At 47.8% G+C, this 115,343-nt stretch carries 109 protein-coding genes, 1 tRNA gene, 1 pseudogene and 1 riboswitch (1 of these 112 running past the window's edge); of the genes and pseudogenes, 89 read left to right on the forward strand and 22 right to left on the reverse strand.

The features are described 5' to 3' along the window. The first annotated feature begins 39 nt into the window (after nucleotides 1-39). From AC0J5I_RS06400 to AC0J5I_RS06455, 12 genes and pseudogenes are all read left to right on the forward strand, one after another. Nucleotides 40-735 carry a DsbA family oxidoreductase gene (locus AC0J5I_RS06400; RefSeq protein ID WP_475304782.1) on the forward strand — a complete coding sequence of 232 codons (696 nt, stop codon included), beginning with the start codon at nucleotides 40-42 and terminating at the stop codon, nucleotides 733-735. A 36-nt stretch (nucleotides 736-771) separates the two neighbouring features. Then, nucleotides 772-1,410 carry an MBL fold metallo-hydrolase gene (locus tag AC0J5I_RS06405; protein WP_475304785.1) on the forward strand — a complete coding sequence of 213 codons (639 nt, stop codon included), beginning with the start codon at nucleotides 772-774 and terminating at the stop codon, nucleotides 1,408-1,410. Nucleotides 1,411-1,488: 78 nt separating this feature from the next. Further along, nucleotides 1,489-2,673 (forward strand): annotated as a pseudogene (locus AC0J5I_RS06410) (NADH-dependent flavin oxidoreductase). A 349-nt stretch (nucleotides 2,674-3,022) separates the two neighbouring features. Then, nucleotides 3,023-3,424, forward strand: coding sequence for a hypothetical protein (locus AC0J5I_RS06415; RefSeq protein WP_107994658.1), 402 nt, complete (start codon nucleotides 3,023-3,025; stop codon nucleotides 3,422-3,424). Nucleotides 3,425-3,503: 79 nt separating this feature from the next. Continuing rightward, entirely contained in the window at nucleotides 3,504-3,656 is a 153-nt protein-coding gene (locus AC0J5I_RS06420; RefSeq protein ID WP_349681721.1) for a lmo0937 family membrane protein, read from the forward strand. Between the two features lie 726 nt (nucleotides 3,657-4,382). Then, a complete protein-coding gene (locus AC0J5I_RS06425; RefSeq protein ID WP_475304790.1) occupies nucleotides 4,383-6,149 on the forward strand; it encodes an ammonium transporter in 1,767 nt (588 codons plus the stop codon). Nucleotides 6,150-6,388: 239 nt separating this feature from the next. Then, on the forward strand, nucleotides 6,389-7,075 hold the full coding sequence (locus tag AC0J5I_RS06430; RefSeq protein WP_475304794.1) for a hypothetical protein: 687 nt from the start codon (nucleotides 6,389-6,391) through the stop codon (nucleotides 7,073-7,075). Between the two features lie 101 nt (nucleotides 7,076-7,176). Further along, nucleotides 7,177-8,424, forward strand: coding sequence for an RtcB family protein (locus AC0J5I_RS06435; RefSeq protein ID WP_475304798.1), 1,248 nt, complete (start codon nucleotides 7,177-7,179; stop codon nucleotides 8,422-8,424). A gap of 356 nt (nucleotides 8,425-8,780) precedes the next feature. Then, nucleotides 8,781-9,641 carry a MetQ/NlpA family ABC transporter substrate-binding protein gene (locus AC0J5I_RS06440; RefSeq protein ID WP_475304802.1) on the forward strand — a complete coding sequence of 287 codons (861 nt, stop codon included), beginning with the start codon at nucleotides 8,781-8,783 and terminating at the stop codon, nucleotides 9,639-9,641. Between the two features lie 81 nt (nucleotides 9,642-9,722). Then, on the forward strand, nucleotides 9,723-10,190 hold the full coding sequence (locus AC0J5I_RS06445) for an S-ribosylhomocysteine lyase (protein ID WP_475304807.1): 468 nt from the start codon (nucleotides 9,723-9,725) through the stop codon (nucleotides 10,188-10,190). 60 nt (nucleotides 10,191-10,250) lie between these two features. Next, on the forward strand, nucleotides 10,251-11,021 hold the full coding sequence (locus AC0J5I_RS06450; protein ID WP_475304810.1) for an SDR family NAD(P)-dependent oxidoreductase: 771 nt from the start codon (nucleotides 10,251-10,253) through the stop codon (nucleotides 11,019-11,021). A 20-nt stretch (nucleotides 11,022-11,041) separates the two neighbouring features. Then, on the forward strand, nucleotides 11,042-11,917 hold the full coding sequence (locus AC0J5I_RS06455) for a MetQ/NlpA family ABC transporter substrate-binding protein (RefSeq protein ID WP_475304813.1): 876 nt from the start codon (nucleotides 11,042-11,044) through the stop codon (nucleotides 11,915-11,917). Nucleotides 11,918-12,146: 229 nt separating this feature from the next. Here the strand turns inward: AC0J5I_RS06455 and AC0J5I_RS06460 are convergent, their stop codons facing one another. Both AC0J5I_RS06460 and AC0J5I_RS06465 read right to left on the reverse strand, forming a co-directional pair. Beyond that, nucleotides 12,147-12,893: a DUF2087 domain-containing protein gene (locus tag AC0J5I_RS06460; protein ID WP_475304817.1), complete on the reverse strand. Its 747-nt coding sequence runs from the start codon at nucleotides 12,891-12,893 to the stop codon at nucleotides 12,147-12,149. Between the two features lie 84 nt (nucleotides 12,894-12,977). Further along, complete coding sequence (locus AC0J5I_RS06465) at nucleotides 12,978-13,355, reverse strand: hypothetical protein (protein ID WP_475304820.1); 378 nt, start codon at nucleotides 13,353-13,355, stop codon at nucleotides 12,978-12,980. Between the two features lie 199 nt (nucleotides 13,356-13,554). On the opposite strand from AC0J5I_RS06465, the gene ftsH reads away from it, so the two are divergent. The 5 genes from ftsH to AC0J5I_RS06490 all read left to right on the forward strand — a co-directional run bounded on the left by ftsH (nucleotide 13,555) and on the right by AC0J5I_RS06490 (nucleotide 18,888). Further along, nucleotides 13,555-15,390 (forward strand): ATP-dependent zinc metalloprotease FtsH, encoded by a 1,836-nt coding sequence (gene ftsH, locus AC0J5I_RS06470; protein ID WP_475304824.1) that lies wholly within the window; start codon nucleotides 13,555-13,557, stop codon nucleotides 15,388-15,390. 416 nt (nucleotides 15,391-15,806) lie between these two features. Continuing rightward, the gene (locus tag AC0J5I_RS06475) at nucleotides 15,807-16,157 is read left to right on the forward strand and encodes a DUF2200 domain-containing protein (RefSeq protein ID WP_475304828.1); all 351 of its coding nucleotides are present in this window, start codon (nucleotides 15,807-15,809) and stop codon (nucleotides 16,155-16,157) included. 51 nt (nucleotides 16,158-16,208) lie between these two features. Then, on the forward strand, nucleotides 16,209-16,523 hold the full coding sequence (ppnP, locus tag AC0J5I_RS06480) for a pyrimidine/purine nucleoside phosphorylase (protein ID WP_475304831.1): 315 nt from the start codon (nucleotides 16,209-16,211) through the stop codon (nucleotides 16,521-16,523). A 497-nt stretch (nucleotides 16,524-17,020) separates the two neighbouring features. After that, entirely contained in the window at nucleotides 17,021-17,515 is a 495-nt protein-coding gene (locus AC0J5I_RS06485; protein ID WP_475304835.1) for a DUF6803 family protein, read from the forward strand. A 503-nt stretch (nucleotides 17,516-18,018) separates the two neighbouring features. Next, on the forward strand, nucleotides 18,019-18,888 hold the full coding sequence (locus AC0J5I_RS06490; protein ID WP_159072106.1) for a GDSL-type esterase/lipase family protein: 870 nt from the start codon (nucleotides 18,019-18,021) through the stop codon (nucleotides 18,886-18,888). 113 nt (nucleotides 18,889-19,001) lie between these two features. Here AC0J5I_RS06490 and AC0J5I_RS06495 read toward each other — a convergent pair whose 3' ends face one another. Together AC0J5I_RS06495 and AC0J5I_RS06500 are read right to left on the reverse strand one after the other, a co-directional pair. Next, a complete protein-coding gene (locus tag AC0J5I_RS06495; protein WP_475305584.1) occupies nucleotides 19,002-19,229 on the reverse strand; it encodes a cytochrome b5 domain-containing protein in 228 nt (75 codons plus the stop codon). A 225-nt stretch (nucleotides 19,230-19,454) separates the two neighbouring features. After that, a complete protein-coding gene (locus tag AC0J5I_RS06500) occupies nucleotides 19,455-20,786 on the reverse strand; it encodes a ferredoxin reductase family protein (protein ID WP_475304842.1) in 1,332 nt (443 codons plus the stop codon). 149 nt (nucleotides 20,787-20,935) lie between these two features. On the opposite strand from AC0J5I_RS06500, the gene AC0J5I_RS06505 reads away from it, so the two are divergent. The 6 genes from AC0J5I_RS06505 (at nucleotide 20,936) to AC0J5I_RS06530 (ending at nucleotide 25,582) form a co-directional block, all read left to right on the forward strand. Next, a complete protein-coding gene (locus AC0J5I_RS06505) occupies nucleotides 20,936-21,619 on the forward strand; it encodes a response regulator transcription factor (RefSeq protein WP_475304847.1) in 684 nt (227 codons plus the stop codon). Beyond that, nucleotides 21,616-22,962 (forward strand): sensor histidine kinase, encoded by a 1,347-nt coding sequence (locus tag AC0J5I_RS06510; RefSeq protein ID WP_475304850.1) that lies wholly within the window; start codon nucleotides 21,616-21,618, stop codon nucleotides 22,960-22,962. The genes AC0J5I_RS06505 and AC0J5I_RS06510 overlap by 4 nt, the downstream gene beginning before the upstream one ends. A gap of 149 nt (nucleotides 22,963-23,111) precedes the next feature. Next, nucleotides 23,112-24,035 carry a cation diffusion facilitator family transporter gene (locus tag AC0J5I_RS06515; protein WP_475304854.1) on the forward strand — a complete coding sequence of 308 codons (924 nt, stop codon included), beginning with the start codon at nucleotides 23,112-23,114 and terminating at the stop codon, nucleotides 24,033-24,035. Between the two features lie 28 nt (nucleotides 24,036-24,063). Continuing rightward, the gene (locus tag AC0J5I_RS06520) at nucleotides 24,064-24,333 is read left to right on the forward strand and encodes a nucleotide modification associated domain-containing protein (protein ID WP_107994672.1); all 270 of its coding nucleotides are present in this window, start codon (nucleotides 24,064-24,066) and stop codon (nucleotides 24,331-24,333) included. 6 nt (nucleotides 24,334-24,339) lie between these two features. Continuing rightward, nucleotides 24,340-24,618 (forward strand): hypothetical protein, encoded by a 279-nt coding sequence (locus tag AC0J5I_RS06525; protein ID WP_475304858.1) that lies wholly within the window; start codon nucleotides 24,340-24,342, stop codon nucleotides 24,616-24,618. Between the two features lie 286 nt (nucleotides 24,619-24,904). Then, the gene (locus AC0J5I_RS06530; RefSeq protein WP_475304861.1) at nucleotides 24,905-25,582 is read left to right on the forward strand and encodes a ferritin family protein; all 678 of its coding nucleotides are present in this window, start codon (nucleotides 24,905-24,907) and stop codon (nucleotides 25,580-25,582) included. A 200-nt stretch (nucleotides 25,583-25,782) separates the two neighbouring features. Here the strand turns inward: AC0J5I_RS06530 and AC0J5I_RS06535 are convergent, their stop codons facing one another. From AC0J5I_RS06535 to AC0J5I_RS06545, 3 genes are all read right to left on the reverse strand, one after another. Then, on the reverse strand, nucleotides 25,783-26,520 hold the full coding sequence (locus tag AC0J5I_RS06535) for an amino acid ABC transporter ATP-binding protein (protein WP_107994674.1): 738 nt from the start codon (nucleotides 26,518-26,520) through the stop codon (nucleotides 25,783-25,785). Nucleotides 26,521-26,524: 4 nt separating this feature from the next. Then, entirely contained in the window at nucleotides 26,525-27,193 is a 669-nt protein-coding gene (locus tag AC0J5I_RS06540; protein WP_107994675.1) for an amino acid ABC transporter permease, read from the reverse strand. A 231-nt stretch (nucleotides 27,194-27,424) separates the two neighbouring features. Continuing rightward, nucleotides 27,425-28,267, reverse strand: coding sequence for a transporter substrate-binding domain-containing protein (locus tag AC0J5I_RS06545; protein ID WP_475304869.1), 843 nt, complete (start codon nucleotides 28,265-28,267; stop codon nucleotides 27,425-27,427). A gap of 345 nt (nucleotides 28,268-28,612) precedes the next feature. Here AC0J5I_RS06545 and ade point away from each other — a divergent pair, with 345 nt between their 5' ends. From ade to AC0J5I_RS06560, 3 genes are read left to right on the forward strand one after another with little or no spacing between them, the layout of a single operon-like run. Next, nucleotides 28,613-30,337 carry an adenine deaminase gene (gene ade / locus AC0J5I_RS06550; protein WP_475304872.1) on the forward strand — a complete coding sequence of 575 codons (1,725 nt, stop codon included), beginning with the start codon at nucleotides 28,613-28,615 and terminating at the stop codon, nucleotides 30,335-30,337. 42 nt (nucleotides 30,338-30,379) lie between these two features. Further along, nucleotides 30,380-31,429: an inorganic phosphate transporter gene (locus tag AC0J5I_RS06555; protein ID WP_475304875.1), complete on the forward strand. Its 1,050-nt coding sequence runs from the start codon at nucleotides 30,380-30,382 to the stop codon at nucleotides 31,427-31,429. A gap of 12 nt (nucleotides 31,430-31,441) precedes the next feature. Next, nucleotides 31,442-32,074, forward strand: a complete 633-nt coding sequence (locus AC0J5I_RS06560; RefSeq protein ID WP_475304878.1) for a DUF47 domain-containing protein — start codon at nucleotides 31,442-31,444, stop codon at nucleotides 32,072-32,074. Nucleotides 32,075-32,223: 149 nt separating this feature from the next. Here AC0J5I_RS06560 and AC0J5I_RS06565 read toward each other — a convergent pair whose 3' ends face one another. Further along, on the reverse strand, nucleotides 32,224-32,460 hold the full coding sequence (locus AC0J5I_RS06565) for a hypothetical protein (RefSeq protein ID WP_475304882.1): 237 nt from the start codon (nucleotides 32,458-32,460) through the stop codon (nucleotides 32,224-32,226). Between the two features lie 229 nt (nucleotides 32,461-32,689). Further along, a riboswitch (SAM riboswitch) is annotated at nucleotides 32,690-32,800 on the forward strand. Between the two features lie 81 nt (nucleotides 32,801-32,881). Between AC0J5I_RS06565 and AC0J5I_RS06570 the strand changes: the two genes are divergently transcribed. The 11 genes from AC0J5I_RS06570 to AC0J5I_RS06620 all read left to right on the forward strand — a co-directional run bounded on the left by AC0J5I_RS06570 (nucleotide 32,882) and on the right by AC0J5I_RS06620 (nucleotide 43,706). After that, on the forward strand, nucleotides 32,882-33,172 hold the full coding sequence (locus tag AC0J5I_RS06570; RefSeq protein ID WP_475304886.1) for a hypothetical protein: 291 nt from the start codon (nucleotides 32,882-32,884) through the stop codon (nucleotides 33,170-33,172). Between the two features lie 24 nt (nucleotides 33,173-33,196). Beyond that, nucleotides 33,197-33,559: a DUF488 domain-containing protein gene (locus AC0J5I_RS06575; RefSeq protein WP_475304890.1), complete on the forward strand. Its 363-nt coding sequence runs from the start codon at nucleotides 33,197-33,199 to the stop codon at nucleotides 33,557-33,559. 380 nt (nucleotides 33,560-33,939) lie between these two features. Next, nucleotides 33,940-34,980, forward strand: coding sequence for an NAD(P)-dependent alcohol dehydrogenase (locus AC0J5I_RS06580; protein ID WP_475304894.1), 1,041 nt, complete (start codon nucleotides 33,940-33,942; stop codon nucleotides 34,978-34,980). A 106-nt stretch (nucleotides 34,981-35,086) separates the two neighbouring features. Beyond that, entirely contained in the window at nucleotides 35,087-35,212 is a 126-nt protein-coding gene (locus AC0J5I_RS06585) for a hypothetical protein (protein ID WP_475304898.1), read from the forward strand. A 19-nt stretch (nucleotides 35,213-35,231) separates the two neighbouring features. Continuing rightward, the gene (locus tag AC0J5I_RS06590) at nucleotides 35,232-36,434 is read left to right on the forward strand and encodes an amidohydrolase (protein ID WP_107994684.1); all 1,203 of its coding nucleotides are present in this window, start codon (nucleotides 35,232-35,234) and stop codon (nucleotides 36,432-36,434) included. A gap of 146 nt (nucleotides 36,435-36,580) precedes the next feature. Beyond that, nucleotides 36,581-37,198, forward strand: a complete 618-nt coding sequence (locus tag AC0J5I_RS06595; protein WP_107994685.1) for a trimeric intracellular cation channel family protein — start codon at nucleotides 36,581-36,583, stop codon at nucleotides 37,196-37,198. A 24-nt stretch (nucleotides 37,199-37,222) separates the two neighbouring features. After that, nucleotides 37,223-38,320, forward strand: coding sequence for a DgaE family pyridoxal phosphate-dependent ammonia lyase (locus AC0J5I_RS06600; protein ID WP_475304904.1), 1,098 nt, complete (start codon nucleotides 37,223-37,225; stop codon nucleotides 38,318-38,320). A 151-nt stretch (nucleotides 38,321-38,471) separates the two neighbouring features. After that, on the forward strand, nucleotides 38,472-39,374 hold the full coding sequence (locus AC0J5I_RS06605) for a MurR/RpiR family transcriptional regulator (RefSeq protein ID WP_475304909.1): 903 nt from the start codon (nucleotides 38,472-38,474) through the stop codon (nucleotides 39,372-39,374). A 206-nt stretch (nucleotides 39,375-39,580) separates the two neighbouring features. Continuing rightward, the gene (locus AC0J5I_RS06610) at nucleotides 39,581-41,443 is read left to right on the forward strand and encodes a beta-glucoside-specific PTS transporter subunit IIABC (protein ID WP_475304914.1); all 1,863 of its coding nucleotides are present in this window, start codon (nucleotides 39,581-39,583) and stop codon (nucleotides 41,441-41,443) included. Nucleotides 41,444-41,460: 17 nt separating this feature from the next. Beyond that, nucleotides 41,461-42,870, forward strand: coding sequence for a glycoside hydrolase family 1 protein (locus AC0J5I_RS06615; RefSeq protein ID WP_475304918.1), 1,410 nt, complete (start codon nucleotides 41,461-41,463; stop codon nucleotides 42,868-42,870). Nucleotides 42,871-42,923: 53 nt separating this feature from the next. After that, on the forward strand, nucleotides 42,924-43,706 hold the full coding sequence (locus AC0J5I_RS06620; RefSeq protein ID WP_475304922.1) for a sulfite exporter TauE/SafE family protein: 783 nt from the start codon (nucleotides 42,924-42,926) through the stop codon (nucleotides 43,704-43,706). Between the two features lie 90 nt (nucleotides 43,707-43,796). Here AC0J5I_RS06620 and AC0J5I_RS06625 read toward each other — a convergent pair whose 3' ends face one another. Beyond that, complete coding sequence (locus tag AC0J5I_RS06625; RefSeq protein ID WP_475304925.1) at nucleotides 43,797-44,555, reverse strand: MBL fold metallo-hydrolase; 759 nt, start codon at nucleotides 44,553-44,555, stop codon at nucleotides 43,797-43,799. A gap of 118 nt (nucleotides 44,556-44,673) precedes the next feature. Here AC0J5I_RS06625 and AC0J5I_RS06630 point away from each other — a divergent pair, with 118 nt between their 5' ends. The 4 genes from AC0J5I_RS06630 to galE all read left to right on the forward strand — a co-directional run bounded on the left by AC0J5I_RS06630 (nucleotide 44,674) and on the right by galE (nucleotide 49,007). Further along, the gene (locus tag AC0J5I_RS06630) at nucleotides 44,674-45,081 is read left to right on the forward strand and encodes an Lrp/AsnC family transcriptional regulator (RefSeq protein WP_475304929.1); all 408 of its coding nucleotides are present in this window, start codon (nucleotides 44,674-44,676) and stop codon (nucleotides 45,079-45,081) included. A 205-nt stretch (nucleotides 45,082-45,286) separates the two neighbouring features. Next, nucleotides 45,287-46,450, forward strand: coding sequence for a galactokinase (locus AC0J5I_RS06635; protein WP_475304932.1), 1,164 nt, complete (start codon nucleotides 45,287-45,289; stop codon nucleotides 46,448-46,450). A 12-nt stretch (nucleotides 46,451-46,462) separates the two neighbouring features. Beyond that, a complete protein-coding gene (galT, locus tag AC0J5I_RS06640; protein WP_475304934.1) occupies nucleotides 46,463-47,968 on the forward strand; it encodes a UDP-glucose--hexose-1-phosphate uridylyltransferase in 1,506 nt (501 codons plus the stop codon). A 28-nt stretch (nucleotides 47,969-47,996) separates the two neighbouring features. Continuing rightward, nucleotides 47,997-49,007 (forward strand): UDP-glucose 4-epimerase GalE, encoded by a 1,011-nt coding sequence (gene galE, locus AC0J5I_RS06645; protein ID WP_475304936.1) that lies wholly within the window; start codon nucleotides 47,997-47,999, stop codon nucleotides 49,005-49,007. Between the two features lie 261 nt (nucleotides 49,008-49,268). Here galE and AC0J5I_RS06650 read toward each other — a convergent pair whose 3' ends face one another. Continuing rightward, a complete protein-coding gene (locus AC0J5I_RS06650) occupies nucleotides 49,269-50,240 on the reverse strand; it encodes a helix-turn-helix domain-containing protein (RefSeq protein WP_475304937.1) in 972 nt (323 codons plus the stop codon). Nucleotides 50,241-50,357: 117 nt separating this feature from the next. On the opposite strand from AC0J5I_RS06650, the gene rhaB reads away from it, so the two are divergent. From rhaB to metF, 6 genes are all read left to right on the forward strand, one after another. Further along, complete coding sequence (rhaB, locus tag AC0J5I_RS06655; RefSeq protein WP_475304940.1) at nucleotides 50,358-51,806, forward strand: rhamnulokinase; 1,449 nt, start codon at nucleotides 50,358-50,360, stop codon at nucleotides 51,804-51,806. Between the two features lie 4 nt (nucleotides 51,807-51,810). Continuing rightward, nucleotides 51,811-53,067 (forward strand): L-rhamnose isomerase, encoded by a 1,257-nt coding sequence (locus AC0J5I_RS06660; protein WP_475304944.1) that lies wholly within the window; start codon nucleotides 51,811-51,813, stop codon nucleotides 53,065-53,067. A 10-nt stretch (nucleotides 53,068-53,077) separates the two neighbouring features. Next, nucleotides 53,078-53,902 (forward strand): rhamnulose-1-phosphate aldolase, encoded by an 825-nt coding sequence (rhaD, locus tag AC0J5I_RS06665; RefSeq protein ID WP_211306196.1) that lies wholly within the window; start codon nucleotides 53,078-53,080, stop codon nucleotides 53,900-53,902. Nucleotides 53,903-53,927: 25 nt separating this feature from the next. After that, nucleotides 53,928-55,085 (forward strand): iron-containing alcohol dehydrogenase, encoded by a 1,158-nt coding sequence (locus tag AC0J5I_RS06670; protein WP_475304948.1) that lies wholly within the window; start codon nucleotides 53,928-53,930, stop codon nucleotides 55,083-55,085. 489 nt (nucleotides 55,086-55,574) lie between these two features. After that, nucleotides 55,575-57,851, forward strand: coding sequence for a 5-methyltetrahydropteroyltriglutamate--homocysteine S-methyltransferase (metE, locus tag AC0J5I_RS06675; protein WP_475304952.1), 2,277 nt, complete (start codon nucleotides 55,575-55,577; stop codon nucleotides 57,849-57,851). Between the two features lie 18 nt (nucleotides 57,852-57,869). Continuing rightward, the gene (gene metF, locus AC0J5I_RS06680) at nucleotides 57,870-58,730 is read left to right on the forward strand and encodes a methylenetetrahydrofolate reductase [NAD(P)H] (RefSeq protein ID WP_107994696.1); all 861 of its coding nucleotides are present in this window, start codon (nucleotides 57,870-57,872) and stop codon (nucleotides 58,728-58,730) included. Nucleotides 58,731-59,328: 598 nt separating this feature from the next. Here metF and AC0J5I_RS06685 read toward each other — a convergent pair. Next, nucleotides 59,329-60,612 carry a DEAD/DEAH box helicase gene (locus AC0J5I_RS06685; protein WP_107994697.1) on the reverse strand — a complete coding sequence of 428 codons (1,284 nt, stop codon included), beginning with the start codon at nucleotides 60,610-60,612 and terminating at the stop codon, nucleotides 59,329-59,331. A 357-nt stretch (nucleotides 60,613-60,969) separates the two neighbouring features. Beyond that, nucleotides 60,970-61,446 (reverse strand): RpiB/LacA/LacB family sugar-phosphate isomerase, encoded by a 477-nt coding sequence (locus tag AC0J5I_RS06690; RefSeq protein ID WP_107994698.1) that lies wholly within the window; start codon nucleotides 61,444-61,446, stop codon nucleotides 60,970-60,972. A 208-nt stretch (nucleotides 61,447-61,654) separates the two neighbouring features. Here AC0J5I_RS06690 and AC0J5I_RS06695 point away from each other — a divergent pair, with 208 nt between their 5' ends. The 12 genes from AC0J5I_RS06695 to AC0J5I_RS06750 all read left to right on the forward strand — a co-directional run bounded on the left by AC0J5I_RS06695 (nucleotide 61,655) and on the right by AC0J5I_RS06750 (nucleotide 75,652). Continuing rightward, on the forward strand, nucleotides 61,655-64,402 hold the full coding sequence (locus AC0J5I_RS06695) for an alpha-L-rhamnosidase (RefSeq protein WP_475304965.1): 2,748 nt from the start codon (nucleotides 61,655-61,657) through the stop codon (nucleotides 64,400-64,402). An 82-nt stretch (nucleotides 64,403-64,484) separates the two neighbouring features. After that, nucleotides 64,485-65,483, forward strand: a complete 999-nt coding sequence (locus tag AC0J5I_RS06700) for an AraC family transcriptional regulator (RefSeq protein ID WP_475304969.1) — start codon at nucleotides 64,485-64,487, stop codon at nucleotides 65,481-65,483. A 139-nt stretch (nucleotides 65,484-65,622) separates the two neighbouring features. After that, a complete protein-coding gene (locus AC0J5I_RS06705) occupies nucleotides 65,623-66,363 on the forward strand; it encodes a hypothetical protein (RefSeq protein WP_475304974.1) in 741 nt (246 codons plus the stop codon). Between the two features lie 83 nt (nucleotides 66,364-66,446). Beyond that, nucleotides 66,447-67,253: a DeoR/GlpR family DNA-binding transcription regulator gene (locus tag AC0J5I_RS06710; protein ID WP_107994708.1), complete on the forward strand. Its 807-nt coding sequence runs from the start codon at nucleotides 66,447-66,449 to the stop codon at nucleotides 67,251-67,253. A 324-nt stretch (nucleotides 67,254-67,577) separates the two neighbouring features. Continuing rightward, on the forward strand, nucleotides 67,578-68,642 hold the full coding sequence (gene ulaG, locus AC0J5I_RS06715; RefSeq protein ID WP_086628866.1) for an L-ascorbate 6-phosphate lactonase: 1,065 nt from the start codon (nucleotides 67,578-67,580) through the stop codon (nucleotides 68,640-68,642). Nucleotides 68,643-68,669: 27 nt separating this feature from the next. Then, nucleotides 68,670-69,137, forward strand: a complete 468-nt coding sequence (locus AC0J5I_RS06720) for a PTS sugar transporter subunit IIA (RefSeq protein WP_086987101.1) — start codon at nucleotides 68,670-68,672, stop codon at nucleotides 69,135-69,137. Next, nucleotides 69,118-70,605, forward strand: coding sequence for a PTS ascorbate transporter subunit IIC (locus AC0J5I_RS06725; RefSeq protein WP_268811282.1), 1,488 nt, complete (start codon nucleotides 69,118-69,120; stop codon nucleotides 70,603-70,605). The genes AC0J5I_RS06720 and AC0J5I_RS06725 overlap by 20 nt, the downstream gene beginning before the upstream one ends. A 43-nt stretch (nucleotides 70,606-70,648) precedes the next feature. Beyond that, nucleotides 70,649-70,936 carry a PTS sugar transporter subunit IIB gene (locus AC0J5I_RS06730; protein WP_140185495.1) on the forward strand — a complete coding sequence of 96 codons (288 nt, stop codon included), beginning with the start codon at nucleotides 70,649-70,651 and terminating at the stop codon, nucleotides 70,934-70,936. Nucleotides 70,937-70,947: 11 nt separating this feature from the next. Continuing rightward, nucleotides 70,948-71,676, forward strand: coding sequence for an L-ribulose-5-phosphate 4-epimerase (locus tag AC0J5I_RS06735; RefSeq protein ID WP_475304986.1), 729 nt, complete (start codon nucleotides 70,948-70,950; stop codon nucleotides 71,674-71,676). Further along, entirely contained in the window at nucleotides 71,651-72,493 is an 843-nt protein-coding gene (locus AC0J5I_RS06740) for an L-ribulose-5-phosphate 3-epimerase (protein ID WP_475304990.1), read from the forward strand. The genes AC0J5I_RS06735 and AC0J5I_RS06740 overlap by 26 nt, the downstream gene beginning before the upstream one ends. Before the next feature lie 64 nt (nucleotides 72,494-72,557). Beyond that, complete coding sequence (gene tkt, locus AC0J5I_RS06745) at nucleotides 72,558-74,570, forward strand: transketolase (RefSeq protein WP_475304995.1); 2,013 nt, start codon at nucleotides 72,558-72,560, stop codon at nucleotides 74,568-74,570. A 50-nt stretch (nucleotides 74,571-74,620) separates the two neighbouring features. Beyond that, entirely contained in the window at nucleotides 74,621-75,652 is a 1,032-nt protein-coding gene (locus AC0J5I_RS06750; RefSeq protein WP_475304999.1) for a hypothetical protein, read from the forward strand. Between the two features lie 299 nt (nucleotides 75,653-75,951). Here AC0J5I_RS06750 and AC0J5I_RS06755 read toward each other — a convergent pair whose 3' ends face one another. Both AC0J5I_RS06755 and AC0J5I_RS06760 read right to left on the reverse strand, forming a co-directional pair. Then, nucleotides 75,952-76,365 carry a cupin domain-containing protein gene (locus tag AC0J5I_RS06755; RefSeq protein ID WP_475305003.1) on the reverse strand — a complete coding sequence of 138 codons (414 nt, stop codon included), beginning with the start codon at nucleotides 76,363-76,365 and terminating at the stop codon, nucleotides 75,952-75,954. Between the two features lie 19 nt (nucleotides 76,366-76,384). Next, nucleotides 76,385-76,702, reverse strand: coding sequence for a carboxymuconolactone decarboxylase family protein (locus AC0J5I_RS06760; protein WP_475305007.1), 318 nt, complete (start codon nucleotides 76,700-76,702; stop codon nucleotides 76,385-76,387). A gap of 327 nt (nucleotides 76,703-77,029) precedes the next feature. Here AC0J5I_RS06760 and AC0J5I_RS06765 point away from each other — a divergent pair, with 327 nt between their 5' ends. The 14 genes from AC0J5I_RS06765 to AC0J5I_RS06830 all read left to right on the forward strand — a co-directional run bounded on the left by AC0J5I_RS06765 (nucleotide 77,030) and on the right by AC0J5I_RS06830 (nucleotide 88,959). After that, entirely contained in the window at nucleotides 77,030-77,836 is an 807-nt protein-coding gene (locus AC0J5I_RS06765) for a hypothetical protein (RefSeq protein WP_475305011.1), read from the forward strand. A gap of 159 nt (nucleotides 77,837-77,995) precedes the next feature. Beyond that, entirely contained in the window at nucleotides 77,996-78,871 is an 876-nt protein-coding gene (locus AC0J5I_RS06770) for a DUF1295 domain-containing protein (protein ID WP_107994716.1), read from the forward strand. Nucleotides 78,872-78,907: 36 nt separating this feature from the next. Continuing rightward, nucleotides 78,908-79,321, forward strand: a complete 414-nt coding sequence (locus AC0J5I_RS06775) for a MerR family transcriptional regulator (protein WP_475305012.1) — start codon at nucleotides 78,908-78,910, stop codon at nucleotides 79,319-79,321. 103 nt (nucleotides 79,322-79,424) lie between these two features. Continuing rightward, a complete protein-coding gene (locus AC0J5I_RS06780) occupies nucleotides 79,425-80,288 on the forward strand; it encodes a DUF3737 family protein (RefSeq protein ID WP_475305013.1) in 864 nt (287 codons plus the stop codon). Further along, a complete protein-coding gene (locus tag AC0J5I_RS06785) occupies nucleotides 80,272-81,447 on the forward strand; it encodes a MalY/PatB family protein (RefSeq protein WP_475305015.1) in 1,176 nt (391 codons plus the stop codon). The genes AC0J5I_RS06780 and AC0J5I_RS06785 overlap by 17 nt, the downstream gene beginning before the upstream one ends. Before the next feature lie 149 nt (nucleotides 81,448-81,596). After that, on the forward strand, nucleotides 81,597-82,478 hold the full coding sequence (locus AC0J5I_RS06790; RefSeq protein WP_475305018.1) for a LysR family transcriptional regulator: 882 nt from the start codon (nucleotides 81,597-81,599) through the stop codon (nucleotides 82,476-82,478). A gap of 109 nt (nucleotides 82,479-82,587) precedes the next feature. After that, a complete protein-coding gene (locus AC0J5I_RS06795) occupies nucleotides 82,588-83,391 on the forward strand; it encodes an MBL fold metallo-hydrolase (protein WP_475305022.1) in 804 nt (267 codons plus the stop codon). Nucleotides 83,392-83,410: 19 nt separating this feature from the next. Then, on the forward strand, nucleotides 83,411-84,391 hold the full coding sequence (locus tag AC0J5I_RS06800) for an aldo/keto reductase (RefSeq protein WP_475305026.1): 981 nt from the start codon (nucleotides 83,411-83,413) through the stop codon (nucleotides 84,389-84,391). A 150-nt stretch (nucleotides 84,392-84,541) separates the two neighbouring features. Further along, nucleotides 84,542-84,823, forward strand: coding sequence for a YkvA family protein (locus AC0J5I_RS06805; RefSeq protein ID WP_475305028.1), 282 nt, complete (start codon nucleotides 84,542-84,544; stop codon nucleotides 84,821-84,823). A 208-nt stretch (nucleotides 84,824-85,031) separates the two neighbouring features. Beyond that, complete coding sequence (gene nfsA / locus AC0J5I_RS06810; protein ID WP_475305033.1) at nucleotides 85,032-85,781, forward strand: oxygen-insensitive NADPH nitroreductase; 750 nt, start codon at nucleotides 85,032-85,034, stop codon at nucleotides 85,779-85,781. A 403-nt stretch (nucleotides 85,782-86,184) separates the two neighbouring features. Then, complete coding sequence (locus AC0J5I_RS06815) at nucleotides 86,185-86,316, forward strand: hypothetical protein (protein ID WP_255356057.1); 132 nt, start codon at nucleotides 86,185-86,187, stop codon at nucleotides 86,314-86,316. A gap of 261 nt (nucleotides 86,317-86,577) precedes the next feature. Then, nucleotides 86,578-87,795, forward strand: coding sequence for a chloride channel protein (locus AC0J5I_RS06820; protein WP_475305045.1), 1,218 nt, complete (start codon nucleotides 86,578-86,580; stop codon nucleotides 87,793-87,795). A 306-nt stretch (nucleotides 87,796-88,101) separates the two neighbouring features. Continuing rightward, the gene (locus tag AC0J5I_RS06825; protein WP_475305048.1) at nucleotides 88,102-88,473 is read left to right on the forward strand and encodes a VOC family protein; all 372 of its coding nucleotides are present in this window, start codon (nucleotides 88,102-88,104) and stop codon (nucleotides 88,471-88,473) included. Between the two features lie 90 nt (nucleotides 88,474-88,563). Continuing rightward, nucleotides 88,564-88,959, forward strand: a complete 396-nt coding sequence (locus AC0J5I_RS06830) for a VOC family protein (RefSeq protein WP_475305050.1) — start codon at nucleotides 88,564-88,566, stop codon at nucleotides 88,957-88,959. Nucleotides 88,960-89,035: 76 nt separating this feature from the next. On the opposite strand, the gene AC0J5I_RS06835 is transcribed toward AC0J5I_RS06830, so the two are convergent. Both AC0J5I_RS06835 and AC0J5I_RS06840 read right to left on the reverse strand, forming a co-directional pair. Beyond that, nucleotides 89,036-89,572 carry an ECF transporter S component gene (locus AC0J5I_RS06835; protein WP_475305054.1) on the reverse strand — a complete coding sequence of 179 codons (537 nt, stop codon included), beginning with the start codon at nucleotides 89,570-89,572 and terminating at the stop codon, nucleotides 89,036-89,038. An 11-nt stretch (nucleotides 89,573-89,583) separates the two neighbouring features. Beyond that, entirely contained in the window at nucleotides 89,584-90,735 is a 1,152-nt protein-coding gene (locus AC0J5I_RS06840) for a pyridoxal-phosphate-dependent aminotransferase family protein (protein ID WP_475305059.1), read from the reverse strand. A 304-nt stretch (nucleotides 90,736-91,039) separates the two neighbouring features. Between AC0J5I_RS06840 and AC0J5I_RS06845 the strand changes: the two genes are divergently transcribed. The 3 genes from AC0J5I_RS06845 to AC0J5I_RS06855 are packed head-to-tail and all read left to right on the forward strand — an operon-like array spanning nucleotide 91,040 to nucleotide 93,208. Then, on the forward strand, nucleotides 91,040-91,753 hold the full coding sequence (locus tag AC0J5I_RS06845; RefSeq protein ID WP_475305063.1) for a TraX family protein: 714 nt from the start codon (nucleotides 91,040-91,042) through the stop codon (nucleotides 91,751-91,753). A gap of 17 nt (nucleotides 91,754-91,770) precedes the next feature. Then, the gene (locus AC0J5I_RS06850) at nucleotides 91,771-92,982 is read left to right on the forward strand and encodes an SH3 domain-containing protein (protein WP_475305067.1); all 1,212 of its coding nucleotides are present in this window, start codon (nucleotides 91,771-91,773) and stop codon (nucleotides 92,980-92,982) included. A 10-nt stretch (nucleotides 92,983-92,992) separates the two neighbouring features. Next, a complete protein-coding gene (locus AC0J5I_RS06855; RefSeq protein WP_475305071.1) occupies nucleotides 92,993-93,208 on the forward strand; it encodes a hypothetical protein in 216 nt (71 codons plus the stop codon). On the opposite strand, the gene AC0J5I_RS06860 is transcribed toward AC0J5I_RS06855, so the two are convergent. Continuing rightward, a tRNA-Val gene (locus AC0J5I_RS06860) sits at nucleotides 93,190-93,261 on the reverse strand. The two genes, AC0J5I_RS06855 and AC0J5I_RS06860, sit on opposite strands and share 19 nt — an antisense overlap. 163 nt (nucleotides 93,262-93,424) lie before the next feature. Here AC0J5I_RS06860 and AC0J5I_RS06865 point away from each other — a divergent pair. Further along, nucleotides 93,425-93,949, forward strand: coding sequence for a YehS family protein (locus AC0J5I_RS06865; protein ID WP_475305076.1), 525 nt, complete (start codon nucleotides 93,425-93,427; stop codon nucleotides 93,947-93,949). Nucleotides 93,950-94,055: 106 nt separating this feature from the next. On the opposite strand, the gene AC0J5I_RS06870 is transcribed toward AC0J5I_RS06865, so the two are convergent. Then, entirely contained in the window at nucleotides 94,056-95,015 is a 960-nt protein-coding gene (locus AC0J5I_RS06870; protein WP_107994733.1) for an RluA family pseudouridine synthase, read from the reverse strand. A 157-nt stretch (nucleotides 95,016-95,172) separates the two neighbouring features. Here AC0J5I_RS06870 and AC0J5I_RS06875 point away from each other — a divergent pair, with 157 nt between their 5' ends. Together AC0J5I_RS06875 and AC0J5I_RS06880 are read left to right on the forward strand one after the other, a co-directional pair. Further along, entirely contained in the window at nucleotides 95,173-97,626 is a 2,454-nt protein-coding gene (locus AC0J5I_RS06875; protein WP_475305083.1) for an ATP-binding cassette domain-containing protein, read from the forward strand. A 340-nt stretch (nucleotides 97,627-97,966) separates the two neighbouring features. Then, entirely contained in the window at nucleotides 97,967-98,899 is a 933-nt protein-coding gene (locus tag AC0J5I_RS06880) for a LysR family transcriptional regulator (RefSeq protein ID WP_107994735.1), read from the forward strand. A 132-nt stretch (nucleotides 98,900-99,031) separates the two neighbouring features. On the opposite strand, the gene AC0J5I_RS06885 is transcribed toward AC0J5I_RS06880, so the two are convergent. The 3 genes from AC0J5I_RS06885 to AC0J5I_RS06895 form a co-directional block, all read right to left on the reverse strand. Continuing rightward, on the reverse strand, nucleotides 99,032-100,144 hold the full coding sequence (locus AC0J5I_RS06885; protein WP_475305090.1) for a YncE family protein: 1,113 nt from the start codon (nucleotides 100,142-100,144) through the stop codon (nucleotides 99,032-99,034). 98 nt (nucleotides 100,145-100,242) lie between these two features. Then, nucleotides 100,243-102,591 carry an ABC transporter permease gene (locus tag AC0J5I_RS06890; protein WP_475305095.1) on the reverse strand — a complete coding sequence of 783 codons (2,349 nt, stop codon included), beginning with the start codon at nucleotides 102,589-102,591 and terminating at the stop codon, nucleotides 100,243-100,245. Between the two features lie 15 nt (nucleotides 102,592-102,606). Then, a complete protein-coding gene (locus AC0J5I_RS06895) occupies nucleotides 102,607-103,305 on the reverse strand; it encodes an ABC transporter ATP-binding protein (protein ID WP_475305099.1) in 699 nt (232 codons plus the stop codon). Nucleotides 103,306-103,552: 247 nt separating this feature from the next. Between AC0J5I_RS06895 and AC0J5I_RS06900 the strand changes: the two genes are divergently transcribed. The 7 genes from AC0J5I_RS06900 (at nucleotide 103,553) to AC0J5I_RS06930 (ending at nucleotide 111,127) form a co-directional block, all read left to right on the forward strand. Beyond that, nucleotides 103,553-105,634 carry a permuted SH3 domain-containing protein gene (locus AC0J5I_RS06900; protein WP_475305103.1) on the forward strand — a complete coding sequence of 694 codons (2,082 nt, stop codon included), beginning with the start codon at nucleotides 103,553-103,555 and terminating at the stop codon, nucleotides 105,632-105,634. A gap of 198 nt (nucleotides 105,635-105,832) precedes the next feature. After that, nucleotides 105,833-106,333, forward strand: a complete 501-nt coding sequence (locus tag AC0J5I_RS06905; protein ID WP_475305107.1) for a hypothetical protein — start codon at nucleotides 105,833-105,835, stop codon at nucleotides 106,331-106,333. 97 nt (nucleotides 106,334-106,430) lie between these two features. After that, entirely contained in the window at nucleotides 106,431-106,931 is a 501-nt protein-coding gene (locus AC0J5I_RS06910) for an N-acetyltransferase family protein (RefSeq protein ID WP_475305112.1), read from the forward strand. A gap of 105 nt (nucleotides 106,932-107,036) precedes the next feature. After that, complete coding sequence (locus AC0J5I_RS06915) at nucleotides 107,037-107,570, forward strand: GNAT family N-acetyltransferase (RefSeq protein WP_107994741.1); 534 nt, start codon at nucleotides 107,037-107,039, stop codon at nucleotides 107,568-107,570. A 40-nt stretch (nucleotides 107,571-107,610) separates the two neighbouring features. Continuing rightward, entirely contained in the window at nucleotides 107,611-108,732 is a 1,122-nt protein-coding gene (locus tag AC0J5I_RS06920; protein WP_475305118.1) for a YibE/F family protein, read from the forward strand. Continuing rightward, nucleotides 108,729-109,490: a YibE/F family protein gene (locus tag AC0J5I_RS06925; RefSeq protein ID WP_475305123.1), complete on the forward strand. Its 762-nt coding sequence runs from the start codon at nucleotides 108,729-108,731 to the stop codon at nucleotides 109,488-109,490. The genes AC0J5I_RS06920 and AC0J5I_RS06925 overlap by 4 nt, the downstream gene beginning before the upstream one ends. Before the next feature lie 128 nt (nucleotides 109,491-109,618). After that, nucleotides 109,619-111,127: a DUF1846 domain-containing protein gene (locus AC0J5I_RS06930; RefSeq protein WP_107994743.1), complete on the forward strand. Its 1,509-nt coding sequence runs from the start codon at nucleotides 109,619-109,621 to the stop codon at nucleotides 111,125-111,127. Between the two features lie 104 nt (nucleotides 111,128-111,231). On the opposite strand, the gene AC0J5I_RS06935 is transcribed toward AC0J5I_RS06930, so the two are convergent. After that, the gene (locus AC0J5I_RS06935) at nucleotides 111,232-111,672 is read right to left on the reverse strand and encodes an Lrp/AsnC family transcriptional regulator (protein WP_475305130.1); all 441 of its coding nucleotides are present in this window, start codon (nucleotides 111,670-111,672) and stop codon (nucleotides 111,232-111,234) included. Nucleotides 111,673-111,924: 252 nt separating this feature from the next. Between AC0J5I_RS06935 and AC0J5I_RS06940 the strand changes: the two genes are divergently transcribed. The 3 genes from AC0J5I_RS06940 to AC0J5I_RS06950 form a co-directional block, all read left to right on the forward strand. Beyond that, entirely contained in the window at nucleotides 111,925-113,343 is a 1,419-nt protein-coding gene (locus AC0J5I_RS06940; RefSeq protein WP_475305134.1) for an aspartate ammonia-lyase, read from the forward strand. 305 nt (nucleotides 113,344-113,648) lie between these two features. Further along, a complete protein-coding gene (uraA, locus tag AC0J5I_RS06945) occupies nucleotides 113,649-114,917 on the forward strand; it encodes a uracil permease (protein WP_106450052.1) in 1,269 nt (422 codons plus the stop codon). Nucleotides 114,918-115,097: 180 nt separating this feature from the next. Continuing rightward, a protein-coding gene (locus AC0J5I_RS06950) for a hypothetical protein (RefSeq protein WP_475305137.1) crosses the window boundary here: on the forward strand, nucleotides 115,098-115,343 show its 5' portion. The gene runs 90 nt beyond the window's last position; the window shows 246 of its 336 coding nt (coding positions 1-246); the start codon lies at nucleotides 115,098-115,100; the stop codon falls past the right edge of the window.

The raw sequence follows: 115,343 nt of genomic DNA on the forward strand, positions 1-115,343 counted from the left end.
CACAAAAAAGAAAGTAATTATTTTAGAAGGAGGTAAATTGTGAAGATAGAAATTTGGTCAGATTATGCATGTCCTTTTTGCTATATAGGTAAAAGAAATCTGGAGTTGGCTATGAAGGGAATCCCAGACAGCAAGTCCATTGAAATTATAATGAAGAGTTTCGAATTGGATGTGACAGCCAGTGCCCAGGTTACAGGTCCCACTCCTGATCGTATCGCCCGAAAGTATGGATACAATAGTCAACAAACCATGCAGATGATAGAAAATGTTAATGAAGCAGCCAAAAATGTTGGGTTGGTTTTCCATTACGAGACTACCCAGTACACAAATATGCTGGATGCACACAGGTTGACAAAATATGCTGAAGGACGCGGTAAAGGCCATGAAATTACTGAAAAGCTGTTTCATGCATATTTTAATGGAAATAAAGAATTAAGTGACCCAAAAGTACTGATAAAAATTGGCTCTGAAGTGGGAATCTCCGAATTTGAAGTAAGAAGAGTGATTGAATCAGACCTTTATGCATCAGAAGTGCGCCAAGATGAGCAGGAAGCTGCCTCTTTGGGGATACGTTCCGTGCCTTACTTTTTGATCAATCGAAAATACGCAATATCAGGAGCACAGCCTGCTGTTTTTATCAAAGAGACTTTATTGAACATTCTGGATGAAGAAAAGCAACAACTGGAATTATTAAATGATGGAATGGCTTGCGGAATAGATGGCTGCAGCATATAAACAATCTTTTTACATTGGGTAGAATAGAGGGATTTAATGATATATACACTGCCGGTTACAGGTGTTTTTAAAACAAATGCCTACTTTTTGATTGATAAAGAAACGAAACACGGATTTTTGATCGATCCAGGCGCAAATGCAGATTTGATTCTAGAGGTAATTCAAAGATACGGCTTTCAAATAGAAAAAATACTGATCACACATGGGCATTTTGATCATATCGGTGCGGCTGAAGAAGTCAGTCAAAAACTGCAGGCTCCGATTTATATCCATGAACAAGGGGAGCGCTACATAACGAACCCTATATGGAATTTGTCGGAAGAAAATGGATTAAAAGTAATTTTGAAAGATGTGCAGTACATAAAGCATGGAGAAGTGATTACTTTAGAATCAAATCCTGACATGCTGGTTCAGGTAATGCATGTTCCCGGTCACACAACAGATGGTGTAGCATTTTACAGCAAAGAAGAGCAGGCTGCCTTTGTGGGAGACAGTATTTTTAAAGGAAGCTTAGGAATCAGTGATTTTTATGGAGGAGATGAAGTTCAGTTGTTTACAGAGGTAATCACAAAAATCTTAACCTTGCCAGAAGACACTGTCCTTTATTCCGGCCACAGCGGACCCACAACAGTAGGAAGTGAAAGGGCTCGAATCTGCAGGGACATGGTTGAGTAACGGGACGGATAATTGGCTACAGTCCGGGAATTGCAAACAGATTAAAAGGTATCCGCTTGAGATAGGAGATTATATAAAGTGACAAAATACAATTGTTTGGAAGCCTATCGTTTTTCGAATGGCTTGGAACTAAAAAATAGAATCGTGATGGCACCTATGACAACCATGTCAAGCTTTCATGATGGCCATGTGACAACCGATGAGGTGAATTATTATCACCGTCGCGGCGGCGGTCCAGGCATGATCATCACTGCGGTTGCCAATGTATCAGAGGACGGCAAAGGATTTGAAGGAGCATTCAGCGCAACAGATGATCGTTTTATTCGTGATTTAACTAAGATTGCAACGGCAATTAAACAGGACGGGACAAAAGCGGTATTGCAATTATTCCATGCTGGTCGAATGAGCAATTCAAAAGTTTTGCGAGGGAAACAAACGGTTAGTGCCAGTGCAATAGCTGCTGAAAGACAGGGAGCAGAAACGCCTAGAGCCTTAACGGAACCTGAGATTGAACAAATTATTGAGGATTTTGGTGAAGCAACGTTAAGAGCGGTCAAAGCTGGTTTTGATGGTATTGAACTTCACGGAGCCAATACGTATTTACTGCAACAATTTGTTTCTCCCCATTCAAACAGAAGAACAGATCAATGGGGCGGTAGCTTTGAAAATCGCATTCGCTTTCCTTTAGCAGTCGTCAAGAAAGTTCAAGAAGTTATAAAAGAGCATGGGTCAAAAACGTTTCTTCTTGGCTATCGTGTGTCGCCGGAAGAATTCGAAACTCCGGGAATCCGTTTGGAAGACACTTTCGCTTTAATCGAAAAACTAAAACAAGCTAAGATTGACTATCTTCATGTATCTATCGGTCATATTTCACGGACGTCAATGAACGACAAAAGCAATTCGGTTCCCATTGTGGAACAAATGCTGGCTGTCTTAAATAATGAATTGCCGTTGATTGGTGTGGGCTCCATGGAAACTCCAGCCGAGGTTCAAAAAGCTATGGATGATGGATTGGAACTAGTTGCTCTTGGCCGTGAGCTTATCCGGGAACCACAATAGGTTCAAAAAGTCATGACGAATGATGAGGCAAGTATTCGTTATACTATTGCTCCTACAGACTTCGAAGAACTAGCGATTCCGAGAGCAATGGAAACCTATCTGACCAGCGTCTACAAAGAGCAGATCCACCTCTCAACGGATGCTAAGCCATCATCGGATGCGTTCTTGGCAAGCGCTGCTCCAATGGAAGGCTATAAGAAATAAAATATAAATAGCAGGAGCAACACCATCCTCACCAGAAATGACTGGAAACAAGAACAGAATCTATTCAGCAGAAAGCCTACATCGATAGGCTTTCCGCTTTTTTTCCATCAGAATATCCTATTTGATAGTCGCGGACCTGCCGAAACGTCAACTGATACGTGTATTAAATACTAAATAATCGGCATATATCGAGGTATTGCAGCAAGGTGTTATTCATACGCATAAGGGTAGCTTTTGTGGTAAAATGGGGCTGGGAATGGTAGCGCTTCCTTTTGGGAGCAGGTTGCAGTCAAATCGTTTCATTGTCACTTTTATTTCTTTGGATGACACAGAAAAGGGAGCGTTTAAAATGAGAAGAAACAAGGTCTTCATTTACATGCTTGTGCTATTCGGCTTCATTTTGTTGGGAGGCTGTACCGTAACCGTTGAGAAAGAACCAGAAACAGTTGAGGAAGCCTTGGTAGGACACTGGGTAAATACGATGGGATCCCCGGATTATTACTTCACTGCAACGGAACTGATTGAAATGGATGATGAGGGTACGAAAACCGAAATGAGCTATGTGGTCGTGGAGTCCAATGAAGAAGATAACACGATAACCATCCGGACGACGGATTCTAAGGGCGGAGAAGAGGATAAAAAAATAGAATTTTCTGATGATAGAGAAACAATGAAAGAGACTAGCTATATCGTGGGTGTCGAATCCGGCACAGAGGATTTTACCTATGTCGACAGCAAAACAAAACCGTAGATTGTTTTATAGTAGGCTTTGACAAGGTTGAGGCGTAACATATCTTACAAGGAGTAATCTTAAAAACAAAAGGAATAGGGTGATTCATTTGTTATGGACAATTGCAGCGATCATCTTTGTTTTATGGGCACTTGGATTTTTTACTGCTACCGGAGGAGCTTTGATACACGTTCTTTTGGTCATTGCGCTCATTCTGGTCATAGTTCAGTTGATCAGCGGGAAGAGAGTGTAAGTTCTATCAAATTTCTTTGAGGGAAATATTGGTATGACAGCATAAGAACTACAAAGACAGAAATAACTAAGAAAAAAAAGAGAACAGAATCGATAAAGCGGAAAGCCCGTAACGGGCCTTCCGTTTTTGTGTGTTCAGATATTCTTTGCGATTTCAAAGTGAACGACGCCGAAAGCTGACGTCAATAGGCAATAATACTGCCATGCGAAAGTCATTTTTTTGGGGGAAAGCAGAAAAAATAGACAAATCGATAAAACAGGAATTCCTCTATAATGTCATCCAATCACCAAATCCTCACTTTTTCTGAAATTCACCATTTTATTGATAGAAGCCACTGGAAAAGCTTATATTATAGGCTTTTTCATCTGTTTGTTTTTGCTGGGCAGTGACAGCTTATGTGAGCTTATTCACACAGTGATCGTAGCTTGGCGGAGGGGATGCAACGAAAAGAAAGCACACATTATGTGCATGATTTGTAGTCAGAATCCCTATTTTCGGGGCATATAAGCAACGAACCAGCCTATATTTCAGGATGTATTCCTATAGGTGGAAGTCGTATGTTTTTGTTTTGGTTGCGTTATCATGCGTTTGCGTATAATACCAACCCTGTGTTACAAATAGTCCCATCAGCTGTGAGAATCGAAATGACTATCTGCTTTTTTGGCTATATAATTTGCTCCAGAGTTAAGAACAAATTAGAAATTTCAATCAAAGGAGAGCAATTAAATGAATATCAATATGGCGGACACGACTTTCATGTTCCTCGCAACGGTAATGGTCCTGCTGATGACCCCAGCGTTATCTTTATTTTACGGAGGGATGGTCAGAGCAAAAAATGTTCTGAGCACCACCATGCATAGTTATGCAGCTATTGTAGTTGTGGTTATACAATGGATAATTTTAGGTTATTCCTTGTCATTTGGAGGAGACCACTCAATCATCGGCGACTTTTCATTTGCTTTTCTTAAAAATGTTGGTTTTGCCCCTGTCGATTATGCTCCGACAATCCCGCATCAGTTATTCATGATGTTCCAATTGGCATTTGCGATCATCACCCCTGCAATCATTTCCGGAAGCGTTGCAGAAAGAATGAAATTCCCGGCGTACTTGGCATTCGTATTGCTGTGGACAACCTTGGTCTACGATCCGATCGCGCATTGGGTATGGGGCAATGGCGGGTGGATCCGTGAAATGGGTGCCCTCGATTTCGCAGGCGGAACGGTCATTCATGTCAGCGCCGGCATTTCAGCGCTTGTGGCTGCGATCTTCGTCGGAAAGAGAACCAATAAAGACTCTGTCCGACCGCATAACATCCCGATGACGATGATTGGCGCCGGTCTATTGCTGTTCGGCTGGTTCGGCTTCAATGCCGGCAGCGCGCTCAGCATCAACGGCATTGCAATGAATGCCTTCATCACAACGACCGTATCAGGAGCAGCTGCTGGATTCAGCTGGCTCATGTGCGAATGGGTTCTGCACAAGAGACCAACTGCTTTAGGCTTGGTCAGCGGAATCATCGCCGGGCTTGGCTCGATTACGCAAAGTGCCGGTTACGTCAGCCCATTCTCGGCTCTGCTCATCGGTTTCGTCGGCGGGATACTTTGTTTCTTCGCTGTCACTGAATTGAAAAAGAGAATCGGTTATGATGATGCACTCGATGCGTTTGGCTGTCATGGCGTCGGCGGGATTTGGGGCGGAATCTCAGCCGGGATTTTCGCGACATCCACAATCAATCCTGATATAACAGGTGGATTGGTGGACGGAAACACGACACTGCTGCTCGTTGAAATCATCAGCATCGTTGCAGTCACTGCGTACTCAGCCATCATTTCTTTTGCCATCCTGAAACTGATCAGCCTCGTCATGCCGGTAAGGGCATCCGAAGAGGAAGAAGAAGATGGTTTGGATTATTCCTTGCATGGTGAAACGGCTTATGGTTCGGTCAGTGCTGGAGGCCTTGCTGTAGGTGCGCATGAACCTAGTGCCATTCCAGCTACTCCAGCCATTTCCCCGAAAAAGCAGTTCGGGTCAGAAGTAGTCGCTATGGATGAAGCCGTTGTTGTGGAAAACCACGCGACAGCACTGCCGAGCAACAAGGCATATAAAACGGGTAAAATGACCAAAGTTGAAATCTTGATCAATGAGAGCAAATTTGATCATTTGAAAAAAGCTTTGAACGGCATCGGCATCACGGGCATGACGGTCGTAAATGTATTTGGTTACGGCGTGCAAAAAGGACATACGACTTATTATCGTGGGGTGGAAACCGATGCGGATTTGCTGCCTAAAGTCCGGGTGGAAGTCGTGATCAGCAATGTGCCGCTTCAACAAGTGATCGAAACTGCCAGAAAAGCGTTGTATACGGGGAATATCGGCGACGGAAAAATATTTGTCTATGATGTTGAGAATGTCATCCGCGTAAGCACTGGTGAAGAAGGCGCGCAAGCATTGGCGTACAATGGCGATGCAGAGTTACTGCGTGCGACTTCCTGATTTAAGCAAAGATCTAAGGGCTGAGAGATTGAAAGATTTGTCTCAGGTCCATCCAAATAAAAGATGAAGCACTTGTTTAGAGATTGATTCTAACAAGTGCTTTTTTTTTTATTTCGGCAAATGGGTGGGCAAATGCAGGATAGCGAATAAATATCGCTTGCGTGTCCATTAGCGGTATAATATGGTTATATTTTAAGAAGAGATCCCGACTTTCTGTCCAGGAATAAGAGGCGGGAATAGTGCTGGAACGAGCAGATGAAAAGGGGAAAAGAATTTGGGAGGTGGATTTCTTGGCTAAGAAGACAGGTAATAATGCAAGCGGAATACTATTATTGAAAAAATGGTGGTTTTGGTTAATTTTTGTTGTGGCGGTAGGTGTGATGGCTGTATTCGGTGGAGGAACGGACACGGCGGAAACAAACGCATCGAATACAGCAGCGAAAATAGCAATAGCTAACTTTGAAGAGATGGCGGCTGCAGAAAGTACTGAACAAGCTGAAGCGGCTGAACGTGCTGAGGCTGCCGTCCAGGCGGCGGAAGCCAAGGCTGATGCTGAAGCTCAAGCCAAAGCGCAGGCTGAAGCAGAGGCAAAACTCAAAGATCCCGCGAATTACCGGACGGATATTACGTATGATCAATTGGCACAGGCACCCGATACCTATTATTCTGAACTGATTGCCATGTCCGGGCGGGTCATTCAAGTGATGCAAGGCGAAGGATCTTCGCAAATGTTAGTGGCGGTTGATGATAAGGAGGGGGCTGTCATTTTTTTAGGATATGAATCGAATATCAACGAATTCGGGATTTCGGAAAATGCCCTTATCAAATTTTATGGAACAGCAGCTGGAACGATTAGCTATGATTCCACCATTGGAGAAACCATAACGGTACCCGCTGCCTTCGTGAATATGATGGAGCTGCAATAATTTGTGTTCGAAAAAATCATTTTTTCTAAGATTTGGAAGAAACAGCTGATTCAGCGAGTAAGTTGTTGGATAAATAAATTTCGACTTATGGGGGATGAAGTATGTTTACCTTATATGAATCAACTGAACAGAAAGTGCCGATAAAGATTTGGCTTGAGAATACAGACCAACTGGATAGAATTTGTCTGGAACAAGCAAAAAATCTGGCTAATCTGCCATTTGCTTACCAACACATTGCCCTCATGCCGGATGCCCACGCCGGGTACGGCATGCCCATCGGGGGCATTCTAGCTGCTGAAGGGATGATTGTCCCGAATGCAGTCGGGGCCGATATTGGTTGTGGCATGACTTTTGTACAAACCAATATTCCCGCGGAAATTCTTATTACGGAAGAGACGCCCGATGGGAAGTTAGCGCAAACCATCGTCAACACTATTCTGCGGAGCATTCCGAACGGTTATGAGAAGCATAAACGCAAACAAGCAAGCGAAGCTGTCCGGAAGTTTTCTTGGTATCTGGAAGAACAGGAAAAGGTGGGTGCTACCAAGGAGCTTGCCTATGTGTTGGATGAGGCCTATTTTCAAGCAGGGACGCTCGGCGGTGGGAATCACTTTATCGAGCTGCAAACAGATGAACAGGGATTGGTGGGAGTGATGGTCCATACCGGTTCGCGGAATGTCGGGGATGCAGTCTGTCATTATTTTGATGATAAAGCGAAGCAACTGAACATACAGCAGAAATCATCCGTTCCTCCAGAGTGGAATTTGGCTAATCTGCCGACGGAAAGTGACATCGGAAAGGAGTATTTCCGATGGATGGAATTTGCCATGGCATTCGCCAAAGAGAACCGGGCGAAAATTATGGGGATTGTCATCGAAATCATTCGTCATCTGGTTGTCGAGTATGCGGGTTTTACCGAGATTGAACTATCTGAACCGATCGACTGTCACCATAATTATGCCGCTTACGAAGAACATACCGGGAAGATGGTCTGGGTGCATCGGAAAGGGGCCATACGGGTCAGGGAAGGTGAATGGGGAATCATCCCGGGCGCAATGGGGATGAGTTCCTATCTGGTTAAAGGGAAAGGGAATCCAGAGAGCTTTCATTCTTGCTCGCACGGGGCCGGCCGCCAGATGAGCAGGACAGAGGCGTTGGAAACGTTCGGTATGGATGATACAATCTTCGATCTCGACTCGAGGGGGATTTTTCTGGGGAAGACAAGGAAACGCGACATAGGGGAGGAAGCCCGGCTTGCCTATAAAGACATCGATTTTATCATCGCCAATGAACTGGATTTGATTGAGCCTATCCGTAAGTTGGAAACGCTTGGGGTTGTTAAAGGCTAGGCGTTGATCGCAAAAAGGAAAAAATCAGCTTATCATAGCAAAGGCCGTCTCATTTCGAGGCGGCCTTTGCTGTTCTCCGGCGAAGCCGGCCTAAACAATCATTCTTCTCCGGTCGAGTGTATTCCGCCGGAGTTGACGATCAAAATCCGAGTTGAATCTTCGACCAAACCGTTGTTGTCCGGAGAAGAGGATCAACAGGCACCGATTGAATTCCGGAATGCATATTCAGCATTCGAATTTTGCTATCAAACGTGTTCGATTTTACATATTATCCAATGATGCATCCTGAGTGTTAAACTATATTTTAGCAACAATGAGATATTTTTTGAACAACAGAAAATGTTGGAGGGATATAGATGATAAAAAAGCGAACACTTATGGCACTTTCAATGGTTAGTTTATTGACTTTGGCTGGATGCGGGAATACGGGCGTTGCAACTGATGACAACAGTTCAGCAGCGCAGACGGAATCCGAGGAAACAAAAGAAAATATTACTATAGGAACCTCACCTGGTCCTTATAGTGAATTGTTCATGGATGGTATTGTACCTATTTTGGAAGATCAAGGATACACAGTAACAGAAACGGTATTTACGGAGGTGCGCCAAGTAGATGTCGCGTTGCAAGAAGGGGCTATCGATGTGAATGTCGACCAGCATTTGGCGTACATGAATAACTTCAATAAAGAGGCGAATGCTGAATTGGTTGCAATCACACCAATACCTACTGTTCCGACAGGGATACATTCTGCCACGAAAGGCTCAATTGATGAGGTTGTAGATGGAGATATAATCGCTATTCCGGATGATGCCTCCAACACGGCGAGAGCGCTTTTGGTTCTGCAAAAGGCAGGCTGGATCAAGCTTGATGAGAGTATTGAACCAATGGCTTCCACTAAAGATAACATCATTGAAAATCTATATAATCTAGAAATAGTTGAGATGAGTTCAGCACAAATCCCTAGATCATTATCGGATGTAAGTTATGGGGTAATTCCTGGCAGTATTTTATATGCAGCTGGATTGAGTTCAAATGACAGCCTATTGAATGAAGACATTTTGCCGCAGTTGGTTCTGCATGCCATTGTGAACAGTGGTAACGAAGAAACTGATTGGGCAGAAGCTATTGTTGAAGCTTATCGCTCAGATGAATTCAAAGCGCATTTGAATGAGGTCAATACAGATAACTACTGGTTCATTCCAGATGAGTTGAAATAGAGCTATATATTTTGAAAATTTAAGACTTCCAGAATATAAAACATAGCGAGACTAAACATAAACTACTAGGAGGAATAGAAAATGGCAAAAGTAGAAAGTTTTGAATTGGACCACAATTTGGTGAAGGCGCCCTATGTAAGAGCGGCAGGGGTTGAGCATAACGAGAATGGCAGCACAGTACAAAAATATGATTTACGCTTCTTGCAACCAAATGAAGATGCGTTACCGACTGCTGCATTGCATACATTGGAACATTTGTTGGCAACGTATTTGCGTGATGAACTTGAAAGCATTATTGACATTTCACCGATGGGCTGTCGCACTGGATTTTACATGATCCTTTGGGATGAGCATGAACCTGAAAAAGTAGCGGTAGCGTTGGAGAAAACTTTGCAGCGCGTCCTTGAAATAGAGGAAGTGCCGGCAGTTTCCCCTATCTCTTGTGGAAATTATAAAGACCACTCGTTATTTTCCGCGAAAGAATATGCGAAAATCGTCTTGGAGAAAGGAATCAGCCGCGACCCATTTGAGCGAAAAGGGATTTCATAGTTCGCTTTACAGCAGTAACGAAATGATTAGATATTGAATGCATCTTGAGGAGGATTCTGCGTGATTTCGATAGATCTGTCAGGAAAAGTGGCTTTGGTTACGGGAGGAAAAACCGGAATCGGAGAAGGAATCGTCAGGCGCTTTCTGGAAGCCGGTGCTACCGTCATTTCGGGCGATTTGGGGAACGAAAAGGAATTTGAAATTGTGTCTAATAGATTGGCCGTTGCGCAATTGGATGTAGCGGATGAGAATTCTGTCGATCGTTGGATCAATAATAGTCTGGAACACTTTTCTACTGTGAATATTTTAGTGAATTGCGCCGGAACTTCCACGATGGATTATGTTGTGGACAGCTCTGTTTCCGACTGGGAGAAGGTGATGGCGGTCAACGCAAAAGGGGTATTCCTCACTTCCAGACGAGTTGGGAAAATCATGCAGCAAGCCAAAAAAGGCGGCCGCATCATTCAAATTTCTTCCCAAGCGGGCAAAAATGGCTACACGGCAATGGGTGCCTACGTGGCATCAAAACATGCCGTCCTTGGATTAACGAGAACCATGGCTAAAGAATTGGCGAGAGACAAAATCCTTGTGAATGCCGTCTGCCCGGGAATTGTGGAAACGGATATGAAGCACCGCGAAAGGGTCAAAGGTGGATTGATCAGGGGTATGACGGCCGATGAGATATATGCTGAAGATTGCTCGCAAGTGCCGCTGGGGCGGACAGCACAGCCAGAAGATGTAGCGAATGTCGTTTTATTCCTTGCGAGTCCCTTAGCCAGCTATATGACCGGCCAGGCGATCAACGTTACGGGCGGCATGACGATGAATTGAAAAGAAAAGGAGAGTTAAATTTGAATAATAAATGGAAAAGTTTACTGACGGCAGCGATGCTGTTGACCTTATTGGCAGGATGTGGAAATACAGAGGGTTCTGCCACTGAGGCCTCAACGGAGACGGCTGCTTCAATTGAATCTAAAACGATCACGATCGGGTCGCAGTCATCGGATGCGCAAATATGGGAATATATCGCGGAATCTGAAGCCGCTCAAAAAGCTGGGCTTACGCTTGAGATAAAGGACATTGATGGAGGTCCGCAACTGAACACGGCAACCGTCGATGAGGAAGTGGATGTGAATGCTTTCCAGTCATGGGCATATCTGCAATCCTTTAACGAGCAAACAGGCGCCGAATTGACAGCATTCGCGACTACTTATCTCGAACCGATGGGCGTCTATTCCGAAAAATACACGACTCTTGAAGAAATTCCTGATGGAGCCGTTGTTGCCATTGCGGACAACCCTTCAAATGCCTCGCGGGGTCTGTTGTTATTGCAGGCAGCCGGTTTGCTGACGCTGACGGACGACTTTGACGCGTTGGGGACCACCGCTGATATTGTGGGAAATCCGAAAAATCTTGAGTTTGTGGAAATTGAAGACACCACCGGACCACGTGTTTTGGCGGATGTCGCTCTTGCTTTAATCAGTAATTCCGTTGCTCTCGAAGGGGGATTGAACGTATTGGAAGATTCACTGTATTACGAGGAAGTCAGCGAGGACACCAAAAACAACATCAATATTCTGGTGACGCAAAAAGAAAATGCTGATGATCCTGATATTTTGAAATTGGCCGAGCTGTATCACAGTGAAGAGGTACAGGATTATATTGCGGAAGAGTTTGGCGGAACAAAAGTAGCCGTCCAAAAAGAAATTTCTTATTTGGAAGAATAGCATTCATAAAACGTTAGTGTTTTCCTTCTTTTTACAGAATAACATTGGGAATTTTTAAAATATTCCATCCAAGAGTCAGCACCCATGGAAGGTGATGGCTCTTTTTTTTCATATGTAGAATAAAAAAAGTTCATTAATACAAATAAAAAATCAACCTCTCTTCAAAAAAAAACCGAAGAAAAGTTGATTTTTTTTGACTGTTTTATTCAACATCTGTTGAAAAAAAACGTTAGTCAGTGATAACCCAGTACTGTGAGCCATCGCTATTACGATCCATAAATCCATATTCAATAAAATAGCGACGCACCGTCACATAATCATCGTGAGCCGTTTTAATGATGTCGTTGACTTCCTTCTCAGAATATTTCTTTTCTTGATCAAAACGCTTCAAAATATGCTGCAGCACCATGATTTTTCGTTTTTCCTTACTTGGGAAAATATCCACTGCCCCATCTAATCCATTTTTAAAATATGTTTGCAGTACTTTTTCTCGTTCATTTTCTGTAATCCCATAGCGTGAATCCACTATTGTTTCCTCCTTGTGAATAGGGCTATCTTTCATGGGTACTCTGCTATTGTCCAGGTTGGCCATCAGAGCAAGAAAAATTTTTGCCTGCCTTTCCTTTTCCTTCAGCTTGAATCGATGTTGGCGAATGGTCGAGATGCTTCCCGACGAAGATCGCTCCAATATTTCCTTGTCGGACAGCCCTTGATAAAATAGCTGTAGCATTTCCCTTTGGACGTCAGATAATCCTGTATATTTTTTATCTAATTGAATTAATGTTTCAAAAACAGAGCCATGTGATTGCTGTATGTGCACGAGCATAGCCTTTTCCGCTTCATAAAGCACCTCTCCTATTGAATAGATGATGCCCTGTTGGTAAGTTTTATGACAAAATAAGCATGCGTAGCTTTTAGCATGCTGATCAAATCGATAACCGTTCTGTAATTCTAGTAATGTGCTGTTGTCAATCATAAAGTTCTATCCTCCTTTCTCTTGTTTATACAAACGATTATGCGATTTGTTATTTTATTTGTAAACAAAAACTAGAAACGTTTGTTAAAGTGAGGTTTTCACTTTCCAAGCAAAATAAATAAGCGCCAAGGCGAAAATGCCGACTGAATATTCCAGTAAGGTATAGGCAAACATTGCTATCTCTGGTTGCATCAGATGCAGCTGATCAGCAATTATTTGGAAGATGTTCAACACACCAGCAATTATTGCAAGGTTGGCTCCAATTTTAGGCTTCTTCATTATCAATAGCACCGCCGCACTTTCACTGATCAAGATCACAAGAAAAAGCAGCAACCAAAACAGGGATACGTCGTTCTGAGGCCTGGTCTCGATACCGATGGGAGCGGGAAGTTCAAGAACTGTTAAAATAAGAATGCAGATAATGGAGACAATAATTCCTTTTTTAGCTGATTTCGGACTCATGCGACTCTCCTCCAAGTTTTCGTTTCTGCTTACGCCTATGAGATAGTCCTATTGCCGAATTTTGTCCATGACAAAGACTCTAGGATTCCAGGACGCAAAATCGGAATTGAGAAGCTGCCTAATTTTTTGTAATATCCTGTTTTTCTGGGATAATATAGGTGACGGAAAGTTCTTTTTTACGAATGGGAGGGATAATCTGATGGAGTCTAAAATGCCCCCGAAGGGCAATAAACAATGGCTGAATTTTGCTGTGACAACTGCAATTTTTCTGATTGTGCTGAATTTTTTCATTTTTCCTGGTGTGGATGAAAATGCGGTGACGGAAGTGGATTACAAGACATTCGTCACAATGGTGGAAGAAGGCAGTGTCGAGTCGGTTCTGGTGGATGAAAACCGGATAGAATTCACGGCGCTGGACGATGAAGGGGTAGAGAGCATCTTCATCACCGGCAGAATGGAGGATGCTCAACTCACTGACCGGTTGCTGTTGGCTGATGTAAAGTTTGAGAAAGAGATTATCGAAGAAAGTTCTCCACTGGTTAATTTTTTCCTGATCTGGATTCTGCCCATGGCGTTACTGTATGCGTTCTGGGGATTTATGATGCGCAGGCTACAGGGAAGAGTCGGAGGGCTCGGCGGCAGCGAAATGAAATTCGGCAAAAGCAATGTCATGATTTATGCTGCATCTGAAACAGGAAAAACATTTGCGGACGTAGCGGGCCAGGACGAAGCGAAAGAAGCACTTTGGGAAGTAATCGATTTTCTGCACAATCCCCAAAAGTACCGGGAAATCGGGGCGAAGATGCCAAAAGGAATTCTGCTTGTTGGACCTCCGGGGACCGGTAAAACGCTTCTTGCAAAAGCAGTTGCGGGAGAAGCCAGGGTTCCCTTCTTCTCTATTTCGGGATCAGAATTCATGGAGATGTTCGTCGGTGTTGGCGCAGCCAGGGTGCGGGATTTGTTCAATCAAGCGCAGGCAAAAGCCCCCTGCATCGTCTTCATTGATGAAATCGATACAATCGGCAAGAGCCGTAACCTGTCAGGGATAACCGGAAATGATGAGCGAGACCAGACGCTCAACCAGCTATTGAATGAAATGGATGGTTTCTCCTCGGAAAAAGGGGTGGTGATCCTGGCGGCAACGAACAAACCTGAAGTTCTCGACAAAGCGCTGCTGAGGCCCGGACGGTTTGATCGGCGCATTCCGCTTGAGTTGCCGGATATTGCCGGGAGGCAAGCGATTCTGGAGGTTCATGCAAAATCCGTCAAAATGGATGGCGATGTCGATCTGAAGGAGATCGCCCGGGACACACCTGGCAGCTCTGGAGCCGATCTTGCCAATCTGATAAATGAAGGCGCTCTCCATGCCATAAAGGAAGGGCGCAGCAAAATCAATCAATCCGATTTGGAGTATGCGTTGGAAATCATTCTGGCCGGATACCAACGGAAAAATGCGATCCTCTCGAAAGAGGATAAATTGGCGATCGCGTACCATGAAATAGGCCATGCGATTGTTGCTGCAAAACAGACCGATTCCGCACCAGTCAATAAAATCAGCATCATCCCAAGGACATCCGGAGTCCTCGGCTATACGATGCAATCGGAAGAGACGGACCAGCTGCTGATGAGCCGAGAAAAATTCCTGAATAAAATCGTCACCTACATGGGTGGACGTTCTGCCGAGGAAGTCATTTTGAATACGATAACGTCTGGGGCGGAGAATGATATAGAGGCCGCAACGGCTATCGCGCGGGCCATGGTCACACGATACGGCATGAGTGAAAAATTCGACATGATGGCTTTGGAAACGATCAATAACCCATATCTGGGAACGGATGTAACCTCGCTCGTATCGAATGAAACCTCTGCAAAAATAGATGATGAAGTTTTGCGCATCATCAAATTCGCCCACGAAAAAGCCAAGGAAATCATCAAGGCCAATGAACCGAAAATGCATGAACTTGCAAAGTATCTCCTCGAAAAAGAAACTATGAGCGGCGAGGAATTCATGGAAATGCTGATTCAGGAAGGGTAATGAGTCTGATGAAATAAGTTATACCTTTTTGCCAAAAAAATATTGGGGAAAGTTTCTGTAGGAGCTTTTGCAGCCTCCGTAGTAACTTGGACTTTGAATATTGTTCGTATGCAATAAAACTAGGAAGCAATGTGGCGGGGGGAGCAGAGAGCCGACTTTATCCGAAGCAGGGATTATTGCTATTCCTTAGCGAGGGATTTATTACGTAAAATGAGTCCAAAGTGCGATAACAAAAGCCGGTTAAACACATCAAATTGACGATGTGTTTAAGCGGCTTTTCTTGCTCCTAAGCTGTACCTGGTATGACGACATTTTTGGGCAGTCGTGCTAATAAATGATGAGCTTTTCTGAAGTTTATGGCATAATAAAAATCATAAACATCGAATAAAGTGTCAGAAAATCAGAAGGGAGCAGCCATGAAGAACACAAAAATTTTCGGGATGTCGTTTGCCAGCGTCTATCCGTTGTATATCCAGAAAGCCGAGAAAAAAGGGCGCACGAAAGAAGAAGTGGACGAAATCATTTTCTGGCTGACGGGATATGATGAAGCGACTCTGCAACAACTATTGGACAATAAAGTCGATTTTGAAACCTTCTTTGCACAGGCGCCTCACCTGAATCCTAACGTCTCGCTTATCACAGGGGTCATTTGCGGTTACCGTGTCGAAGAGATCGAGGACAAACTTATGCAGAAAATCCGTTATCTGGATAAACTCATCGATGAGTTGGCTAAAGGGAAGGCCATGGAGAAGATACTGAGAAAATAGGGTATACATGCAAGAAAAACATAAAATAATCAGGCTAATGGAGGAAATAGGATGGAATTCAAAAATGTGACAGTAATCAAGGAAGCAAATGTGTATTTTGATGGGAAAGTGACCAGCAGAACGGTCCTGTTCGAAAGTGGAGAGAAAAAGACGTTGGGCTTTATGTTGGCAGGCGAGTACGAATTCAACACCGATGCAGAGGAAATCATGGAAGTCCTGGGCGGCGACATGTCAGTCATGCTGCCAGGCGAAACGGAATACACACTCTACAGCAAAGGCCAAAGCTATGTCGTTCAGGCAAATTCTTCCTTTAAAATGATTGTCGAGAAGTATGTGGACTATTGCTGTTCATACAAAAACGACTAGATCTGAAGCACCACATTTGCAGTAACTGTGCAGCAGTGCAGGAAAAAAACTGATTTCAACAAAATAAACCAGCCCGAAAACGGAGTTCGAATTCCGTTTTCGGGTTGGTTTTTTATAGTGTATGGATAGCGGTTGTTTCCACTATCGATTTTCAGCTATTAAACATATTCAACGATTCCGCGTTTGAGAAGCTCTTTCCGCAAAGCTTCATTTTCTGAACGCAATCGTTTCACATCGGCTCTCAAAACAGAATCCTGGTTTCGGATTGTATTCATGATCAACCTCACTAAGATGAGAACAAGCAGTATTGAAATAATAAATTGGATTGTCAGCATAATTTGGACCCCTCTTTCCGGATTGTTTTTTGCTACAAACACAGAATATCAGGTCATTATGTAGCTCCGATGAAGACGCCCAATCTCCATCCAATCTACACATTTGTTCGGTATATTAAGACTATCAATTTTTAGTTATTTTACTTTGAGGAGGAAACAAAAATGAGCATGACTCATTACATGTCGTTATTAGCTTCAAATCAGCCCTGGAATCTGATCATCTTTATGGCCATCCCTGTGATTTGCGCGGAGACGCTGACGATTTCAGAATTTTTCATTATTTTTGACAGGGCAAAATCAGGGGGACTGAGGACGCTGAACAAAATCGTCGGCATCTTTGCCGGCTTCTATTTTACAGGTATTTTCTTCTACCTATTGTTTAACGCTGTGATCCCATTGACTACCACCAACGGTTGGCATACGTGGGTCGACGTTGTGGCAGTGGGTTTCTACTTGAGCGGTGTCCTGTTCCTTTTACCAATCGCATTAATGGAACTGGGTGTAATTTTCAAGAATAAAACTGATGAAGAGAAGATGAAAATTCACTTTATGCTGGTCGGAGGCTTCCTGGTCGTTGCCCATATTGCCATGATTTTCGGTATGGTGAATCCTGAAATCATCGACAGCATGGCCGTAATGCCTGGTATGACGAATTAGCTATTATTATGTAAATCTGTATCCAAAAGACGCATACAAATAATTAGCACCTCCCAAAATGGGTACGATAAACGTATCCATTTTAGGAGGTGCTTTTATGCGATGAAAAATGAAACAGATGTCTTTACAAATATAAATATACGGAATACAATGAAAATGTGAAATAAATAACAAGAATAGTTAGGATGATTGTTTAAATTAACCTAACCGTTTAATTTAATGACATAATGATCCAACTTGGAAATGAATGCGGATACAAAAGTGTGTGATTGTAATAAATTATTTTTTAACGGAGAAACCTGTGGAGGTTCAAAGAAATCCAGAGAATGGAGGTGCATACCGGATTGTAGAATAGCTGGATCTTGATTTCATAAGCTGTCTGAATTAGGTTTTGTGTTTAATGCTATTTTAGTCTCCGCTGATTAGAACGATATGCTAGGGATGTAAGATGCAGATCAGTATTTGAATTTTGTGCCAAAAAATTATAAAAAGGGGACCTTCATATGTTTATCCGAAAAATAGCCACTATGCTCCTGAGTCTATCACTGCTTTCCTCCATGGCCATCGGAACGGTATCTGCAGCACAAAACAACAAGACCATTGATTATGTCGCTTTGGGCGACTCCCTCGCAGCGGGGCAAAAGCCGACCGAAATCGGAAGTAACTCTACTAAGTTGTATGGAACGAGCTATCCTAAATTCATCCGTGATGATTTATCCGGGAAAGGTATATTGAACAGTTATGCTAATTTTGGCGTGTCGGGCTATCAGACTTGGCAAGTTTCTAATGACTTGATGACCACTGGCAGTGCAACCCAGAATGCGATCATTGAGGCTGAAATCATCACGTTGGATATCGGCGCCAATGATTTGCTATCTTATTTGGAAGCTGAAGAGGGCGATGTATCAAATTTGTTGGACAGTCTTCCTTATATGACTCCTGAACAAATAAGCGGTTTGATTTATCAGATGGATTCACTGAAGTCTATCGCAGTTCCTTACGTAGTGTATCAAGTCAGCACTCTCGTTGCGCAAATCAAAGCTTTGAATCCGGATGCCGAAATCTATGTCATGGGTTACTACAATGCCTTTTCCTGCCTTAATGATTATTCGGATGATCCCGCTCTTCAAGCTAAAATTGACCAACTTATTCCTGAGCTGGCCGAACTGATACAAGCGTATAATGTTGGCCTTGAGCAAGCAGTAACAGGTTTGTCTTATCAATATCAGAACATCACCTATGTCTCTACTTGGGAAGCGATGGGCGGGAACGTGGATTCGAATGCGAGGACCTATTTGCCGCTCGACATTCATCCGACCGTCCAAGGATATCGCGCGATAGCGCAAGCTTTCTGGGATGAAATGTCGGAATAATAAGCAAAATTCTCCAAAAGCAACACAAAAGGAAAGACTGAACTGGGCATATTGAGGCCTTGATCAGTCTTTTTTTTTCGATCGGTATGCTATTGAAAATCAAATTTTGGGGATTATCCCACCAATGTTCCGACAATTGGTAGCCCATCCAAAACAGAGGTACCATGCGGAGAACGGCTGATGGCGGGGGTGCAATCGGTGCCCGCCTGTACCCCATAATGGCTCCCGTTTTGCCATTTAGCTGCATTGGTGACATCGTAGACGATGCCATCAATGGCGACATAGGCATCATTCCCGTTCTTTCCGTCATACTGCGCTAATTCATCGAGGGTAAAGGTTATGGCATTCGCTTGGCTACTCGAAGAAGCAGCAACGCTGGATGACGATGCTGCTTCTGTCGATGAAACAACCGAGCTATTGGCATTGTTGGTAATTGCGATAGTCTCCGCCTGTGTCGTTCCGCAAGCTCCAAAAACGAAGCTCGCGCCGAGTAAGAGGGTAATCATTTTTACTTTGTTGTTTTTTTTCATTTTGTTTTCTCCTTTTTTTTGTACTTTCGTCATTCTTTACAATCCAAATGACTCGAAGTGGATTTTTTGTTTTGGAACATTTTTGGAAACCAGCGTCGATTCAATGGTATGCATGAATCCTTTGGGACCGCAGAGGACAAATTCGCTGATGGCATAGGGAACTGCAGCGGATTCGCAAATGGCTTCCGTCTTTTCTGCATCCAAGTAACCGTTCTGGGTTGAATAAAAAGGAATGAAGGTGAAGTTGGGCAACTCTTTCTGGAAAGAAGCTAGTTCCGTTGCATAGACAAGTTCATTCTCGTTGCGTAAACTCCAGACGAGCAACGTTTTATTTTTAGCATTTTTTTTGCGCAGGCTTTCGAGGATGCCCAGCATAGGTGTAATACCGACACCGCCGGCGAACAGCACTAAGCTCTTATCCGTGTTTTGGATGTCTTCCAGCGGTTGTCCTAAGCCGCCATAAGGACCTTCGACGGTCACTTTCGTCCCTGCCTTGATACGTTGGATGATGTGCGTATAGTCTCCAGAGTTCTTGATCGATACGGAAAGGGCATGCGGATTCTCCGGTGCGGAAGTCAAAGAAAATGGATGTTCCTCAAAACTATAGTTTTCATCCAGCACTCTTAAATAAATGAATTGTCCAGCCTTGTAATCAAAGCGCCGCCCGTTTTCGGCTGTCAGCGTCAAGCTGACAATCTGGTCGTTCTCGTTCACCACATCGGTTATGGTATACATATTTTTCTTCAGAAGAACAGGTCTGATCAGCTTGTGGTACACATAGAAGCTCAAAGAAACGGTGAAATACAGGGCGTACATCATGGTCAAAGTCATATCGCCCCGGACCAAGTAGGCGATGGTGATGACATGCACAGAAAGCGCGATGATGGCAACGATATTGAAATTATGCAGGAACTTCATGACGCTGTATTTGGAGAAGAAAAAATTGCCTACTGTATCCTTCACTATCTTGATTATTTTGATTTTTCCTAGCCAGTTGGTCATGAAGAACACGGACAATACAGTCAGCAGCAGAAACAGTAGGATGGCAAAATCCCCGAAGACAGTCGAAAATTCAAACTCACCCCAAGCGAAACTGGCCCATTCTTTGTGCATCAAGCCCAGAGCCAAAGCGACAATTGCCATGATGCCGTGGAAGCGATGGAACTTATCCAGGCTGAAGTATTTTTCGATAAATTTGGGTCTTGCCGCCGTTATCAGTTCAGATAGTAGCCAGGTGTAGCTGACGATGCCGATAAAAGCAGGCGCTGCGAGACTGAAATTTAGCCCTTTTAGCGAGATAAAGGCAATGGGTAAAGGGCTAAAAAAATAGATGGCGAGAATCATATATTGGATCACTTTTCTTTTCATACGTGTTTCCTCCGATTTCTTATTTATATTCATTATAGATAAGCAAATTTAGGATGGTATGAAGGTAAGCTGAAGATTAGCTGAAGATGCTATTTTTTGTTCTGTGAGCAAAAGGAAGCGTGCTACAATGAAGCAAAGAGGTGAACGCAATGGACGGGAAGAAAACGCGCGTTATGGTGGTGGATGACGAACAGAGCATCCGCGATTTTTTAACGATGGGACTGGAAGACGAAGGATACAGCGTGGAAACGGCAAAGGACGGCTTGACGGCGCTGACGAAAATGCATGATAATCCTTTTGACATCGTCATTTTGGATGTGATGATGCCGGGCATGGATGGCTATGAATGCTGCCGTATGCTAAAGCAGAAATATGATGTTGTCGTCATCATGCTGACCGCGAAGGACCAAGCGGAAGATACGGTAAAAGGATTGAAAACCGGAGCAGATGATTATCTAGCCAAGCCATTCAGTTTTCTGGAACTGCTGACGCGGATGGAAGTCCGCCTGAATAGCCGTTTCCCTCAAAAGAATACAGTCATCCGCAAGGGGCCCTTTTCGGTCGATGATGCCCGCCATGAGATTACGTTCGAGAATGAAAAGCTTGATCTGACCCCAACGGAGTACAAGCTGATGTGCTTGTTGTTCGATAATGTGAACATCGTCATTTCGAAGGAAACCATCATGAATAAGGTGTGGGGCTATGATTATTTCAGCAGTTCGAATGTTGTGGAAGTTTATATCCGCAACTTAAGGGAAAAGCTGCAGGATACGTCGCACCGCTACATCAAAACCGAACGCGGATTCGGCTATAAATTGGATGTGGAAGGATGAGAACGAAAAGCTTAAACAAGCAACTGTTCCAGCGAAGCATGCAGTTGCTGCTGCTGTTTTTGGTGATCATCGGTTTTTTGCAGACAACCTTGATTTATCTCTACACCGAAAATCAAAGGAAAATGGAGGTGGCGACCTATCTAGAGGCCCTCCAACAAACACCTGATCTGCTCGGAGAAGGAGAGCCGTTGATCAAAGAAGCGTCGGAGCTTGCCGAGGATTTCGCTTCAGATGCGAACATCGTTTTTTATGCGAGCTCCGGAGAAAAGCAAATAATCCACACCAATCGACTATTTTTAAAAAATAAAGAGACAGCAGCATACACTGAGCCTGTATATTATGAGGGGAAAGAGATCGGTACAATAGAGATCATCTATTCCATCCACGAGTCAGTGGAGTTGATGCTTACCCAGCTGATTATTTATGTGATTGCCAGCATCGTCATTCTCGTTTTGGCTTGGCGGTTCTATGGGCGTATGTTGAGGAAAACGCTGGCTCCTTTGGATAGCGTCATTGCCTCGGTTTCTGAGGTTTCGGTCGACAATCTTGATCAGCCGATAGTTATCGCAGATGCTCAAGCGGATATAGCCAAACTGGTGGATTCGACTAACGAGTTGAAAGTAAGACTGCATGATTCCTTTCAGATAATTGAAGAAAATCAGCATAAATTACAACAATTCGTTTCCGATGCATCGCATGAGTTAAAGACACCGCTGACGACAATCCAGGGCTATTCGGAAATTCTGTTACGGGGAAAACTGGATAATCCTGAAAAGATACGCTATTCTCTGGAAAGCATGCTTGATCAGACGAAACGATTGACGTATATTGTGAACGAATTGCTGGAACTTTCAAAATTGGATCGGAAGGTACAGATGGGGAAAGATGAACTGAACCTCAATGGTGTTCTGCAGGACCTGTATCCCTTGTTAAAGATGATCCAGGAGGGGCGGGAACTGAAGCTGTCGATAGGCGAGATACCGAATGTTATGATGAACCGCAAAAAAATCGAGCAAGTCATTTTAAATATCGTGCAGAATGCCATTTTCCATTCGGATCCGAAGACGCCGATCATGATCCGTACCTACCAAGAAAATGAAAAAGTTGTCATGGCAGTCACCGATTACGGTGAGGGTATTGCTGAAAAACATCTGCCGCTTATCTTTGATCGCTTTTACCGTGTCGACACCGATCGTTCGCGCGAAAGCGGAGGGACGGGATTGGGTTTGGCTATCTGCCAAGATATTATGCATGCACATAATGGGGAAATCGATGTGCAAAGTATGATGGGAAAGGAAACGACATTCTTTATCCGGTTTCCTAAAATGAAGGAAAGCGTGTAGAGTAAAAATGAAGAGGGATCCCGAAATTAAAATGGGAATCCTTTTTTCGATGAGGAAAAAAAGGATCTCGATTTTTCCATTTTATGCAATTTGGAGTATCATTAAGGCAGAGATGATTGCTTATTGTTTCGCATTAGGAGGGGTGAGTGATGACTGAACAGACCCATGTGCACAGCAATCCGGACGGTCTGGATGGCGTAAAAGGAAAAAATTTGCTCATAACCATGGTCCTGAAGATTGTGCTGACAATTGCCGAAGGATTGGGCGGCTGGTTTTCAGGAAGCTTGTCGCTGCTTTCCGATGCACTCCACAATCTTAATGACGTATTGTCAATCGTCATCAGTTGGTTTGCCGTCAAGATGGCAGAAAAAGAACACGATAAGAAAAACACATTCGGCTACAGAAGAGCCACCATCATAGCCGCGGTCATCAATGCTACCCTACTGATCATCATGTCGCTTTTCCTTTTCAGGGAAGCTTATTTTAAATTCATTCAGCCTGAAAAAATAAACGCACTGTTGGTCATCGTGATCGCTGCAATTGGGATCGTCCTCAATGTAGTGGCGGTATACCTGCTGCACAAGAGCTCCGGAGCTGACTTGAATATGCGGGCGGTATACCTGCATTTTCTGAGCGATGCCCTTTCCTCGGTCGGGGTGATGGTCGGCGGCATAGTCATCTATTATTTCGATGCTTACTGGATTGATCCTTTGTTGACTGTGCTGATTGGTATATACATTCTCAAGGAAAGCTATGAAATATTGAAAGAGTCGGTGAACATCCTGATGCAGGGAACACCAGAAACCGTGGACATCGATGAAATAGCGGAGGAACTCGAAAAGATGGATGCGATAAAAAACATCCATCACGTCCACATTTGGGCATTGGATGAGCATACGCTCTTTTTCGAAGCCCACGTAAATCTGCAAAATGACATTTTGGTCAGTGAATTATCCGACGTCTATGAGAAGTTGGAACAGGTATTGAAAGGGCGCTTCGGTGTGACCCATTTGACGATTCAGTTCGAATATAATTGTTGCGAGGATGCAGGCAGGGTACTCGATAAAGAATAAGGAAGAACAGAGGGAAGCGGTGGTGTATATGACGAAAGTTGAGCGGCACAGGGAAATATGCGAAAGGCTGAATCAGCTGTATGCGGCAAAAAATAAAGATTACGGGGACAGTTTTGGCGACAGCTTCCAAGAGTATGGGCTGACGATGCCGGCTATCCGATTGGATGATAAGCTGCATCGGTTCAAACAACTGATCAAGCAGGAGGCCGAAGTTAAAGACGAGAGTATTACGGACACGCTGATGGATTTAGCGAACTATGCAATCATGACCATCATCGAAATCGAGAACAAGGCATAATAGTAAGTGAATTTTTTAGCGCTTACCGATGTGGCCAAGAGTGCCGCCAGTATCGTACTTACCGATCCTGGGTTGGCAAACATTGTGTCATTGGTTGAACAAGGGCGAACAATTTATCAGCGCATATTAACGTGGATCATCAACAAAATCAGCCGGACAATTCTGAAATCAGCTTATGTAGCCATCGCATATGTAGTGACTGGGAAATTTGTTATATCTGCCTTCACCATGCTTTTGCTGCTTTCTCCATTTTGGTCTATGCAATGGCATCTTGTCTTCTTTTGAATGATTTGTTGAAGGTTACGATAATGAAAAAACTAGGTCATGGACTGTGAACACATCTTGATAAATACCGAAAAAGGATGACAGGCTAAAAATTCTAAAATATAAGCTGACGCAGTATAATGGTAGATGTAAAGAGCATCCGTAAATCAATTCCATATAGGCACTCTCATTTTTTCTTTTTAACTGGTTTCCAACTAATTGGATAAATGGCACCTGATCTTATTAAATGGAACAGGCCAATCGAATGAACGGTCAAGTTACTGCAAAACAAAGGGAGATGTACAAAATGAAAAAATTTATGGGGACCATGGTAAAAACAACTTTGACATTAGGCCTGCTAGTGATGACGGGCTGTTCGAATGTGTCAGACACCGAATCCAAAATTTCCGAAATCACTTCGAAAACGGTTGAATCCGCCTCCAAATTATCTGAAGAAGTATCCGAGGTAACCTCCGAATTATCTGAAGCAGCATCTGAGGTAACATCCGCATTATCAAAAGATACATATGGAACGGCAGGGGCTTTGGCTGACGACAATTACACGTTAGAGGAAATGCTGACCTATGCCATTCAGGATGAATACTTGGCGCAGGCTAAGTATACTGCGATTGCAGAAGCAAACAACAACGCTAATCCTTTCGCGAATATTGCGGAAGCTGAAGCCACGCACATAAACGAATTGCTTCCATTATTCGAAAAGAACGGAATCACGGTACCTGCCAACGATGCATCTGATAGGGTAACACTTCCGGATTCATTGGCAGCAAGTTATGCAATGGGTATAGAAGGCGAAACGCAAAATATCAGCATGTATAAACGTTTCCTTGAAGAAGAAGTACTCCCCCCCGATGTGAAAGCCGTTTTTGAACGATTGATGGCAGCCTCAGAAGAACATTTGCAGGCGTTTGAACAAGAAAATGCAAATTTTGGGGGAAATGAAGACAAAGGTAATAACCCCAACTAAATACTGACGATTGGGTTAGCTGAGGTTGATCTGTCATATATGGGATAGGCATTTTACTTCATTACGGATCGTACAAGGCTACCGTGCGATAGCGCAAGCTTTTTGGGATGAACTGTCGGAATAGGAAGATAAATTCTCGAAAACCCAAACAAGAAGAAAGACTGACCAAGCATCATGATGCTTTGGCCAGTCTTTCTTTTTTATATTGTTATGCTGTTGATGAAACGGGCGATTCGTGGCTCGGTTGTGCTTTCGAAGAAGTCCTTTGTCGGACCGTCGAAGCCGACTTTGCCGTCCTCCAGGAAGAGCATGCGGTCCGCTGCTTCCCGTGCGAAGTCAAGGTTGTGCGTCACAATGATCATGGACAGCTTCTCGGAAGCAAGTTCCTTCAGCACGCGCAGCACTTCTGCTTCCAATTCGGGATCTAGGGCAGAAGTCGGTTCATCGAACAGGACGAAATCCGGCTCCATGGCCAAGGCGCGCGCGATGGCTACGCGTTGCTGCTGGCCACCAGAAAGTTGATCCGGGTAGTGATCCAGTTTGTCAGCCAACCCCACTTTGGTCAGCAGATTCTTCGCTTTGGCCGTCGCTTCCGTTTTAGAAAGTTTCAGGACTGTGAGCGGGCCTTCGATGACATTTTCCAATACCGACAGATGTGGGAAGAGGTTAAAGCTCTGGAATACCATCGCCGTTTCTTTCCTGATGGCCATCATCGTTTCCTTTGAAATTTTGGAGCTGAAATCAACCTCGAGATTGCCGTTCTTCAAAACGCCGCTTTCGGGCACTTCCAACAAATTCAAGGTGCGGAGAAGGGTGGACTTGCCCGAACCAGATGGGCCGACGATGACAGTCGTTTCGCCGGTTCTGAAAGCCAACGAGATGTCCTTGAGGGCATGAAAGTCACCGTAGGATTTTTGGATATGTTTGATTTCGATCATGTCGTCACGCCTTTTTCAGATATTTGGAAGTTCTGATTTCCAACTTGCCTTGGATCCAAGTCAACACTGTACTGATAAGGAGGTAAATCACTGCCACTTCCATATACAGAATCAACGGTTCATAGGTAACGGAAGCGAATTGCTGCCCGACCATCGTCATTTCAATAATCGTGATGCTGGAAGCCAGGGAAGTTGATTTCACCAAGGAAATGAAATCATTCATGACCGATGGCAAGGCGATCCGGATGGTCTGCGGGAAGATGATCCTTTTCAGGACCTGTCCGTGCGTCATGCCCAAGGAATCGGCCGCTTCCCATTGCCCTCTCGGGATGGACAGGATTGCGCCGCGGATGGATTCAGCTGAATAGGCACCGCTGTTCAGGGCGAAAGTCAGGATTGCGGCGGTCCACGCATCTAACGTGATGTTCAGCTTCGGCAAACCGAAGAAGACGATGAACAATTGGATCAACAGCGGCGTGCCGCGGAATACCCACACGTAGAACCAAGCCAAGCCTTTTAGGATCTTGCTTTTCGAAATCCGCATGATTGCGGTAAGGACCGCCAGGATAAGGGACAAGGCAAAGGAAATCAGCGCCAAGGGGATGGTGACGGTAAATCCTGCTTCCAGAATAGGCCATAAGGCGTTTTCGATTATGGATAATGTATGCTGCAAAATTTACTCACCAATCCTTTTTATATTAAAAATTTAACAATTATTCAACGTTCAAAAGTGCATCACCGCAAATACCGCAAGAGATACCAAATTGTACCATGCATCCGACTATTATGGCTAGCTTCAACAATTAGTCCGTCATAAATCAGATAAATCGTACCGATTGTGCCTCCGAGGCGCTATCGGTACGATTTCTTAAACGTGGAACTGAACGAGCCCGTTCAGTTTTTCTTATTCGTTGGCTCCGACGCTGATGTCTTCGCCCAGGTATTTTTCGAAGATTGCTTTGAAAGTGCCGTCTTCTGTGCGTGCTGCGATGATTTCGTTCAGTTTAGTCTGGAATTCTGTGTTTTCTTTTTGCAGGATGATGCCGACTTCGTCATTGGTAGGCAGTTTTTCGTCGATCAGTTTCAACGTAGAATCTGGATATTCTTCAAAGTAAGTAAGGAACGTGATGTAATCATTGATCGTTCCGTCAGCACGGCCGGAAGTGATCAATTCAACTGCTTGATTGAAGCTGTCGACAGGTACGATTTCAGCGCCAAGGTCGCGGGCGTTCTGAGCGTAATTACTTGTAGTGGATTGGGCGGATTTTTTGCCGCTGTAGTCTTCCAGAGTTTGGATGTCAGAGTCTGCACTGACCGCCAATTGGCCATAGGACTCGAAATAAGCATCGGTGAAGTCATAAGCTTCTTGGCGTTCTTCCGTAACGCCGACGTTGTTGATGACGATATCGTATTTATTGACATCCAGTCCGGCGATCAAAGAATCCCATTTCGTTTCGACGAAGACAGGCTCCACGCCCAAATCTGCTGCGATGACTTCCGCGATTTCAACTTCAAAGCCCACCAGGTCGCCTGTTTCTGTATCATGGTAGCTGAACGGAGGGTAAGTGCCTTCCACCCCGATACGCAATTGTTTATTTTCTTCGATTGTTTTTAAGACGTTTCCTGCTGTGGCGGTGCTTGTTGCTGTTGAGGCACTGTCCGAACTTGAGTCAGTTGTTGCGCCGCAAGCCGCCAAAGCCAAGCCTGCTGTACCCACGAATAAGATCTTTGATAATAGTTTCTTCATTATATTCACTCCTGTTTTTGTTTTTTTTGTTTGAAAAGCTGCAGGTCTTTCGACCGAAAAAACTCCCCCAGACAGTTGTCGCTTGTGATGCTGGTCCGCAAATCGACATTTTCTTACTTTTTGTCGCTCTGAGGCATGAGGAAATCTTATCACCGGTGCATGTAAGAAGCAAACAGTTATAATCGAACAAGGTTGATAGGTAAAAGCGATCACCCGGGATTTATGAATGACGCAAATTGCGCGATGATTAAGAAGCTTATCGGTCCCCACGCGAATCGTGTATAATATAGGAAACAACAAGAGATTCGCTGACAAAGAGGGCGAATGGAACCAGGGGGAATTTGTATGGCAGATGTATTGAAAAGATTGATCCAGGCAGCACAGCAACCGGAGGAAGCGGATCTTATCATCCAAAACGGAACAGTAGTGGATGTATTTTCTTTGGAGACTTTTGAAGCGGACGTTGCGATTAAAGATGGATACATCGTCGGCATCGGTACTTATCCGAACGGGAATCATGTGGTGGACGCTTCAGGCAAGTATGTCATGCCGGGTTTTATCGACGGGCATATCCACATCGAATCGACGATGGTGACGCCGTCGGAATTTTCGCGTGCGCTCATCAAACACGGGGTGACGACCGTTGTGACCGATCCGCATGAAATCGCGAACGTTGCAGGAAAAGGCGGGATCGACTTTATGCTGGAGGATGCAGCCAATGCCGACATGGATATCCTGATGAAGCTACCTTCGTGTGTGCCGGCGACACCCTTCGAGCAGAACGGGGCAACGCTGACTGCGGATGATCTCCGGCCTTATTTGACCCATCCGAACGTCATCGGCTTGGCTGAAGTGATGGATTATCCATCCGTTTTGAATGCAAATCCGGATATGCTTGAGAAGATCCGCATGACGACTGAAGCTGGGCTTGAGGTCGATGGACACGCGGCCGGTTTGCCGGATACCGCATTGAATGTCTACAGCACAGCAGGAATCCGCAACGATCACGAGGCGGTGACTGCGGAAGAAGCAATCGCACGGGTACGCCGGGGCATTCATGTGTTGGTGCGCGAAGGATCGGCTGCGAAAGATCTGTTGGCGCTGTTGCCGGCCATCAATGAAAGGAACAGCCGCCGTTTTTCATTCTGCACAGACGACAAGCATTTGGACGAATTGGCCGAAGAAGGAACCGTCAATTATGCCGCTCAGCTGGCCATCCAACATGGTTTGGATCCGCTGATCGCCATCCAGATGGCTACACTCAACAATGCGGTGTGCCACGGCATCCATGATAAAGGCGCCATTGCACCTGGGTACCTAGCGGATATCCTGATCACGGACAGCCTGGAGACGTTGCGCCCGGAAACGATCATCAAAGATGGACGCTTGCTGGATCTGGATGCTTTGAGAAGCGTCCGCGCCACGGTTCCACAGGCCGTCCGTTCCTCCATCCATTTAAAGAAAGTGACAAAAGACGATCTGCAGATCCCGCTTCAAAAAGACCAGAAAGCTTGGGTCATCGGCGTTGTGCCTGGCCGGATCATTACGGAGAAAATCGTAGCGGATGTGCAGACGGAAGACGGATTCTTTGTTGTGGATCCGCAAAATGATCAAGTGAAGATGGTTGTGTGTGAGCGCCATCACCAAACCGGCAGCATCGGAGCTGGCATCGTCAGCGGGCTCGGTCTGAAACGGGGCGCTATCGCTTCGACTGTAGCCCATGACTCGCATAATTTGGTCGTTGCTGGAACGAACGATGAGGATATGCTGCTGGCAATCGAAGAAGCGGAACGTATGCAGGGCGGGCTCGTTATCGTTGATGGCGGCAAAGTGCTGGCGTCGGTCCCGTTGCGGGTCGGCGGCATTATGTCGGAAAAACCTTACGAAGAAGTCATCGAGGAACTGCATGTGTTGCATGAGCAGTTGGCTACGCTGGCGGAAGAATCGCAGAACATTTTCATGATCCTTTCGTTCCTGTGCCTGCCGGTCATTCCGCGTCTGAAACTGACGGATAAAGGTTTGTTTGATGTAGATTCCTTCCAGCATATCGCAGTCGGAATTCCGATGTAAGGTCACTTACTCCTCTGCAGTCTGGAAAGGCGGTGGTTCTTTATGGCGATTTCATTCAGTGAATTCATTCAGTTGTTGCTGTCAAGCCCGGCTATTGCGGTCACGGTGGCCTTGACGTTGGGAGTGGTTTTGGTGAACGGGTGGACGGATGCGCCGAACGCTATAGCCACTTGCGTTTCGACCAGAAGCATGACGCCGCGGAACGCCATCCTGATGGCCGCGGTGTTCAATTTTTTAGGTGTCTTTGCGATGACCGCAGTCAATGCGAAAGTTGCTCAGACGATGGCGAAGATGGTTGATTTTGGCGGGAATACGGATGATGCGGTCGTGGCGCTGTGTGCCGCGCTCTTCGCGATTGTGGTATGGGCCACTGCCGCCTGGTATTTTGGCATCCCGACCAGCGAAAGCCATGCGTTGATTGCCGGGGTGTCGGGGGCTGCAATCGCGTTGCAAGGCGGCATCAGCGGAATCAATGGGGCGGAATGGATCAAAGTGCTGTACGGCTTGGTGCTTTCCACCGTTCTGGGTTTATTTTTGGGTTTCCTTGTCGTGAAACTGGTCGGCGCGCTGTTCAGGGACGTTGAACGGCAAAGCACGACAACTTTCTTCCGCAATAGCCAGATAGCTGGTGCAGCGGCGATGGCTTTTATGCACGGGGCCCAGGATGGCCAGAAGTTCATCGGGATTTTTTTGCTGGGCATTGCCTTATCGCAAGGAAATGCCACAACCGACTTTGTGATTCCTATCTGGTTGATGCTGTTGTGTTCCACAGTCATGGCTTTGGGGACCGCAATCGGCGGCGGAAAAATCATCAAGACGGTAGGGGTCAACCTGGTGAAGCTGGAGACCTATCAAGGCTTCAGCGCTGATTTTGCCGGTGCTGTGAGCCTCCTGACAGCCTCTCTCTTGGGTCTGCCGGTGAGCACGACCCACACGAAGACAACGGCCATCATGGGCGTGGGCGCCGGCAGGCATCTGTCGAGCGTAAACTGGCTGACGGTCAAGGAAATGGTTTTTACGTGGGTGTTGACATTTCCAGGCTGCGGCCTTGTCGGTTATTTGATGGCAAAGCTGTTCATTCGGATATTCTAGGGGGCGCCGATTATGTTCAAAAAGAAGACGGAAAAGTTGGATTATTTCGATGAATTCATCAAGCTTGCCGAATGGGGTGTCCAATCGGCGAAGTTCTTGAAGCAGGTGTTGGCGGAGTATCCGGTCGCTGATCTCAGCCAAAAATTAGATGAGATGCATGAGATCGAACACAATGCCGATCTGGAGAAATACAAGCTGATGCGCTATATGTACAATGATCTGTTGCCGCCTTTCGATCGGCAGGATGTGATTGCACTGGTCACCAGTCTGGACCATGCCATCGACATGATTGAGGATGTCATGATCCACATGGAGATCTATCAACCGCAACACATTACCCCGGAAATCAACCAATTCCTGAATCTGGTGGAAAAATCAGCCGAGGAATTGCATACAGCGGTGCGGCTTTTGAAAACCTATAAGAAATCGCAAAAAGAGATCCACACAGTCATCGATCGGATCAATGCCTGTGAGAAGGAAGGCGATCTGCTTTACATCCAAACGATGCGTGATCTCTATCGGAGCGACGTGGACGCTGTCAGCATCGTCATCCTGAGCAAAATCTATAAATCGCTGGAGGATTGCTGTGACGCCTTCAAGGACGTGACCAAATTCGTGGAAGAGATCGCATTGAAATATGCGTAGGCTGGGAGCTGTAAAACAAAAAATCCCCACAAGTCAGAAAAATTCTGACTTGTGGGGATTTTTTTGGCAATAATAAGTTGTTCAAAACTGTCCATCAACTAAGATTCGTTGCCGGATGAACGAAACCATTTAGTATAGGCTAGAGTCAGTTATTCAGCGAGACAACTAAGATTTTCATCTCTGTCTCTGGCATGCATGCTTACGCCGTTCATCTGATGATCGTTTTCTGTGTGATGACGAAGATGAGTGGCATGGCTACGTACATACTGACCGTGATTTTCATATGTCACTGTATCCATCATCGCTGCTTCTACGGGAGTTGCGACAGCGAAGGTGGTCAATGCTGTAAAAGAAATCAGGCCAATCATCAAATATTTTTTCTTCATGGGTAAGTTCGTCCTTCCTATGTATAAACTGGCTATGTTTTACGAGATTGTTTCCGTATTGTTGATCGGACAAAAGAAATGATCAGCAACGCGGGATCGCTTGATCCTTCTTTAGTATACTAAGGAAGTGTGTAGAACAGATGTAGATGAGGAAAACAAATAAATGAATTGGCGATTAGTTGAATTTTGCGCAACGGTATGAAATAATATATACGAAAACTAAATAACTTCTTTATCACGAGAGATCGAGGGACTGGCCCGATGACATCTCAGCAACCGACCAACGCATGAACGCGGCAGCACGGTGCTAAATCCTGCAGAGCAATCTGAGAGATAAAGAAGAGTAAAGCGACATTCCCGACTCTTCTTGTTATAAGAAGGGTTTTTTGTTTTCAAAAAAAACAATCTGGAGGGAAAGACGATGACAATGACAAAAGAACAATTCGAACGCTACGAAAGAAGCTGCGAAAGAATGGAAGCGGCAGGCGGCCCGAAAAGTCAAAGCGAAGCCATGCTGCATCATCAGTACAAACAGCAAAAGGCTGCCGTTGCAGAAGCGCTTGAGATGGGTAAGGAGAACTATCAAACAGAACTGCTGGCCAAAGTAGCGGAAGTGCATCGGCTTGAGGGAGAAATCGCCAAGTTGCAGCAACGCCTTTATCTGGAGCGGGCGCAAGTGGATAAGAGGATGGAACTGGTGGCCCAGTTTTAAAGAAGCAATAGGAGGAGAATGGACATGGAACTGAAGATGAAGCGCATCTACGAATACCCGGCAGAAGCGGACGGCGTTCGGATTCTGGTCGACCGGTTGTGGCCGCGGGGCGTCAAGAAGGAGGCCGCACAACTGGATGCGTGGTTGAAGGACATCGCGCCTTCGCCGGATCTGCGCAAATGGTTTGATCACGATCCTGATAAATTCGCCGCCTTCAAAGAAAGATATGAAGAGGAACTGTTGACGAACCCGAAGACCTCGGTTGCAGTGGCGGAGACCCTGAAACATTTGGAAGCGAGCGACGTCACATTAGTTTATGCCGCGCGGGATCCGGAAATCAATCATGTCGTCGTGCTACGGGATTTTTTGGAGAAGCAGCGGAAATAGGCGCTTGTTTGTATTTAGGGAAGTGGAGGCACTATCGCAGCCGGATATCAAAAAAGACGCCCTTAAATGGGCGTCTTTTCATTTCTATGATTATTTTTGTTGCAAGACCACGCGGTAATAATCATCGTCACCTTTGAAAATCAATTTGATTTGCAGTTCCTTTTCGGAAAGTTCCGGATCAACAAAAGTATGGGGATAAAAATGGGAAATTGATCCGCACAAGGCAGCAATCTTCCAGATGATTGCCTAATGCGCTCGCGAAGTAGTTCGAGCTTACAATCGGTTATCGCTTGACTTAACCTTAACTTCAAGGTGTATGCTTTTTCTACAAGAGCGAGAACGCCGCTTTTGAATACAGAAGTATAATGGAGGAAAAATAGATGGTACTAGCGAGAGCAAGAGCGGTCGACGGTCCGGACGAACCGTTCCGATTTGCTGAAATAAAGAGACGAGAATTGGATGAACAAGACGTTCTGATCGAAATCAAATTTGCGGGTATCTGCCATTCGGATATCCATACAGCCCATGGCGAATGGGGACATGTGCACTATCCGCTCGTGCCTGGGCATGAAATTGCGGGATTGGTCACAGCGGTCGGATCTGGTGTGACGAAGCATCAAATCGGGGATCGCGTCGGTGTCGGCTGCATGGTCGATTCCTGCAGAGAATGCGAAAATTGTTTGCGCGGCGAGGAGCAGTACTGCCTCAAAGGCAATGTCCCGACCTACGCAGGAGTCGATAAATACGGCGAACCGACACAGGGCGGCTACTCGACGCATATCGTCGTGACTGAAGATTTCGTTGTGCGGATTCCGGACAATATTGGACTAGATGCCGCAGCACCGCTGTTGTGTGCCGGCATCACCACCTACTCGCCATTGAACCGCTGGCAGGCCGGCCCCGGCAAGAAAGTCGCTGTGATCGGACTGGGCGGATTGGGGCACATGGGCGTCAAAATCGCGCATGCGATGGGGGCCGAAGTGACTGTCCTGTCGCAAACGCTGAGCAAAAAAGAAGACGGCCTGAAGTTCGGGGCGCAGCATTATTACGCAACCAAGGATCCAGAGACATTCAAGGAATTGGCCGGCACTTTTGACCTGATCATCAATACGGTGAGCGCCGTTATCAACCTGGATGCTTACCTGGGCTTGTTGAAGCTCGATGGCACGCTGGTGAACGTCGGGGCTCCCGGAGAACCGCTGTCATTGAATGTGATGTCCTTGATCGGTCACCGCCGTTCCTTCGCCGGTTCCATGATCGGTGGCATCCGCGAAACGCAGGAAATGCTGGATTTCTGTGCCGAACACGGCATCGTTCCGAATATCGAAGTCATTTCCGCTGAGCAGATTGATGAGGCTTATGAACGCGTACTGGCTTCTGATGTCAGATACCGTTTCGTAATCGACACCAGCACAATCTGAGAATTATCAATTTAATAAACAGATAAGCTACCCCGGGCGATATTTTGTTTCGGGGGCTTTTTTTGTTGCGTAACCGGAACCGCTCCGTTCAAAGATTTGTCGGAAAATGATTGTTGTGCAGAACGGACATGTGGCGGATAATGGAAGAAAGGACTGTCGTTCCGGCAGAAACCTGCACAAGCTAGGGCAGGAAGACGAGATGCAGACGGATTTGGAACAGGAAAAACAATAAGGATAAGGGAGCAATCAAAATGAATGAAGCGACCAAAAAGCAATTATTCAGCAAGTTAGCCGAGAAGCAAGGGCGCATGATCGAAATTTATCGCTACTTGCATGCCCATCCGGAATTGTCTTTCCAGGAGGAAAACACGGCCGATTATATCGAAGCCTTCTATGCAGGAAAAGAGTGCGACATCCGCACCCATGTCGGCGGACTGGGAATCGTCGTGTCCATCGACAGCGGCAAACCGGGAAAAACAGTCGCCATCCGAGCGGACTTCGATGCGTTGCCGATCCAAGAGGAAACAGGCTTGCCGTATGCCTCAAAAACACCGGGCGTCATGCACGCCTGCGGACATGACGCGCATACAGCTTACATGCTGATCCTTGCCGAAACATTAATAGAAATGAAGGAACAACTCGAAGGAAAGATAGTTGTGCTGCATCAGCCCGCCGAGGAAGTTCCGCCGGGCGGAGCGATCGGCATGATCAAGGACGGCGCTTTGGAAGGCGTCGACACGGTATTCGGCATCCATGTGATGTCGCAGATGGACAGTGGAAAAGTGTTCTACCGTGAAGGCAACGTTCAGACCGGCCGCGCCAATTTCCGCGTGAAGATCCAAGGCGTCGGAGGGCACGGGTCATCGCCGCATAATGCCAACGATGCCATCGTGGCGGCCAGCTATTTTGTTGTGGCTGTGCAATCCATCGTCAGCCGCCGTTTGAATCCATTCGATGTCGGATCGATCACGATCGGCAGTTTTGACGGCAAAGGCTCGTTCAACGTCATCAAAGATTCGGTCGTTCTGGAGGGCGATGTGCGCTCGATGTCCGAAGTGACACGCACGCTGATCGAAAAGGAAATCCGCGCGAAGCTGGACGGCATCTCAGCCATGTTCGATGTGACCTATGAACTGGACTACGAAAACGACTATCCGGTGCTGTACAATGATCCGGAAATGACGTCATTCGCAGCTGAAGCTCTGCAGGCTACAAAATTGCCTGGAGTAGAGGCCGTGGAACGCTGCGAGGCGCAGCCGCCTTCAGAAGATTTCGCTTATTATGCGAAGGAACGTCCGAGCGTCTTCCTCTATGTAGGGGCGGCTCCGGAAGAGGGCGAGGCTTATCCGCATCATCATCCGAAATTCCGGATCAAAGAGGACAGCATGCTGATTGCGGCCGAAACGATGGGGACAGTGGTGATTGAGTATCTGAAAGGGAACAGTGAGGAATAGAGGGCGTTACGGAATAGGTTTGTGCAAACTGACCAAAAAATAGTATGAAAAGAATGCAAAGATTATGGCGATTTTGCATTCTTTTGCGTTATACTCTTTTCGAAACGCAATCTTTCAGAAAACTATCATCAGGGGGGAACAATACAGTGGAATTTATTTCAATTGTGGAAATTATCGGCACGATTGCCTTTGCGATGTCAGGGGCCTTGACTGCAATCGAGAAGGATCTTGATTATTACGGCATCGGGATATTTGCGATCACGACTTCGGTGGGCGGAGGGATCGTCAGGGATCTGCTGATTGATCGTCCGTTGCCGGCATCGTTGGAAAACCCGCTCTATGCACTTATCAGCCTGCTTTCCGCTGGCTTCGTCATCCTTTTCTATACGCACATCAACAAGTTGGCGAAGAAGCTCCAGTTCTTTGATGCAATCGGGCTCGGGGCATTCACCGCCATCGGAGCGGAAGTGGCGGTGCGAATGGGATTCCATCAGTGGTACGTTGTTGTTACGTTGGCTGTTCTGACCGGAACCGGTGGAGGACTCATCCGTGATGTGTTCGCCCGGGAGATTCCTTATATATTCCGCAAAGAGGTGTACGCTTTGGCTTCCATTCTGGGAGCCATCCTGTACATTATAGTGTTCCGCTTGGCCGGAAGCCAAATGGCGTTGTACAGCTGCTTTTTGGCAACGACTTTAATTAGGCTCTACTGCATGGAGAAAGACGTGCACCTGCTGAAGGTAGGGAAAGTCACCCTTGAATAGTTCGATACATCGGAGGAAATAGTGATGACAATCAGTTACGAAAAATTTGGATTAAAGGAAGTAATCAACGCTTCCGGTAGAATGACAATCCTGGGAGTGTCGAAAGTATCCGCGTCTGTTTTGGCTGCCCAACAATATGGGGGAGAACATTTTTTTGAAATGGAAGATTTGGCGGTGAAAGTCGGCGCTTATTTGGCTGAACTGCTTAAAGCCGAGGATGTTCAAGTCGTGTCCTCTGCTTCAGCAGGGATCGCCCAATCCGTGGCAGGCGTAATCGGCAAAGGCAGCCTATTTCATGTTTACCATCCTTATACAGAAAAAATCACGCAACGAGAAATTATTTTACCCAAAGGCCATAATGTGGATTACGGTACGCCCGTCGAAGTCATGGTCGAGCAAGGAGGAGGCAAAGTCGTTGAAGCTGGATATGCAAATATGTGTACCCCAGAGCACGTGGAAATGATGATCACCAAGGAAACAGCTGCCCTGCTTTACATCAAAAGTCACCATACCGTACAAAAGAGCATGCTGACAGTGGAGGAAATGGTGACCGTCGCTCAAAAATACGATTTGCCAGTGATTGTCGATGCCGCGGCGGAAGAAGATTTATTCCACTATTATGCGGCGGGGGCAGACTTAGTGATTTATTCAGGAGCCAAAGCGATTGAAGGTCCAAGTGCCGGCATGGTCATTGGGAAAAAAAGCGCGATTGGATGGGTGCGACTCCAAGGCAAGGGAATTGGCCGCGCCATGAAGATCGGCAAAGACAATATTTTAGGGCTGGCTCAAGCCGTGGAAGATTATTTGACTAACGGCAGTGAAAGTGGCGAATCGATGAAGGCGCGTCTGGTCCCTTTTATTGAAGAAATCAATCAAATACCAAATCTACAAGCCACTATGGTGCAAGACAGTGCCGGCAGAGAAATTTATCGGGCTAGCGTCAAAGTGGCTGGCATAATCAGCGCAAAAGAAGTCATAAGACAACTAAAAACGCAAAGTCCAGCGATTTATACACGTGAATACCAAGCCAATAACGGCATCATTGAATTTGATATTCGTGCAGTCAATCAAGCAGAAATGGCGAAAATTATTCAGCGATTACAAGAAATTTTAGGGGAATAAGAAAGAGGAATTTCCACACCGTGAAAGCGGGATCCATTTATATGCCAGCGGCTCAGCCTGTTGTATAATCGAAGAGAAGCCGAGACCAAAGGATTGCTGAATGATCCGGGAGAATCGAAAAAATTTGCACCGAATGGAGGGGGCATTATTTATGCTAATCACAGAACGTCTGAAAGAGCGAAAGGATTTTTCCAAAGTGGATACGATCATCGCTGATTATTTTCTTGGTGAGGACAACGAATGGACTGAAAACAGTCTGCGCCAAATCGCGCAATTGCTTTTCGTTTCGCCGTCTTCTGTCGTGCGACTCTGCCAAAAAATCGGGTTCGAAGGGTTCATTGATTTCCGGACCGCCTACCTGCACGAGTTGGACTACCTCTCCAACGACTTCGGGAAAATCAACATTAATTATCCGTTCGACATGAAGGATCGGAACACGAAAATCAGCGGCAAGCTGAAAAATCTGTACATCGAGACGATCGAAGACACTTTCTCCTTGTTGGGCCATGATGCCTTGGCGCTTGCGGAAAGTTTGTTGGTGAAGGCTGATGACATCTACATCTGTTCAGCAGGGGCGCCATCCGATTTGGCGCGGGCTTTCCAGGAGAAGATGGTCAAGATCGGCAAAAATGTTCTTATCGACTCGCGTATGGATATGATGTTCTATCAAGCCTGTTATGCGAAGGCAGGTAGTGTTTTCCTCTTCATCTCCTATTCCGGTGAAACCGAGACGCTGATCCGGATAGCGCACAAGCTGAAGGAACGTAAGCTGCAGTCGATTGTGCTGACTTCCTACGGCGGGAACAGTCTGAGCGACTTAGCGACGGTGACCTTGTACCTCTCCACTCATGAGAGCCTTGTGCACAATATTGGCAACTTTTCATTGTTCCCATCCGTCCTTTTCCTATTGGATGTTCTTTACGCAAATGTCTTCAGCCGGAATTATGAAAAGCATCTGGCAGACAAAATCAAATACACCAAAGAGTACGAAAAACAAAGAAAGTCCTACAACCCGCTGCTTTCGGGCGGCGAGCATGAGAAAGACTCCAAATAAGCGAAACACCTCCATATTCTGGGAAAGCACCTGGAATTGGAGGTGTTTTTTTCGAATCTCGTTGTTTTTGGAACACTATTCCAAAAAGGGAGGGCTTCAATCAGCGGATTCCGGAACACTGTGCATAAACGCTTTCAAAGGATTGTTCCAAGATATTGAAAGCGTTACGATATTCCCGTAAAGAAGATTCAGGAGGAGGAAAGAAAATGGATTACTCACAATTGGCAAAAGCAATCGTGGAAAAAGTGGGCGGAAAAGATAACATCACTGGTTTGACGCACTGTGTGACAAGACTGCGTTTCAATCTGGCGGATGAGGCAAAAGCGGACACTGAGGCATTGAAGAAAATGGATGGAGTCATCGGCGTTATCCAAAAGGGCGGCCAATATCAGGTTGTCGTCGGTAATGATGTCAAGTTTATCTACCAAGCAGTCATGAAAAATGAAAAGTTGGACTTTGAAGGGGTACAAGCAGCATCAACAGGCGAAGAAAACCGCAGCGTAATCGCCAAGGTACTCGATAAGATTTCGGGTATATTTGTGCCGATCGTACCGATGCTGGCGGGGGCCGGTATGCTGAAAGCCTTGCTTTCGGTTCTGGTATTGGCCAAGTTGGTGGACCCAGCGTCGCAGACGTATGTGATCCTCAACTTTATGGGCGATGCCGGCTTCTATTTCCTGCCGGTCATCCTGGCCGCATCGGCTGCACGCAAATTCAATGTCAACCCGTACATAGCCATGGCCATCGGCGGAATCTTGCTGCATCCGACATTCACCGGAATGGTTACAGGCGCAAGAGAAACCGGAATCGGCATCGATGTGTTCGGAATGCCGGTAAGATTGAGCACTTACGGGAACTCGGTCGTTCCGATCATTCTGGCGATCTGGTTCATGTCCTATGTGGAGCCTTTCGTGGATCGGGTGATCCCAAAGAGTCTGCGGTTGGTGTTGGCGCCGCTGTTCACGATGCTGATCGTGGCATTGGCTACTTTGGTTGTGCTTGGGCCGTTGGGTAACTATTTGGGCGAAGGCGTCGGTATCATGATCGCATACGTGAATACGTACGCGAGCTGGCTGGTACCGATGTTGGTTGGAGCATTCACGCCGTTGATGGTCATGACGGGTATGCACTACGGATTGATTCCGATAGGGATCAACATGTTGGCGTCTTCCGGCTTTGATACGGTTGCCGGACCGGGAATGACCGTGTCGAATATCGCCCAAGGGGGCGCCTCTCTGGCTGTGGCCTTCAAAGCAAAGGATTCTAATGTCAAACGTTTGGCTTCCTCCGTGTGGCTGACGGCTGTGCTCGGCATCACGGAGCCGGCCTTGTACGGGATCAACCTGCGCTACAAACGACCGCTGATTTCTTCGATGATCGGTGGCGGTGCAGCTGGTCTGTTCATCGGCATTTTCGGAGTACGCAGATTTGCTCAAGTCGCACCAGGCTTGTTGGCATTACCGGCTTTCATAGGACCGGAAGGCCTGGCAAATTTCTACTATGCAGTAATAGGGTGTGTGATCGCTTTTGTTGTGTCCTTCCTGGTCCAATACGTCTGGGGAATCGAGGAGGAAGCACCGTCTGTCGAAATGGAAACCATTCCTGAGCTTCCGGCTGAGGAATCGCTGACAGCGCCGTTGTCCGGCACTGTGATGAAGTTGTCCGAAGTTGCTGATGAAGTGTTCGCTTCCGGCATGATAGGCTCAGGCGCCGCAATCATCCCGAGCGAAGGGAAGGTGTACGCACCGGCTGACGCAACCGTGACGGTGTTGCTGGATACCAAACATGCTATCGGACTCCGCACGGATGCTGGAGCGGAGATCCTCATCCACGTCGGCATGGATACTGTGGAACTGGACGGAAAACATTTCGAAGCCCATGTCGCAAAGGAACAACACGTAACGAAAGGGACACTGCTGCTCAGCTTCGAGGCAGAAAAAATCAAAGCAGCAGGCTATGACACCACCACGCCAATCGTCGTGACGAACGCAGCTGAATATTCTGGATTTATTCAGGAAGCTGATGGGACGGTTGCGGCAGGAGAAACGTTTCTCACATTGAAAAAATAAGAATGGAGTGCAAAAAAATGGGATTTCCTGGTAATTTTCTATGGGGCGGCGCGACAGCCGCCAACCAAATCGAAGGTGCATATTTGGAGGAGGGCAAAGGCTTGAGCACAGCCGATATGATTACGGCCGGCAGTCCGACTATGAAAAGGGACATCACTTCGGTAATCGAATCGGATCGGTACTATCCCACGCATGAAGCCATCGACCATTACCACCATTTCGAAGAGGACATCGCACTCTTTGCTGAGATGGGATTCAAGTGCTATCGCTTCTCGATTGCTTGGTCCCGCATCTTTCCGCAAGGGGATGAAACGGAGCCGAATGTTAAGGGATTGTCTTTTTACGATAAACTCATCGATCTTTGCCTAGAAAAGGGCATCGAACCGTTGGTGACTATTTCCCATTTTGAGAATCCGATGGGACTGCAGAAATATGGTTCATGGGAAAATCGTAAGGTGGTCGATTTTTACCTTCGCTATGCTGAAACGTTGTTCGAGCACTTCAAAGGCAGAGTCACGTACTGGTTGACCTTCAATGAAATCAACGTGATGTCGACGATGCCGTGGAATGCCGGCGGAATCGCTTCATCTGACGAAGCGGTCAAAATGACAGCGGCCTATCACCAGTTCATCGCCAGTGCCTTGGCGGTGAAGGCGGGTCATGAAATCGATCCGCAAAACAAAATCGGCATGATGTATGCCGGCCATTTCTCTTACCCGAACAGCTGCCATCCGGATGATATCCAAGGGAACGAGGATTTCATGCACAAGATGATGTTCTATCCGGATGTGCAGTGCCGGGGTTACTATCCGAGCTACAAGCTTAAGGAGCTGGAGCGCCAGAACATCACGTTACCGGTGCTTCCGGGAGACGCGGAAATCCTCAAGGAAGGCACAGTCGACTTCGTTTCCTTCAGCTATTACATGACGCATGTCTGCGGCAAGAATACAACCGGCATCCTGCGGGGGTTGAACGGTCTGGAGACGGGCTACAAAAATCCGCATATCGAACGCTCTGCATGGGGCTGGGGCATCGATTCGAAAGGGCTGCGTTTTGCCTTGAACTACTTGTACGATCGCTATCAGCTGCCGGTTATGGTAGTCGAAAATGGTCTGGGTGCCGCCGATACCGTCGTTGATGGGGAAATCCATGACGATTACCGTATCGATTACCTGCACCAGCACATCAGCGAGATGAAGAAAGCCATCGACCTGGATGGGGTGCCGGTCTTAGGCTACACTTCTTGGGGCCCGATTGACCTGATTTCCGCCAGCACGGGGGAAATGAGCAAGCGCTATGGGTTCATTTATGTGGATGTGGATGACGAAGGGAACGGCACTAAGCAACGCATCAAAAAAGATTCCTTCGCATGGTATAAGCAAGTGATTGCAACCAATGGCGAAGACTTGGATTGGAAAGAAGAATAAAGGCTTAAGGGGTTGGGGCTGACGCTCCAGCCTCTATTGAGGAGTGTGGGGAAATGATCTATGTATTATATGCTGTGGTAGTATTCATCGCTTCGATGACCGGTGCCCTGGCTGGTCTTGGAGGAGGCGTGATCATCAAACAGTTGTTGGATGTCATTGGCTTCCACAACGCGGTTGAAATTGGCTTCTATGCATCGGTCGCCATTTTCGTAATGGGGATCGTTGCAATCGGGAAGCTCTACCGCAACGGATTCGCGTTCGATGGGAAAGTCGTTTCGTTGGTCTCCATCGGATCGCTTGTCGGCGGATATTTGGGCCAAATGGCTTTCATGGGACTGATCAACAGCACGAGCGAGGGCTATGTGAAAGCAATCCAAGCGGTCTTGTTGGCCATCACTCTCGTATTGATCTTGTGTTACGAAAGAAGGAAGGACAGAATCCAGCATTACCAAGTGAAACAGCCCTTATTGATCTTTGCGGTCGGTTTGTTCTTGGGCGGGTTCTCTGTCTTTCTCGGTATCGGGGGAGGCCCGCTGAATGTGACGTTGATGGTATTGCTGTTCTCATTCACAATCAAGGAAGCGATCAGCTATTCGATCGCGACTGTTTTCTTTTCGCAAATTTCGAAGTTGGGGAGCATCGTGCTGGCAGGTGAACTGGGGAACTATTCCCTTACCTTCATGATCGTCATTGGGATCGCATCGGTGATCGGCGGATACGTGGGGACCGCTTTGAATCAAAAACTGTCGAACAAAAATGTCTCCGTTATTTTCCAGGTGCTAGTCTTGTTGCTGTTGTTCGTGAGTTTCTACAACACCTACATGGGTTTGCGCTGATTCTGTGCTGACGCACGAAAAAAAGGTCAAGCATTTCGATTGCTTGGCCTTTTTTCGTGCACGTCATCTGGTATTGTTGTAGTTTGGAAATCAAAAGCTGTAAGTTTCTCCATCTTCAGGTACCAGTACTTGTTTTTCAAGGCCATTCGCATGCAGGAAATTCCGTAATTCCTGCCGGGAAAGTGTCCAGTGATTGACGGCCTCCATGTGGCTTGTGAGGATGGTTGCGTTCGGAGCCGCTGCGGCTGTTTTTTGAACATCCTCTTTGCCCATCACGAGCGATTCGCCTTGCAGGAATTGATTGTCCCCTGCATTCACGACAATGACTTCAGGCTTGTGTTCCTGGATATTTTGTTCAACGGCAGGGTACCAAACCGTGTCCCCAGCGATATAGAGGATCGTTTCCGATGTATGTTTGAATACAACACCACAGACAGATCCCGCCATGGCAAGGATGTCACCACGACCGTGTTCTCCTGCTGTTTTAATCAGCTGGATTTCCTCAAAACTGGAGTCGCTGTCAAGCACACTTACTTGAGTGAAACCTTGTTTTTTAATTTCTGCGGCATCAGCTTTATTTTGAGTGAACAGCGGGATGTCCTTAGGCAAGGTGTTCGCTGCTGTCTCATCCCAATGATCGAGATGCAGATGCGTAACGATGACGGCATCCGCTGTGAGGACTTCTTCCAATGAAATCGGTAAATCGACCAGTGGATTCTTTTGTTCTTGGCGCAAAGAATTCGGGAAAGGCGCATACGTTCCTTTTTCGGCCAAGAATGGATCGATCAAAAAACGTACTCCGGCATACTCCACCCATAGTGTGGCATTTCTGATTTGTTGTATTTTCATGAATGTATTCCCCCTTTGTTTAGTAGTTCCATGATACACTGGCATTGATAGGAAGGAACACACTCTTAATCAAGTGTTTCCACCCAAATGCTTTAATTTTGAAAGGATGTTTGAAAGAATGGATCAGACCGATTGCAAGATCATACAGATTCTGGAGAAGAACAGTCGCATCACTATGAAAGAATTGGGAGAAAAGGTGCACCTGACAGGCCAGGCTGTGGCAGCAAGAGTGGCCAAATTGGAAGAAGAAGGTATCATAGAGAGCTACACAATCCAGTTGAATGAAGTGAAGCGAGGCTATCACGTTCATGCGTTCTTGACCGTCTATATGGAAAAAATTTCTCACAGTCCATATTTGGATTTTGTAAGGAAAAATGAACAGATAATCCGGAACCATTATAAAGTCAGTGGGGAAGGCTGCTATCTGATGGAATGCCGCTTTGAATCCAATGACCATCTGAGTTCTTTTTTGGAGTCTTTGAATCGCTACGCTAACTATAAACTTACGCTTGTGATCGCAAACTGATTGCAGCACGATAAAACCGAAAAGATAGGATCAAGAACCTATCTTTCCGGTTTTTTGTTTTTTCAGAAAATAAGAAGCGGGAGCGTTTTGAAAGCGCTACAAAACAACTTGACACATCTGTGGTGTGGGGTTATAATTCATTTAGTTAATATTTAGTAAAAATAACCAGTAAACATTTATCAAAAACAAAAAGGAGCGGATGAAGATGGAATTGACAGGATTGAAGCAAAAATTTGAGGAACTATTCGGCAAAGGGGATTACAAAGCATTTTTCGCACCGGGACGGATCAACCTGATCGGCGAGCACACGGACTATAATGGCGGGAATGTTTTTCCTTGCGCCATCACACTAGGAACTTACGCAGTCGCTGCAAAAAACGATCTGAAGCAAGTTCGCCTCTACTCGGAAAACTTCCCGGAAGCCGACGTCATCAGCTTCGAATTGGCCGATCTTGATCACAAAAAAGCGGACAGTTGGGCCAACTATCCGAAAGGCATGCTGCGCTATCTGAAGGAAGCCGGCCACGCCATCCCGGAAGGCATGGATATGGTCATTTTCGGAAATATCCCGAACGGATCGGGTCTGTCTTCATCCGCATCCCTCGAGCTCTTGATGGGCGTCGTTTTGGATAACCTGTTCGACCTGAATGCGGATCGGTTGGAGCTCATCAAAACCGGCAAGCGCGTGGAGAACGAGTTCATCGGCGTCAACAGCGGCATCATGGATCAGTTCGCTGTCGGCATGGGCGAGGAAAACAAAGCGATTTTGTTGGACTGCAACACACTTGAATATGAAATGGTTCCCGTAGAATTGGGCAATCATGCTATCGTCATCATGAATACGAAAAAACGCCGCGAATTGGTCGACTCCAAATACAACGAACGTCGCAGCGAATGCGAAGAAGCGTTGGCGAAACTGCAAACGGTCGTATCAATCGGCAGCTTGGGCGAACTCGATGAAGAAACGTTCGAAAAGGCGAAAGAAGTTCTGGAGAGCGATGTTTTGTACCGCCGTGCACATCATGCCGTCACAGAAAACCAGCGTACATTGAAAGCCAAAGCGGCCTTGCAGGCAGGCGAATTGGAGGCATTCGGCCAGTTGATGAACCAGTCGCATATTTCTTTGCGGGACGACTATGAAGTGACCGGCATCGAATTGGACACATTGGTTCAAGCTGCATGGGATCAATCTGGTGTGCTGGGAGCGCGTATGACCGGAGCAGGATTCGGCGGCTGCGCGATTGCCATCGTTCAAAAAGAGGCGATTCCGGCCTTCATTGAAAATGTCGGTAAAACCTATGAAGAAGCAATCGGTTATCCGGCAGAATTCTACATCGCCGAAATCAGCGATGGCGCAAAACGGTTATAAGGAGCGGTTGGCATGACGATAAATGAGACAGCTTATGCGATCGACCAAGTTATTGTCGATTTCGTGGAAACGGGCATCGTAAACGGGGAAACGGACGCGATGGACAGCATCGCGCTGCGGAATCTGCTGTTGGCCCTGATCGGAAAGGAAGACTTGGATACGCAATTGGTGCCGACGCAAGCTTTGCCGGATCGACTGAATCTGCTGGATTACTTGGTGGATTGGGCGGTCGCAAACGGGAAAATCGCGGACTACCAATATGCAAGGGAAACGCTGGAGGCGCAGATCATGTCCTTGATCACGCCGATGCCTTCCGTCATCAACAAGCATTTCTGGGAAATCTATGCAGAAAATCCGGAAGCGGCAACTGACTATTTCTACGAGCTCAGCCAGAACAACGATTACATCAAGACCCGCAGCATCGCCAAAAATATCGCGTTTCAGCACCGTACCGATTACGGCGAACTGGAGATCACAATCAACCTATCCAAACCGGAGAAGGATCCGAAGCAGATCGCTTTAGCGAAAAACGTGCCTGCTTCCGCTTATCCAGCTTGCCAACTCTGCATGGAAAATGAAGGCTATGCCGGGCGCATCGACCATCCGGCGCGCGCCAACCACCGCATCGTCCGCATGCCGTTGAACGGTGAAAAGTGGGGGCTGCAGTATTCGCCTTATGCCTATTATGAGGAGCATTGCATCTTTTTGGCCGAGGAGCACAAACCAATGAAATTGGACAAGCATACTTTCGAGAAGTTGCTCGGGATCATCACGCAATTCCCGCACTATTTCGTCGGATCGAATGCGGATTTGCCGATCGTCGGCGGATCCATACTGTCGCATGATCATTATCAGGGCGGTCGGCATACCTTCGCGATGGCGGAAGCGCCGATCGAGATGCCGTTTGAACTGCCCCGATTTGCCTCGATTCAGGCAGGCATCGTCAAGTGGCCGATGTCCGTCGTTCGCTTGGCCGGTAAGGATGCGCATGAATTGGCAGAGGCGGCAACCTTTATCCTGGATGCATGGCGAGGCTATTCGGATGAAGCAGCGGATATTCTTGCTGCCACCGGGGGAACTCCACACAACACGATTACGCCGATTGCGCGCATGAAGGATGGATTTTTCGAACTGGACTTGGTTCTGCGGAACAACCGGACTTCATCGGAATTCCCAGACGGCATTTTCCATCCGCATCCGGATGTGCAGAACATCAAAAAAGAGAACATCGGCTTGATCGAAGTGATGGGGCTGGCGATTTTGCCGCCGCGTTTGAAGGATGAGTTGATTGAAATCGAAAATTACCTCAACGGAGAAACAGTGGAAATCGCTCCTTATCATAAGGAATGGGTCACAGCCTTGGTGGACAAAATGGACCGTACCAGCGCGGATGCGGCGGAAGTGGTCCAGGAAGCGGTAAGCGAAGCCTTTTTGCGGGTGCTGGAAGATGCTGGTGTGTTCAAACGCACACCTGAAGGTCAGCAAGCGTTCCACCGTTTTGTCGAACAGTTGCGTTGAACATTGGAATGAAAGTGGAGGGGATAAAATGTCAGTATTAGTGACTGGAGGCGCCGGCTACATCGGCAGCCATACCGTAGTGGAATTATTGACAGCAGGCCGGGAAGTCGTCATCGTCGACAACTATTCGAACAGCAAACCGGAAGTGTTGAACCGGATTGAAACGATTACGGGTAAATCACCGACTTTCTATGAAGTGGACGTGCTGGATCGCGAGGCCTTGGACGCAGTCTTCTCAAAAGAGGATATCGATTCGGTCATCCATTTCGCAGGCTACAAAGCAGTGGGCGAATCCGTTACCAAGCCGATCGAATACTACCACAACAACATCACGAGCTCCTTGGTATTGTGCGATGTAATGCGCAACCATGGCGTGAAGAAAATCGTCTTCAGCTCTTCGGCAACAGTTTACGGCATGAACAACGTGTCGCCGTTGACGGAGGATATGCCTACAAGCGCAACGAACCCTTACGGCTACACAAAAGTCATGATCGAACAGATCCTCCAGGACGTGGCGTTCGCCGATTCCGAGTGGAGCATCGCCTTGCTGCGTTACTTCAATCCGATTGGCGCGCATGAGTCGGGCTTGATTGGTGAAGATCCGACCGGCATCCCGAACAACCTGATGCCGTACATCACGCAAGTGGCGGTCGGCAAATTGCCGCGCTTGAGCATCTTCGGGGACGATTACGACACTCCTGATGGCACAGGCGTACGCGACTACATCCACGTCGTCGACTTGGCGTTGGGCCACATCAAAGCCTTGGATAAAATCAAGGAAACTACCGGCGTCGGCATCTACAATCTCGGTACCGGCATCGGCTACAGCGTATTGGACTTGGTGCATAACTTCGAGGAAGCCAATGGCGTCGAAATTCCTTATGTGATTGTCGACAGACGTCCCGGCGACGTCGGGACCTGTTACTCGGATGCGACAAAAGCGAAGGAAGAACTGGGCTGGACAGCCCAGAAGACATTAGCTGACATGTGCCGCGATTCCTGGAATTGGCAAAACAACAATCCCAACGGCTACGAATGAAAAAGCTTATACAGACTCGTTGATTCTGTATGAGAATTGAATATATGCTCAAAAATAGCCCGCCAAAAGTACTTTGGCGGGCTATTTCAGTCCAAACAACAGTCATAAAACCCGCCGAAACCACTTTTGCGGGGAAAAACGTCCGCGGACAACTCGAGATTCACCGCCAAATCCATTTTGACGGGGAATCTCGCCACGAACTCGAACCCCAGAGACAAACAGATAACAATACCATTAAACAACAAAAGAAACGGAGCAGTCTCATTTCGAGACAGCTCCGTTTTTTCGCACTTCCGAGGGCAAACAATGGAATCTGTTTTTATAGCACGTATAGAAATAGGTCTTGTTCGAGAAGCCGACTTCGGTCAGGATCGTCTGGATCGGGATTTCGGTGGATTCGATGAGCAGATTGGCCTTCAGCAGCCGCTTCTCGTTCAGCAGTTCCGTGAACGTCTGGCCGCTGCGCTTTTTGATCATGTTGCTCAAGTAATTCTTATTGAAGTTCAGCCGTTTGGAGGCAGCATACAGGGTCAGCGTCGTGAACTCGGAATCAATCAGCTGGAGGACCTCGTAAAAGGGGTCCTTTTTGCTGAACGTTTCGCTGTACTCGTGCGGAAGCGAGCGCGCCAATTCGTAAAGCAAAATCGGCAGATAACTGCTGATGATCTTTCCGGAAAAGACTTTCGGGAAGAAATATTCATCGGCCATATTGTTGATGATCTGCTTGATGTGCTCATTCTGTTCATTGCGGAACAAAATAAAATTCGCGGCGTTCGTGTCCAGCGGGTTGTTCGTCAGCAGGATTTTGTACAGGATGCTGTCGTTGTGGTTCATGTTCATCAGCCAGTTGATCGAGATGCTCTTGTTGTTGAAGAGGATGTTCAAAAGCAGATCGTCCTTGCCGAGCGCCTCGATGGAATGCTCGCTGCCGGTGTCCATCAGCAGGATATCGCCTTCCTTCAACAGGTAAGGGATTCCGTTGATAATCTGACGGCATTCCCCCTTCACGATGTAGTTAAGCTCCAGGAATTGGTGCGAGTGCTCCGGATAGGCGGCGTAACGGTTGTGTTTGCTCATGTAGATATCCTTGTTTTCGAAAAACAGATGCTCCTTGATCCTGGGAGCCCGGGTCGCCTCCCCCTCCAGTTCCGGCAGATCGGGCACGAATTTATGCCGCTTTTTCTGTTCCTTTTCGATGACAGACTCCTGCGATAACAGCGCTATCAGATCCATTTGGACACCTCCTGTATATTTGGTACTCACAACTCATTCAGTGACATTGTAGCATAAATCCAGAAGTTGTTTAATAGTAATGTAAACAATTACAAGGTGGAGGTGTGAAACAAGTATATGAAGTACTATGCGATGATAGATATCGGCGCCTCCAGCGGGCGGATCATGCTGGCGGAAATAGATAATAAACAATTGGCCTTGCAGGAAGTGCACCGTTTCAAAAATGGCTTCGGCCGCATCGACGGATCCGACAGATGGGATATAGAAACCATTTTCGAAGAAATTCTGACGGGACTATCCAAACTGAAGGCACTCGGCGTGACGGAATGCCATCTCGGGATCGATACATGGGCGGTCGACTACTGCCTAATCGGAACGGACGGCCAATTGCTGCAACTGCCGATCAGTTACCGGGACGAACGCACAAAAAATACGATGGAAAAAGTGGCGAAAGTGATCAGCAAAGAGACGATCTACGCCAAAACGGGCATCCAGTTCCTGAAATTCAATACATTGTATCAACTGTATGAAGAGGATAAAGAATTGTTGGCCAGGACGGACAAAATACTGATGATACCGGATTATCTGGCATACCGGTTGACCGGTGAGATGTTCGGCGAAGTGACGAACGTGTCCTCTTCGCAGATGTTGAATCTCGAAACCGGCGAGTTCGACAACGACTTGCTTGAACTTGTCGGCATCCCGAGAGCGAAGTTTCCGGAACTGGTTGTGCCAGGAATGAAAATCGGCGATGTGAAGGCTGATCTGACGGAAAGCTATGATTTGCCCAAAATCGAAGTGATCGCTGCGGCGACTCACGATACGGCATCCGCCATCGTCGGCGTGCCGGCGCTGGGCGGGAAATGGGCCTACCTCAGCAGCGGAACCTGGTCATTGATCGGTGTCGAAAACGACGCACCGATCAACGACCGTACCGCCTACGAAGCGAACTTCACGAATGAGTGGGGCGCTTACGGGACCTATCGTTTCCTGAAGAACATCACCGGCATGTGGTTCGTGCAGGAAATCGCGCGCAACCTGGATTACCACCACTCCTACGGCGAAATGGCGCAGATGGCCTATGCAGTCGAACCATTCCGGCAGTATGTCGATCTGAACGATCCGCGCTTCCTCAATCCGGCAAATATGATTGAGGAAATCCAAGCCTACTGCCGCGAACGGGGCGAAATCGTTCCGGAAACGACAGGTGAATTGGTGATGTGCGTGTACAGCAATCTGGCCTTGGCCTATGCGCATGAACTGAAGAAAGTCGAAGCATTAACGAAGGAAACGATCGACGTGTTGCACATCGTCGGTGGCGGAGCGAACGTCAAACTCCTGAATCAGCTGACTGCCGATGTCACCGGGAAGCTGGTCGTTGCCGGACCTACCGAAGGCACCGCAATCGGCAATCTGCTTGTGCAGATGATTGCAGCCGGAGAATTTGCTGACTTGGCGGAAGCCAGAGAATGGCTCCGCACCCAAATCCATGTAGAAGAATACCCACCAAACCCGATCGCAGATCGGGAGCACTTAAAAAAATACGAAGAAAAGATTGGAGTATAGACAGATGACAAAACCTATTGAAGAAGCATACACTTTAGCAAAACAAAAATACGCCGCCATCGGTGTGGATACAGATGCAGTACTTGAAAAACTGAGCCAAATCAAGGTTTCATTGCAATGCTGGCAAGGGGACGATGTATTGGGATTCATGTTCCCTGATCAAGCCTTGACCGGCGGGATTTCCGTCAGCGGCAACTACCCAGGAAAAGCGACAACACCAACGCAACTGCGTGCTGATTTGGATAAAGCCTTGAGCCTGATCCCAGGCAACCACAAAGTGAATCTGCATGCCATCTATGTGGATACGGACGAAAAAATCGACTTGGATCAAATCGAACCGAAGCACTACGAAAAATGGGTGCAATGGGCAAAAGAAAAAGGTCTTGGACTGGACTTCAACCCTACTTGCTTCTCCCATCCGAAATCAACAGACGGCACCTTGTCCAGCAGCGACCCTGAAACACAAGCATTCTGGATCGAGCACGTGAAACGCAGCCGCAAAGTGGCCGCTTACTTCGGTGAAGAACTGAACCAAACTTGCGTGAACAACATTTGGATCCCGGATGGCTACAAAGATAACCCAATCGATAAAATGTCGCCGCGTGTCCGTCTGCGCGATGCGTTGGATCAATGTTTGGAAGAGAAATTCGATGATGCGCACATGTTGGACGCAGTCGAAGGAAAACTCTTCGGCATCGGTGCTGAAAGCTTCACGACCGGTTCCAACGATTTCTACCTGTCTTACGCATTAACAAGAGACATCTTGTGGACAATTGATGCGGGACATTTCCACCCAACCGAGGATGTTTCCGATAAATTCACGGCCTTCCTGCCTTTCGGCAAAGGTTTGATGCTGCACGTGAGCCGTCCGATTCGTTGGGATTCCGATCACGTTGTCATCTTGGATGAAGCGACTACCCGCATCGGCGAAACATTGGTGCGCAACGACTTGTTGGACAAAACATTCATCGGCATGGACTTCTTCGATGCAACGATCAACCGTGTCGCAGCCATGGTCATCGGCGCGCGCAGCACCTTGAAATCCTTGTTGTTGGGCATGTTGAGCCCAATCGAAACATTGAAGGATGCCGAAATCACTGGCGACTTCACAACCCGTTTGGCTGTCACGGAAGAAATGAAATCTTATCCATTCGGCGCTGTCTGGGAATTCTATTGCCAACAACAAAATGTTCCGGCTGGTACGGAATGGCTGACTGAAGTAAAAAACTACGAACAAAAAATTCTGACGGAACGCAAATAAGGGGGAAACCATCAAAATGAAAAACATTTTAGAAGCACCATTCATCAAAGAAGTCATGCTGTTGACGGACGTCATGTACAAATTCGGCTGGCACGAAAGAAACAGCGGCAACTTGTCCTACTTGCTGAAAGAAGAGGAAATCACGGAATATCTGGACCTGAACGAAGTGAAACGCAACATTCCGATCGCTTTCGACGGAAAAGCTTTGGCCGGGAAATATTTCCTGGTCACCGGAACAGGGAAATTCTTCAAAAACGTCATCCATGACCCGGCTGATGTTTTGGGTATTTTGAAAGTAACTGCGGAAGGCAACAGCGTAGACCTGTTGTGGGGATACGAAAATGGAGCGGCTCCTACAAGCGAATTGCCCGCTCATTTGATGTCGCACATTTCGCGCTTGTCGGTCGATCCTGAAAACCGTGTCGTTTACCACTGCCACGCAACCAACTTGTTGGCGATGTCATTCTCTTGCGAGTTGGATGAAAGAAGCTTCACGCGCATCCTTTGGAAAATGTGTACTGAGTCATTGGTCGTGTTCCCAGAAGGCGTGGGCATCCTGCCTTGGTTGATGCCTGGAACGAACGAAATTGGCGAAGCAACTGCTGAGAAAATGAAGGAGTACCGTCTGATCGTATGGCCGCACCACGGTTTGTACGCAGCCGGAAAAGACTTGGAAGAGTGCTTCGGTTTGGTCGAAACGGCTGAAAAATCAGCGACCGTCTACACACTAGTACAATCTCAAGGCGGCATCAGACAGGAAATCACTGATGAGCAATTAAGCAATCTGGGCAAACGTTTCTCTGTAACCCCAAGAGCGGGCTACTTGAACATCTAATCTTATCAAAAGGGGATAATGCAAAATGGCAACTTTTTATGTACCAGCAACAAACCTTATCGGAATAGGCTGCATCAAGGAATTAGGCAGCAATGTGAAGGAACTTGGCTACAAGAAAGCTTTGTTCGTAACGGATAACTTCTTGGCTAAAAGCGAAATGATCGACGTTGTCTTGGCAGAATTGGACAACGCGGCTATCGACTATGTGGTCTATGCGGATGTCGATCCGAACCCGACTTGCAAAAACGTCAACGAAGGCGTGGCTATGGCCCAGGCTGAAAACTGCGACTTCATCATTTCCTTCGGCGGCGGCTCTCCGCAGGATGCAGCGAGCGCCATCAGCATCATCCTGACGAACGGCGGCAAACCGCAGGATTACGAAGGTTTGCACAAATCCGCTAAAGCCGGCTTGCCGGTTGTGGCGATCAACACGACTGCCGGAACATCCGCTGAAATTACGATCAACTACGTCATCACTGATGAAGATCGCAAAGTGAAGATGGTTATGGTCGACAAAAACAGTTTGGCGAAGATTTCCGTGAACGATCCTGAATTGATGCTGACGATGCCGAAATCATTGACTGCAGCGACCGGGATGGATGCTTTGACGCATGCGATCGAATCGATGGTAACGCCTGGCGCTTACCCTGTGACCGAAGTCTTGGCTTCCGGAGCAATCGAATTGATCCGTGAATACTTGCCGAAAGCTGTAGAAAACGGTACTGATCTGGATGCGCGCGACAAAATGGTCAACGCCATCTTCTTGGGCGGAATGGCCTTCAACAATGCTGGCCTGGGTTATGTGCATTCGATGGCGCACCAATTGGGTGCCGTCTACCACTTGCCGCACGGTGTCTGCTGTGCGATGCTGTTGCCGATCGTGGAAGCTGAAAATGCCAAATTCGCTCCTGAACGTTTCCGCAAAGTAGCGAAAGCATTAGGATTGACTGTGACAGCTGACGTATCCGATCAAGCCTGCGCGGATTACACGGTCGAAGAAATCAAACGTTTGTCCAAAGTTGTCGGTATTCCAACATCATTGAATGAACTGGGCATCAAGGAAGAGGAATTCGATTACGACTACCTGTCCAAAAATGCCATGATCGATGCCTGCGCACCAGGAAATCCATTCACTCCGACATTAGAAGAAACGATTGCGATGTACAAAAAATTGTTCCAATAATCCAAACCTGATCCAAAAAAAACGACTTTTTCAAAAAAATCAGATAATCCGAATTTGTCCAAAAATAAGGATATCCAAACGAAGAAGAGCCATCTCGATTTTTGAGGCGGCTCTTCTTTGCTGTGCCAAAAGACGGTTATAGAACTGGATGTCGGTTGTTGAGGATGCCAGGAATACCGAACAGTCGACAGAAAATCGAACTCTCGGCTGTTCGTACCACGAAGCGCTCGAAACAGCCGACAAAACCCGGCTCAACTCCGACCAACCTGGATTGGCCTACCTGCTCGTATAGCATTAAACTATAGCTGCGTATATTTATTAAGTGTTATCCTATATCCGTTTTCCGTGGCATACTGGAGCAACCTTCTGATAGTAGCTGATCAGCAACTATCGGGACAGTGGTAGGACATCATGTTCGCAGTTTTCCTTGATGACTGGGAAGGGACTTGAAATAGCAGGAACCAAAAAAATGAAATGGAGGAATTCAAAATGAACAGTTCACTAATCGGTTTTCCAAGAGTAGGCAAAGGGCGCGAGTTGAAATTCGCATCCGAAAAATATTTCAGAAAAGAAATTTCAGTAGAAGAGTTGGAGAAAGTCGCAAAGGGTCTTAAGATAATGCACTGGAATCTGCAGCAGGCTGCCGGCATCACCCACATCCCTTCGAATGATTTTTCATATTACGACAACTTGCTGGATGTGACTGTCTTGTTGAATGCTCTGCCAAACGGCTACAAACAGCTTGGTCTGAACGAGCGCGATACTTATTTCGCGGCGGCGCGCGGCTATCAGGGCGAAGCAGGCGACGTCAAAGCGTTGGCGATGAAGAAATGGTTCAACACCAATTATCATTATTTGGTTCCGGAGCTGTCCGACGATACTGAAATCAAATTGGCGGGCGACAAGCCTTTTGCCGAGTATGAAGAAGCCAAAGAAATCGGCGTGCTGACGAAACCGGTCCTCATCGGCGGATTCACTTTCCTGAAACTGGCCAAATATAAAGGCTCAAAAACAATAAATGATTTTGCCGAGCAAGTGGCAGATGCCTATATCGCAATATTAGATAGGTTCAATGAGCAAGGCGTGGCGTGGGTGCAGTTCGATGAGCCGAGTCTCGTCACTGATCTGTCCGATGAAGATGTCGCATTGTTTGCTTCCCTTTACAAAAAGGTGTTGGCGCATAAAGGCAACGTAAAAGTATTGCTGCAGACATATTTCGGGGATATCCGGGACAGCTACGAGGAAGTGATCGGGCTCGACTTCGACGGCATCGGCCTTGACTTCATCGAAGGCAAGCAAACGGTGGAACTTTTGGAAAGACATGGCTTTCCGGCTGATAAAACGTTGTTTGCCGGCGTCCTGAACGGTAAAAACATCTGGAAGAACGACTACAAAAAGGTCATCGAATTGGTCAATGGGCTGGGAAAATACAGCAACGACATCGTCATCAGCACTTCCTGTTCACTGCTGCATGTTCCCTACACGTTGGAAAATGAGACGAGCTTGCCGGAGGAAGTATCCCAGTATTTCGCTTTCGCTAAGGAAAGGCTGCAGGAAATCAAGGAACTGACGGAACTGATCGGCACTTCCGGATATGAAGGGCAGGAAGCCTATCTTGCAAATCAACAAGTCTTTTCAGCGGACCGGGTGTACGAAGACAAGCATGTTCAAGCATCCGTGGCGAGCTTGACGGAAAGGGATTTTGTCAGAAACGTTCCGAGAAAAGAACGGAGAGCGATCCAAAAGGAGAAGCTGCAACTGGGGCTGTTGCCGACGACGACAATCGGTTCCTTCCCGCAGACGAGGGAAGTGAAGCAAAACCGCAGCAAATACCGTAAAGGCGACATCGACAGAGCCGAATACGATGAAAACATCAAAGGCTTCATCAAAGAATGCATCGATCTGCAGGAGGAACTGGGGTTGGATGTGCTAGTCCACGGCGAATCCGAGCGCAACGACATGGTTGAGTTCTTCGGCGAAAACTTGGCGGGGTACGTATTTACCGAAAAAGCCTGGGTGCAGTCCTACGGAACAAGATGCGTCAAGCCGCCGATCATCTTCGGCGATATCCGACGCGAAAACCCGATCACCGTGTTCTATTCGGAATATGCGCAGAGTCTTTCCGACAAACCGGTCAAAGGGATGCTGACGGGTCCAGTGACGATCCTGAATTGGTCGTTTCCGCGTGAGGACATTTCGTTGAGGGAGATGGCTTTCCAGATCGGTCTGGCAATCCGCGAAGAGGTTCTGGATTTGGAGGAAGCGGGCATCAAGATTATCCAGATCGATGAAGCGGCTTTGAAAGAGAAGTTGCCGATCCGCAGGGAAGAATGGGCGAGCGAGTATCTTGATTGGGCAATCCCAGCATTCCGCCTTTGCCACAGCGGCGTGCGGCCGGAGACGCAGGTGCATACGCATATGTGCTACAGCGAATTCGAGGAGATTGTACAGGATATCGACAACATGGATGCGGACGTCATTTCATTCGAAGCTTCCCGTTCCAAACTGACCATCATCGATGCCTTGAAGGCGAACCAATTCGAAACGGAAGTTGGACCGGGCGTATACGATATCCACTCCCCGCGCGTGCCGAGTGTCGAAGAGATGGTGGCGGTATTGAAGAACGCACTGACGAAGATAGACGAGGAAAACCTATGGATCAATCCGGATTGCGGACTGAAAACCAGAGGCATCAAAGAAACGAGAGAAAGCCTGGCCAATCTTGTGGCGGCGGCGAAAATCATCAAAGACGCAGTTTCGGTCTAAAAAAAGAGGTGAAAGCTGATGAAAATAGAATCCAAATTCCAAAAGAAAAAACCGGTGCTTTCCTTCGAAATATTTCCGCCGAAGCGGGATAAAGCGATCCAGAACATCGATGAGACACTGGCGATCCTGAGCGAACTGAACCCTGATTTCATCAGCGTAACCTTTGGCGCAGGCGGAAGCCACACGAATAATCAGACCGTGGAATTGGCCAAACGGATCAAGCATCAATACGGGATCGATCCGTTGGTGCATCTGACTTGCCTGAATCATTCGAAATTCGAAATCTGCGAATTGCTGGAGGAACTGAAGGATGCCGACATCGACAGCATCCTTGCCTTGCGCGGGGATGCAAACCCGGCAGTAGAAGCAAAGAAGGACTTCCGGTATGCCAGCGACTTGGTCAAATTCATCAGGCAGTACGGTGATTTTTCCATCAGCGGTGCCTGTTATCCGGAATGCCACACGGAATCCAAGAACAAAGTCGAGGACATCGCCCATCTGAAGGAGAAGGTGGACAGCGGGGTGCAGCATCTGATCTCCCAGCTTTTTTTCGACAACAACGCCTTCTATTCTTTTCAAGAACATATCCAGATTGCAGGCATGCATGTGCCGGTTGAGGCGGGCATTATGCCGGTCATCAATAAAGCCCAGATCGAAAGGATGGTGACGCTCTGCGGCGCCTCCTTGCCGGAAAAGTTTTCCCGAGTGATGCACAAATACGAAGACAACAAAGAGGCACTTTTCGATGCTGGTATGGCCTACGCGATCAATCAAATTGTCGATCTACTGGCGCACGATGTCGACGGCATCCACATCTATACGATGAACAATCCAATCGTCGCAAAAAGGATCTGCGACGGGATCAAGAATCTGATTTGAATGCGAACTTTTTTGGGAGTCGCTCATCGGAGTTGCGGTTCCCGGTAATAGCTGTCCTCCGTCGAACGAGGGCTCGTCGGAGGAGCGGATTTTGCGCACGCGTCAGCTCCGGCGAAGCCAACCCTGGTCGGAGTTGGGACATTCCTCCGGTGAGCGCCCCTCTCAACGGAGGAGCGGTTCCCGGTAATAGCTGTCCTCCTGCAAGCGAATGCTGGCCGGAGCTGAGTGCGCGGCCGGAGACTGTCCTCCGTCGAACGAGGGCTCGTCGGAGGAGCGGATTTTACGCACGCGTCAGCTCCGGTGAAGCCACCCCTGATCGAAGCTGGTGCTTTCCTCCAGCGAGCGCCCCTCTCAACGGAGTAGCGGTTCCCGGTAATAGCTCTCCTCCCGCGGGCGAATGTTGGCCGGAGCTGAGTGGGCGGACGGAGGCTGTCCTCCGTCGAACGAGGGCTCGTCGGAGGAGCGGCTTTTGCGCACGCGTCAACTCCGGCGAAGCCTCCGTTCACCGGAGGAAAACCGCTCATCCCGCCTCTCTCATCAGATTTTTTCAGAAAAAAGAGCTCCAGCCAAAAAATGGCGGGAGCTCTTTTGTGTGTTATCAGTTACTTTGTGTATTTTTTTTGGTCTGGAAACGCGGTCTTTGTGCGGCTTTTTGGCCGCCTCTTGGACCTTGTTGGTTTTTGACGCGGGTTCCGTTACTGCGCGCGGCAACCGGTTTTTTCGGTTGCGGTGCAGCTGCCTTCGTGCCTTCTTTCAACATAAAAGGCTGATCTGTTACGACCGGAACTTTTCTCTGGATAAGTTTTTCTATGTCACGCAACAAAGATGCTTCGGTTTCATCACAGAATGAGATGGCTTTTCCGCCGCGTCCTGCGCGTCCTGTACGGCCGATACGGTGAACATAGGTTTCCGGAACTTCAGGCAAATCAAACAGAATAACATGCGAAAGTTCAGGCACATCGATACCACGGGCTGCGATATCTGTCGCTACAAGAACGCTGGTTTTTTTGGTCTTGAAGTTTTCCAAAGCTCGTTGACGCGCGGTCTGGGATTTGTTTCCGTGGATCGCTTCGGCTGAAAGGCCTGCTTGCAAAAGCTTTTTGACGATCTTGTTGGCGCCATGCTTCGTTCTTGAGAAGACAAGGGATCGCTCCATTGAATCTTCCTTCAACAGGTGGATAAGCAGGTCGGTTTTGTCGGTCTTGGCTACAGGGTAAACGCTCTGGTGGATGATTTCCACAGTCGAGGAAACCGGAGTGACTTCGACTTTCACCGGATTTGACAAAATAGTGCCGGCAAGTTTTTCGATCTCATTCGGCATAGTGGCCGAGAAGAACATGCTCTGACGTTTCTTAGGCAATTCGCGGATAATGCGGCGTACATCATGCAGCATCCCCATGTCCAACATCATATCCGCTTCATCCAAGACAAAGAAATCTACCTGGTTCAGTTTGATGTATCCTTGTCCGATCAGGTCCAACAATCTACCTGGTGTCGCGACAAGGATATCCGTTCCGCGTTTCAGCGCAGCTGTCTGAGGATTCTGGGAAACACCACCAAAAATGACTTGGATCTTCAATGGAAGGTATTTAGCATAAATTTGGAAGCTTTCCCCGATTTGCAGGGCAAGTTCACGGGTAGGAGCAAGGATCAGCGCTTTGATGGCGCCTTTTCCAGCGGTTTCTTGGTCCGTTAAGTTCTGAAGAATCGGTAGAGCAAAGGCAGCGGTCTTACCGGTACCGGTTTGAGCACAACCCAACAAATCCTTGTTGTTCATCAGATGCGGAATAGCATCTTCTTGGATGGGCGTAGCTTTCGTGTAGCCAGCTTCTTTCAGTGCGCGCAACAGGTGTTGGTTCAATTCTAGTTCTTTAAATAACAAATGGTTCTCCTTCAGCATGTTCTACATGCATTTGATTTTAGTAAATATGTTTCGGGTCAGGCCAATTTGGGAAAGAAAGTCGGACTCTCGGTTTGCCAAATTCCTCACCGCGAAACGTTATATAGGTTCTCTGAGCAACAGCGTGACTGGTCTACTATATCACAAATGGAGGCAAAAGTCATAGAATTCCGCTTTTGGGTGGAATAATAAGGGTGCAAACAAGGCAAGGAAGCGTTGAGGAATCCGAAATAACCCGCAAAAAAAACCGCGCCGAAATGGATTCGTTCTTCCATTTCGATGCGGCCTTGTTTTTGTGGAATTTGTACTTTGAATAGCGTACCGCCAGTTCATAAATGACTAGTCCTGGATTTCATCCAATCTCTTCAGATGCTTCTCGGCAATCTTCTTCACTTTGTCGACGCGGTTGGTGTATCTTTCGATATCGCTCAGGTAGTCGGTAGTCATCCAAGCCGTCACGATTTCAAGCGCCAACGCCGAACCGATGATCTTTCCGCCGAGGCAGAGGACATTCGTGTCGGAGTGGGAACGCGCCAGTTTCGCGCAGAAAGGATCTTGGCAGACCGCTGCATAGACGCCGTAGATTTTGTTGGCGATCATGGCACTGCCGTAACCGACGCCATCGACAAAAATACCGCGGTCGGCTTTTCCTTCCGCCACAGCCAGTGAGGCAGGGTAAACATAATCGGACAGGTCACAAGGTTCTTCGTTGTAAGGTCCGAAGTCGAGCACTTCATGGCCTTCCTTTTCGAGTAAAGCTTTGACTTCTTCTTTCAATGCGAAGCCGGCATGGTCGCTGGAAACGGCAATTTTCATTTAAATCCCTCCATTATCTGTCATTCAACAAAAGTATAAGCCAAATGGCGAGAGTAGTACAGACTGAGTTTTCAGATCAAGGCACCACCAAGCTCTGAATAAATAATTAATCTGCATATAGAGCATTTTTACGTATGATTTTGATGTAGTTTTACAGATTGGTTTTGCTTATAGTAATCCTATACTAAAAAACAAGGAGGGGAAACGCATGGAAATCATGGATATAAAATTTAACGGCATTGTGGAACCTATTGGGTATCATTTTGAGCCATTGATCGTCAGTTGGGCGGTCGACAACGGGTTAGGGGAAATGCAAAAAGAGGCAAGCCTCCAGGTAGCTGACGATCACGAATTCAAGGAAATTGTGCTTGAGAGAAACGGTGATCTGGACAGTTCAGGGGAAACGTTGACGCTTCAGTTGAAGCCCAGAACACGCTATTATGTACAGATTCGTGTAACTGCTGAAGATGGTAAAGTGGCTGAATCGACAAGCTTTTTTGAGACTGGGAAAATGGATGAAGCATGGGATGCCGAATGGATCGGGCCGAAGGTGCAGGAAGAAATCCATCCGATTCTGTTCAAGGATTTCGAACTGAACCATGAAGTAAAAGAATCCCGCCTGTATATCAGTGGGGTTGGGCTTTATGAAGCAAGTTTGAACGGAAAGAAGATCGGAAATGATGTGCTGGCGCCATTCGTCAACAACTACGAAGCTTTCATCCAAATCCAAACATATGATGTAACCGAACAATTAAAACAAAGCAATCAGTTGGCGATCATGTTGGGCAACGGCTGGTACAAAGGGAGATTCGGCCTGAGCGGCGAAAATGCTTATTTCGGAGACAAGTTTGCGGCGATTGCTGAATTGGTGGTGCGCTACGAAAACGGGACGGAAGAGCGGATCGTGACGGATCTCAGCTGGAAAGCGACGCTGAGCGATATCACGAACAGCGGCATCTACGATGGCGAAACAATCGACCGGACACTTGATAAAGCGGGACGCAGTGATGAGGTGGCGATTGTTGGCATTCCGAAAGAAAAATTGCAAGACCGCTTGAGCCCGGGATTGAGCATTCACGAAGTAGTTCCTTTGCAGGAGGTCATCAAGACCCCGAATGGCGAGATGGTAATTGATTTCGGGCAGAACTTTGCCGGTTGGCTTGCGTTTGATGCCGATTTTCCGGCAGGGACCGAGGTGCACTTTGAGTTCGGGGAAATACTGCAGCAAGGCAATTTTTATAATGAGAATTACGGCACTGCCACAGCAGGCTTCCGTTACATTTCCAATGGAACAGCCGAAACGGTTCACCCGCATTTCACTTACTTTGGCTTTCGCTATGCGCGTGTGACGGGCTGGCCGGCAGATAAGCAAATTGCCGTGCGCGGGTTGGCCATCTATTCCGATATGACGCGAACGGGCATCATCGAAACCGGCAATGCTAAAGTGAATCAATTGTATTCAAACTCGCTTTGGGGGCTCAAATCAAACTTCCTCGATATGCCGACCGATTGTCCGCAAAGGGCTGAGCGGCTGGGCTGGACCGGGGATGCGCAAGTATTTGCCCCGACCGCAAGCTATCATATGGATACGCGGGCTTTTTACCGCAAATATCTGATCGATATGCGCACGGAACAGGAAAAACTGTCGGGAAGCATCCCGAATTATATGCCGGCGATGGCTACGCAAGGTGGCGCAGCCGTCTGGGGAGATGCAGCAACGTTCATTCCTAAGGCTTTATGGACTGCCTATGGGAACAAGGAAGAAGTCGGGCAGTACTACCCGCTTATGAAAGATTGGGTGGATTGGACAGGTTCTAAAATCGAGAAAGCGCATGGCTGGAAAACGGAGCTTAATGCCGGTGGGTTCCAGTTCGGGGATTGGCTGGCTTTGGATGGCGCGACTCCTTCATCATTCAAAGGAAGCACTGACGATACGTTTATTGCTTCGGCTTATTATTATGAAAGTCTGTGCATCGTCGCGGAAGTTGCAGCTTTGATTGGGAATGAGTCTGACGCGGCCTATTATCGCGGACTCAGCGAACAAGTCCGGGAGCGGATTTTGTTCGAGTATGTGACCCCATCCGGACGCTTGTCCATCGACACCCAATCGGGGTACATCATTGCTTTGAAGTTCAAACTATTCCGTGAGCGCGAAGTGGTCATTGAGCAGCTGAAAACTCGTTTAAAAAAAGATCTGTATAAAATAAAATCCGGTTTCGTGGGAACTCCGATTTTTTGCCAAGTTTTATCAGAGAATGGCATGGTCGATCTGGCTTATGAATTCTTGCTCAATGAAGGCTTCCCGGGCTGGTTGTATGCGGTGAATCTTGGCGCGACGACAATCTGGGAGCGCTGGAACAGCGTAATGCCTGATGGCACCATGAATCCGGCAGGCATGAATTCCCTGAACCACTACAGTTACGGATCCGTAATCGAGTTTGTCTATAAATATGTGGCGGGCATCCAACCGTTGGAAGCAGGTTTCCGTACCGCAAGATTAGCACCCAATCCAAATGTAAAATTGGGATATGCCCGCGGAAGCTATCAGTCAGCGGCCGGCAAATTCGTCAGCGAATGGAAAATCCTAAAAAACGGCGAGCTGAGCTGCTATTTCGAAGTTCCTTTTGACGCGCAGGCTGAGATCGTGTTGCCGTACTCCAATCGGGAACCAATCAAAGTGGCGTCAGGGATCTATGAATACACTTATCAACCTACAAAAGACCTGAGCGTGCTGTATGATGTGGACACACGCCTGTCGATAATCAAGAACGAAAACAAGGAGCTGTTCGAAGAAATTTTGGGCATTCACGAACGTATCAGAGGCTTTATGGCGTTTGCCGATGAAGAACAGATGAACCTGTCCTTGAATCAGCTCTCAAAATTATTCTACACTGGCATAACCGCAGATATGGTCGCTGAGGCAGAAGTCATATTGAAAAAATCCAATAGTATCTGACGGAAAAAGCAAAGGCCCGAAAGCCTTTGCTTTTTTGGATAGAGTTGATAAAATGGGCATGAAGAACAGAGGAGTGAAAAATATGTCCACAGCACAAGATATTCTGGAAATCTTGCTGAAAGAAACGCCGCTTGAAGCTGAAATGAAAACCATGACGGCTGAACAAATAACCGCTAAATTCCAAAATCAAGCAACAACAGCAGGTTATCTGCTAGATTTCCATTTGTCTGATGAGGATTTTTTTGTGGACCATCAAATCTTCCTGAACCGGCATGCCCGCTATTTTTCCATGCCCACCCACTCGCATGCATTCCTCGAGCTGAATTATCTTCTGCAAGGGCAATGCACCCAGTGGATCGGTCAGGAAAAAATCCAGATGAAGCAAGGCGATTTGCTGATGATCGATCCGGGAACCGGCCATTCCATCGACAAGCTCGGTGAACAGGATATCCTCATCAACATCTTGATCAAGACGGATGCCATCAACACGAAAGTACTCCAAAGGATGGCCCAACGGCACAGTCTGATCACTGATTTTCTGTTGACCGTGGGCAAAAAAAATAGCCGTCACCGACCGTATCTGCATTTCAGCACGGCCGATAATCAGCGGATCAGCAATTGCTTGTCCTATTTGCTTGCCGATTATTTTGGAGGGGAAACGCCTAAATTTGAGAAAGTGGAACTTTGGCTGCTTGTCATCCTGGCCGAACTGGAGGATATCATGTCAAGCGAAGCTGGGGAACTCCCTTTCAACAAGAAAGTGATCGATGCCCTGGAGATCATCGACAGTGAATATGCCAGCATCACACTGGAAGGCCTGGGGAAAAAGTTGAATTTCAACAAAAATTACCTCAGCAATCTGCTCAAACAAGAAACCGGTCTGACCTTCAAGGAGTGGGTCACGAAACGTCGCCTGCAAAAGGCTTACGATCTGCTGGTCGGGACCGACAAACCTATAGAAAAAATCGTTGCAGAGCTTGGCATCACCAGCCCAAGTTATTTCTTCAAGATATTCAAGAATGAGTACGGAGAGACACCAAGTCAGTTAAGGAAAAAAATGCACCGAAACAAAAAGCTATGAGAAAAATCATAGCTTTTTTACTTGCATGAATTCGGCGGGTTTTTTTGCTGTGGCGCCGTCTGCTGATATAATGGAACTGTAGAGAAATTCTTTGGTGACGCGCCGGAATGCTTGTTTTTAAAGGATGGGGGATAAGGATATGCTAGTCGATTTTGCCACTATGAGCAGCAACTATGCGAACTTTGCCGGGATACTTGCCGGGTTTGTGTTCAGCGGCATTTTCTTGCTTCTGGAAGACGAGAAAAGGGATGCTTCCGAGGTCATCAGTATCCTGATGGTCGGCTTTTTCGGACTCCTGCTTACAGCCTTTTTGTTTTCTAACATCAGCGGGATGGATGCGGAGACGCTTGATGAAAACCGAATACGGATGGTGTCCTTCCATATGGTGATAGCCAGCATCATCTTCTCGATCGCGATCATGCAAATGTTCCTCAGCCTTGTCTTTATTTTCATCCTGTATCAATTGCCGACGCAGGTCATCAGTCTGGGGAAAACAATCTATTACGGATCTGCCCTGATCGCAACGATGTTTGTGATCAGAACGATTCCGATTCTGTATACCGACGAGGCCATCTTATCCGCTCTGCCCCGAAATCTGTATCTTGCGGTAGCTGTTACCGCGGTATTTTCGTTTCTCCTCAGCAAAATTTTCAGGAGAAGGCTGGACGCCCTGTTCGAACGCTACTTCATCATGATCATTACCGCCACATTTCTGTTCATGCTGCTGCTCGTTGTCCTTTATAATACGCAAATCCATCTGAGGGACATTCCTATTATCGTTGATCAGGTTATCATGGGGATGTTCACCGTCAATATGATGATCAACAACTTCAGCATCGACCATGAATACCGGATGATGCAGTTGCACAACAAAAAATGAGCGTTTTATGTTCGTTTTGTGAATTTTATTTTGATTTTCCGATTGTTTCAAGTACAATATAAGGAAAGGAACGGGGTGAATGCATGAAGTCTAGTCAAGGGATCGTTTACAAGAGAAGGCAGCACATCCTGAAGGCCCTTCAGGAAAAGAAAGTTGTATTAGTGGAAGATTTGGCGAAAGAACTGGCTGTCTCGGAAATCACCGTCAGACGCGATCTGCAGAGTTTCGACGACCAGCATCTGATCGAGCGTTTTTATGGAGGCGCCCGTTTGTTGGAGGGATCTTTTCAAAAAGAAGAGTACCCGGCTGTCAAGCCGCATCGTTCGAAAAAGCAAGAAATCGCGAAGTTGGCTGCTACTCTGGTCAACGATCATGATATGATCTTCATCAATTCGGGATCTACAGCATTCCTCTTGCTCAACTATTTATCGGACCGGAATGTCACCATCATAACGAACAACGGCCGGGCCATCTTCAGGAATCCGTCCTCGAAAGCGGAAATTGTGCTTTCGGGCGGGGAAATATACGAAAAGAAAAAATCGCTCGTTGGGGATTTCGCCTTGTACACTTTCTCCAAAGTGACGGCGAATATCTGCTTTCTGGGTGTCGGCGGCATCAGTGAAAAAGGGATCACGACCTATGCCTTGCCGGAAACAGCTGTCAATCGGCTGATTCTAGAACGGACGAACGGGCCGCGCATCGTAGTGGCGGAAGGCAGCAAAGTGGGACGGGAACAAAATTTTTCCACCGCCAGCATCAGCCTCATCACGCATCTGGTCACTGACCGCTCTGCGGATCAGGAAGAAATCCAGAAGATTGAAGCCAAGGGAGTCAAGGTACTTTACGTTACCGACGTCAATGACGAAGATGAGATCATAATAGAAGATTAAATAAATAATAACAGAATACAGATCAAAGCGACAAAGCGCGACGGGTGACCCGTCAGTGTTTTGCCGCTTTTTTGTTGGAATCAGGCTGACCGCTGTTCTTAAAGCAATCATAAAGAAGAATATTGGCTTGCGAATCGTTCATAACCAGTGAAACGATCATAAAAATAAGCTAAAGATTGTTTGTTTTGGACCTATTGCGACTGAAAGCGTTTTATTGTATGATTAATTCATCGAAAGAAATGTTCGTTATATGAACGTTTTAAGATCGGTGTACAAATAATAAGAAAAAGTGATCATAACGATTACGCAGAAGGAGAATGACGAATGGCTAATGTTAATGAGATTACAAAAGAATCTTGGGTATTGAGCACCTTTCCTGAATGGGGCACTTGGCTGAATGAAGAAATCGAAGACACAGTGGTTGCTGAAAATACATTCGCAATGTGGTGGCTAGGCTGTACAGGCATTTGGTTGAAATCACATGAATCGACTAACATCCTTTGTGATTTGTGGTGTGGTACAGGCAAACAATCACACGGTAGCGGCAAGATGAAGGACGGCCACCAAATGCAGCGCATGAGCGGCGTTCAAAATATGCAACCTAACCTTAGAGCACAGCCTTTTGTCATTGATCCTTTCGCAGTGAAGAACGTGGATGCATTAGTCGTTACGCATATCCATTCCGATCACTTGGACATCAACACAGCAGCGGCTGTTCTGAAAAACTCGAGCGACGCGGTTAAATTCGTAGGCCCGCAAGCGGTTGTGGATACTTGGATCGGCTGGGGAGTTCCTGAAGAGAAATGCGTAGTCGTGAAACCGGGAGACAGCGTAAAAATCAAAGACATCGAGATTGTCGCGCTGGAAGCATTCGACCGCACAGCTTTGGTGACGGCTTCTGAAGGAGAAGTTTTAAGAGGGAAGATGCCACAGGACATGGATTTGATTGCAGTGAACTACTTGTTCAAAACTTCAGGCGGGAACTTGTATCACGCAGGCGATTCTCATTACTGCAACTATTTCGCAAAACACGGAAACGATCACCAAGTGGATGTTTGCTTAGGGGCATTCGGCGAAAACCCACGCGGAATCACCGATAAGGTCACTTCAGTGGATATGCTGAGAATGGCGGAATCTTTGAATGCGAAAGTAGTCATCCCGGTCCACTACGACATCTGGTCGAACTTCCAGGCGGATCCTAAAGAACTGATCGAACTGTGGAAATTCAAAAAAGATCGTCTTCAATACGGATTCAAGCCATACATCTGGCAAGTCGGCGGCAAATTCGTCTATCCGAATGACAAAGACAAAATGGAGTTCAATTTCAACCGCGGATTTGACGATGTGTTCAGCGTCGAAAATGATTTGCCTTTCACTTCATTCCTATAATAACAAGCACCTAAGAGGAGAGATCATATGTTAGATGAAGTCATCAAAAATCAAAGGTATTCTTTCCACGAGGGATTCGATAGTTGGCAAGACAGCATCCGTGCTGCTTGTCAACCACTTATCGAAGAAGGCGCCATCGAGAGCGCTTATCCCGAGTACATCATCGAAAACGTAAACGAATTCGGACCTTACATCGTCATCGCGCCGGATATCTGCATCCCGCATGCACAAGAAGGCAAGGGCGTAAATGAAACCGCTATCTGCTTCATGCGGACGAAAGTGCCAGTGAACTTCGGGCCGGCAGCCGAGTACGAAGCGCGCATCTTCTTCGTACTGGCATCGACAGACAACGAGAAACATCTGGCCAACCTATCCACACTTGTGACATTGCTGTCCGACGAAAGTGTCGTGGACGCCTTTATACAAGCCAACTCAGTCGCTGATTTAGAAAAAATTATGGAAATCGAGGGTGAATATCTTGGAACTACTAATTAGTGTATGGACATTCTTTCAAGTTAATATCTTAACGCAACCTGCTTTTTTCCTCGGTATTATCGTATTCGTCGGCTATCTATTGCTGGGCAGACCCATATATGACGCTCTTGCCGGATTCATCAAGGCTACTGTCGGATATCTGGTACTGAATGTAGCGGCTGGCGGTTTGGTCGGAAATTTCCGTCCGATCCTGGCAGGCTTGAAAGAAAGATTCAACCTTTCGGCAGTCGTAATCGATCCATATTTTGGACAAACAGCTGCACAACAAGCAATCGAAGGTGCAGGACGTTCCTTCAGCCTTATGGTTATCGTTTTGCTTATCGCTTTCATGGTGAATATTGTTTTAGTCATTTTCCGTAAATATACTAAAGTCCGGACCGTGTTCATCACCGGCCACATCATGGTGCAACAGTCTTCCACTGCTTTATGGCTTGTCTTGTTCGCTTTTCCTGAATTGCAGGATGCGGGCGTCATCATCATGTTGGGCCTTTTGTTGGGAACGTATTGGTCAGTCTTCTCTAATCTGACAGTTGAAGCAACGCAAGACTTGACTGAAGGCGGCGGATTTGCCATCGGCCATCAACAAATGTTCGGTGTCTGGTTGACCGATAAATTTGCAGGTAAATTCAGCAAAAATAGCAAAAAATTGGAAGACGTCACGCTGCCAGGGTTCCTTTCCATCTTCAAAGAAAGCGTCGTTTCTACAAGTATTCTGATGTTCCTGTTCTTCGGAATCATCATGGGTATCCTCGGGAAAGATCTGATGATGACCATTGACCTAGCCTATACAGGTGAGCGTAACTACATATTCTACATCCTTGAAAAATCGTTGTACTTCGCAGTCTATCTGCAAATTTTACAACTGGGTGTCCGCATGTTCGTATCAGAATTAACAGAATCCTTCCAAGGGATCTCCAACAAACTGTTACCTGGTTCTATGCCGGCAATCGACTGTGCAGCAACTTATGGATTCGGTCCAGGAAATGCCGTAACATTCGGATTCTTGTTCGGAGCTTTGGGTCAATTCTTGGCGATCATCGGCTTGGTTGTATTCAAGAGCCCTGTGTTGGTCATCACCGGATTCGTTCCAGTATTCTTTGATAATGCAACCTTCGCTGTATATGCAAACCATAAAGGCGGCATGAAAGCAGCGATGATCATCCCATTCATTTCAGGTGTCATTCAAGTAATCGGCGGCGGCTTGGCTGCCTACATCTTCCAGCTTTCCCAATTCGGCGGCTGGCATGGTAACTTCGACTGGGATACTCTGTGGTTAGGATATGGAGTCATCATGAAATACGGCGGTTATGCCGGTGTCGCTGCACTTGTAATCGGGATGTTGTTGATACCACAGATTCAATACCGCAAAAACAAAAAACACTACTTCATGATCGCGGAAGATTATGAACAATACAAAGAAGAAATCGAAGCTGAAAACCAAACTGAATTCAGCACTGAAGTAGCCTAAACGAAAAACCAAGATCAGGATAGATAACTAGGAGGAATTAATTATGAAAGTACTAGCTGCATGTGGAAGTGGAATGGGTTCAAGCCAAATCATCAAAATGAAAATTACGAATGTCTTCAAAAAATTGGACATTCCTTTGGAAATCCACCATTGCGCGGTTTCTGAAGCAAAAACACTGGCTCCGAGCTATGATGTGGTCGTTTGCTCGAATTCTCTCTTGGATGTATTCAAAAATGTGGACCAAAGCAAAACGAAAATCATCGGGTTGAAGAATCTCTTGTCCGAAAAAGAGATCGAAGAAAAAGTCCGCGAAATCGTCTTGGGCGAATAGGCGGTGCTCCCATGACATACACTGAATTGAAAAAAAGAGTGCTGGAAGCTAACCTGCAGTTACCCGAATACGGCTTGGTGAAATTCACCTGGGGCAATGTTTCCGAAATAGACCGTGAAAAGCAAATCATCGCAATCAAGCCATCCGGGGTCGAGTATGCGGATATGACTGTTGAAGACATCGTTATCGTCGATATGGACGGGAATGTAGTGGAAGGCAGCCTGAAACCATCTTCGGATTTGGATACGCATCTTGAACTCTACAGGAACTTCAAGAATATCGGCGGTGTGGTCCATACGCATTCACCATGGGCAACCACTTTGGCGCAAGGGGGAGCAGAGATTCCGGCCTACGGGACGACGCAAGGGGATTACTTCTACGGGACGATCCCTTGCACCCGCCGGATGACGAGCGAAGAAATCGCGGGATCCTATGAACTGGAAACCGGAAAAGTAATCGTCGAGACATTTGAAGCTATCGATGAAGACCAAGTTCCGGGCGTGTTGGTCCACAGCCATGGCCCCTTTGCTTGGGGAAAGGATGCCTTCGAAGCGGTCCACAATATGGTCGTCATGGAAGAAGTTGCCATGATGTCTTGGCGCAACCGCGTTATGAATCCAGGGATCGAAAGCATGCAGCAAGAACTGTTGGACAAACATTTTCTTCGAAAACACGGTCCGGGAGCCTATTATGGACAGGTCAAGGAGGAGAAAGATGACTTACACGTTAGGAATCTATGAAAAATCGATGCCGGGCAATCTGAGTTGGAAAGAAAAACTGTCGATTGCGAAAAATGCCGGCTATGATTTTTTGGAAATGAGTGTCGATGAAACAGACGAGAAGCTGGCACGCATCGAATGGAGCAAGCAAGAGCGGAAAGAACTGCTGGACGCCATGTACGAAGTCGGGCTGCCGATCCGCTCCATGTGCCTCAGCGGACATCGCAAATATCCACTAGGTTCGCATGATCCGCTCATCCGTGAAAAAAGCTTGGAGATCATGGAAAAAGCCATCGATCTGGCGGATGATCTGGGAATCCGCATCATCCAATTGGCAGGCTACGATGTCTATTATGAAGACGGTGATCAGCAGACTAAGGAATACTTTATCGAAAATCTGCAGAAAGCCGTCGATATGGCAAGCAAAAAAGGCATTCTGTTGGGGTTCGAGACGATGGAAACGCCGTTCATGAACACCGTTGAGAAGGCGATGGAATATGTACACATCATCCAATCGCCGTATCTGCAAGTCTATCCGGATACAGGGAACTTGAAGAACGCTTCCTTGTCCTGCACGAACTCCGTTTATGAAGATATCCAAACGGGCAGGGGACATATGGTTGCAGCGCATCTGAAGGAAACGATTCCGGGGCATTTCCGTGAAATCCCCTTCGGTACGGGACATGTATCTTTCGAAGAAACGATCAAAACGATGTGGAAAGAAGGCGTCCGCCGTTTTGTTGCCGAATTCTGGTATACCGGTCAGGAAAATTGGCTGGAAGACATCCAGTTCGCCCACACTTTCTTAAGAGGGAAATTTCAAAAAGTTGGCCATTAATTGAGTTTGGTTGAAGGTCAAAAGACCTTCAACCATTTTTTAGGAAGAGAGGATAAATGGAAATATGCAAAATACATTTGATCAAATCGACGAGCTGGCGGTAAATACCGTCCGCACATTAAGCATTGAGGCTGTACAGAAAGCCAATTCAGGGCACCCCGGGTTACCGATGGGAGCGGCGCCAATGGCTTATGCTTTATGGACAAAGCATCTGAAAGTCAATCCTAAAAACAGCAAATGGGCAGACCGTGATCGTTTCGTATTATCTGCTGGACACGGGTCCTCATTGTTGTACAGCTTGTTGCATTTATCCGGCTTCGCTATAAGCATGGATGACGTGAAAAACTTCCGTCAATTCGGCAGCAAAACACCTGGACACCCGGAAGTGCATGACACGGACGGCGTGGAAGCAACGACTGGTCCTTTGGGACAAGGGATTGCGAATGCGGTCGGTTTCGCGATGGCGGAAGCGCATTTAGCTGCTACCTACAACAAAGAAAACTTCCCGGTTGTGGATCACTATACCTACTTCCTGAATGGCGACGGCGATTTGATGGAAGGTATCTCCCATGAAGCAGCCAGCTTGGCAGGGCACCTGAAATTGGGCAAACTGATCGGTTTGTATGACTCCAACGACATTTCCCTTGACGGCCCGACATCCAAATCCTTTACGGAAGATGTAGCTGCCCGTTTCGAAGCTTACGGCTGGCAACATATCTTGGTGAAAGACGGCAATGATCTGGAAGCCATCTCGAAAGCCATCGAAGAAGCGAAAGCCGAAACCGAAAAACCGACTTTGATCGAAATCAAAACCATCATCGGCTTTGGCGCTCCTGACGCTGGAACGCACAAAGTGCATGGCGCTCCATTAGGAGCGGAAGGCGTCGCTTTTGCTAAAGCGGCATACGGATGTGTGGATGAAGCTTTCTGCGTACCGGCTGAAGTCACAGCGCGATTCAATGAAAAAATGGTTACTGAAGGCCAACAGTCTGAAGCAGCATGGACAGCCATGTTCAATGACTACAAAGCGGCTTATCCGGAATTGGCGCAACAATTTGAAGCTGCCATCGCCGGTAAATTGCCTGAAGGCTGGCAAGACAAGTTACCTACTTATGAAGTGGGCAGCGCAGCCAAAGCAAGCCGTGTGACCAGCGCAGAATCTATCCAAGCATTGGGTGAAGCTGTACCATACTTCTGGGGCGGTTCTGCGGACCTATCGTCATCAAACAACACAATGATCAAAGCAGCATCCGACTTTGAGCCGGGCAACTATGCCGGCCGCAATATCTGGTACGGCGTGCGCGAATTCGCGATGGCCGCTATCATGAACGGAATCGTATTGCATGGCGGAACCAGAACGTATGTAGGGACATTCTTCGTCTTCACAGATTATCTGCGTCCAGCGATGCGTTTGGCTGCCATTTCGCACTTGCCTGGCACTTACGTGATGACGCATGACTCGATCGCAGTCGGCGAAGACGGCCCGACACACGAGCCGGTTGAACACTTGTCCAGCTACCGCGGCATGCCAAACCTGACAGTTCTTCGTCCGGCTGATGGCAACGAAGTCAGCGCAGCATGGGAAATCGCCGTGTCTTCAACAGACAAACCAACGATGTTGGTGTTGACGCGCCAAAACTTGCCTGTCCTTGAAGGAACGCCAACTTTGGCCCGCAAAGGCGTGAAGAAAGGTGCTTACGTACTTTCTCCACAACAAGGCGAAACGCCTGCCGGCATCCTGATCGCAACCGGTTCGGAAGTGAGCCTGGCTATGGAAGCGCAGCAACAATTGCGTGAAGCTGGAGTGGACGTCTCTGTCGTCTCCATGCCGAGTTTCGATCTGTTCGAAGCGCAGGATGTAGCCTACAAAGAAACAGTCTTGCCTGGCGCAGTCCGCAACCGCATGTCCATCGAAATGGGCGCGACCTTCGGTTGGGAACGTTATGTCGGCCTGGATGGCCTAGCTTACGGCATCGATACTTACGGCGCAAGCGGCAACGGGAACACGGTGATGGCTGAGTTCGGCTTTACGACCGAAAAAGTGGTTGCGGCCTATCAAGCGAAGTTCGGAAAGTAAGCCGAGTAAAGCGATACGTATGCGAGGCTAATGATGAAGGGAGCACATTAATGATGAAAATAACCAAGAAGAAATTGGATGATATGTACCGAAGCTACTGCGCCAGCTACATCACGATCGGCGGCGAAACGTGCGCGCTGATCGCCAGCGAAGAGGAAGGCTACCCTTGCTACATGTATTCAGGCAAGGACTTTGAAAAAAAGGAAACCGTTTGGGAAAAGGGTGGGGGCTGCATGTCCATCATCCCTATCCCGAACAAAAGCAATGAATTTCTGGCCATCGTTGATTTTTATTTGAAGGTCAGCCCAAGCAAATCGAAAGTCGTCTGGGGCAAGTATGATCCCGAGACCGGCTGGGAAATCAAGGATGTGCTGTACCTGCCTTATCTGCACCGTTTCGACATTTATGATGTGGAAGGTGTGAACTACTTTGTCGGCGCCACGATAGCGGATGACAAAGATTTCAAGGATGATTGGTCGAGATCAGGCAGCATCTATTACGGTGTTCTGCCGAAAGATCCCACAGCCGGCGTCGAGCTGAAGGTTTTAGGGAAAGGCTATTTCCGCAACCATGGTTACTACAAGGATTATGAAGGCGACAAACCGGTCGGCTATTTCACCAGCGACCAAGGCATCATCAAAGTGACGCCTTTTGCTGATAAAGCATGGGAAATCGAGCAGATTTTAGACACCCCAATAGGCGAAGTTGCTCTTTTCGACATCGACTCGGATGGCACGAAAGAAATGATCACGATCGAGCCTTTCCATGGAGACAGCATCAAAATCTACAAAAAGACGGAATCCGGTTATGAATCCGTCTATGAATATCCGCATAAAATCGACTTCGCCCATACCTTGGTGGGGACGACGCTCAGGGGTGTACCGAGCTTTGTTGGTGGCATCCGTCGCGAAAACTGCGACCTGTTCTATATTCAATATGTGGACGGTGAATTCAAGACGGAAATCGTCGACAAGGGCTGCGGCCCATCCAATATCATGGTTGTGAACGAAGCGGATAGGGACATCATCATATCTGCGAACCACACCGGAAACGAAGCGGCGATCTACATAGTGGAAGAGTGATGCGACGAAAAATTTCCGTTTGGCGGGCGACTGACTGTGGTGTTCTCCTCCGGTGAACGGAGGCTTCGCCGAAGTTCGGCACATTCTTGGTTGTGATCTCCGGCGAGTTCGGCTTCGCAGGAGGTGCGGTCGGTTCCGAACAGTGTCCTCCGGCCGGCAGCCACCTCGCCGGAGCTGAGGACCAGTAACCAGTATTTCCACCGACTAACGGACACCGTAAATCTCTTTCACTAATAAAATACAATCACAAAAAGAATGTCCGGCCCCTTTTTCAAGGCTAGACATTCTTTTTTGTGCACTTATTGATGAAGCGCCTCATAAAACTCATCGGCAACAGCTTCCAGCCATTCCGGTTTTCCGGCGGTGATGGCGATGTGCTCGAACCAACTATCCTTGGCGGCGCCGTGCCAGTGTTTCACGGCGTCATGGGTCACGATGACATCCCCGGGCTTCAGTGATTGGGCAGGCTTGCCGTCTTCCTGATACCAGCCTTCTCCACCGGTGACCAACAGTATTTGGTAGCCGTCGTGGTGGATATGCCAGTTGTTGCGGCAACCCGGTTCGAAAGTCACCGTACCGACTCCGACTGCCACTTCGGGATCGGCAACCAGTGCATTAAAATAACTTTGGCCGACAAAATATTGCGCGTAGGCTGTGTTTTTATCCCCAATCGGGAAAATGATGCCTTTTTTTACTTCTTCGTTTTTTGACATAAACTATTCCTCCTGTAAATCAATCTTTGTATATTTCTTTGGCGATGTTGAAAGCGGACCAAGCTTTTGGCCAGCCGACATAGAACGCGAGTTGGGTGATGATTTCCACAATCTCCTCTTTTGTCACGCCGTTATCCTTTGCCTTGTTCAGGTGGAACGGAAGCTGTTCAAAGTTTCCGCCCGTGATCAATGCTGTGACGGTGACGATGGAACGATCGCGCGGTGCGAATTCCTTTTCCCGCGACCAGACTTGCCCGAACAAAACATCGTCATTCAGTTCAGCGAACTTGGGCGCAAAATCGCCTAATAAATCTCTTCCTGCTGTAACTTTTGCCATAAAATCATCTCCTTAGGAATGTTAGATTCAGCATACTACCTAGAGTGCACTTTAAGTCAAGGGCGAGTCCAACATTTTTGGTCCGTTCTCAAAATAGCGTGCTATAGTAACTGTTGAAAATGGAGGTGGACGTGCGGCCTATTTAATTGGAGAGGTCTCAGAAATGGTAGGCATCTCTACGTCTGCGCTTCATTACTAGGAGAATCACCTAAAAGGGGAAAAATAAGCCTTTATCCTCAAATCGAATCAACACCATTTGACAGGAAGCCGAGTTGCTCATTAGTTATCTAAAATTAGGATATAATGTATTTATTGAGGAGGGGATATATGTTTACATTGGGAAGAAAGATGGATTTTAGTTATAAAACAAATCAGATGATAGTGCTATCGTCAGTATTAGCTGCTGCTACAGGCTGGATGTTAACCAGCAATGTTTTATCGGGGGTTTATATAGGCTTTGGCGTTTTTTTAACGTGGGCACTCGTCAGAGAACTGGATCCAAACCATGAGTATTCAGCATTTCTAGCTGCTGCCCTTTCACTTTTAAATTTACTTTATTATGAAAGTGTCCATCTATTAGTGGTTGTTTGGATACTTTTACTTATGAGGATCGTAAATGGAATTACAGGAAAAGAGCTGACTACGTTTGATATATTTTCAGTGCTAGGACTTACTATCTACCTATCATTCAATAACGGAAACAGTATCTATTTAATGATAGTTGTTTTAGCTATGGTCTTTAGCATAAAAACGGGAGAAAAAACGAGAGAAGCATGGGTAGCTAGTGCAATCAGTATAGGAATTGTTGCAGTAGATCGGGTGTTTACAAACTATTTATCATTCAACAGTATAGATTATTCAAATGCTATAACCCTATTTGTAAATGCTGTATTAGGTTTATCGCTTATATTATTTTGGTTTTTATCAAAAGATGAAACCAAAGATGATAGAGGGAATAGCGTGAACAGATTTAAACGAGTAGCAAGTCAAATTTTGTATAGTGCAACGGTTTTTTTGCTGTTTGTCTTTGGGGGTGTAAGTCTAAATAATTTAGTTATCTACTTGTCAGCTGTATTAGGTGCAACCATTTACTTTATTGGAGGTAAGATCCTAACGAGAACGCATTCCAATTAAAAGGATAAAAAATTCGGGCTGCATTTTAAAGCTTTGATTCGATTGCTTATTATATATTAGTGTATAATGAGAGTATCACATTTTATTGATAGAACTAGCTAAATTTTTTTGCTTTTTTGGGGTAGGGTACGATGTATAAAAATTTGAAAGAGGTGGAATATGGATAAGAAAAGGATTGTAATTTATACGCTATTATTTATAGCAACGTTAGCAATAGCGACGCAAGGATTCACGAATATAGGTTTGGATGGACTACTTGTCCCATTAATTTTTACCTTTGTTTATTTTACGATAATCTTTATTATTGCAACAGTAATTAAAAACAATTCAATTGTCGATATTGGTTGGGGGATGGGGTTTGTTGTGGGGAGCTGGCTTACACTGCTTGTGACTGAAAATCCCACAGTTTTATCGTATGCTATTGTTGGATTTATTAGTGTGTGGGGCCTTAGGTTATCACTCCGTTTATTAAAAAGAAATTATGGGAAACCCGAAGATTTCAGATATGCACAGTGGCGTAAAGAATGGGGTGATAAAGTAGTCGTCACCGCCTTTTTTAGAGTGTTTGTGGTTCAAGGTATCATTAACTTTATCGTTGGATCTGCGAGCTATGTGGTAATCAAATACAACGAATTTAGTTTTGATTCAGCTCACCGCTATTTTGTTTATGCTGCATTATTCATTGCGCTGGTAGGGCTGTTCTTTGAAGTGGTGGGTGATGAACAACTAAGACAACACATCAATAAAAAAACACATTCACTTCTGCAATCAGGATTATGGTCCGTCACACGTCATCCAAACTATTTTGGTGAAATCCTAATTTGGATTGGATTATATGCTAGTGGCATTACGTTGTTCTTTACTGATTCCATCAACCCTTATTATTATTTATTATTAGTGATCTCACCTATTTTGATGAGTACCGTATTAATCAAAGTATCAACTCCATTACTGGAGAAAAATATGGAGAAATACGATGGATGGGAAGAGTACACCAAAAGAGTTCCAATGCTTTTTCCTTTCACTAAAAAATAGTGCTATAGTATGCGTAATAACTGGAGGTGGGAGCAAATGTCCTATTCAATCGGAGAATTTTCGAAAATGATCGGTCTGCCTGTGTCGACGCTACGCTACTATGAGAATGAAGGTCTGCTGAAACCGGATCGCGATGAAAACAACTTGCGCATCTATACCGATCAGGATTTGAAATGGGTAACTTTTCTCCTGCATCTCAAAGGCACCGGCATGTCGATGGCGGAACTGAAGCAGTACACCATTTGGCGTGCCGAAGGGGATGCGACGATGCTGGAACGGATGGAACTCTTGGAGAAGCGGCGAGGTTTGTTGGAAAAAGATATCCAAGTATTGATGCACAATCTTGAAGTGATCGAAAACAAAATCGATTTCTATGAAGATCGCCTTGAAGGGGAAACAGTTAACTTCAGCTCCCAACCAGAAGCCGAGAAGGAAAAAAGCACCAAATAAGCATGAAATAAGCCCGCCGCTTGGTGGGCTTATTTTTTTCCGCTTGACTTAACGTCAAGGTTAAGGTGTACGCTCTTGTTGTATAAGAGAGGGGTCAAGAAATATGGAACATCTAAATCAACAGCTATTCACCGGGGAGCGGGCCCTGTTCAAAGCAGCAGACCTGCAGATCAGCCATTCAGTTTTTGCGGACGGGGAGTCCCCTTTGAAGGAAAGCAGCAACATCATACTCGACAACACGATCTTCCGTTGGAAATATCCTTTGTGGTATGCGCGGAACATCCAGGCAAACAACATCACTTTAGTGGAAACTGCGCGTTCCGGCATTTGGTATACCAATGGCATCATCATCACCGAAAGCATGATCCAAGCGCCCAAGACATTCAGAAGAGCAACCGATATTACGCTGGAACGTGTGGAACTGCCAAATGCCCAAGAGACGTTGTGGAACTGCAACGATATCACGCTGAAACACGTAAACGCAGCAGGCGACTATTTTGCGATGAACAGCGAAAACATCCAAATCGAGCACTTTACGTTGTCGGGCAACTACGCCTTTGACGGTGCCAAGAATATCGAGATTTCGCATGCCAAATTGCTTTCAAAAGATGCTTTCTGGAACTGCGAGAATGTGGTCGTAAGGGATTCGACGATCATCGGTGAATATCTGGGCTGGAATTCGAAAAACATCACCTTCATCGACTGCATCATCGAGAGCAACCAAGGCATGTGCTACATGGAAAACGTGAAGATGGAGAATTGCACGCTCATCAACACCGATCTGGCATTCGAATATTCGACGGTCGACATTCAAGCGAACAGCCGTATCGACAGCATCAAAAATCCGATCAGCGGTACGATAACCGCTACTGGGATCGGGGAGCTGATCGTTGACGATCCGGAAATCGCCGCCGAGAATACCAAATACCAGCTTGCGGAGGACCGGGAATATGCCATTCGATTTTGATCAGGTCATCGATAGACGGAATACCAACTCATACAAGTGGGAAGTCAAAGCGGGTGAATTGCCGATGTGGGTGGCGGACATGGACTTCGGGACGGCGCCGGCTGTTGTCGACGCCATCGAAAAACGCCTGAAGCAAGGCGCTTTCGGCTATAACACCGTCCCGGACAGTTTCCGGGAAAGCATCATCAGGTGGTGGCAGAGGCGGCATCAGTTCACCATGGAAAAAGAATGGATCCTCTATTGCACAGGCGTCGTCCCGGCCATCTCTTCGCTTGTTAGGGAAATGACGGAAATAGGCGATGACATCGTTGTGCTTTCGCCGGTCTACAACATTTTCTACAATTCCATCCTGAACAATGGGAGGAAAGTCTTGGCAAGCGAACTGCACTATGGAGATGGAAGCTATGCCATCGATTTCGCGGATCTTGAAGAAAAACTATCCCGCAGTACGACTGCGCTGTTCATTTTCTGCAATCCGCACAATCCAATCGGTAAAGTCTGGGATCGGGCGACGTTGGAACGGATCGCCGAACTGTGCACCAAGCATGATATGCTGGTCGTGAGCGACGAAATCCATTGCGATTTGACGCACATCGGCCACGCGTATATCCCTTTTGCCTCCGTTTCCGAGGAAATTGCTGATCGGACAATCACCTGCGTTGCTCCGACGAAAGCGTTCAATCTTGCCGGGCTGCAGACAGCGGCGATCGTCATCCCGAATCCTGAAATCCGAAAACTAGTGGACAGAGGGATCAACACGGATGAAGTGGCGGAGCCCAATACCTTCGCGATCCAAGCGGCTGAAGCGGCTTTCGACGAAGGGGAAGAATGGCTGGAGGAATTGCAGGACTATCTGGAACAGAACCGAATATTTCTGATCAGTTCATTGAAACAACTTGTGCCCGAAGTATATGTGGTCGAGGCTGAGGCAACTTATCTGGCTTGGATCGATTGCGCAACGATAACGGAGGACACGAAGAAACTTTGCGCATTCATCCGGGAGAAAACCGGATTGTACCTTTCCGAAGGGGATATCTTTGGCGGGAATGGCTCGCGTTTTGTCCGCTGGAATTATGCCTGCCCGAAGGCGCTTCTGGAGGATGGGATTCAGCGCTTCGTCGAAGGTGTGCAATTGTACAAAAAAGAATATTCAGGGTAATGGGAAACGCTGCAGAGTCGCGCTATGGATGCGATTCTGCAGCTTTTTTCTGACAGATGTTCCCGCTTGTCGGATTGGGGTACTTGTGTCATCATGGAAGTGTGAACGCCTTCACTGGCGAAATAATCAGTAAATGGAGCACGGTAATTATGGAATTAAGGGTCATGCATTATTTTTTGACGGTTGTTTATGAGGAGAACATCACCAGCGCTGCCGAGAAACTGCACATCACGCAGCCGACGTTGTCCCGGCAGATGATGCAACTGGAGGAGGAATTGGGCGTCCAGTTATTCCGACGCGGAAAAAGGAAAATCGCTTTGACGAGCGAGGGCCTGCTCCTGAAGCGCAGGGCGGAAGAAATCCTGGATTTGACGAATCGGACCGAGAAAGAACTGAAGCAGCAGAAGCCGCTCATGAACGGTGAAATTGCGATTGGTGGTGGCGAAACGCAATTTATGCGGCTGCTAGCCGAGCATATCAAGCGATTCAGTCTGGATTATCCGCAGGTCACCTACAAGTTTTATAGTGCGGATGCCGACGAAATCAAGGACCGTGCCAATAAAGGACTGCTGGACATCTGTCTGTTGACGGAACCGGTGGACGTCGAAAAGTTCGACTTCCTTAGGATTCCGCAAAAAGAAAAATGGGGCGTTCTCATGAGAAAAGACAGTCCGCTGGCGCAAAACGCGGAAATCAATCCGGATGATCTTTTGCCTTATCCGATTTTGGTCGCGGGCAGATCGATTGTCCGCAATGAATTGGTGAACTGGTTCGGGGACGCATTCGATCGAATGAACATCATCGGCAGCTATAATCTGATCTATAACGCAGCCCTCATGGTGGAGGCGGGCCTGGGATATGCGCTTTGTCTGGAAAAGCTTATTCCGGACAGCGAGGACGGTCCGCTTTGCTTCAGATTGTTGGATCCCGTATTGGAAACGGGTGTCGTGATCGCTTGGAAAAAATACCAGACTTTCCCGCCGGTCGTTGCGAAGTTCATCGAGGAGTTAAAGAATGCCTTCAAGGCATGATTAAAGATACGAAACAACTATTGGCATTGGCGCTCAAACAGGTTTAAGATAACACTATAAGATAGTCTGCAGCGGTTTGGATTGACCGGGCCAGAAGGAGGAAAAGCAAATGGCAACACACAAACAAGCCGTTCCACCACCTACCGTGTTTTTTGGAGAAGAAGCTTTTCAACCGATCGACCACACGGAAGTCCGCTGGCTGGGCAGCGGCGGGATGTTCGTGAACACCCGCGGCACTTGCATCATGATGGATCCGATGCTGAAGGACTTCGATATGCCGCTTTTGATCGACATGCCGATTGCGCCTGAAAAGGTTCCGCATCTGGATGCTGTATTGATCACACACTGCGACAATGACCATTACAGCGTGCCGTCGCTGCACGCGATGGAGCATGTTTCCAAGGCATTCCACGGACCGCATTATGTGGCTGAATTGATGCAAGCGGAAGGTTTTCCGGCAAACGGACATGATATCGGAGACAGCTTCGAAATCGGTCCGGCCAAAATAATGCTGACGCCGGCGGACCATGCCTGGCAGAATGAAAAAGCGAAATACAACTACCGGGTATTCCGGTTGGAGGATTACTGCGGCTTTTGGATTGAAACGCCTGATGGAATCATCTGGGCACCGGGCGATTCCCGCCTGATGAAGGAGCACCTGGAGATGCCGCAGCCGGATGCGATCCTCTTCGATTTTTCCGACAACGAATGGCATATCGGATTGGAAGGGGCCATCCAAATGGCGAACACCTACCCTGAAGCACATCTGATCCTTTGCCATTGGGGAACGGTGGATGCGCCGGAAATGAACGTATTCAACGCCGATCCGCAATCTTTGTACCGCAGTGTAGTGAACCCGGAACGGATCCACGCCAACGCACCAGGACAGCCATTCACTTTGAGAAAAGGGTAAGCAAAGGAGGAACTTAGTTATGGAGTATGTGAAATTCGGCAACACAGGGATGGACGTATCCAGGATCTGCTTGGGCTGCATGAGCTTCGGGGATCCGGATACGTGGCTGCATAAATGGGCGCTAAAGGAAGAGGAAAGCAGACCGATTATCAAGCGCGCTTTGGAGTTGGGTATCAATTTCTTTGATACCGCCAATGTCTATTCCTTGGGAAGAAGCGAAGAAATTCTTGGACGCGCCATCAAGGACTTTGCGAAGCGTGACGAGGTGGTCATCGCGACGAAGGTCCACGGCAAGATGCACGAGGGCCCGAACGGTTCTGGGCTGTCCCGCAAGTCCATCCTGAGCGAAATCGACAATAGTCTGAAACGCTTGGATATGGATTATGTGGACCTCTACATCATCCACCGTTGGGACTACAATACACCGATCGAGGAAACGATGGAAGCCCTGCACGATGTTGTCAAATCCGGTAAGGCCCGATACATCGGAGCTTCCGCAATGTATGCGTGGCAGTTCCAAAAAGCCCTGCATGTAGCGGAAAAGAACTGCTGGACGCGCTTCGTGTCGATGCAGGACCATCTGAACCTGCTTTACCGCGAAGAGGAACGGGAAATGCTGCCGCTTTGCCGGGAAGAAAAAATTGCCATCACCCCGTACAGCCCGATGGCATCCGGCCGCCTGACGCGCGACTGGTCGGAGACGTCCAAACGGATGGAGACGGACAATGTAGCGCGTTCGAAGTACGATGCCACTGCCGATAAGGACATGATCATCGTCGAACGGTTGGCTCAGATAGCCGCCGACAGAGGTGTTTCCCGCGTCGAAATCGCCTTGGCTTGGCTCCTGCAGAAGGAACCGGTCGTAGCGCCCATCATCGGAGCCACCAAACTGGAGCATTTGGATAAACCAATGGAAGCCGTATCGCTCAAGCTGACCGATGATGAAGTCGCTTTTTTGGAAGAACCGTATGTCCCGCATTTGATTGTCGGGCATAATTGATGCATTTTGGCAGGCGGAAAAATCATCCTTGAGACTGATTCATATACTTTAAATAAGCAGTATACTTTGTTCACGATAACCAGACGAGGCATAGCGTTATGTGTGTCTTAGGAAAGGTTGTCCAAATCAATCAGCAAAGGAAAATGCATAATGAAAGTAAAAAAGAAAATCAGTCTGACACCTTTTAGCAAAGTTAAGTCGCTTATACTTTCCCTGTTCGATTCCAAAGTCGACGGCAAGAAAAAATGGCTGGTGTTGGGGATCATTCTTTATATCATCAGTCCGATCGACCTCATCCCGGATTTTATCCCGATGGCCGGTTATGCGGATGACGTGCTGTTGCCGATCCTGTTTTTGGTCGCTGAAAAATTATTGAGCGACGAAGCGATTGAAGGAAATGAACGCCCAATCAAAGAAGCCAAAAAAATATAATCTCCAGCAAAACCATTCAGCTAATTGGATTTCAACTTCAATGCTTTGAACGATACAGTCCCAATCTTAGCTTTTGCGGCTAAAGACTGGGACTTTTTTCTTGCTCAGAATGCTGTGCCTTGATCCGTTTGGATGGACGTGGATTTTGGATTCCTTTAGAATGAGCATATGGATTCAATATAAGCTATCTTGAAGGTGAGGAAAATAAATGAATGAAACAATTGAGCGCATCCTGGCGCACCGCACAGTAAGGGATTTTGAAGACCGGGCTTTGAGCCCGGAACAGATAGAAATAATCGTCCGCAGTGCCCAAGCGGCATCCACCTCAAGTTTTGTGCAGGCCTATTCCATCATCGGAGTCACGGATCCCGACAAAAAACGCGAATTGGCGAAAATCGCGCGCAACCAGCATTTCGTTGCCGAGAATGGCCATTTCTTTGTGTTTTGCGCGGATCTGCATCGCCACGATATGATCGGAAAGATGGAAGGGAAGGACGTTGCAGCCTCGCTCGAGAGCACTGAAAAATTCATGGTCAGTGTGGTTGATGCATCCCTGGCTGCCCAGAATGCCGCCCTGGCTGCTGAAGCGATGGGCCTCGGGATCTGTTATGTCGGCGGTTTGCGGAATGACCTCGAAAAAGTCAGCGAACTCCTGAAGATTCCTGCTAAAGTGCTGCCGCTCTTTGGACTGGCGGTTGGTTATCCGGTCAGCATCAACGATCAGAAGCCACGTCTGCCTTTCGAACATATTTATCATGAGAACGAGTATCAACAGAATAATGCAGTCTATGAAGAACAACTTGAACAGTACAACGAAGAGATCCAAGAGTACTATCAAGCGCGGACCGAAGGCGAACGCTGCGACACGTGGACCGGGCAGATGGCAGAGATGCTCTCCCATCCGCAACGCATGTACATGCATGACTTCGTCGAAAAGCAAGGGATGAACAAGAACTGATTCAGGAAATATTTCCTCTTGCATCGAACGGATATTCGTGTTATAGTTACCTTTCAACGTCCAAGAACATATGCAACTGATATGTATGGAACCATGGCTTTTCTCTATTCTGCAGCGGATGCTGCAGGCAAACGGAACCAAAAATAAGCGAAGTTAAATTTATATGTAGCGCCACACTATGGTGCCCGCAACATGAATTTCCAAGATTTAGATTTGATAGTGAAAAAGCCGCGATTCCTGTACAGGAATACCTTTTTCTTTCTTATGATAATAAGTAGAGACGGAAAGGTACTCGATTGAGTGCCTTTTTGATTTCTCTGAGTACAGAAAAAAAGGATATATGAGGGGGTTGAAAGATAGTAGCGTACGCATATGGTTACGCTAAAGAAGGAGCAAGAAATATATGAAGAACATCGTCTATACGAATTCGCAGAACGTGACTATTGAAATATCATGGGAAGCGTATTACAAAGAGATCGACATGCGCAAACAAGAGCGTTTGAAGAAAAAACAAGCGCAAACAAGCGGCAAATAAGGTCCAAGCGGCTTCCCATGAACGGATAGCCGCAAATCAAAAAGCTCGGAATCCCTGACTCGCAATTGATGAGGCAGCGGCTTCCGGGCTTTTTTTGGCATGGGTCCGTTTCATGAAAGATTTGACTTTCCATATCCAAATGTTGCGTTCGATTCAGACAATAACTTCCAGATATTCCTATCGGTTTCGTGGTATCATCATTGGAAGATGCCTTACTAGAGGCGCAGTGAAAAATATCAGATTAGAAGAAGGAATATAACAATGGATGAAAAGAAATCATCGGTTTATCAAGAAATACTGTTTTACGGAATGGCAGCAATCCTGATGGGTATTCTGGTGGGGGCCTTGGATGCTTTGTTTGGCGAAGTCCTCATTCTGATCACTCAGTTCCGCCAGCAGCACATCGCAGGATTGTTGCCGTTCCTCGCAGCCGCCGGTTTGGCAATCGTCTATGTCTACCAAAAATTCGGTAAAAATAGCAGCAAGGGGATGGGATTAATCTTTTCCGCGGGGAACAGGCAGGATGAAGAGATACCGAAACGTCTTGTTCCACTGGTCATCGGCGGCACATGGCTGACCCATCTATTCGGCGGCAGCGCCGGCAGGGAGGGGGTGGCCGTGCAGATCGGCGCGACCGTTGGCTATACTTTCGGCAAAAAGCTCCCTTTCCATGATTCGAAAAAAATTCTGCTGGTTGCCGGGATGGCGGCCGGTTTTGCGGGCTTGTTCCAGACACCGCTTGCGGCGACCTTTTTCGCGTTGGAGGTGCTGATGGTCGGCAGGATCGAATACCGCGCGCTTTTCCCCGCAGCGTTAAGCGCCTTTGTGGCTTCCTATACCTCGCATTTTCTCGGGTTGGAAAAATTTTCGGTTGACCTGAATGTGGTGGTCCCGGTTGATTTGCTGTTCGCTGGAAAGGTTGTCGTCTTGGGCATCTTCTTCGGAGCTGTCGGGGGGTTGTTCGCCAAATTGCTGAAGGGCACGAAAGGCGGGCTTGCGCAAAAGATAGCTGATCCTTACAGAAGGATTTTTGTGGTGGGCATTCTGCTGACCATTGTGTTGTTTGCGTTGCATATGGGGCGCTACTCGGGATTGGGCACCAATCTGATCAGCGCCAGTTTTCAGGAGGGCACAATCTATGGTTACGACTGGGTATTGAAGTTGGTGCTGACGATCGTTACTCTGGCAGCAGGTTTTCAGGGCGGGGAAGTCACGCCGTTGTTCTCGATCGGTGCAAGTTTGGGCTATTGGCTGGCGCCGCTGTTCGGTTTGCCACCGGAATTTGTGGCCGCGTTGGGCTACGCAAGCGTCTTCGCCTCCGCGACGAACACCTTCATAGCGCCCGTATTCATAGGCGTCGAAGTCTTCGGATATGATACATTGCCGTATTTTTTTGCGATTGTGTCGGTCGCCTACGTATTCAACAGCGGGTATTCCATCTATGCGCAGGAAAAAGCCAAGAGCGATTATTTGCAATAGTCATTCGGAGAAAACAGGATAACTTATACTTTCGATGCAGGCTGTCTCTAAATGGGGCAGTTTTTTTGCTGTGTGTTGGTAACGCGTAAGTTTGGCGAAGAGGGAATCCGGGTACCCGGCCGAGCCGCCCGTTTCAATCAAATAGAGCTGTTTGTTTCACCCACGCAATTTCAGTTTCTCGCCCTCCCTGATCCGCTAAAATTAGCTTTTCGCATCCGACGAAATTATAATGGTCTATGAAGAGACGTACTTCAGAACAATCCGGATCAGAAGTGAAAAAATTCCAAAACAGAATGGAGAATAAGCATGGGTATCGGAGCATTTTCCCTCAGTTTGACGGTCAAGGACATACATGCATCTAAGGCATTTTACGAAAAATTGGGCTTTAGCATATTCGGAGGCGATATCGACCAGAATTGGCTAATAATGAAGAACGAAGATTGCATCATCGGGCTGTTCCAAGGCATGTTCGAGAAAAACATGTTGACGTTCAATCCCGGTTGGAACAGCGACGCGGAAGAAGTGAATCCGTTCAAGGACGTCCGCCAGCTGCAGGAGGAATTGCGGGGAAAGGGCATCACTTTTGTTTCGGAAGCCGCCCCGGATACTAAAGGGCCAGGCAGTTTTGTCATTGTGGATCCCGACGGCAATCCGATCCTCGTCGACCAACACAGATAACTATTTTTTTGCCGGAAAGACGCTGCCAATTGCAAGCTGCAAAAGCCATCCGCAGCAACTGTTTTTCGAAAAATAGGAGGTCATCGGATTATGGGAAGAGTCATTCATTTTGAGATTCATGTGGACGATATGGAACGGGCTAAGCTTTTCTACGGAGCGGTTTTCGGATGGACATTCGAAGATTGGACCGCGTTTGCGGGCATGCCGTATTTCGGGGCGATCACAGGGGATGCGAGCGAACCCGGCGTCAACGGCGCTTTGATGCAGCGCCAAAGTGCTCCGCCCGTGGCAAATCAAGGGTTGAACGCTTTTGTGTGCACAATGGGGACAGAAGATTACGATGCGACCGAAGCGCTGATCCTGGAGCATGGCGGCAAAGTCGCGATGCCGAAGAATGCGCTGGCCGGGATGGCTTGGCAAGGCTATTATTTCGATACGGAAGGGAATCTGTTCGGAATCCATCAACCGGACCTGAGCGCAAAATAGCCATTACCCATTACAATAAAATAAGGAGCCGGGCATAGATCCAATTAGGATTTATGCCCGACTCCTTTTCAATTCCTTATCTTGCAGTGATGTTCATTTTTTTCAGGATTGCCGACAACGGCAAGGAAATGGCGATCCCGACCGCGTTCTGGACGAGGTTTCCGGGGATCGAGGCGAACGGTGTGATGGCATTTCCGTAAAGGATCCATTCGCAAAAATAATAACCGACCAGCATGATGGGAACCGAAAGCAGCGTGGCCAAAAGATTCATGGCAAAGCTGTTCCCTTGGCGGCCCTTCGACCATGCCAATTTTCCGACCAGATAGCCTTGCAAGCCGCGGGTAATTAGCGTGAAGGGAGCCCAGAGCACCCAGCCGGCCATCAAATCGAAGATGGCCATGCCGACTGCTCCGGCGATGGCGCCTTTTTTCGGACCGAATAAGATGGATGCGAGGAAGAGCATCGCAGTGCCGAGGTGGATCAATCCGCCGTTTGCCGTGATAGGCAATTTGATGTTCAGGAAGACCGTAGCGACGAATACGAGGGCAATCAGGATTGCCGTCAAAACCAAATCATAAGTGCGTGTGTTTGAATAACCTTGTGCTTTTTGCATAGTGGATCCTCCTAATTGTTTTCTTTATAGCTTGCGATGAATAGCTGGGCCAAATCGCCTTTTCCCGCAAATCCGAGATCGCGCAGACCGTTGTCGATGATGGTCAAAACATAAACTAATTTGTCGAAGAAGGCATTTTCGCCCATATGGCCGACGCGCAGGATTACATCTGCATATTGTGCCAATGAAGTAGCGACAAGCAGATCGTAGGTTTCGCTGATTTGCTCCTGCAGGCGCAAGGCGCCGATCGCTTCCGGTATCCGGATGGCGGTGACGGTATTGGAACGGTTGGAGTTAAGGAACAGCTCCAATCCATACGCTTGGACGGCTTCGCGCACTGCGGAAGCAATCCTGTCATGGCGTGCAAAAACGGTCTCGATGCCTTCCTCGAGGATGTTGTCCAAAGCGGCATCGAGCGCTGCAACATCGCCCGCAGAAGTCGTGTAAGGCAAGTATTCTTTTTCCGCGTACCCTTTGAAGACCTGCAGATTGGCATAAAAGGAAGCGATAGGCGTTTTGCGGTTGTCCATCGCTTTTTGGGCGTCTTCACTGACGGAAACGATGGCCAGTCCAACCGGGGCCGAAATGGCTTTTTGCGTTCCACCGCAACAGATATCGATTTTGTTTTCATCCACATTGATCGGCTCGCCGACCATTCCTGCGACGGAATCGACCACCGTCAGAATGTCATATTCCTTCAGTAAAGGACATAACTCAGCCACGTTGTTCAGTACCGATGTCGGCGTGTCGCAATGGACCAGGGTGGCATATTTGAAATCGGAATCCTTCTCCAGATAGGCGCGGACCGCTTTTGTAGGGATGCCGCTGCGGTGATCGAAACTCAGGACGACCGGTACGCCGCCATAGATGCTGACGAAATCCTTGAAGCCTTCGCCATAGATGCCGTTGTCCAGCACGAGCACACGATCGCCGGGTTCTGTCAGACTTGCACAAGCGGCCTCGAGAGCCAAGATCCCTTCGCCGGCAAGCAGCAGGACCTCATTCGTGGTGCCCATGACTCGCCCCATTTTTTGGCTGACCTCGCGGTAATAGCGCACGAACGTTTTGTCAAAGTCGCTGTTGTTGGTTCTTTTTGCGCGGGCCAAACGCACATTTTCGCGTACCTCTGTCGGACCCGGGGCGTAATTCGGTTTGTATCTCATCAGGAAGTCCTCCTTATCGTTTCGTATATTGCTGATAAGTTTAGCAAATGAAAAGAGCTATGAAACCGTCCAATCCGACATAAAATGAGCGGTCCAATTTGGTCCGAAATGACTTCTTGCATACGTTTTGCAAATGTTAGCGCACCCAATTTCGGGATGCGTAAGTTTTCCCGCAAATATCTTGCTTTTTTTCGGGGATTGGCGGACTCCCGGAAGCCTATACTATGGGAAAGTACAGGCAAACAGGCCTGTCGATCAGCTTACAGCAAACGCTGCGAAACCAAGTACAGTGAGGAGCACTCCGATGCAAGGCATTAGCGAGATTCAAAAAGACCTATCATCCTATACATTGAAGAACCTTGCCATATTCGCAATGTTTTTCGATCATATCTTTGCGGTATTTGTGTCGCAGGACAGCCTTGAAGGCGTGGCGCTGCGGATAGCAGGACGGATTGCCGCACCGATCATGTGCTATATGATTGCGGAAGGGTACCATTACACATCCAATCTGAAAAAATATATCGTGCGGTTGATGTTGTTTGCCGCAGTTTCGCATTTTCCGTATGTCTGGTATTTTGGGCTCCCATGGTGGCAAGCCACAAGCGTCATTTGGGGCTTGGCGCTCGGGTTGGTGGCATTGGCAGCGGCAAAACGGGAGGACTGGTCTCTTCCGCTTAGATCAACAATCGTTTTGCTGTGCTGTCTGTTGGCGGTCCCGGCTGATTGGAATTATGTAGCGGTCTTATGGATCCTGTTCTTCGGATTGTTCAGGGGACAAATCGACAAACAGCTGCTGAGCTTTGCCATCATAGGAATTCTGTTCCACATCATCCCTTCCATCAGCGAAAGCGGTTGGACGCAATCCTACCAGGTCGGCATTTTTCTGGCCATCCCACTGCTGCTGTTCTACAAAGGCCGTCAAGGAAAGAAATCCAATGTGATGAAATGGGGCTTCTATGCTTTCTATCCGTTCCATCTGTTGCTGTTGGAACTGGTGAAAATGATCGTATCCGCGTAATGGAGGAATGAATATAAATGAGAATCAACAAAAATTGGCGCCACGCTTTCATCGGCATCCTGACGGGTGCGGTGCTGTCCGCTTGCTCCGGCTCGAATGAACAGACAGAAACGGAGGAGTCGGAGAGCGCTTCGACGAGTTCGGCTGTCGAAGCGGTGACTTCAGAAGAGGCGGGTTCGGGTGAAACCTCGAATGAAGAGGAAACAGCGGTGGTCCATCCGGAAGAGCCGGAGCCGTTGGTGTATGAAGGGGACCTGGAACTTCCTGTTAACGGGGCGACCGGCTATGCCTCGGTACTGATGGATCTGAAAGCGACTGCTGATGCCGGGTCCGAGTCGATCGCGATTTTGGAAGCGGGAACCGTTTTTGAAGTGGTGGAGGAAGAGGGCGATTGGTGGTATGTCCAGACCGAAACCGAGTCAGGCTGGGTGCAACATCTTTATTGTTTCATCAACCTTCCGGACGTGATCCCTTCCATCATCTATAACAACACCAACACGTACGCATCCAAGTTCGTTTCTTCCGGAAAAGTGATCCCTGGCATAACCGGTCAGGCGCTTTATGACGGGAAAGCATACAATATGCGTCTGGGCAAAGTATCCGATATCGTGCCGGTGCTCTACAGCATGTCAAAGAAAATCAATTCAGCGCAACAAGCCGCCTTGGCTGAAGGGAATTCCTTGGTCATCTATGAAGGGTATCGTCCATTTTCCGCCCAGAAGATGACGGTGGATGCTTTGACGAATCTGGCTGCGGCCGATCCGGAAGTGATGGCGGGTATCAACACCTATCCTTGGGACGCCAACTGGTTCATCGCGACAAACGTTTCGAATCATCAGATGGGTTATGCCATCGATGTCACACTTGCGAAAATAACGGAACAGCAGGTAATCCTCGTCGGTGACTATGCCGCGACCGCCATTACGGGCTACACGGAATACACGATGCCGACAACCATCCATGAATTGAGCATGGCTTCGGCTACGTTCACCGGACCGGTAAAATCCAGTTCGCCGACCGCGTGGCTCCAAGCCACTTTGGCGGATACGATGAATGAGGCAGCCATCCTCCTGCAGCGCTACTGCACGGACGCCGGATTGACACCGTTGGCTTCGGAATGGTGGCATTTCAATGATCTCGATGCGCGTTTCTCCACCGAAGGGAACAGCAGCAAAGGTGAATATCTTTTGGACGCAACAATGAGCGAGGCTCCGGAAGCGGCCGAATGATGGACGAAACATGAATAAAGGCCAAGTATTCATGGTTTCGGATGTTGGGGTGCGAAAAAAGATGAATATCGGAAAACTATTCATCTTCCTGAGCTGCCACCGGACGAAAAAGATGAAGATCGACCAATTATCCATGTCCACGCGCAAAAGGGGATGCCTCTATTTAAGAGACATCCCCTTTATTTACTATTATGTGCTGAATCTTGATGGTCCCTACTGGGATTGAACCAGCGACCCCTACCATGTCAAGGTAGTGCTCTCCCGCTGAGCTAAGGAACCGATAACCAGATGAATCACCTGCTCGCATATTTGATTATAACATATTTGCGTGATAAGTGAAGAGGGAAATTTAAAAAAAGAGAAACGAATAAGGCATGCATTCCATAGGACAACAGGGTATACTGGAAAAGGATAATTGAAAAGGAAAATTTGGAGGCTAATTATGGACAACAATGATATATTGATCCGCTTGCGCTATGCGCTGGACATCAAGGATGCGGATATGGTCGAAGTGTTACGCTTGGGCGGACTTGAATTGACGAAGGAAGCAGTGCAGAAAATGCTCAAAAATCCAAAAAAGGATGAAGCAACGAATGCTGTTGGGGCTGCCGCTCCATCGGATGACGATCAACTGGCTTGCGACAATGCGACACTGGAATCGTTCTTGAACGGACTCATCACTTCCCAACGCGGCAAACCGCAAGCGAAGCCCGGCGAACCGGAACCAAAGCCAGAATTTTTATTGAACAATGGGAACGTCAACAATATGTTGCTGAAGAAAGTAAAAATTGCGCTGACTTTGACAAACGAAGATATGCTTGAAATCCTGGAATCGGCAGGCGTCACCGTGTCGAAAAGCGAATTGAGCGCGGTCCTCCGCAAAGAAGGGCACCGCAATTACAAACCTTGCGGCGACCGTTATGCACGGAATTTCCTGAAAGGCTTGGCGCTGCGCTACCGCGGATAGGCTGTATTTTAGCCCGCCAAACCGCTTTTGGCGATTTATTTCAGATGCATCGAGTCCGCAATAAATAAAAAACATGATTCGCCTTTGCGGGGAATCATGTTTTTTGTCATTTCGAATACAACAGGAAAGCTTTCGGCACCGGCGCGCTGAAGCGGACGAGTTCGCCGGTTGCAGGATGGAGGAATGCTAGTGTGGTAGCGTGCAGCCCCAAACGTTTCATGGGATTGGTGTGAGCACCGTACTTCTTGTCTCCGGCAACCGGATGGCCCAAGGATTCCATGTGGACGCGGATCTGATTCTTCCGGCCGGTCTCCAATTGCACCTCCAAGAGCGAATATTCTTTGTTTGCTCGGATCTTGCGGTAATGGGTCACGGCATGTTGGCCGCCGTTGTCTTTCGGACTGGAATGGACCTTCATGGCTTTGCTCTCGGTCAGCCATGAGGAGATGGTGCCGGACTCATTCTTGATCTCGCCCTCGACAAGAGCGGTATAGATGCGTTCTTTGACGAGTTCCTTCCAACCATTTTGCAACTTCTCTTTCAGCTCTTCGGATTTTGCGAAAAGCATGACGCCGGAGGTATCCCGGTCCAGGCGATGCACGACAAATATCCGGTTCGCTTTGTTGTCTTCTTTGACGTAGTGGCTCAATTGGCGGTAAGCGGTCGGTTCTTTTGGATCGTCGGTTGCCATCGACAACAGGCCGGCATCCTTATTGATCACAATGATCGATTCGTCCTCAAACAGGATCTTGAGGCCGGACAGGGACGTTTTTTTGATGGCTTCCTTATTTGCCAAAATGCCGACAGTCTGTCCGGGTTCCAATGGGTGGTTGTGTTTGGTGATGGCCTTGCCGTCGACAGTCACTTGTCCGCGGGTAAGGATCGATTTGACCGAATTGCGGCTTTGCTTGCTGAGGATCTGCAGCAAAAAGGGCAACAATTCGCTTGGTTCGGTCACTGGGTATTGCGTAACCCCTTTGGTGGATGGGTTTTTTTGGGGTTCTATCGCCTTGTCCTGGCGATTGCGTTTATTATTGATGGGTCTTTGCTGGTTTGTTTTTTTCATATCGTTCGCTCCTGACTCTGTTCGCCGCCTGATTGCCGCGGTCGTCTCTTTTGAAGTATAACAGAAAACAGGGCATCCATCCCGCATAATCAGGACAAAAACGCAGCAAGTGGCATATAATTGAAACAGAAGAATCAAAAGGAAGCGGGGAGCATGCATGGACCATATCAGCATCATCGGCGCAAAGGAAGGGAATCTGAAGAACATCACCGTGGATTTGCCCCGGAATAAATGGATTGTCCTTACAGGGGTATCCGGTTCCGGGAAAACGACGCTGGCGATGGATGTACTCTATCAGGAATGCCAGCGCCAATATCTGGAAGCGATCGGCTACCAAGGAATCCGCAAACCGAACATTGATGCGATCCGCAATGTATCTCCCGCTATCCAAATTCAGCAACAGGACTACAATAAAAATCCGCGTTCGACGGTGGGGACGGTCACGGACATCTATACCGATCTGCGAATGCTGTTCGAGAAGCTAAGTTCCAGACACTGCCCGGCTTGCGGTAAGAAAATCAGTTCGGCCGATTGTCGTGAGGAAACCGAAAAGAGCGCCGATGACTTCAGGGTGTTCCAGTATTGCCCGCACTGCGATCAGCGGATAGAGAAGCTGACCCGCACCCATTTTTCCTACAATACCCGAGAAGGTGCTTGCGCAACTTGCCAGGGTTTGGGGGAAACGTTGACGATCGATGAGAAGCGGGTGCTCCATGAAGAACTTTCACTTGAAGAGGGTGCAGTCGTTTTTTGGGAAAAACGTTACCGGGATTATCAGCTGGAGTCGTTCTATGCTGCATGTGACCATTACGGCATGCCGCTAAAGATAAATACACCAGTGAAAGACTTTATACCGGCGCAGCACGTACTGCTGCTGCAGGGGGCCGAGAGTGAAGAAATGCATCGGCTGTTCCCAGATGTGCCGGTGCCCCGAACGGTTGCGGAAGGCCGCTTTGAAGGGGGGGGGCCGAACCTTTGGCGCAGAATGGCGGAAAAAAAAGGGGCTTCGAAACTCCGGGAGAACTATTTTGAATCTGTCATCTGCCCGGAATGCCATGGGGAACGGCTGAACGAGCTGAGTAGGAGCGTGACGGTTAACGGGACGCGCTTGCCTGAACTGTCCGGGTCATCATTGAAAGAGCTTATGGATTGGATCAGCGGACTTGATGCAAACCTGATGCATTCGGAACAACTGTTGGCGGGGGTCTATGTGACGGATTTGAAGACCAAACTGAAACGGATCCTGAAGCTGGGATTGGGCTACCTGTCGCTCGACAGGCAGACGATGACGCTTTCGGGAGGGGAAGCGCAACGGCTGCGTTTGGCGGCGGTCCTCGATTCGGATCTGACGGGTGTCATCTACATCCTGGATGAACCGACAATCAGTCTGCATCCAAAAGATACAGAAGGGCTCCTGACTGTGCTGCGGTCTCTGAGGGATAAAGGGAATACGGTGCTCGTCATCGAACATGACACAGCCGTCATGGAAGCCGCGGACTACCTCATCGATATCGGTCCGGGAGCGGGGAAATACGGGGGCGAAGTCATCGGGTCAGGAACGCTGCAGCAAATCAAGGGACAAGCGACATCCGTCACCGGTGCCTATCTGAACAGCAAGCCGGAACCGCGCGAAATTTTCCGTAAAGGATCGGGTGCATTCATCGAGGTGAGGCAAGCGGACAAGCATAACCTCCGGAATCTGACAGTCCGTTTCCCCGTCGGCAGCCTCATTTGTGTCACCGGTGTATCGGGTTCCGGGAAATCGACGCTCGTTTTCGATGTGCTGGCGAAAGGGGACACGGAAAAATCGCAGAATTTGAATCAGGTGAGCGGGACTGGCTCATTCGACCGGATAGTCATCGTGGAACAGGCACCCCTCACCCGAATGAAACGTTCGAATGTCGCGACCTACTCTGATGCCTATACGGAAATCCGGAAAATCTTCGGCCGGCAGCAGACGGCCGTTGAAAAAGGGATGACAGCCAATTATTTTTCCTTCAATGTGAAAGGGGGACGCTGCGATTACTGCGAAGGCTTGGGCGTCGTCACAAACAACCTGTTGTTTTTTGAAGATCAGGAAGTTCCTTGTCCTGTCTGTTCGGGCAGACGCTTCAAGGACGAAGTTTTGTCCGTGACCTACCGAGGGTATTCGATCACCGCTGTGCTGGGAATGTCTGTCGAGGAAGGCGCGGAATTGTTTGCGGATTCCCCAAAAATCAGTGCCATCCTGAAGCTGCTGCAGGATGTCGGTCTCGGGTACCTTGAGCTCGGCCAGACGACAACGACTTTATCGGGCGGCGAAGCGCAACGGCTCAAGTTGGCCGTGGAACTCTTGGCAAATCAGGGGAAAAAGAATCTGTATCTGATTGATGAACCGACTACCGGCCTGCATCCGCTCGATGTCGAGAAGTTCCTGGAATTATTGGATCGGATGGTCGATTCCGGCAGCACGGTGGTCGTTGTGGAACACAATCAGCAAATCATCGGAGCCGCGGATTGGATCATCGACCTTGGTCCGGGGGGCGGAGATGACGGTGGTAGAATCATTGCGGAAGGAACGCCATCCGACCTCCGGAAAAACCCGAATTCGGTGACCGGAAAATTCATATGAGGCATAAAAAGTGAAAATGATTGACAGATGCCGGGAAAATCGCTATCTTATTAGAAAGCGATTAGGAAAAGAAGGGGAGGCAGAACCATGCAGAAGATGATGTGTTGTATGTGCGGAGGTAAGAAACATGCAGGAATATTCTTATCATCTTTTGATCTCCACAACCGGGCGTTTTTGCCCGCTCTGTAAAGGGGATTATGGGGCAGATTGTGCATCCGCATCCAAGTGAAGCGCTGAAATGATGATGAATACTCGTGCATGTGTGTTTTGTTGACGCGCATGCACTTTTTTTGTGGAAATGATGGGAACCCATCGGAAAATAGAGCGGGGTGGCAAAATAATGAATCTGCAACAATTGCGATATGTCATAACTGTGGCGAAATACGGCACTTTTCGGGAGGCCGCGAGGCAATTATATATGGCGCAATCCAGTCTGTCGTCAAGCATCAAAGATCTGGAGGAAGAATATGGCATTCAGATTTTCGAGCGTTCCAAAAAAGGGATTGAAATAACCAAAGAAGGGGCTATGCTTTTGGAATTCGCCGATCAGATCGTAGCCCAAGCGGACCAATTGGATTACCGTTATCTGTATGCGACCGAAAACAGGAGACTGTTTTCGGTTTCCAGTCAGCACTATGATTTTGCTTCGGAAGGTTTTGCCCGACTGGTTTCGGAAAAAAAGGAAGAATCGCTGAATTTCCGTTTCCTGGAGACGAGTACATCGAAAGTGATGGAAGACGTGCGGGATGCCGTCAGCGAAGTCGGCTTCATCTATCTGAACGACTTCAATGGGAAAGTCATCAGGCAGCATCTCGACGCTTTTGACCTGAAATTCGATCCGCTGATCGCGTTCCAGCCGCATGTATTCCTCAGCGAGTTCCATCCGTTGGCGAAGCAGGAGAGAATTACGCAGGAGGAGCTCCATCCGTACCCCGTCATTTCATTCGATCAAAGTAAAAATAGCACACTGCAACTGATGGAAGAGTCGATCCAAGTCGACCAAAATGCCCAGCGGATCAGTGCAAGCGACCGTGCGACCGTATTAAATCTGTTGTCAGTGACGAATGGATACTTGGTCGGTTCAGGTCTCTTGAAATCGAATACGCAGGATCATATTGTCGTGGTACCGATGGATGTCGATCAAAAAAACACCATTGGTTTCATCTATTCGAAAGTGCGGCCGCTCAGCACGATCTCCAAGCGCTACATGAAAATCGTAAGGGAATTGTTGGAGGGCGATCAACGTATTGAACTGACTTCTGCTGAAGAGTGAATCAAGAAATTTTATGACGTTTCTTGTTCAACCAATATAAAAAATGGCTATCAACAACGAGCGTATGCGCCTGTTGTTGATAGCCATTTTTTATGGAAAACAACATTTCAAGCGCACACGTAAAAGTGAGTGTCACTCTGCGAAAAGATTATCGATATTCATCCGCAGCACGCGATCGATGCTCGGATTGCCGTGGTCGCGATAAGGATACGCCCCGGATTCGAAGAGGATGTATAGGTGCTTTCCATCCACGACGACCTGTTCCATGTAGGAGGGCATGATGATTTCGGTGCTGGTATTCCTGTCCGTGAAATTCTCGTCTTCCTCCAGCCGGTTGAAGGAAAGCAGGGTTGAGTCATGCTTTCTGCCGGAAGAGCGTGACAGCATCAGCTTTTCCTGATGAAAAGCCAGTCCTTGGATCTCTTTGCCTATTTTATCGACATCGTCAGGAGAAGCTTCTTCCGTGCTTTTTCCGGTATCCAGCGCATGGACTTTCTCTCCGTTGTCGTTTTCTGTTGTGGAGATCAGATAGCGGTGCATAACACTCGTCTCTTCGTCATCGAAATGCGCCACGTAGAGATCATCGCCGTGGATCGTGATGGTTGAAGCACGCTTGATGTCGGGCAGGTTGATGCTATCGGTATATGCGATCGGTTCAACGGAATCCGTGAAATCATAGGCTTCAATGTCCTTCAAAGACAGAGTGATGACTTGAGCGGTGTCGCCTTTTTCCGAGGTGACCCAGAGCAACTCATGGTTGTTGTCAAAGGCGAGGCCGCCTAAATGCGGGATGCCATCCAGGACGATTTCCTTGATGAAGGATCCGCTTTTTTTGTCCAACACATAGATGACGGAATTGTGCTTTTTGGTGTAGCAATAGGCCGAAATGAACAGGTAATCTTGATTCACGGCCAACCCTTGCGGCGTCATAGTGGTGCAGATGTCCGTTTCTTCGTGTTCATGATGGAGCGTCAATGTTTCATCCATACCGGGGATGACATAAGTATTTTCTTCCGGGTCGACACCATGCTCTTCAAAAACCGCTTGGTACAGCTCAGGGTGTTTGGACAATTCGTCTTTCAACGACTTAAATGAACCGAGGCTGGCTTCCGTGTTCGTTTCTTCAGCGAAAGCTAACCGTTCGATTTTTCCGTTCTTTGTGAGGAGGCCGAGCGTGACCGCCCCTGTCATCATGCTGCCAATCAGTGCAAGGCTGATGAACTTCTTTCTCTTTTTCTTTTCCATAGTATCACTTCCCGAATGAATATTTATACGAGGTCGTCCAGTTTTTATATTTTACTATAGAAGTCAGCGGCTAACTAACAAAAAGCTTCCCGATAAGCTTATTCCTGATAGGATTTGAGTACTTCCTGAAGTGGGATTTTGGCGATTTTTCGCCTGCTTATGTAGGTGCCGACGAAGAAGATGAGGACCAGGATAAACAATGTCTGCAGCAGGAAAATCGGTCTGTACTGCAGCGGCAGGATGACGCCGTATTCCTCCGTGAAGAACCGCATCATCAGGTTCAGTATACCCAAGGCAATGGGAATGCTGATCAGATAGGAAATCAAGGCATAAAAAAAATAGCTGTTCAAAATCATCGCATTGACTTCCCGGCGTTTGTAGCCCATCACTTTGAGCAACGAAATCACATAGTAATTTTTTTCTACGGTAAAGGAAGTGAGTACGAACAGGATGCTTGCTGCAATGATTGCGGATCCACCGATCATGACGTTCGAGATGAACTGCGTGTAGTTGGACATTGCCTTCGATTGTTCGATGAGTCCCGACTTGCTGCTGATCGTGCTGTAGTAGGCATCGGGCGGCTTTTTGAGCGAATAGATGCCGCTGTACAGGCGCGAAGTGCTGTTTTCCGACAATATATTGCTGAGCTTTTCGATGTTCAGGTACACCTTGTCGGAAATGTATTCATCAGTCACGCCTTTGACAAGAAAGGGGAAAGTGTCGTCGTTCACTTCCAGGCGGATGGTATCGCCTTCTACGACACCGAGCTTGATGCTGAGCCGTTTTGTGATCACGGCGCCGTTCTGGATATTTACGGTTATGTCATTGCCTTCCTCATCATACAGGCTGTAAAGTTTGTTGCGGGAAGACAGACCTTGCAGCGATACAACGTTGCCGTCGAGGGAAGCAAAGGGATAAATCAGGAATTTTTCGTCGCCGGGCCGCGTTTCGGGCAGCCTTTGCGTGACATCGAGATAGGCTTCATATTCGTAGTCGACCTTATTCAGGTAGTCGACCGTCATCCGATCGACCATGCCGCCCATCATGAAGGAAAAGCTCATCAGGATCGTCGAGAACATGATGCCCAGAAAGAAAATGAAGAAACTACCGGTGCTCTTGATGGCGTGCAGATATTTGAATTTAGTGCTGCCTTTCGCCTTCGAAAGGACCCGGCTGAGGTACCTGCCGATCCGGTTGATCGACTTGCCTTCATGCGGCTTCAGCAGTTCCAGGGCATTCTCTCCGAGGATGCGGTAGATGATGATCCCGGAAACCAAGGAAAAGAACAGTAGCGGGACAAGGATCGCAGTGGCGAAGACGGTGAAGCTCTGGGAAATTTTGACTTGGGGCAGGAGATAGAAATCCAGATACAATTTTTTCAATGGCTCGGAAAAGAGCGATCCGATGAAGTAGCCAAGGATCAGCATAAGGGCGGCGAAGACCATCATCGCGACGAAATAGGGCCGGGCTATTTCCGAACGGCGGTAGCCGAGTGCCTTGAGGATGCCAATCTGGCCTCTTTCGGCATGTAGCAGGTTGTAGATCAGGATCGATACGATGATGACGGCGATGGCCGCGATGAAGACACTGAGTCCCAAAGCCATGACTTTTCCTTGGGTGAGTTCATCATAGATGGCCCCGCTCCTCATGCTGGTCTGCGTATCCGTAATCTGGCTTACGAAAGGCAACGCATCTTTGTCGTAGGCGGTGTCTATGCTCTCCTCGGTCAGGTTCATGCCGGCTAAACGGAAACTCTCCTTGTCGTCGAAGTTCTCGTATTCTTTATCAGACATGAGCAGCAGCGTCTGCAGCCCGGTATCCAAGTTGAAGGTTTCATCGAACATAGGAAGGGTGTAGTCCGGGAAAAGCACAAAGCCCGTCACTCGGTAGCTTTTGTTTTTGATGATGAGGGCGTCCCCGATGGTGAGGCCGTTCTTGTCGGCATAGACTTTGGTGACAGCGACTTCATAATCAGCTGAGGGTTTGCGGCCTTCCTCCATATAGGAAAGATTGATTTTTTCGCCATCCTTTACGAGGAGCGCTTTATGGGACTGCCCTTGGTAAGTGTAGGACGTGTTTTTGTATTCTCTCAATTCGAGGCTGACATCGCGGTAGCTCGCTTCAAACTCGGCGATCCTGTTTTCCATGAGCTTGTAGAAGGTGGCAGGCTCGACTTTCTTTATGTCGCTGAGCGAGTAGAAGCCTCTGGACAGCAGCGCCGCCGCGATTGGGTAGGCCGCCTCTTCCAGCGTGACCCGGTTCAGCATCTCAACGGCAAAATCCTCCTGGTTGTGATCCGCCAGGTATGTTTCCGTCGGTTCTTCGATGCCGCTCAATCCATAGAACATCATGGTGTAGGTGGCGGAGCTCAGGATGATGATGAATCCGATGGCAACCAGCTGCATCCATTTTTTTCGCAAGGTTTTGATGACATTTTTCAGCAGCATGATCCGCACTTCCCCCTATCCCCAAGAGATGTCCTGGGCATTCTTTTTGACTTCGTTGAGGGTGACTTCCGTGATTTGACCGGAGTTCATCTTGATGACCTTGTCCGCCATTTCGGCGATGCCCAAGTTATGGGTGATGACGATGATGGTTTTGTTGTAGTCCTCGTTCAGGTTCTGCAGCAGCTGAAGAATTTTTTTCGAATTTTCTTCATCCAGCGAGCCGGTGGGTTCGTCGCAGAAGATGATGTCGGGATTTTTGGCTAGGCTCCTGACGATCGAAACCCGTTGCTGCTCCCCTCCGGAGAGTTGACTGGGATATTTGTTGCGGGCTTTTTCCAGACCGACTTTTTCGAGCAGGTCGGTTATGTCGAGTGGAGCTGTGCCGATGTCCGAGCCAATCTGAATGTTCTCGTAGACATTCAGATTCTGCAGCAGGTTGTATTGTTGGAAGATGAAGCCCAGATGTTTCCTTCTGAAGGCGGTCATCTCCTCTTCGTCCAGGTTTGTCAGCGTTTCGCCCCGGAAGGTGATTTCACCCGAAGTGACGGTATCCAAGCCGCTGATGACGTTCAGCAAGGTGCTCTTGCCGCTGCCACTGGGGCCGAGGATGACGACAAATTCGCCCTCTTCGATGGTGAGGTTGACGTCCTTCAGGGCGTAGGTTTCCACGTCACCGGTCTTGTAAGTTTTCGTCACATTGGTCATCGTAATCATCACAAACACTCCTTTGGAACCGCTTCAATCAGTTCAAGTATATTTGTGTCGGGAAATTTTGTCAAAAAATTGAGAATGGAAAATACTTTGCTGAAATAGGAGATACCCAAAAAGATGAATTATTCAGAATGGTTTTGTATGCGCTGACCATATCTTCACGGATGCATCGGTCGATATGGTAAAATTGAGATACCGAAACGATGGAATCAACTGGATTATCCAAAAATTGCGCGAGGGGGTCTTCTTTATGGGGAAATTGAAAGCTATCATATTCAAATCAAAAAAATCGATCATTGTCACGGCGGTCCTTCTGCTGACTTTGTTGGTGGGCGGAGGTACGGCCTACTGGTGGTATCAGAATGCTCAGGTCCAAGAAGTGTCGGTGCATACGGCCTGGAAAGGCCAATTGGCTAAGTATGTGCCGATAACCGGCGATATCGAAGCTAGCAGCAGGAGCAGCCTTTATCCTTCGCCCACAGCCAAGATTGTCGAAGTGTTGGCGGAGGAAGGGCAGGCAGTCAAGAAAGGCGATGTGCTGGCGAGGATTGATGCAACCGAGTACCGCACCCAATTGGATAAGCAGACCATCAACCTTTCCAATGCAGAGGCGACCCTTGCCTATCTTTCCGGGAGTAGCGCTGAAATGGACAAGGCTTCCTCCCAGAATGCGGTGAGCCAAGCGGGGATTGCGCTGGAAACTGCCCAATCAAATTACAGTGCGGCGCAAGGGAATTTGGATGACATCAATACGCTCAATGCGAATGCCATCAGCCAGGCGAACATAGCCCTGGAGAACGCCCATTCGAATTATGCCGCGGCCAACTCCAATCTATCGGCGCGGGGAACGCTCTACGACAATGCGGTGAGCCAAGCTCAAATAGCCTTGGAGAGCGCCCAATCGAACGCTACCGCATTAGCGGATAAACTGCATAACGTCGAGATAGCCAACGAGAATGCGGTCGGCCAAGCCAAACTGACTTTGGAAAATGCGAGGGCGCATTACTGGATCGCCAAAAAGAATTTGGATGATTTGGAAAATGCCTTGCATGAAGCCAAATGTGCATTGGATACTGCGATAGCAACCTATGAGAGTGCAAAACTGAATCTGGATATCGTCAAAGCTTTGTATGACGCCGATCCGATTCTGTACGCAGTGGACTATCAGTTGGCGCAACAGGCTGTCACCGCTGCCGAAACGACGGTATGGAATGCGGAACTGACTTTTGACAGCGCTGAAATGGCCTATCAAGCAGGCTATGATGCGGCGAAATTGGCGGTGATTGATGCTGAAACAGCTGTCCGCAGCGCAGAAATCGCTCTTTCGAATGCCGAAAACGCAGCCGATGCTGAATATGCTGCAGCCGCCAAAGCGGTTTCGGACAGCGAAGCTGCTGTGAGCAACGCGGAAATCGCTCTTTCGAACGCCGAAAGCGCGGGCTCTCTTGAATATGCTGCAGCTGAAAAGGCCGTCAGCGACAGCGAAGCCGCTGTCCGTAACGCGGAAATCAGCGTTTCAAATGCCAGAAGCGGCGCTGCCGTAAAGTACGAGGCGGCGCTCAAGGCGATCAGCGATGGCGAAAAAGCCGTCCGGAGCGCGGAAATCGCTCTTTCGAATCTGAACACCACAGCAACCTTTTCGAGCGCAACAGCGGAGGAAAGGATCTCAAATCAGGCCGACCAGATTGCTCTCCTGAAAACAGACATCGCCTATTTGAACAAAAAAATCGAGGAGAGTGATCTGAAGGCCAATGTCGACGGCATCGTGACGAAGATGGACGTTGTGGCGAACGAATATCCTCAGGTCGGGGATGCCATCATCGTCGACGGGGCCACTGAATATGTGATCAGTTTGGCTGTCAGCCAGTTTGACAGCGTCAATATGCGGGTAGGCCAGAAGGCGACCGTTAAGGTGAAAGGGGTCGCTGCGGAATATGATGGGGTTGTCTCGGAAATCGGCCAATCGGCGGAGAAATCCGCGACATCCGCGGACCAGGATGCGAAAGTTACTGTAAAAGTCACAATCACCAATCCCGACGAGAACATCAAAGTAGGCTATGAAGCCGATGCGGAAATCATCACGGTCGAAAAGCTCGATGCCCTGCGCGTAAACTTTGAAGCTGTCCAAATCGATGCGGAATCGGGCAAGTCGTACGTGTACGTGGTGGCCAGCGGGAACCGAGTCGAAAAAAGGTACATCGAAACCGGGCTGGAAACCGAATATGACATCGAAGTAGTGGATGGTCTGGTGGAAGGGGAGCGCTATGTCGCTGATCCGAACAAGGAACTTATGGCCGGTGTGAGGGTCAAGGACAGCGGTGACGCCGATTGACGGACGCGCCCGAAGAAAGGTAGGCTTTTTTGAGCAGGGGAGCAGATGTCGGGAGCTCCTCTGGTTTGCGTACTTTGGACAATACCTTTTCACTACAATGCAGATAGCGTATAATGGAAGAACGGAATCAGGCAAAGCGCAATCGGCCTGAGGAATGGATCAACACTAATAAATAATGATCAGAAAGAGGATTTTCCCATGTCGAAGTTAGGTTTGCAGCTCAGCCCCGCAGACAGCGAAAGCAAATGTTGGGTGGCGGAAATTACCGGTGCGGACGAGGTATACATTTTAAAAAGGGACTTCATCCCAGCCGAACCGGAAGGCGGATGGATCCTCTATGATGGCTGGTACCAACTGAACGGTGCGGTGCCCGGCGTCACGGAATTCAAAAAAGAATATATCCGCATCAAGGACGGAAAAGTCAGAAGGAACCTTCCATTCCGGGAACTCGTCGAAAGCCTGGATGAAATAAAAGCCGGTGAAGGCCCGCGCGTCGAGAGAATGCGCAAGGAAATCATCGCCATTTTGGATGAAATAAAAGAAGCTGCCTATTGTGAGCAGGTGGTTGAAGGCATCGAAAAGCAAAAGGAAGATCTTGATATGGCGGATGAGCCGGATCAGATCAAAAATGCGCTCTACATGCTGAAAAAACAAAAGCAGTCCTATATCCAGCAATACCGAAAGATGTTCAACCTATAAGAATCCAGATTATCCGGAATGAAAAACAATAAAAATGCATGAAACCGACCATGTTTCCGGTATAATCCGAATAGAGAAAAAGAAAGGCGGTGGAGCAATGATCAGAAAAGCAACGCCAACGGATCTTCCCGCAATCATGGAAATCATCAATGAGGCGAAAGTCACGCTAAAGGCGTCCGGCATCGATCAATGGCAAAAAGGGTATCCGAACGAAGCAGTCATTCTTCAGGATATCAATGGAGGATACAGCTATATCTACCTGCGGGATGGCGTTCCCGGGGCAACTTTTGCATTTTTTTACGGCGAGGACCCTACCTATAAAGTCATCACCGAGGGCCAATGGTTGACGGATAATCCTTACAGTGTCATCCATCGCATCACGATCAAAGACGCTTTCCGTGGACAAGGCGTCCTTGGGGAAATCGTCGCATGGGCTGCGGATGAATCGCGTAAAAAAGGCTATTCCAGCATGCGTATCGATACGCATCCAGATAACAAAAGCATGCAGCGTGCCTTGCAGAAGTCCGGGTATGCCTACTGCGGACATATCCTGACAAGTATCAGCGATATGCGATGGGCATATGAGAAAGTGCTGTAAAATAATTATGGATATGCGAGAAGGATTGCGCCCGAACCTAGCGGTGCAATCCTTTTCGCATGGAATCAAGCATATGATTGATAAACCCGAAGGAGCGAAGAAATAATGGACTTGCAACTAAAAAATTTAGCTTTGAACGAGGAACTGATTCAGACGATACTCCGTTGGGAAAATGACCTGGCTATTTCGCCGTTCATCACCCCGCACTATGATGAAGAAAGCAAATTGCCTTTGGGGACGGAAGAGGGTGTCCGCGAGAGCCTGTCCAATCCGGACAAGCGGACTTATTTCATTTGCGTGGATGACAAGCCGGTCGGAATCGCGTCGATCATCCGCGACTTTCCTGCCCTGCTCAAGAAGGACGGAAATACAGCCTGGCTGGGCATCTACATCGGCGATCCGGATTGGCGCAGCAAAGGCATCGGCAAAACGGTCATGGCACTGTATGAAGAAGAATGCCGAAGACTCGGCTATCAGCGCATCGAGCTTGGGGTCTTTTCCCACAATGCCGGCGCAATCAGCCTGTACGAAAGATCCGGCTTCACACAAATAGGCGTGATCCCTCACTTCACCTATTCACAAGGCGAATGGCGCGACGATATCCGGATGGAGAAAATACTCGGTTCCGTTCTAGGGTAAACCCCATGCGGAAATTTTTTGGAGGAAGGGAAAACAACGGATGAAAAAAGGATTGTTGGTCAGGAAAAAAGCGATATTCTTGACCTTATTTGCGGCATTTTTGGGGTTTTTGACGCTGTTCAGCTACCATAACTACGCGTGGTACGAAGAACCAATCGCCAAAATCATTGCAGCGGAAGCCGTTGGAACCAATGAAACGATCGGCGCCAATCGGGAAAGCTATCACGTATACAACCAAAAACTGACGGCTGTACTGATGAACGGGGAGTCGAAAGGGGCGCAGGTCATGATAGAAAACAACTATTCCGACTCACTTGCCTATAGCCAGATGTACCGTTCAGGCGATGAAGTTTTCCTTTCCCTTAGCGAGAGTGCTTCGGATGCAGTGACAGGCAAAATAATCGGAGTAAAGCGGGATAAATATGTTGCCCTTTTGGGTGCCTTGTTTCTTTTCGTGCTTGTGGTGGTAGCGGGGAAAAAAGGCCTGCTTTCCCTCGTCAGCATAGCGGGGAACATTTTTCTGTTCAGCCTAGCTCTGGACAGTTATGAAATTGCGGATAACGCCCAACTATTATGGATCAGCAGTGCTGCTGTGATCGGTTGGACCGTCCTGACGCTGTTCTTGGTCAGCGGCAAAAACAGAAAGACTTACGCAGCCATCCTTTCCACTTTGATCGGAACATTCATGACTTTATTCATCGCTTACGGGGTCATTGCCTTGACGAACGGGCAGGGCCTGCGTTATGAGGAAATGCAGTTTGTGACGCATTATCCGCGGCGCATCTTCTTGTCGAGCATTTTGATTGGCTCGCTGGGTGCGGTTATGGATGTCGCCATCACAATGACCGCAGCCATCCAGGAACTGTACGAAAAAGACCCTGCGATATCCGCCGGAGCCTTATTGCAGTCCGGACGCGAAATCGGCAAGGACATCATGGGGACGATGGCGAATGTGCTGCTTTTTGCCTATGTCAGCGGAGCGATTCCCACACTCGTTTTTTATCTGGAGAACGGCTCCGATGTGTTCCATACCTTTTCGATGCAATTATCTTTGGAAATCACCCGGGCCTTGGCAGGCAGTATCGGTATCGTTTTGACGGTTCCGCTGGCAATGTTCACAGCCGTCCGTCTGATTCCCAAGAAAGTGGGTGATCAACAATGAGCGTGCAGTGGATATTGGCTCTCTTGCTTTTTCTGCTGATGGGTGCGGTGGGCGGCAGACGAGGGGTTTCTTCGTTCCTGTCGTTGTTTTTCAACTTTGCGGTCCTCTATATATTGGTGCTGCTATTGATCAATGGCTTTCCTGCTCTTTTTGTGACCCTGCTGGCTTGTTCGGTGGTAGGGTACATCAATTTATTCTACATAAACGGCGTGAACATCAAAACCAAGGCGGCTTTTATCGCCACGATTGTCACAACGTTTTTCTTGCTGTTGTTGATCATTGTCGTGCATCGGTTTGCGATGATACAGGGCTTCGGTCCTGAGGAAGTGGAAGAGTACACCACGCTTTCCTTTTTTGTGAATGTGGCTTTTGTTCAAATCGGTATTTGCACGATGATTACAGGAACGATAGCGGCCATCACGGATACGGCTATTTCCATCTCATCCTCGTTGCATGAAGTCCATCACCGCAACCCACAGTTGGGCGAGAAGGAATTATTCCGGTCAGGGATGACGATCGGCAAGGACATCATCGGAACGACAACGAATACGCTGTATTTTTCATTCATCGGCGGTTACCTCGCTCTTTTCCTATGGTTCAGGGATCTGTCCTATTCTTTTGGGGAGGCACTGAACGCAAAGGTGCTTGTCTCGGAAGTGCTCTCCATGTTTGTCATCGGCATCGGAGTGATCGGAATCATCCCGCTCACCGCCTGGGTCACAGCGCGCATGCTAGTGAACAAATCATCGCAGGCTTAAAATACGTATTGCCAATCAAAGAAAATACTCTATAATTGTTAGAGTTGAAATCAAAACGTTACGGACGAGTCAGCTGACGCGTAACGGCAAGTATACAGACACACCATTCAGATATTGGAGGAAAACAGATGAAAAAAATCGGCTTTGATCCGCAGAAATACATTGAAGAACAATCGAAATATATCCTGGAACGGGTCAACAATTACGATAAATTGTATCTTGAGTTCGGAGGCAAACTAATCGGCGACAAGCATGCGAAACGCGTATTGCCCGGATTCGACGAAGATGCCAAAATCAAATTGCTGCAGAAATTGAAGGACCAAGCGGAGATCCTGATCTGTGTGTATGCAGGGGATATCGAACGCAACAAAATCCGTGGCGACTACGGCATCACCTATGACATGGACGTCTTCCGTCTGATCGATGAGCTAAGGGAATACGGATTGGCCGTCAACAGTGTCGTCATCACGCGCTACAACGGACAGCCGGCCACAAAAGTGTTCATCAACAAACTCGAAAAACGCGATATCAAAGTCTATACCCATGGCGCCATCGAAGGCTATCCTTCCAATATCGAAACGATCGTCAGCGAAGAAGGCTTCGGCCAGAACACGTACATTCCGACGACGAAACCGATTGTCGTCGTGACCGCTCCAGGCCCAGGCAGCGGCAAGTTGGCGACCTGCCTGAACCAGCTGTATCACGAACGCCGTCAAGGGCGCGCAGCCGGCTATTCCAAGTTCGAGACTTTCCCGGTATGGAACGTTCCGTTGAAGCACCCGCTGAACATCGCCTATGAAGCCGCAACTGTCGATCTGAAGGACGTCAACATGATGGACAACTATCATTTTGAGACCTACAACGAAGTGGCGGTCAACTACAACCGCGATCTGGAGACTTTCCCGGTCATCAAACGCATCATCGAGCGCATCACCGGCAAGGAATCCGTCTACCAATCACCGACTGACATGGGCGTCAATCGGGTCGGATTCGGCATCACCGACGATGAAGCGATCCGGGAAGCGTCCAAGCAGGAAATCATCCGCCGCAGCTTCGACACGGAATGCGACTACAAGAAAGGCCTGAGCGATGAAGAGACGCGTAACCATATGCGCCTGATCATGGAAGAGGTCGAATTGAAGCAAGAAGACCGGGCTCCCGTGAAGCCTGCTCGCGAATATGCGAAGCGTTTGATGAAACGCGCGGTCGACAACGAGATTCCGGCTGTCATCGCTTTTGAGTTGAACGACGGACGGATCATCACCGGCAGAACTTCCGATCTGATGGATGCTTGTTCTTCCGCCATAGTGAACGCAATCAAAGCCTTAGCGAACATTTCTGACGACATCCTGTTGCTGTCCCCGGTCATTCTGGAGCCAATCAAAAAGCTGAAGAGCGAAGGTCTGCATAAACGCATTCCGACCTTGACCGCGAATGAGATCCTGATCGCCTTATCCATTTCAGCGGTCACCAATCCGACCGCTCAGCTGGCCTACGATAAACTTTCCGAACTGAAGGATGTGCAGGCACACTCGACTGTCATCCTGAACAAAGACGATGATCAGATCCTTCGGAATCTTGGCCTCGATATCACTTGCGATCCGGTATATCCATCCGAAAATCTATATTACGTATAAGAGAGTTTGATGATTTGCGATCAATCGTCAGAAACTACTTTCAAAGACTATCCGCTCCCTGTCTTTTTCGGGAACGGATAGTTTTTTAGCATAGATTAGAATCATTAGTGGTCCTCAAAATGGATGCCCCTAGGACCAACCGAGGTGGAGAAGACGACCTGGGTGTAGGTCTTGCCGAACTGCTGCAGTTCCCCGATAAAAGTGTCCAATTCATTCGTCGTCGGAAAGGCGACTTTCAGCAGCATCGAGAATTCTCCTGTCACGCAGTTGCATTCCAGCACATTCGGGATGCTGTCCACGAAAGGATAAAAAACCGGCTTTTGCTTGGGATCGACCTCCAGATTGATGAAAGCCTTGATATTGTAGCCCAGTGTCTGGAGGTTCACATGTGCACCGTAATCCGTGATGACGCCGTTCCTTTCCAGCTGGGTGATCCTTGCTGAAATCGCAGGAGAAGACAAAAAGGTGGCCTCGCCGATTTCTTTCAGGGAAGCCCGCGCATTTGTCTGCAAAATGTTCAGAATTTGCTTATCGATTTTATCCATCAGAGGCTCCTTTCCAAGTTCTTGCTTGCTTTGTATTCTTAAGATTCTATATCAGACCTACCAAGGGAAGCAAACGAATGCTGACATGACTTAAGAAAATAAAGTTACATCGGAAATAGCGTGCGATTCTTCTGCGGAAATATCGAATATGCAGGTTTTGTTCGCAACTTCCTTTAAGCTGTTTCATTCAGTTTGCAGGGGTGGTATTGTTTGCACTATGAATTACAGAAAAATTTCAGGGGGCAAACAGAGATGAACATGAGAATTGAAGCAGACTCGATCGGAACGTTAGCAGTACCCACAGAAGCGTATTATGGTGTGCAATCGTCGCGTGCAAAGGAAAATTTCTCCATCACGGGCACGAAGCTGCATCCGGAATTGATCAGCAATCTGGCGCGAATCAAGAAAGCCGCAGCTGTTGTGAATGCTCAGTCGGGTAACCTGGCAGTCGGAAAAAAGGATGCGATCGTCCAAGCCTGCGACGAAATTGTGGCGGGATATTTTCATGAAGCCTTCATCGTGGATGCCATCCAAGGCGGTGCCGGGACTTCGGCCAATATGAACGCCAATGAAGTCATCGCTAATCGCGCCATCGAAATATTGGGTGGGAGAAAGGGCGACTACCGCATCGTTCATCCGAATGACGATGTGAATCTCTGCCAGTCTACGAATGATGTCTTTCCGACAGCTGGGAAAATGACTGTCCTTCAATTGCTTCCGGAGTTGATTGCCGAACTGGGAAAGCTGGAGAGCGCGTTGGCTGATAAGGCCGAAGAATTCGCCGGAGTCATCAAAATGGGACGGACGCAAATGCAGGATGCGGTTCCGACCACTTTGGGAAGAACGTTCCAAGCTTATCGATCCTTCGTCAAAAGGGATATCCGCCACCTCTTGGGCGCTGCGGAAGAGATGAAGAGCATCAATCTCGGCGGGACCGCAATCGGCAATGCAATCAATGCGACGCCGGAATATTTGGAAAACATAACCGCCTTCGTGAGTGAAGAAGCGGGGATCGCTTTCACGCAGGCGGAGGATCTTTTCGATGCGACCCAGAACGTGGATGGCTTCGTCAGGGTGTCGGCGGCCATCAAGACGGCAGCGGTGAACTTGTCTAAGATGAGCAATGATCTGCGTTTGTTGTCGAGTGGTCCAAGGGCTGGCATCGGTGAAATCAATTTACCGGCCAAGCAAAATGGCTCTTCGATCATGCCGGGAAAAGTGAATCCGGTGATACCCGAAGTCGTTTCGCAAGCCGCTTTCCGCGTGATCGGAAACGATCTGACCATCACGATGGCTGCCGAATCCGGACAGTTGGAGCTGAATGCCTTCGAGCCGATCATTTTCCATTCGTTGTTTGAATCGATCGATTGCTTGGCGCATGCGGTCGCTACGCTGACTGTCAACTGCATCACAGGGATCCAAGCCAATCAGATGGTCTGCTACAAACAAGTGGAAGAGAGTGCCGGCATCGCGACTGCCCTCTGCCCTATAATCGGCTACCAAAAAGCCAGCGCGATCGCCAAAGAATCACTGAAGACAGGCAAAACCGTCAGGGAATTGGTGCTTGCAAAAGGCCTATTCTCGGTTGAGGAAACGGACAGCATCCTTGATCTCAAACGCATGGCCGGCATACCGGCGGAGCTAGTCTTGCTGGCAGGCAAGGCTGTCTGATTGAATTGTAGGGACCGCCAGAACGCCTGACAGGTTGATTCAAGGCTTTCTGGCGGTCCCAAATTTGTAATCCTAAAAAATAGCAGCAGTTTTCGAACCGAGCTTCATCGGCCGAAAGCGGGATTATCTAATCAATTTATAATTGTATTCCATCACTATTATTGCTAAAATAAGCGAAGCAGAGTCCTTTAAACTAATCCTGAGAGATTAAAAAGGGTAACAAATCGAATATTTGATACCTTAGGTCCTTTTGCGAATATCATAATTCAAGGGCTTTTTTTTGCGCCTATAGGAGGAAATATAGAATGTCTTCAAAGAAAATTATTCAGGTTGACGAAAAGGTGCCTGCAAATTTGCTGATTCCGCTTAGTTTGCAACATACTTTCGCAATGTTCGGTGCTTCAGTGCTTGTTCCTATCATTTTCGGTATTGATCCGAGCATCGTATTATTGATGAACGGGGTCGCCACGCTATTATTCATTTGGATCACAAAAGGGAAATCGCCGGCCTATCTTGGTTCAAGTTTTGCCTTCATCGGACCGACAAGCATCATCATCGCTAATCAAGGCTTTGAGTATGCGCAGGGCGGTTTCGTCGTCTTAGGTATCATTGGCTGTATTATGGCCTTCGTCATCTATCGTGTCGGCACAAAGTGGATCGATGTTGTCCTTCCGCCTGCAGCGATGGGGGCTGTTGTGGCCTTGATCGGTCTGGAGCTGGCTCACCTTACGATTCAAGGAGGATCGATCGGTGCGAACTTGATGACCGACACTGCGACAGCACAGAACTTCGCTGTCTTTTTCATTACTTTGGGCACGGCTGTCCTAGGTTCCGTACTCTTCAAAGGTTTCTTGTCCACTATCCCTATTCTGATCGCCATCGTCGTTGGATACATTTCTGCGATTGCGTTCGGCATGGTCGACTTCACTCCGGTAATGGAAGCATCCTTGTTTACGATGCCCCATTTCCAATTGGCGAAATTTGATATGAATGCCATCTTGACGATGCTTCCGGTTTTGCTTGTGTTGACTTCGGAGCATATTGGACACCAGGTGGTCACTTCCAACGTCGTCGGCCGCGATCTGATCAAAGATCCGGGCTTGCACCGTTCGCTGTTTGCTGATTACTTTGCATCTGCTTTATCCGGTTTGATCGGTGGTGTTCCGACAACGACTTATGGTGAAAACATCGGAGTAATGGCCATCACACGTGTCTACAGCGTGCGCGTCATCGCCGGTGCTGCGATTTTCTCCATGGTCATGTCCTTCTTTGGACCGTTGGCGGCACTGATTTCCACCATTCCTGGTGACGTCATCGGTGGCGTTACGTTCTTGCTATACGGCATGATCGGCACCAGCGGCTTGCGCTTGTTGGTTGAAGAAAAAGTGGACTACAGCAAGTCCAAGAATCTGATCCTGACATCCATCGTTTTCGTCACTGGATTGAGCGGCTTGACAGTTCAATTTGCAGGCATCCAATTAAGCGGAATGGTCTTAGCCAGTGTTGTCGGCATCATCTTGAGCTTATCCTTCTACCTGTTTGATAAAGCAGGCTGGATGAACGAAACAGACTGAGAACAGGCTGGCTCCTGATAGCAGATGCAGGCAGGCACTTATCGGATCCAACCTTTCCGACTGCATCAGCCGATTAAAATTTATGACGGCTCCAACACGGGATTCCCTGGGTTGGGGCCGTCATTTTCGCTTTTTTGAGCAGCCGTAGTATAATTGAGGCAAATGAGGGGAGTTGGGCGCATGTTGACGAAGAGGATGAAGATTTCTATCGTTGCGGGAGCTCTTTTGGGTGTAGTCTGCATCGTGGGTGCCCAGTTGCGGTCCGGATTTGAGAAGGAGGCGCTTTATCTGTTCGCCTTTTGGTATAACCGGCTATTGATGGGTGTCGTTATTGGTTTTGCAAAAGAAACGAAGGAATTGAAACGAGCATTGGGGCGTGGAGCCATCCTAGGGTTATGGGTTTCCTTTGCTTTCTACAGTTCAACA

This window comes from Trichococcus sp. TS_SC_9 (genome assembly GCF_056156325.1).

Excerpts from the sequence above, each read along its gene's own strand:
- AC0J5I_RS06500 (WP_475304842.1), bottom strand. The coding sequence starts at position 20,786 with ATGAAAAGAAAAGTGATCCAATATATGATTCTCGCCATCTATTTTTTT.
- AC0J5I_RS06590 (WP_107994684.1), top strand. The coding sequence starts at position 35,232 with ATGAATGAAGCGACCAAAAAGCAATTATTCAGCAAGTTAGCCGAGAAG.
- AC0J5I_RS06485 (WP_475304835.1), top strand. The coding sequence starts at position 17,021 with ATGAGCATGACTCATTACATGTCGTTATTAGCTTCAAATCAGCCCTGG.
- AC0J5I_RS06805 (WP_475305028.1), top strand. The coding sequence starts at position 84,542 with ATGAAAGTAAAAAAGAAAATCAGTCTGACACCTTTTAGCAAAGTTAAG.
- uraA (WP_106450052.1), top strand. The coding sequence starts at position 113,649 with ATGTCTTCAAAGAAAATTATTCAGGTTGACGAAAAGGTGCCTGCAAAT.
- AC0J5I_RS06505 (WP_475304847.1), top strand. The coding sequence starts at position 20,936 with ATGGACGGGAAGAAAACGCGCGTTATGGTGGTGGATGACGAACAGAGC.
- AC0J5I_RS06580 (WP_475304894.1), top strand. The coding sequence starts at position 33,940 with ATGGTACTAGCGAGAGCAAGAGCGGTCGACGGTCCGGACGAACCGTTC.
- AC0J5I_RS06405 (WP_475304785.1), top strand. The coding sequence starts at position 772 with ATGATATATACACTGCCGGTTACAGGTGTTTTTAAAACAAATGCCTAC.
- AC0J5I_RS06600 (WP_475304904.1), top strand. The coding sequence starts at position 37,223 with ATGACAATCAGTTACGAAAAATTTGGATTAAAGGAAGTAATCAACGCT.
- AC0J5I_RS06755 (WP_475305003.1), bottom strand. The coding sequence starts at position 76,365 with ATGTCAAAAAACGAAGAAGTAAAAAAAGGCATCATTTTCCCGATTGGG.
- AC0J5I_RS06855 (WP_475305071.1), top strand. The coding sequence starts at position 92,993 with ATGAATAAAGGCCAAGTATTCATGGTTTCGGATGTTGGGGTGCGAAAA.
- AC0J5I_RS06925 (WP_475305123.1), top strand. The coding sequence starts at position 108,729 with ATGAGCGTGCAGTGGATATTGGCTCTCTTGCTTTTTCTGCTGATGGGT.
- AC0J5I_RS06465 (WP_475304820.1), bottom strand. The coding sequence starts at position 13,355 with ATGAGTCCGAAATCAGCTAAAAAAGGAATTATTGTCTCCATTATCTGC.
- AC0J5I_RS06490 (WP_159072106.1), top strand. The coding sequence starts at position 18,019 with ATGTTTATCCGAAAAATAGCCACTATGCTCCTGAGTCTATCACTGCTT.
- AC0J5I_RS06535 (WP_107994674.1), bottom strand. The coding sequence starts at position 26,520 with ATGATCGAAATCAAACATATCCAAAAATCCTACGGTGACTTTCATGCC.
- metF (WP_107994696.1), top strand. The coding sequence starts at position 57,870 with ATGAAAATAGAATCCAAATTCCAAAAGAAAAAACCGGTGCTTTCCTTC.
- AC0J5I_RS06730 (WP_140185495.1), top strand. The coding sequence starts at position 70,649 with ATGAAAGTACTAGCTGCATGTGGAAGTGGAATGGGTTCAAGCCAAATC.
- AC0J5I_RS06570 (WP_475304886.1), top strand. The coding sequence starts at position 32,882 with ATGACAATGACAAAAGAACAATTCGAACGCTACGAAAGAAGCTGCGAA.
- AC0J5I_RS06695 (WP_475304965.1), top strand. The coding sequence starts at position 61,655 with ATGGAAATCATGGATATAAAATTTAACGGCATTGTGGAACCTATTGGG.
- AC0J5I_RS06425 (WP_475304790.1), top strand. The coding sequence starts at position 4,383 with ATGAATATCAATATGGCGGACACGACTTTCATGTTCCTCGCAACGGTA.
- AC0J5I_RS06850 (WP_475305067.1), top strand. The coding sequence starts at position 91,771 with ATGAGAATCAACAAAAATTGGCGCCACGCTTTCATCGGCATCCTGACG.
- galE (WP_475304936.1), top strand. The coding sequence starts at position 47,997 with ATGTCAGTATTAGTGACTGGAGGCGCCGGCTACATCGGCAGCCATACC.
- AC0J5I_RS06895 (WP_475305099.1), bottom strand. The coding sequence starts at position 103,305 with ATGATTACGATGACCAATGTGACGAAAACTTACAAGACCGGTGACGTG.
- AC0J5I_RS06940 (WP_475305134.1), top strand. The coding sequence starts at position 111,925 with ATGAACATGAGAATTGAAGCAGACTCGATCGGAACGTTAGCAGTACCC.
- ade (WP_475304872.1), top strand. The coding sequence starts at position 28,613 with ATGGCAGATGTATTGAAAAGATTGATCCAGGCAGCACAGCAACCGGAG.
- AC0J5I_RS06765 (WP_475305011.1), top strand. The coding sequence starts at position 77,030 with ATGTTTACATTGGGAAGAAAGATGGATTTTAGTTATAAAACAAATCAG.
- AC0J5I_RS06555 (WP_475304875.1), top strand. The coding sequence starts at position 30,380 with ATGGCGATTTCATTCAGTGAATTCATTCAGTTGTTGCTGTCAAGCCCG.
- AC0J5I_RS06650 (WP_475304937.1), bottom strand. The coding sequence starts at position 50,240 with ATGGATCTGATAGCGCTGTTATCGCAGGAGTCTGTCATCGAAAAGGAA.
- AC0J5I_RS06440 (WP_475304802.1), top strand. The coding sequence starts at position 8,781 with ATGATAAAAAAGCGAACACTTATGGCACTTTCAATGGTTAGTTTATTG.
- metE (WP_475304952.1), top strand. The coding sequence starts at position 55,575 with ATGAACAGTTCACTAATCGGTTTTCCAAGAGTAGGCAAAGGGCGCGAG.
- ftsH (WP_475304824.1), top strand. The coding sequence starts at position 13,555 with ATGGAGTCTAAAATGCCCCCGAAGGGCAATAAACAATGGCTGAATTTT.
- AC0J5I_RS06515 (WP_475304854.1), top strand. The coding sequence starts at position 23,112 with ATGACTGAACAGACCCATGTGCACAGCAATCCGGACGGTCTGGATGGC.
- AC0J5I_RS06605 (WP_475304909.1), top strand. The coding sequence starts at position 38,472 with ATGCTAATCACAGAACGTCTGAAAGAGCGAAAGGATTTTTCCAAAGTG.
- AC0J5I_RS06700 (WP_475304969.1), top strand. The coding sequence starts at position 64,485 with ATGTCCACAGCACAAGATATTCTGGAAATCTTGCTGAAAGAAACGCCG.
- AC0J5I_RS06760 (WP_475305007.1), bottom strand. The coding sequence starts at position 76,702 with ATGGCAAAAGTTACAGCAGGAAGAGATTTATTAGGCGATTTTGCGCCC.
- AC0J5I_RS06565 (WP_475304882.1), bottom strand. The coding sequence starts at position 32,460 with ATGAAGAAAAAATATTTGATGATTGGCCTGATTTCTTTTACAGCATTG.
- AC0J5I_RS06670 (WP_475304948.1), top strand. The coding sequence starts at position 53,928 with ATGGCAACTTTTTATGTACCAGCAACAAACCTTATCGGAATAGGCTGC.
- AC0J5I_RS06830 (WP_475305050.1), top strand. The coding sequence starts at position 88,564 with ATGGGAAGAGTCATTCATTTTGAGATTCATGTGGACGATATGGAACGG.
- AC0J5I_RS06530 (WP_475304861.1), top strand. The coding sequence starts at position 24,905 with ATGAAAAAATTTATGGGGACCATGGTAAAAACAACTTTGACATTAGGC.
- AC0J5I_RS06635 (WP_475304932.1), top strand. The coding sequence starts at position 45,287 with ATGGAATTGACAGGATTGAAGCAAAAATTTGAGGAACTATTCGGCAAA.
- AC0J5I_RS06795 (WP_475305022.1), top strand. The coding sequence starts at position 82,588 with ATGGCAACACACAAACAAGCCGTTCCACCACCTACCGTGTTTTTTGGA.
- AC0J5I_RS06705 (WP_475304974.1), top strand. The coding sequence starts at position 65,623 with ATGCTAGTCGATTTTGCCACTATGAGCAGCAACTATGCGAACTTTGCC.
- AC0J5I_RS06610 (WP_475304914.1), top strand. The coding sequence starts at position 39,581 with ATGGATTACTCACAATTGGCAAAAGCAATCGTGGAAAAAGTGGGCGGA.
- ulaG (WP_086628866.1), top strand. The coding sequence starts at position 67,578 with ATGGCTAATGTTAATGAGATTACAAAAGAATCTTGGGTATTGAGCACC.
- AC0J5I_RS06910 (WP_475305112.1), top strand. The coding sequence starts at position 106,431 with ATGATCAGAAAAGCAACGCCAACGGATCTTCCCGCAATCATGGAAATC.
- AC0J5I_RS06445 (WP_475304807.1), top strand. The coding sequence starts at position 9,723 with ATGGCAAAAGTAGAAAGTTTTGAATTGGACCACAATTTGGTGAAGGCG.
- AC0J5I_RS06800 (WP_475305026.1), top strand. The coding sequence starts at position 83,411 with ATGGAGTATGTGAAATTCGGCAACACAGGGATGGACGTATCCAGGATC.
- AC0J5I_RS06460 (WP_475304817.1), bottom strand. The coding sequence starts at position 12,893 with ATGATTGACAACAGCACATTACTAGAATTACAGAACGGTTATCGATTT.
- AC0J5I_RS06720 (WP_086987101.1), top strand. The coding sequence starts at position 68,670 with ATGTTAGATGAAGTCATCAAAAATCAAAGGTATTCTTTCCACGAGGGA.
- AC0J5I_RS06835 (WP_475305054.1), bottom strand. The coding sequence starts at position 89,572 with ATGCAAAAAGCACAAGGTTATTCAAACACACGCACTTATGATTTGGTT.
- galT (WP_475304934.1), top strand. The coding sequence starts at position 46,463 with ATGACGATAAATGAGACAGCTTATGCGATCGACCAAGTTATTGTCGAT.
- nfsA (WP_475305033.1), top strand. The coding sequence starts at position 85,032 with ATGAATGAAACAATTGAGCGCATCCTGGCGCACCGCACAGTAAGGGAT.
- AC0J5I_RS06545 (WP_475304869.1), bottom strand. The coding sequence starts at position 28,267 with ATGAAGAAACTATTATCAAAGATCTTATTCGTGGGTACAGCAGGCTTG.
- AC0J5I_RS06880 (WP_107994735.1), top strand. The coding sequence starts at position 97,967 with ATGAATCTGCAACAATTGCGATATGTCATAACTGTGGCGAAATACGGC.
- rhaB (WP_475304940.1), top strand. The coding sequence starts at position 50,358 with ATGAAGTACTATGCGATGATAGATATCGGCGCCTCCAGCGGGCGGATC.
- AC0J5I_RS06875 (WP_475305083.1), top strand. The coding sequence starts at position 95,173 with ATGGACCATATCAGCATCATCGGCGCAAAGGAAGGGAATCTGAAGAAC.
- AC0J5I_RS06660 (WP_475304944.1), top strand. The coding sequence starts at position 51,811 with ATGACAAAACCTATTGAAGAAGCATACACTTTAGCAAAACAAAAATAC.
- AC0J5I_RS06905 (WP_475305107.1), top strand. The coding sequence starts at position 105,833 with ATGTCGAAGTTAGGTTTGCAGCTCAGCCCCGCAGACAGCGAAAGCAAA.
- AC0J5I_RS06820 (WP_475305045.1), top strand. The coding sequence starts at position 86,578 with ATGGATGAAAAGAAATCATCGGTTTATCAAGAAATACTGTTTTACGGA.
- tkt (WP_475304995.1), top strand. The coding sequence starts at position 72,558 with ATGCAAAATACATTTGATCAAATCGACGAGCTGGCGGTAAATACCGTC.
- AC0J5I_RS06815 (WP_255356057.1), top strand. The coding sequence starts at position 86,185 with ATGAAGAACATCGTCTATACGAATTCGCAGAACGTGACTATTGAAATA.
- AC0J5I_RS06890 (WP_475305095.1), bottom strand. The coding sequence starts at position 102,591 with ATGCTGCTGAAAAATGTCATCAAAACCTTGCGAAAAAAATGGATGCAG.
- AC0J5I_RS06615 (WP_475304918.1), top strand. The coding sequence starts at position 41,461 with ATGGGATTTCCTGGTAATTTTCTATGGGGCGGCGCGACAGCCGCCAAC.
- AC0J5I_RS06475 (WP_475304828.1), top strand. The coding sequence starts at position 15,807 with ATGAAGAACACAAAAATTTTCGGGATGTCGTTTGCCAGCGTCTATCCG.
- AC0J5I_RS06510 (WP_475304850.1), top strand. The coding sequence starts at position 21,616 with ATGAGAACGAAAAGCTTAAACAAGCAACTGTTCCAGCGAAGCATGCAG.
- AC0J5I_RS06770 (WP_107994716.1), top strand. The coding sequence starts at position 77,996 with ATGGATAAGAAAAGGATTGTAATTTATACGCTATTATTTATAGCAACG.
- AC0J5I_RS06435 (WP_475304798.1), top strand. The coding sequence starts at position 7,177 with ATGTTTACCTTATATGAATCAACTGAACAGAAAGTGCCGATAAAGATT.
- AC0J5I_RS06785 (WP_475305015.1), top strand. The coding sequence starts at position 80,272 with ATGCCATTCGATTTTGATCAGGTCATCGATAGACGGAATACCAACTCA.
- AC0J5I_RS06710 (WP_107994708.1), top strand. The coding sequence starts at position 66,447 with ATGAAGTCTAGTCAAGGGATCGTTTACAAGAGAAGGCAGCACATCCTG.
- AC0J5I_RS06630 (WP_475304929.1), top strand. The coding sequence starts at position 44,674 with ATGGATCAGACCGATTGCAAGATCATACAGATTCTGGAGAAGAACAGT.
- AC0J5I_RS06900 (WP_475305103.1), top strand. The coding sequence starts at position 103,553 with ATGGGGAAATTGAAAGCTATCATATTCAAATCAAAAAAATCGATCATT.
- AC0J5I_RS06775 (WP_475305012.1), top strand. The coding sequence starts at position 78,908 with ATGTCCTATTCAATCGGAGAATTTTCGAAAATGATCGGTCTGCCTGTG.
- AC0J5I_RS06790 (WP_475305018.1), top strand. The coding sequence starts at position 81,597 with ATGGAATTAAGGGTCATGCATTATTTTTTGACGGTTGTTTATGAGGAG.
- AC0J5I_RS06870 (WP_107994733.1), bottom strand. The coding sequence starts at position 95,015 with ATGAAAAAAACAAACCAGCAAAGACCCATCAATAATAAACGCAATCGC.
- AC0J5I_RS06865 (WP_475305076.1), top strand. The coding sequence starts at position 93,425 with ATGGACAACAATGATATATTGATCCGCTTGCGCTATGCGCTGGACATC.
- AC0J5I_RS06740 (WP_475304990.1), top strand. The coding sequence starts at position 71,651 with ATGACTTACACGTTAGGAATCTATGAAAAATCGATGCCGGGCAATCTG.
- AC0J5I_RS06575 (WP_475304890.1), top strand. The coding sequence starts at position 33,197 with ATGGAACTGAAGATGAAGCGCATCTACGAATACCCGGCAGAAGCGGAC.
- AC0J5I_RS06780 (WP_475305013.1), top strand. The coding sequence starts at position 79,425 with ATGGAACATCTAAATCAACAGCTATTCACCGGGGAGCGGGCCCTGTTC.
- AC0J5I_RS06920 (WP_475305118.1), top strand. The coding sequence starts at position 107,611 with ATGAAAAAAGGATTGTTGGTCAGGAAAAAAGCGATATTCTTGACCTTA.
- AC0J5I_RS06930 (WP_107994743.1), top strand. The coding sequence starts at position 109,619 with ATGAAAAAAATCGGCTTTGATCCGCAGAAATACATTGAAGAACAATCG.
- AC0J5I_RS06885 (WP_475305090.1), bottom strand. The coding sequence starts at position 100,144 with ATGGAAAAGAAAAAGAGAAAGAAGTTCATCAGCCTTGCACTGATTGGC.
- AC0J5I_RS06935 (WP_475305130.1), bottom strand. The coding sequence starts at position 111,672 with ATGGATAAAATCGATAAGCAAATTCTGAACATTTTGCAGACAAATGCG.
- AC0J5I_RS06625 (WP_475304925.1), bottom strand. The coding sequence starts at position 44,555 with ATGAAAATACAACAAATCAGAAATGCCACACTATGGGTGGAGTATGCC.
- AC0J5I_RS06415 (WP_107994658.1), top strand. The coding sequence starts at position 3,023 with ATGAGAAGAAACAAGGTCTTCATTTACATGCTTGTGCTATTCGGCTTC.
- AC0J5I_RS06520 (WP_107994672.1), top strand. The coding sequence starts at position 24,064 with ATGACGAAAGTTGAGCGGCACAGGGAAATATGCGAAAGGCTGAATCAG.
- AC0J5I_RS06690 (WP_107994698.1), bottom strand. The coding sequence starts at position 61,446 with ATGAAAATTGCCGTTTCCAGCGACCATGCCGGCTTCGCATTGAAAGAA.
- AC0J5I_RS06750 (WP_475304999.1), top strand. The coding sequence starts at position 74,621 with ATGATGAAAATAACCAAGAAGAAATTGGATGATATGTACCGAAGCTAC.
- ppnP (WP_475304831.1), top strand. The coding sequence starts at position 16,209 with ATGGAATTCAAAAATGTGACAGTAATCAAGGAAGCAAATGTGTATTTT.
- AC0J5I_RS06845 (WP_475305063.1), top strand. The coding sequence starts at position 91,040 with ATGCAAGGCATTAGCGAGATTCAAAAAGACCTATCATCCTATACATTG.
- AC0J5I_RS06585 (WP_475304898.1), top strand. The coding sequence starts at position 35,087 with ATGATTGTTGTGCAGAACGGACATGTGGCGGATAATGGAAGAAAGGAC.
- AC0J5I_RS06840 (WP_475305059.1), bottom strand. The coding sequence starts at position 90,735 with ATGAGATACAAACCGAATTACGCCCCGGGTCCGACAGAGGTACGCGAA.
- AC0J5I_RS06825 (WP_475305048.1), top strand. The coding sequence starts at position 88,102 with ATGGGTATCGGAGCATTTTCCCTCAGTTTGACGGTCAAGGACATACAT.
- AC0J5I_RS06620 (WP_475304922.1), top strand. The coding sequence starts at position 42,924 with ATGATCTATGTATTATATGCTGTGGTAGTATTCATCGCTTCGATGACC.
- AC0J5I_RS06915 (WP_107994741.1), top strand. The coding sequence starts at position 107,037 with ATGGACTTGCAACTAAAAAATTTAGCTTTGAACGAGGAACTGATTCAG.
- AC0J5I_RS06560 (WP_475304878.1), top strand. The coding sequence starts at position 31,442 with ATGTTCAAAAAGAAGACGGAAAAGTTGGATTATTTCGATGAATTCATC.
- AC0J5I_RS06735 (WP_475304986.1), top strand. The coding sequence starts at position 70,948 with ATGACATACACTGAATTGAAAAAAAGAGTGCTGGAAGCTAACCTGCAG.